Consider the following 115,343-nt stretch of genomic DNA (forward strand, 5'->3'; position numbering starts at 1 on the left):
TCTTGATTTAGTAGTTTTCTATTTATTTTTTGAGGCTGGTCTAATTCCAATGTTTTTAATTATTGGTATTTGGGGTGGCCCTAAAAGAGTGTATTCAGCATTTAAATTCTTTTTATATACATTGTTGGGCTCCGTGCTTATGCTGGTTGCAATTATTTCTATTTATTGGATTTCAGGAACTACAGATGTTACTAAACTATATGAACTTGGCATTGATGCAAAGTATCAAAATTTATTATGGTTAGCATTTTTTAGCTCATTTGCGGTTAAAACACCTATGTGGCCAGTTCACACATGGTTGCCCGATGCCCACGTCGAAGCTCCAACTGCTGGATCAGTTTTGCTGGCTGCAATTTTACTTAAAATGGCTGGCTACGGGTTTATACGATTTTCATTAGGACTTTTTCCAATTGCATCAGAAATTTTTACACCTTTAATTTATGCTTTAAGCGTTATAGCAATAATTGTCACATCATTAATCGCATTAATGCAAGAGGATATGAAAAAACTTATTGCCTACTCCTCTGTAGCGCATATGGGTTTCGTAACATTAGGAATATTCACTATCCAGCAACAAGGTATTGAAGGAAGTATAATTCAAATGATTAGTCACGGTTTAGTTTCTGCAGCTTTATTCTTATGTGTTGGTGTGGTTTACGACAGAATGCATTCAAGAATGATAAGTTCTTATGGAGGAATAGTTGCAATCATTCCAAAATACTCAATTTTATTTATGCTATTTACTTTAGCGGCGCTTGGCTTGCCTGGAACAAGCGGATTTATTGGTGAATTTTTGATATTAATGGGAGTATTTAAAGATAATTTTTTAGTGGCTGTTTTAGCGAGCTTAGGTGTGATTCTTGGAGCAGCTTACATGTTATGGCTATACAAAAGAGTTGTTTTTGGAAAGCTAATCAATGAGAACCTTAAGTCTATGATTGACTTAAATAAGTCAGAATATTTTATTTTAGCTTGTCTTGCAGTACCAACATTATTTTTTGGGTTTTATCCTGACCCATTAATTAATACAATTGAAGTTTCAGTTAAAGACCTAATTAATATGTATAATTCAAATATAATTATTAAATAAATGGAAAATCTTAATTTAGTATTACCCGAAATATTTATCTCGTTGTCAATAATGTTCTTATTAGTTTTGGGTGTGTTTAAGAATGATAGTTCAAAAATTACTTTTAATATTTCATTATTTGTTCTTTTAATTACAGCGATAATTACACTTAATGAAACCTTCAACATTGATCGAATAACATTATTTAATGATAGTGTTGTAATTGATTATATGTCGTCATTAATGAAAATTATTACATTGCTAGGTGCTTTTTTAGTTTTAGTTATCTCTTCAGCTTATCTTAAAACATTTAAAATTTATAAAATTGAATATCCAATTTTAATATTATGTTCAGTCTTAGGCATGATGGTAATGATTAGTTCTAACGATCTGATGGTATTCTACATGGGGCTAGAATTACAATCTTTAGCTCTTTATGTGTTAGCAACTTTTAATAGAGATCAATTAAAATCATCTGAGGCGGGTTTAAAATATTTTGTTCTAAGTGCTTTATCATCTGGTTTATTGTTGTATGGCTGTTCATTGATTTATGGATTTTCAGGATCAACAAATTTTAATATAATTTCTAATCAACTTAATTCAAATGAATATGTTTTAACCTTTGGAATTGTATTTATTCTTGTTGGACTAGCATTTAAAATTTCAGCAGTTCCTTTTCATATGTGGGCCCCAGATGTTTATGAAGGGTCACCAACATCTGTTACATTATTTTTCACAATGGTACCTAAAATTGCAGCACTGACAATCTTTATTAGATTTTTATACGTCCCTTTTTTAAATTTGATAGATCAATGGCAAATGATTATAATTTTTCTATCAATTGCATCTATGCTTTTTGGTGCAATTGCAGCAATAGGACAAACTAATATAAAAAGACTTATAGCTTATAGCTCAATTGGGCACATAGGATACACTTTAGCTGGTTTAGCAACAGGTTCTAATGAGGGAATTCAGAGCTCAATTATTTATATATCCATTTATGTAGTTATGAACTTGGCTTTATTTTCTTGTTTGTTAATGCTTAAAAGAAATAATCAGTATTTTGAAGATATAGAAGATCTTTCAGGATTATCTAAAAACCATCCTTTATTATCTTTGTCTTTATTAGTTATATTATTTTCTTTAGCAGGAATTCCACCATTAGCTGGATTTTTTGCAAAATTTTATATTTTTAAGGCAGTTATTGAACAATCAATGTATTTTTTAGCAATCGTAGGTTTATTATCAACTGTTGTGGCAGCTTTTTATTATTTAAGAATTATTAAGATAATATACTTTGACAAAGAAAAAGAAAAATATGATGAAGACCATAGTCTGTGGTTAAAATTTTCACTTACATTTTCAACAATATTAATTCTCTTATACTTCATTTTTCCAAGCCAACTGATTGAGGTAGTATCAAGAATTAATATTATTTGATGAGATTGAGAAAATTTAAATTTAAAAAAGTTAACAGCACAAATAATACTGCAATTAGAATTATCAAAAACTCTAATATTAAACTTGGTATGATAATTGCTGACTCACAATTAGCTGGTAAAGGTCAATATGGAAAAAAGTGGATTTCCTATAAAGGGAATGTATTTGTAAGTTTTTTTTATGAATTAAAAAACATCAAGGCATCTCTTCACACTTTAACAAAAATTAATTGTTTATTAGTAAAAAAAACCTTAGAAAAATACTATAAAAAAAAGATAGTATATAAAAAACCAAACGATTTATTAATTAATAAAAAAAAAATTAGTGGAATTTTACAAGAAATAATTTCTGTATCTGGAAATAAATTCCTTATAGTTGGTATAGGAATAAATTTAATTAAAAGCCCTGAAATTAAGAATTATCCAACAACCAATTTAACTGAATTGATTAATAAACCCATAAATAAGATCAATTTTGAAAATGAATTGAAAGTAAATTTTGTAAAAAATTTATCAAGAATGTATAAAATTAATAATAATTAAAAAAAATATTAGATGTATATACTTGGAGATATTGGAAATACTGATACTAAAATTTTTTTAGTTTCAACAAGAAATAAAATAATTAAAAAAATAAATTTTCCATCTAAAGATTTAAATCAAAAAAAATTGAGTAAATATATCAGTTCACTTAAACCTAATTATAAAAGCATCAACAAAATTTTATTTTGCAGTGTTGTTCCAAATACTTTTAATATAATTAAAAAATTTTTATCCAAAAAAACTAAAATTAATTGTTATGAAGTAAAAAATTTAGATATAAAATCTTTAATTAAGATAAAAGTTAATTATAAACAGGTTGGTTCTGACAGAATTACTAATGCAATAAGTTTAATGAACAATAAAAATAATTTTATTATTCTTGATTTCGGAACCGCAACAACATTTGACGTATTGATCAAAGACACATATTCTGGAGGAGTTATTGCACCGGGCATAAGACTTTCATTAGGAGCATTGGCTGATAAAGCGACATTAATTCCCAAAATTAATCTTAAAATGATTAGAAATGTCATAGGTAAAGACACTGTATCAGCTGTAAGGTCTGGTTTTTTTTGGGGATATGCGGGTTTAATTGACAATATCATTTATTTAATTAAGAAAGAGACTAGAAAATCTTTTAAAGTAATAATCACTGGAGGATTTTCTAACTTATTTAAAAAATCAATAAAAACGAAAGTTTATCATAACAAAGATATAACAATTAACGGTCTAATCAAGATTTCAAAATTAATTAAATAACATGAAAGATGAATTATTATTTTGTCCACTAGGTGGATCTGGTGAAATAGGCATGAACATGAATTTGTTTGCTTATGGTAAACCAGGCGAACACAAATGGATTATGGTTGATATAGGGGTTACCTTTGCTGATGATACCTTGCCAGGTATTGATTTAATTTACCCAGATCCTGGTTTTATTGTTGATAAAAAAGATGATCTATTGGGAATTGTTTTAACTCATGCTCATGAAGATCACATTGGAGCCATAGCTCATCTTTGGCCTAAACTAGAATGCAATATATTTGCTACACCATTTACTGCTGTATTGATTAAAGAAAAATTTAAAGAAAAACATATTGATATAACGAAACATCTAAAGATAGTTCAATTAAATGGAACGATAGATTTAGATCCTTTTAAAATTGAATACATCACATTAACACACTCAATTTTAGAACCAAATGGTTTAAGAATTGAAACACCTGCTGGTGTAATTTTACATACTGGAGATTGGAAAATTGATCCAGAACCTTTAATTGGTGGAAAGATTAACTCAAATAGATTGAAGGAAATAGGTAATGAGGGTGTACTTGCAATGATATGCGATTCAACAAATGTTTTTAGCTTAGGTAAAGCAGGCTCTGAATTAGATGTTAGAAAAAGTATGTTAAATATTATGAGCAGTTTAAAAAAAAGAATTATTATTGCTTCATTTGCTTCTAATGTTGCCAGATTAGAAACAGCTTTTTATTGTGCAGAAAAAACAGGCAGACAAATATCTTTAGTTGGAAGATCAATGCATAGAATATTTAAAGCAGCTAGACAATGTGGTTATTTAAAAGATGTAATTGAACCAATAGATCCACGAGAGGCTAAAAATATTTCAAGAGAAAAAATAGTTTATCTTTGCACAGGTAGTCAAGGTGAACCTATGGCAGCTTTGATGAGAATTGCCAAATATACCCATCCAGATGTATTTATTGAAAAAGATGATACTGTCATATTTTCATCTAAAATTATTCCTGGTAATGAAAAAAAATTATACAATTTGCAAAATCAATTAGTTAAAGATGGTATCGAAGTTATATCTGAAGAAAATGAATTTGTTCACGTTTCAGGTCACCCAAATAGAGACGATCTAAGAGAAATGTATGAATGGGTAAAACCACAGTGTGCCATCCCTGTTCATGGTGAGCATAGACACATGATTGAGCATATGAAATTTGCAAAAGAAATGAATGTACCTAACCCTGTTCAAGTCGAAAATGGTGATATTGTTAAGCTTCACCCAGGTAAACCCGAGGTATATGATAAGGCTCCACATGGTAGACTTTATGTAGATGGAAATATTAGTGTAGTAGAAGATGCTCAATCAATTAAAGACAGGAAAAATTTAAGTGCAAATGGATATATTGAGGCAACAGTTTTAATTACTCCCAAAGGTAATATTCATAAAAGACCAGTTTTAACTTTTAGAGGTATTCCTATTGATGATACTGAAGAATTTGTTTATGGTTTAGAAGATGTGATCGAAGATATTACAAGAACCTTTAGATTGGGAAGTAGACAACAAGAACATAATTTAATAGATGCACTAAAAATTGCGTGTAGAAAATTTTCAAAAGAAAAGACTGGAAAAAAACCTTTTACAAATATTAATCTAATAAGAATTTAATGAGCATCACAGGGCTAGCAATAATCTACATTATTATATGGTGGATTGTTTTTTTTGCTATTTTACCAATAGATGTAAATAGAGTAAAAACAGTTAAAATTGATGGTGAGGACTCTGGATCACCTGAAAACCCAAAGATGTTAAAAAAATTCCTTTATTGCACGGGAATTACAACTATTATTTTTGTAATAATTTATCTATTAATTAAATTTGAATATTTAAATTTAAGAAATATTATTAATTAAGATGCTTTTATCAAAATCTTTTATTCCAATATTAAAAAATAATCCTTCTGAGGCAAAAATTAAATCTCATCAATTAATGTTGAGGGTAGGAATGATCAAACAAGCTTCAGCAGGAATTTATTCTTGGCTTCCTCTCGGGTTTAAAGTGATGAAGAAAATCGAAGCTATTGTAAGACAAGAACAAGATAAAATTGGTGCACAAGAAATTTTGATGCCAACAATTCAATCAAGTGAAATTTGGAAAGAAAGCGGTAGGTATGATGATTATGGAGAAGAAATGCTCAGAATTAAAGATCGTCAAAATAGAGAGATGCTTTACGGACCAACTAATGAAGAGCAAGTTACTGAGATTTTTAGATCATCATTGAAGTCTTATAAATCACTGCCGCAACTTCTGTACCATATACAATGGAAATTCAGAGATGAAATTAGACCTAGATTTGGAATTATGAGAGGTAGAGAGTTTTATATGAAGGATGCGTATTCATTTGATGTTACGGATGAAGATGCATTTTATTCTTACAATAAATTTTTCTTATCTTATTTAAGAACTTTTAAAAGATTATCACTAACAGCAATTCCTATGGCTGCTGACACAGGTCCTATTGGAGGAAATTTATCACATGAGTTTATAATTTTGGCTGACACTGGTGAGAGTAAAATTTTTACCGACAAACGAATTTTTGATTTAACTAGCGAAGGCACTACATTAGAAAAATCTTCATTAGAACAAATGCGAAAAAAATATGAACAGTATTATTCAGTGACTGATGAAAAATTTAATAAAGATGAGTTTGAAAAAATTGTTTCAGAAGAAAATAGATTGATAACAAAAGGTATTGAAGTTGGACATATATTTTATTTTGGTGACAAATATTCAAAAGCAATGAGTGCTGCTGTTGATCTTCCTGGTGGTAAAAAGGATCATGTTAAAATGGGTTCTTATGGAATTGGTGTGTCAAGGTTGGTAGGAGCTATTATAGAAGCAAAATATGATGATAAAAATGAAATCATGAAATGGCCATTGTCTGTTGCTCCTTATGACATCGCACTTATTCCTATGATTAATAAAAACGATTCCTCTGCTCTTGAAAAAGCTAAAAATATAAATTCTGAACTAATTAAAAATAATATTGAGACAATTATTGATGATACAGATGAAAACTATTCATCCAAAATTAAGAAGATGAATTTAATTGGAGCTCCATACCAAATAATTATTGGAAAAAAATCTGAGGGTGATCTTCTTGAATTTAAAGAAACAGGTGGCGAAACCCAGAATTTAACTTTAGATAAAATAGTTGAAATTATAACAAAACAAAAAGTTTCAAATTGATTTCTACCCTAGAAAAAGAAATTACTTTTAGATTTTTAAAAGCTAGAAAAAAAGATGGCTTTTTAAATGTTATATCTATTTTTTCTTTCATAGGGATCAGTCTTGGTGTTGCGGTCTTAATAATTGTCATGTCTGTTATGAATGGGTTTAGGACAGAATTAATAAATAAGATAGTAGGTTTTAACTCACACATCACTGTAAAATCTTATAATAAAAACGGAATAGACCGAAATAAATTAGAGATCAATAATTTGAAGTTTATAGCTAAAAATTTAATTTTTAGTAACTCTGGTGAAGCCATAATCTTGAAAAATAAAACATCCAAAGGGATAGTTTTAAGAGGATATCAATCTAACGAATTTTCTAATTTGACAATAATTAAAAATGATAAATTTAGAGGAGATAAGAATCAATTAGATAAAAATTCTATATCTATAGGTAACGAACTAAGTTTTAGTTTAGATCTTAAGATAGGAGATAAAATTACTCTTATGTCTCCATCTGGTGTTGAAACAATCATAGGAAGTATGCCAAAACAAAAAACTTTTCAAATAACATCAGTTTTTAATAGTGGGTTAGCAGATTTCGACAATAATATAGCTCTTATAAATTTAGATACATTAGATGATTTTTTTGGCTTTGATAAAAAAGATAGAAGTTTAGAAATTTATTTAAAAGATCCTAAAAATATTGAATCACAAAAAAAAATAGTTCAAAAGGTTTTTGACCAAGAATTTATTTATACTTGGGCAGACATGAACAGCTCTTTATTTTCAGCACTAAAGATTGAAAGAAATGTAATGTTTATAATATTATCTTTAATAATTATTGTTGCTGCATTTAATATTATATCTGGATTGACAATTTTAGTTAAGAATAAAACAAGAGATATAGCGATTTTGAAATCAATTGGTGTTTTAAACAAATCAATTATAAAAATATTTTTTTTAATTGGTATTATAATAGGTACATCAGCAACAATTTTTGGAATTATTTTAGGTGTTACATTTTCATTATATATAGAAAATTTTAGACAATTTTTAAGTTCAACTTTTAATATCAGCTTATTTCCTGAGGAAATTTATTTTTTAAGTAGTATGCCTTCAGAAATAAATTTTTACTCAATCTTACTGATATCAGTCTGTTCAATATTAATAACAATTTTGGTTTCTATATTTCCTGCATTTAAAGCAGCTAATTTGGATCCAATCCAAGCATTAAAATATGAATAATTTTTTAAGGTTAAAAAATATTTCAAAAAATTTTAATACTGAGAGAAAGATTAAAGTTTTAAGAAACCTATCATATAATTTTAATAAAGGTAAAATGTATGCATTGATCGGTCCATCTGGATCTGGGAAGTCAACATTGCTAAATTTGATATCCTTAATAGACAGACCCACACATGGATCTATTAGATTTAATGATCACCTGGTTAATTTTTCAAATAATAAAAAAAACGATATTTTTAGAGCTAAAAATATTGGAATAGTTTATCAACAAAACAATTTGCTTTCTGATTTTACAGCGTTAGAAAATGTTTATTTAGCAAATTTATCCATAAGTAACGATAAAGACTCAGCAATAAAAAAAACAAAAGATTTATTAAGAAAATTAGGTCTGTCCAATAGATTAAATCATTTTCCTTCTCAATTATCTGGAGGTGAATGTCAACGAGTAGCTATTGCAAGAGCAATTATTAATAATCCAGAAATTATTCTAGCGGATGAACCTACTGGAAGTTTAGACTTAAGTACTGCTAAGGAAATATTTCAACTCTTAAATGATCAAAAAAACCCCAATAGATTAATTATATTTGCAACCCACAATAGATTTTTTGCTAATAAGGCGGATTGCCTTTTGGAGATGACGGATGGTAGTGTAAAAACTATTAATGCCTGAGTTATCTGAACTTAATTTTAATCATTTAAAAATCCACTCACAATACTCAATTTGTGAAGGTGCGGTAAAAATAGACGATTTACAAGATTTTTCAAAATCAAATAAAATAAAATCACTGGCTCTTTGTGATACTTCAAATCTATGTGGAGCTCTAGAATTTGCTGAAAAAATTTCTAAGATTGGAACTCAACCAATTATTGGTACTCAAATTAATTTTAAATTTGGTGATTGTATTGGTTTATTACCTTTATTTGCACTTAATGAGGAGGGCTACAAAAGAATAATTAAACTATCATCACTCTCATTTCTTGAAAATGATGAGCTGTCTGAGCCACACATTGATTTTAAAGACTTATTAGAGGACAATTCAGGTGTGGCAATCTTTTCAGGAACTATTTTTGGATTATTTGGAGAATTATTTAATAAAGGAAAATTTACTGATGTTCTTGAGTTATATAAAAGATTAAAATTAGATTTTGGTAATCGATTTTATATAGAGATACAAAGACATGGTGATCAGAATGAATTAGGTTTTGAAAAATTTAATTTAAATAAATCCCTTGAATTAGAAATTCCAATAATAGCAACAAATGAAGTTTTTTATTTAAATAAAGATATGCATGAAGCTCATGATGCATTAATTTGTATTGGCAATAAAACTTATGTTAATGAAAAATCAAGAACACGATTAAGCAATCAACACTATTTTAAGAATAATTCAGAGATGACTGAATTATTTGCAGATATACCAGAAGCTTTAGAAAATAATTATAAATTTCCATTAAGATGTAATTTTAGACCATTATCTTCTAATCCAATTTTACCGAATATTAGTTCTGAAAAAGGAGGAAATGCTGATGATGTTTTGAAAAAAGACTCATTTCATGGGCTAAGAACTAAATTTGATAAAGTTTTTGGTATCAAAGCAAATGACTTAGAAAACAACAGAACTTACCTAGAATATAAAGATAGATTAGACCATGAGTTATCAATTATAATAGAAATGAAATACTCTAGTTATTTTCTTATTGTATCTGATTATATTAAGTGGGCAAAAAATAATGACATTCCAGTTGGTCCAGGAAGAGGATCAGGTGCTGGGTCTCTTGTAGCTTGGTGTCTTTCAATTACAGATGTTGATCCTATCAAATTTAATCTAATTTTTGAAAGATTTTTAAATCCTGATCGTATTTCTATGCCTGACTTTGACATAGATTTTTGTGAGGAAAAAAGAGACTTAGTTTTTGAATATTTAACAAAAAAATATCAAGATAGTGTCGCTCACATCATTACTTTTGGTAAATTAAAAGCAAGAATGGTAATTAGAGATGTTGGAAGAGTATTAGGATTGCCATATGGCTTTGTTGATAGTATTTCAAAAATGATACCGTTTGATCCTTCTAGACCACAAAGTTTATCTCAGTGTATTGCAGGTGAGCCAAGATTGCAAAAACTTGTCAATGATGACCCCAGAGTAAAAAAATTAACTGATCTTTCATTGAAACTGGAAGGATTAAATCGAAATGTTGCAACACATGCAGCTGGTGTTGTAATAGCAGATAAAAAACTTACAGAGATAGTGCCCTTATACAAGGATGTTTCAGCAAATTTGTTATTACCATCAACTCAATTTGATATGTATTCTGCAGAAAATGCAGGATTAGTTAAATTTGATTTTTTAGGATTAAAAACACTTACCGTTATTAATAATACTCAAAAATTAATCAAAAAAATTGATAAAAATTTTGATATTGAAAAAATTAGTTATGAGGATCAAAGAGTGTTTGATTTACTATCAAGTGGTAATACGGTTGGATTATTCCAGGTGGAAAGTGCTGGAATGCGAGAAGCCCTTGTTCAGATGAAACCTAATCACATCGAAGATATTATTGCTCTAGTTGCTCTCTATAGACCTGGGCCAATGAGCAATATTCCAACCTACAATGATTGTAAACATGGAAGGCAAACGCCAGATTATCTTCATCCTTTATTAGAAGACATTCTAAAACCAACATATGGTGTAATTATATATCAAGAACAGGTAATGCAAATTGCTCAAAAATTATCTGGTTTTACTGCTGGTCAAGCTGACCTTCTCAGAAGAGCAATGGGAAAAAAGAAAAGAGCAGAATTAGAAAAACAAAAACAAGGTTTTATTGCTGGAGCATTAAAAAATGGAATTGCAAAAGATGTTGCTGCGGGAATTTTTCTAAAAATAGAGCCTTTTGCTGAATATGGTTTTAACAAAAGTCACGCTGCAGCATATGCCATTATATCTTACCAAACTGCATTCTTAAAAACCTATTATCCTAAAGAATTTATTGCAGCATCTATGACAATGGATATTTCAAATCAAAATAAGTTAAGTGAATTTTTTGAAGAATTAAAAAGATTAAAAATTGCTGTTGTAAGACCTGATATTAATGAGTGTTTTGCAAATTTTAGAACAATTGATAATAAATTTTATTATGCTTTAGGAGGCATTAAAGCTGTTGGTTATGAAGCTATTTCTAATGTTGTTAAGGAGAGAACTGAAAATGGAAAATTTAAATCAATAAATGATTTTTTGAATAGAATTAACCCTAAAGATATGAATAAATTACAATTAGAGGGTTTAGTTAAAGCGGGTGCTTTCGATAATATTAACAACAACCGACAAGCTCTTTTTGATTCAATACCAAATTTTATAATTAAAACTAAAAATATATTTGAAAATAAAACAGTAAATCAAATAGATCTATTTTCTGATGAGGAAACTTCAGAAAATAATATTGTTAACGATATTGAAGATTGGAAATTTGAAGTACGTTTATCTAAAGAGTTTGAGGCTGTTGGTTTTTTTATTTCAGATCATCCTTTAAATCAATTTACAGAAATTTTTGATGACTATAAGATTATTGATTATTCTAATTTTAATTCTAGTGAAGAAATAAGAGAAACAAATATTGCTGCAACTTTATTAAAAGTTCAAGAAAGAAAAACCGCAAAAGGCAATTCCTATGCTGTATTAAAATTAACTGATCTAAACAGTGTTTTTGAAATATTTATTTTTTCAGATATTCTTGAATTAAATCGTGACATTCTAAAAGAAGGTAATTCTTTACTGCTAACCTTGAATAAAAGCATATCGAATGATGAAAATAGATTTAAAAGAATTAATGTCCAAAAAATAGGTTCTATGACGGACCTTTTTAATAGCCCAATTAATGAAGTTTCTTTCAAAGTTAATTCCGATGAAAATCTAGAAACAATTTCGTTAATTCTTACACAAGAAGGTAAAACAGAGGTAAATATAAATATGATTGTTGATGACAAAACATTGCAATTTAAACTTAAAAACACAAGGAATCTTGATAGAAAATCACTAAATCTTTTAAGAAAACAAGATATATCGAGCTCTATAAACTAAATAAAACTTGTTAATTTCATGAATTATTAGTAAATAAAGCCTAATTTAAATTAACACGCACACAGTTGTTGGTTTTATACCTCCGGTCCTTAATTGGAAATTACTGTGGTGGCTTAACCGGGAATAAATATGAAAATACCAAGCATAACAATACAACAATTATTAGAAGCAGGCGTTCATCTTGGACACAAAACTTTAAGATGGAATCCAAAAATGAAAAAATATATTTTTGGAAAAAGAGACTCGATCCATATTATGGATTTAACCCAAACATTAGAATTAACTAATGTTGCTTTAGAGAAAATTTATTCAACAATAGCTAACAACGGTAAGATTTTATTTGTTTCAACTAAGAAACAAGCATCAGAAGCTATTGCTGAAGTTGCTAAAGAAACTGATCAGTACTTTGTAAATTACAGATGGCTTGGCGGTATGCTTACTAATTGGGGAACTATATCTGGTTCAATTAAAAAAATGAAAAAATATGAAGCTGATCTAGTTTCTGAAAACAGAGGTTTTACAAAAAAAGAACTGCTTAAAATGAGTGTTAAAAAGGATAAGCTTGAAAGATCATTAGGTGGAATTGCTGAAATGAAAAAAACTCCTGATTTAGTTTTTATAATTGATACAAATTATGAGTCATTAGCAATTGCTGAGTCAGTAAAATTAGGAATACCCATAATTGCAATTCTTGATAGTAATTCTAACCCTGATAATATTGACTATCCAATACCAGGTAATGATGATGCTCGTAGATCTATAGATCTTTATTGTAATTTAATTAAAGAGACTATTAATAATGCCAAAAGTTCAATCCCTTCTCCTGAACTTAAAAAAGAGGATATTCAGGATACAAAAGAAAAAAATCAAGGAAAAACCGTTCAAGAAATTGATAGAGAAAAATTAGAACAAAAATTTTCTAAAGATAAGAAGGAGACTTTAAATTAATATGAGCGATATTGAAAATGTTAAAAAATTAAGAGAAATAACTGGTGCTGGATTTAAAGATTGTAATCTTGCAATAAAAGAGTCTGGTGGTGATATTGATAAAGCTATTGAAATTTTACGTGTAAAAGGAATTTCAAAGGCATCAAAAAAGATGTCTAGAGATGCAAAAGAAGGTGTTGTTGCTGTGAGTGGTGATGAAACCAAAACATCAGTTATAGAGGTTAATTGTGAAACAGACTTTGTTGCAAAAAATGAAGATTTCACAAATTTTGTTAAAGAACTAAGCGAATTAAATAATGAAAAAAATTCTAATTTAGATGATTTAAAAAGTTCTAAAATGAAAAATGATGAAACAGTGGAAGACAATGTTGTATCTTTAATTGCTAAAATCGGTGAAAAAATTACAATTGGTAAAGCTAAAACAATTGAAAATGCTGGAACAGTAAACAATCATTATTTACATACAGTTGTTAAAGATAATATTTCAAAACTAGCTGTTATTGTTTCGTTAGAGACAAAAGATAATTCTGATACTGTTAAAAGTTTTGGAAAACAATTATCTATGCACATTGCTGCATCTAATCCATTGGCACTTACATCTGATTTAATAGATCAATCAATTGTTGATAAAGAACAAGAGCTTGTAACTGAAGAATTAAAAAATTCTGGAAAACCTGAAGATATTGCCAAAAAAATTAGCTTAGGTAAGATGAATAAATTTAAAGAAGAAAATTCTCTTTTAACTCAAGCTTGGGTTATGGAGCCTAAAAAAAAGGTTCAAGATATTGTTAAAGAGCTTTCAATTGCCGATTTAAAAATAAAAGAATTTTATAGAATAAAGATTGGAGAGTAAATGTTTGACGAAAAGTCTTATAACGTCAAAATGGATAAAGCCATTGAGGTTTTTTTAAAAGAACTATCATCGCTTAGGACTGGTAGAGCTAATGCTGCAATGCTAGATTTGGTTAAAGTTGACGTTTATGGGCAGCAAATGCCTATAAATCAAGTTGGCAGTATAACCACTCCTGAACCTAGAATGATAAATATTCAAGTTTGGGATGCAAGCAATGTACCTTTAGTAGATGCCGCAATTAAAAAATCAGACTTAGGTTTAAATCCTCAGATTGATGGACAGCTGATTAGGCTTCCTGTCCCAGAACTTAATGAGGAAAGAAGAACAGAATTAAAAAAACTAATTAAATCGATTGGTGAAAAATGTAAAGTTTCTATTAGAAACATTCGAAGAGAAGCAAATGAAGATTTAAAAAAACTTTTAAAAGCAAAAGAAATTGGAGAAGATGATGAAAAATCATCAGAAAAAAATGTCCAAACAATTACAGATGACCATATAAGAGTAGTTGATGAAAAGGTTTCTTTGAAAGAAAAAGAAATAATGACCATATAAAATGAACCCGCTCAATCATGTGGCCATTATTATGGATGGCAATGGACGGTGGGGATTAAGACATAAAAATTCTAGAAACCAAGGTCATAAAGCAGGTCTAAATACTGTTGAAAAAATTATACAAGAATCTGTTCGTCAAAAAATCAAACATTTAACATTATATGCTTTTTCTACAGAAAACTGGAATAGGCCAAAGAATGAAATAAATTATTTGTTTAGTTTGCTTGAAAATTTCCTATCAAAAAAAATTGATGAACTTAACAAGCAAAATATTAAATTAAATATTATAGGTATTAAAAAGTTTTCAAAAAAATTAAACAAACTTCTTAATTATTCAGAAAAGAAAACATCAAAGAATACAAGACTTCAAATTAATCTTGCATTAAATTATGGTTCTAAATTTGAAATTTTAAATGCCATTAAAAAATTAATCATAAATAAAGATAAAATAAATGAAAAAAATTTATCAAAATATTTACTGACAAAAAATATTCCAGACCCTGAATTATTAATCAGAACTGGTGATAAAAAAAGATTGAGCAATTTTTTATTATGGCAATTGGCTTATGCTGAAATTTTTTTTGAAAAAAAATTATGGCCCGATTTTAACGAGAAAGATTATATTAAGATAATTAAAAAATATAAAAGAATTAAGAGAAATTTTGGTAATATTTGATGTCACAAAACTTATTAAAAAGAATAATCACTTCAATTTTCTTATTATTTCTTCTATTTTTCATTAATTTTAGTCATCAATATATTTTCATTTTTTCAATTTTATTACTCGGTATTCTTATTTATATTGAGGCTAGCAATATTTTTTCAAAATTAATATCACTTAAATTTTTAAAAAAAAAAAATTTATCTAAAACATTTAATTTTAAATTTCTTATTTTAAATTTAATAACCTTTTGTTATGTATTTTTTATTTTTTGCAATCTATCGTATGAAATTCATAAATCTGAAGGTTCTATTTTTTTTCTATACATAATTAGTATATGTTTTTTTACAGATATTGGTGGCTATGTTTTTGGAAAGTTAATAGGTGGTAAAAAATTATCAAAAATTAGTCCAAATAAAACAATATCAGGAACGGTAGGTTCGTTTATATTTTCAATTATTCCATTAACAATATTCTTAAATCTTGGGTATTTGAATTTAGTATTTGATTTAAACAATATTTTGTTTAGTTTTTTGATTTCGTTGATAAGCCAATTAGGAGATCTATTGGTTTCTTTTTTTAAGAGAAAAGCAAAAATTAAAGATACAGGCAATATATTACCTGGCCATGGAGGAGTTTTAGATAGAGTTGATGGTATTATATTTGCAATACCATTCACATATTTTTTACTAAAATTATTTTAAATGAAAAAAAAATAGCTATCCTTGGATCAACTGGTTCTATTGGTAAGACTTTAATAGAAATAATAAAAAAGGATAAAAAAAATTTTGAAGTAATTCTACTTACAGCGCACAAAAGCTATAAAGAAATTTTAAAACAAGCAAAAATTCTACAAGTAAAAAATTTAATTATAACAGACAAAAAATCATATCTTAATTTATCTAAAAATAAATTAGGTAAAATTAATATTTATAATAATTACGACTCTTTTAATAAAATTTTTAAAAGAAAGGTTGATTATGTGATGAGCTCCATTTCTGGAATTAATGGCTTAGTGCCAACAATAAAAATTATTAGATTTACAAAAAAAATAGCTATTGCCAACAAAGAAGCAATCATTTGTGGCTGGCATTTAATAAAGAAAGATCTCAAAAGGTTTAATACATCTTTTATACCAGTAGACTCTGAACATTTTTCAATCTTTTATTCTTTACAAGGTAATAAAATTTCTAATGTTAATAAAATATATCTAACTGCTTCTGGTGGCCCTCTAATCAATACTCCAAGAAATAAATTTAAGGATATTAAGATTTCAGAGGCAATTAATCATCCAAATTGGAAAATGGGAAAAAAGATATCTGTAGATTCAGCAACAATGATGAATAAGGTTTTTGAAATCATAGAAGCAAAAAAAATATTTAATATAAAATATGAAGCATTAGATATATTGGTACATCCCTCATCATATGTTCACGCAATTATAAAATTTAATGATGGAATGGTTAAAATTATTGCACATGACACTAACATGAGAATTCCTATATTTAATTCACTATATGAGAATCAAAACAAAAAAATTAAAACGGACAAACTAAATCTTAAGAAATTAAATTTATTAAATCTTAAAAAAGTTGATTTGAATAAATTTCCATCAATAAAGATTATAAAAAAGCTTAAAAATAAGGAATCTTCGTTAGAAACAGTAATTGTTTTGGCTAATGACATACTAGTTAATCATTTTTTATTAAAAAAAATTTATTTTACTGATATAACAAAATTTCTTCAAAAACTGATTAGTATGAAAAAATTCAAGAATTATAGTAACAACAAATTAGATAATATTAACTCAATAGTTTTATTAAATAATAAAATACGAACAACAATTAACAAGATGATTACATAAAACTGATGAGTTCAATTTTTACATTTTTTAAATTTGTCTTCATTATTTTAATGCTGTTATCGTCAACAGCAATTTCAAAAACTATAAATAAAATTGAAATAATTGGAAATGATAGGATAACAGATGAAACTATAAAATTATTTATTTCTGTTAGTAAAGATGATGAAATAAATGACATTAAATTAAACAACGTGTTGAATGATTTATATGAAACTAATTTTTTTAAAAACATAACTATTAATTTTAAAGAACAAATTTTATTAATCACCGTTGAAGAAAATCCTATTATTGAAGATGTTAATTATAATGGAATAAAAAGTAATAAAATTTTAGAATTAATAAAACAGGATACTTTTATAAAGTCCAGATCGTCTTTTAATGAAAATTTATTAAAAAAAGAAAAATTAAAAATTGAAAATATTTTAAAAAATTTAGGTTATTACAGCTCTAATTTAGAAATTTTAGTAAATGAGTCAAAAAATAATTTAGTTAATATTACCTATAATATAGATTTAGGAAAAAAATCAAAAATTAAAAAGATTACTTTTATAGGAAATAAAGTTTTTAAAGATAAAAAGCTTCTTAGAATTATAACAAGCTCTGAATACAAATTCTGGAAATTTATTTCTGGTAGAAAATATTTAAATCAAAATTCAGTTTTTTTTGATGAAAAACTTTTACAAAATTTTTATAAAAATAATGGATATTATAATGTGAAAATAAATTCCTCATTTGCCAAACTAATTGATTCAAATAATTTTGAATTAATTTTCAACATAGATTCTGGTTCTAAAGTTTTTTTTGGTAACTTAGATTTAGATTTACCTTCAGATTTTGATGAAAAAAATTTTACTCCTATCAAAGAACTATTTATAAAAACTGAAGGAAAAGCTTATTCAATTAATCAAATAGATAAAATTCTTGATGAAATTGATACTATTACAACTCTTGAACAGTACAAATTTATAAAAGCTAATGTTATTGAAAATACAGAAGATAATTTAATTAATTTAAAATTTACAATTGAAGAAAGTGAAAAAATCTTTGTAGACAGAATAAATATACTTGGAAATACTATTACTAATGAAAATGTAATTCGTAATCAATTATTGCTTGATGAGGGTGATCCCTTCAGTGAAATTTTAGTTACAAAATCTATAAATAATATCAAAAGTCTCAATTTTTTCAGAAAAGTTGAATCAAAAATTGTAATTAATGAAGATAATAACACCAAAACAATTAATATTTTCTTAGAAGAAAAACCTACTGGTGAAATCTTTGCTACAGCTGGTGCCGGTACTTCTGGGGGATCATTTGGTTTTGGGATTAGGGAAAATAATTTTTTAGGGAATGGAATTAACCTTGATACAAATTTTGAATTATCAAGTGAAGCATTTAAGGGTAAGTTTTCAGTCACTAATCCAAATTTTAATAATACGGATAAATCTTTTTATGTATCTGCAGAAGCAATTGAAAATGATAATTATCAAACATTTGGTTACAAAACTAACAAAACTGGTTTTAGTTTTGGCACTAATTTTGAATACCTTAATGATTTTTATTTGGGATTATCTAATTCTAATTTTTATGAGGTAATACGAACAAATAGTACAGCATCAGCACAACAAAAATCTCAAGAAGGAAATTATTGGGACTCGTTTATCGAATTCGATTTTAATTATGATAAACGTAATCAAAAATTTCAAACAAATTCTGGTTTTAGATCATTCTATTCATTGGATTTACCAATTTTAAGTGACACTAATACTTTAAAAAATTATTATAATTACGATCACTATTTTGATTTTTTCGAAAATAACTTTTCTTCTATTTCATTTTATTTTCAAGCTGCTAATTCATTAAATAATAAGAATATAAAACTATCTGAAAGAATAAATATACCATCAAGTAGATTAAGAGGCTTTGAGAGAGGAAGAGTTGGTCCTAAAGACGGAGATGATTTTATTGGTGGTAATTATGCGTATTCAATTAATTTTGCCTCAAATGTACCTTTTTTATTTGAAGAGTCGCAAAAACTAGACTTTTTAATATTTGCAGATGCAGCTGATATATGGGGTGTTGATTATAATTCATCTATTAAAGGTAATGGTATTAGATCTTCAATTGGTATTGCTCTTGATTGGATGAGTCCATTAGGTCCTATGAATTTTAGTTTGGCTTATCCAATAACAAAAGAAACTGGAGATAAGACTGAGTCTTTTAGATTTAATCTAGGTACATCTTTTTAATACAATGTTTAAAAATTTTTTTTTCATATTATTAGTTTCACTTTTATCTTTTAATATATCAAAAGCGGATGAAAAAATTTCATATGTAGATGTTGATTATATTTTATCTAATTCTCTTGCTGGCAAATCACTTTTGGAAACGTTAAAAAAAGAAGAAAAATTGAAAATTGAAAATTTTAAAGTTAGTGATGATAATTTTAAAGATAAAGAAAAAAAAATATTAGCAAAAAAAAACCTTATAACTAACGAGGAAATAAATAAAGAATTAAAATCATTACAAATTGAATTTCAAAGTTATAGAAAAAATAAAATGAATGAAATTAAAAAATTTAAAGCTAAAAGAAATAGGAATATTTTAAACTTTATAAAATTGATAAACCCTATAATGGAAAACTATATGACAGAAAATTCAATATCTATTTTGTTAGATAAAAAAAATATTTTTATTGCAAGTAAAGACTATGATATTACAAAAAACTTGATTACACTCATAGATAATAAGATTAAAAGTATAGATATAAAATAAATGATAAATTTAAATAAAAGTGAGATAGAAAGTTTACTTCCTCATAGAGATCCAATGCTGTTAATTGATGAGCTTAATGATATCAAAAAATTAACATCTGCTACTGGAATAGTTAACGTTAAAAAGAGCAGTTTTTTTGTACAAGGACATTTTCCTGGACAACCAGTTATGCCAGGAGTTCTTATAGTTGAAGCTTTTGGTCAAACAGCAGCTGCTTTAACAGCCCATGGTATTGATAAATCCACATATGAAAATAAACTTGTTTTTTTAATGGGTGTTGAAAAAGCACGTTTTAGAAATCCTGTTATTCCTGATTGTAAACTTTTGTTAAATGTTGAGGCCATAAGGTCTCATGGTAGAGTTTGGAAATATAAAGGTGAAGCTTTTGTAGGGGATAAGAAAATGGCAGATGCAATGTGGTCTGCAACTATCGTAGATAAGAAATAAATAGCAATAATTATTGATAACTTATTTTATTTTGCTTTGTTAAAAGCAATTATGATTAATCCATTTTTCATAAATAATGGTCCTTTTAAATTAGATGATATATTGAAAGAATTAAATCTTAATCAAATAGAAAATAAAAAAGATTTACTTATTAATGATATTAAAGATTTGCAAAACTCACAATCAAATGAAATTTCATTTTTTCATTCAAAAAAATATAAATCGGCAGCAAACATTACAAAAGCCTCTTTTTGTTTAACAACAGAAAATTTAAAAAAAGATTTACCAAAAAATTGTAAACCCATAATTGTAGATAATGTTTTAGTTTCAACTTCTATTATTACCTCTAAATTTTATCCAGACTCAATTGAAGATGGTTTTGATGATACCGTTCAAGAAATTAATCAAACAAAGTTTAATGATTTTGTAAAATATGGTAAAAATGTATTAATCGGTAAAAATGTTACAATTGGTTCAAATTGCTCTATTGGGCATAATACAATTATTGAAAAAAATGTTTTTATTGGTGATAATTGCTCTATCGGATCTAATACACTAATCAGAAATACATTAATTAAAAAAAATGTTAAAATTCTAGATAATTGTACTATAGGAAAACATGGGTTTGGTTTTTTTCCAAATAATAAATCAAATTTAAGATATCCTCATATAGGTGTTGTTTTAATTGAAGATTATTGTGAAATCGGCTGCAGCTCGACTATAGACAGGGGCTCTATGTCAAATACACATATTGGAAAAAATACGTATTTAGATAATCAAATTCATATAGCTCATAATGTTAAAATTGGAGAAAATACAATTATAGCCGGTCAAGTAGGGATTGCTGGCAGCTCCTCAATTGGTAATAATGTGAGAATTGGTGGTCAAGTTGGAATTTCAGGACATTTAAGAATTGGTAACAATGTTGAGATTGCAGGTGGGAGTGGAGTTATAAAGGATATACCTGATAATATCAAAGTAATGGGTTACCCAGCTAAAAGCATTAGAGAATTTTTGAAAGAAAATAAATGATACACAAAACAGCAATTGTAGATCCTAAAGCAAAAATTTCTTCTAGTGTAAATGTTGGCCCATATTCCATCATTGGTCCAAACGTAGAAATAGGAGAAGATACAGATATTAATTCACATGTAAGTATTGCTGGCCATACAAAAATTGGAAAAAATAATAAAATTTATCCTTTTGCATCCATTGGAAATGATCCTCAAGATTTAAAATTTAAAGGTGAAATATCTAGTCTTGAAATTGGAGACAATAATAAAATAAGAGAATACGTCTCAATAAATCCTGGCACGGATGGTGGCTCTGGAGTGACAAAAATTGGTAATAACTGTTTATTTATGGTTTCGTCTCATGTTGCTCATGATTGTAATATTGGCAATAATATCGTTGTCGTTAATAATGTTGCTATTGGTGGACATGTTCATATTGAAGATAATGCGATCATTGGAGGTAACTCTGCAGTTCATCAGTTTATTAGAATAGGTAAGTTTGCTATGATAGGCGGAATGTGTGCTGTCATCAGAGATGTGATACCTTATGGATTAGTTCAAGGAAACAGAAGCATACTTAAAGGTATTAATTTAATTGGTCTTAGAAGAAATAATATTTCAAATCACGATATCACTTTACTCAGTAATGCTTATAAGGAACTTTTTAAAAGTGAAAATCTATCAGAAAATTTAAAAAATTTATCTGATGATTTTAAAAAAAATAATCTTGTTATGGAAATTTTAGAATTTCTTCAAAAAGATAAAAAAAGACCAATTTGTACTCCGTTTTCAAAATAAGATGATTGGATTATTTTTAGGTGATACCGATTTTCCAAAGATAGTTCTTAAAAAAATAAAAAGATTAAATATAAAATATTTTATTATTGATCTCTCAAAAAATAATATTTTTAAAAATGATAAAAATTCATTTCGAATAAGTATAGGTAAATTTGGAAAAATAATTGATCTGATTAATAAAAAAAGGACAAAAAGAGTTTTATTCGCAGGCAAGATTACAAAGCCAAATTTTTTCACTTTAAGATTGGATTTAAAAGGTATTTATTATATGCCAAGTATACTTAAGGCTGCTAAATTTGGTGATGCTGCAATCTTAAAAACAATAATCAAAATACTAAGTTCAGAAAAAATTAGAGTTATTCGTTCAAACTTTTATAATCCAGAATTATCATTGAAATCTGGAAATTATTCAAAAATAAAACCGAACTTAAGAGATGTTAGTTCAATTAATAACGGAATAAAATATTTCAAAAGTTTAAACAACTTGGATCATGTTCAGGCAATTATTGTTAAAGATGATAATATAGTAGCAACAGAAGGTAAACAGGGAACAAAAAAGATGCTTTCAAAATTAAAAAAGAAAACTGAGGGAATATTAATAAAATTACCTAAATCAAAACAAGATTTAAGATTAGACCTACCAACGATTGGATTTAATACTTTAAAAGACTGTAAAAAATTTGGTTTAAAGGGGATAGTTTTAAAATCTATGCACAATATTTTTTTAGACAAATATAAATGTATAAGTTTTGCAAATAAAAATAAAATTTTTATAAAGGTTTTATGAAAAAAATTTTTATATTAACGGGAGAACCCTCAGGTGACAAATTAGCTTCTTCAATAATTGCAAAGTTAAAAATTCAAAATCCTGACATTGAATATTTATCTGTTGGAGGTGAACATTTAAATAATTTGGGTATAAGATCTATTTATGATTTAAAGGATATTACTTATCTTGGTTTTACCAGTGTATTATTAAATATTTTTAAGATAAAAAAAAAATCAGTAAAACAGTCGATGAAATTTTAAAATTTGATCCCGATATATTATTAAGCGTAGATAGCCCTGACTTTACACTAAGAGTGGCAGATAGAGTTAAAAAGTTAAATAACAAGATAACAACAGTTCACTATGTTGCTCCTAAAGTTTGGGTCTGGCGAAGAAATAGAGTTAAAAAAATTAAAAAATTTATAGATCATATGCTTTTATTATTTAGTTTTGAAAAAGAGTATTTTGAAAAAGAAAATATTAAAACTACTTTTGTAGGTCATCCATTAATAGAAGATAAAGAAAATGTAAAAATTTTCTCAAATAATTTGATTTCAAAAGATAGAATGATTATATCAATATTTCCAGGTAGTCGAAAATCAGAAACTACTGTTTTAATGCCAATATTGTTAGATTTTATAAAGTTAATGCATAAAAAAAATTATAATTATGATTATATTTTTCATGCAACAAATGAAAATAAGATATTTGTGACTGATCAAATTAAAAAATCTAATCTAAAAAATATTGATGTTGTTTCGGATGAAAACATTAAATTAAAAGTTTTATCTAATTCTATTTTTGCTGTTTCTAAATCAGGAACAGTTTCGTTGCAAATTTGTAATTTAAATATACCTTCAATAATAATCTACAAGTTAAGTTTTCTAAATTTTATGATTTTCAAATTCTTAGCAAATATCAAATTTGCCAACATTATTAACATTATTAATGACAGAGAAGTAATTCCTGAATTATTACAAAAAGAATGCAATTCTAAGGAAATTTTTAACTCTGTAATCTATTTATTAAAAAATCCAGATTTAATAAAAAAACAGCTAAAAACTTGTAATGATACATTAAATGGTATTAGATCTAAATCTTCCTCATCAAATGAGTCAGCTTTAATTTTAAACAAGTATCTTAATCCCTAATCTTTTCTTAATCTCTTCTTTGCCTAAAGAAACGATAATATCGTACAGTCCTGGGCCAAATTTAGATCCTGTTAGGGCTACTCTCAGTGGTTGGCCAATTCCTTTAAAATTTGTTTCATATTTTTTCATTAGTTTATTTACAATTGGCTCAAGGTTTTCTTTATTCAAATATTCTATATTTGTTAGATCGTTATTAAATTCTTTTATTATGTTTTTTGACTTTTCATCTATTAATTTTAAATCCTCATCATTGAATTCAATTTTATCTAGTATTATATATTTCGCATTATTATAAATATCTTCCAAAGTTTTTGCTTTATTTTTAAGAAAAGATAGTGACATTTTGATTTTTAACTCTTTTGCTGGACTTATTTTTTTTTTGTAAATTTCACAATATTCAACAAGATGTTTGTAGAGATCATTTTCATCTATGTTTTTAATATAATGCTCATTCATTGATAAAATTCTGCTCATATCTAGTTTTGAAGGAGATTTGCCAACACCTTCTAAGTTAAAGTGCTCTATACTTTCATCAAGAGTAAATATTTCCTTATCTTCATAAGACCAACCTAATCTAAGTAAATAATTTCTTAAAGCATCGGGCATTATGCCAATCTTAGAATAATCATCTAATGTTGATGCATTATCTCTTTTTGATAATTTTTTACCTTCTATTGTATGGATAAGTGGTATATGTGCAAATTTCGGCAAATCCCAATTCATTGCTAAATAAATTTGCATTTGTTTGAAGGTATTAATTTTATGATCATCTCCTCTAATAATGTGTGTCATATTCATTTGATGATCATCGACAGTCGCAGATAAATTATATGTTGGGGTTCCATCGTTTCGTAAAATTATGAAATCTTCAATTGTACTATTGTCAATTTCAACATCACCTTGAACTAAATCTTTTAATACTGTTGACCCTTTTATTTTACTTTTAAATCTTATTACTGGTTTAATATCTTTAGGAGCCTCAGAGTCTGGTATATCTCTCCATTTTCTATTATAGATATAAGGAAGTTTTTTTTGTCTAGCTCTTTTTTTTTGTTCTTCAATTTCTTCATTAGAACAGTAGCACTTATAAGCGTTACCATTGTCTAGTAATTTACTTGCTATATCTATGTGATCTTTAATTTTAGTTGATTGAATATATTCCTCACCATCATGTTCTATTCCAATCCATTTTAGAGATTTGATAATTTGAATTTTATGTTCATCCTTAGATCTTTCTTTATCTGTATCCTCAATTCTAAGGTGAAATGTCCCTTTTTTGTTTTTAGAAAATAACCAATTAAATAGTGCTGTTCTCACACCCCCAATATGAAGAGCTCCAGTAGGTGAGGGAGCAAATCTAGTTGCTACATTTGACATCAATGTTGTTTAGACTATTTTTTTAAAAGTTTCTATATAAAGATACCAAAACTCCTTGAACTTTAACTCTATCTGGTCCAAAAATCTTAGTTTCATAGTTCCTGTTAGCACTTTCAAGTGCTACGACTTTGCCTTTTTTACGGATCCTTTTAAGCATAGCCTCATGTTCATCAATTAAAGCTACAACAATTTTTCCATTATCTGCTGTGTCAGTTCTTCTAATAATTACAGTATCACCTTCATTGATACCTGCTTCTATCATTGAATCACCTTGAACTTTTAATCCAAAATAATCACCATTTTTTTCCAAATTGCTTGGCAAAGGAATTCTTGACACTTCATTTTGTATAGCTTCCACTGGGGTTCCAGCAGCTATTTTTCCAAGAACTGGCACTTCAATGTCATCAGAATTAATGTTCACTTCATCCAATCCACCCTTAATTACACTCGGAGAAAAATTATTATAAATATCATTTGCAGATGCTGTTTCTGGTAATTTAATTACTTCTAAAGCTCTTGCTTTATGAGCCAATCTTTTAATAAACCCTCTCTCTTCTAAAGCACTAATCAATCTATGAATTCCAGACTTAGATTTTAAATTAAGTGAATGTTTCATTTCTTCATAAGAAGGTGAAACACCAGAGCTTCTCAACTTTTTGTTGATAAATAAAAGTAGGTTTTTTTGTTTTTTTGTAAGCATAAGAACAAATATCGTACAGATAATGTTCTATAAAAGTTCTTTTAAATAAACAATAGTAAAAAAATGTGTAAAATAGGGGTTAATTTGACTATAAAACTGAAAAAATAGAATTTTCTGATAAATTTTTTAAAAGTGATTCACCAATCAAAAAAGTTTTAATAGAAGTTTTATCATTCAAGTCTAAAAGTTCATCTTTTGTTTTAATTCCACTTTCAGAAATTAAAGGTCCAGGATGGTCAATAAGCACATTATGAATATCGTAGGTTGTATTTATATCAGTTTTAAGAGTTTTTAAATTTCTATTGTTAATTCCAATTAAAGCATCTTTAAATCTTAAAGCTTTTTTAGCCTCATCTATAGTATGGACTTCTACAATAACGGACATGTTAAATCCTAATGCTTCTTCATATAATTCATCAGCCAAATGATCAGATACACCAGCCAGAATAATTAAAATTGCATCTGCACCATTAGCTTTTGCAAAAGGTACTTGCCATTTGTCTATAAAAAAATCTTTACATAAAATTGGTAATTTTATGTTAGCTAATTTAATTTTAGCAACATCATAAATCTTTCCTTTAAAATAATCTTGCTCAGTTAGTACAGAAAGACAAGTTACTTTTTTTTTATTATAAACCTTTGCTATTTCTACAGGATCATAATTCTCAATTATTATTCCAGCTGAAGGACTAGCTTGCTTAATTTCTGAAATGATTGAAATTTTATTCTCTTTAATGTTTTGTTCAATTTTTTCTTTAAAATTTATATATATACTTTTGTGATTGTTATTTTCTATTACATTCAAAAAACTTTCTATAGAATTGCTAGTCTTGCTTATCTCTAATTCTAATTTTTTCTTAATGATTATTTTTTCAAGTATATTTTCAGACATTTTGTATTTTTTTTAAATATGTATAAGTTTTACCAGAAAGTATAAATTCTCTTGCAAGATTATATGCTTTAGAAAATTCACCACATTTTTCTCCAACAATTAAACCGGCTGCAGCGTTTAAACAGACTGCTTTTGAAAAATCATTATCTTTACCTTTAAAAATTTCAATCATTTTATCAGCATTGAATTTTGCATCATCTCCAATTAAATTTTCAAATTTTTCAGCATTTATATTAAGAATTTTTGGATCAATTATAATTTCAGTTATTTTTCCATTTTTTAACTGAATTACATTTGTTTTTGTGTAGGGAGATATTTCATCTAAACCGTCATCACTATTTACAATCCATGCAAATTTAATATTTAAATTTCTAAGTCCTTCAGCAAATATTGTAAGTAATTTTTTATCAAATACTCCTACAACCTGCCTATCAACTAATGCAGGGTTGCTTAATGGACCAATCATATTAAAAATAGTTCTTTTACCAATTTTTTTTCTTACAGGCCCAACAAATCTCATTGCACTATGGTAATTTGGTGCGAACATAAAACCAAAGTTCTTATTGTTTATCTCTTTTTCTATATCATTAGGTTCAAGATCTATTTTAATTTTAAGTGCCTCCAAAACATCACCTGACCCACATTTAGATGATACAGCTTTATTGCCGTGTTTAGCCACTTTTGTTCCCATACTAGCTAAAAGTAAAGCAGAACCAGTAGATATATTAAGAGTATTCATGCCATCTCCTCCAGTTCCACAAGTGTCCACACAATCACTAACATTTACTCTTTTTGATTTTTCTCTAAGAACATAAACACCACCAGCAATCTCATCTGAAACTTCTTCTTTCTCAGAGAGAAGGATTAAAAAATCATAAATTTCTTTTTCACTAGCTTTGCCGGTCATTAACAGTTCAAAAGCTAACTTACTCTCATCAAATGTTAAATCTTTTTTTTTTTTAATTTTTCTAAAAATTTTTCCATTTACTTATAATTTATAAAATTTTTTAATATTTTAATTCCTATTTTAGTTTTAATACTTTCTGGGTGGAATTGTACACCATGAATATTGTATTCTTTATGCTGGACACCCATTATTAATCCATCATCAGTTTCAGCAGTAATCTTTAAACTTTTGGATAATGATTTTTTATCAATAATTAAACTATGATATCTTGTGGCTTCAAATGAATTCGGGAGATTTTTTAAAATTCCAATTTTGTTGGATTTAATTTTACTTGTTTTTCCATGCATTAATTTTTTTGCTTGAATAACTTTAGAGCCAAAAAATTGACCTATGATTTGATGACCCAAACAGACACCTAGAAAAGGAATTTCTTGATGAAGAGTTTTTAAAATATTCAAACAATTTCCTGATTGATTTGGATTTCCTGGACCAGGTGAGATTACAATTTTATTATATTTTTTTTTAATAATTTCTTTAGAGTTTATTTTATCATTTCTAATGACATCAACTTTTGTTTTTAATGATGATAGATAATGATAAAGATTAAATGTAAAGCTATCGTAATTATCTATCAATAATATTTTCATTATCTTAAAGCGTTAATCAAAGCTTTAGCTTTATTAACAGTCTCCTCATATTCTTTAATTGGTTTGCTATCCGCAACAATACCAGCACCTGCTTGTACATAAAATTTTTTATTTTTTGCTACAGCTGTTCTTAGCGCAATACAGGTGTCAAATTCTCCATTTGCTGAAAAATATCCAATTCCACCTGCGTATACTTTTCTTCTTGTTGATTCTAGTTCATCAATAATTTCCATAGCTCTTATTTTTGGTGCCCCTGAAACGGTACCTGCAGGAAATCCTGCCAACAAAGACTTAAATTTAGAGAACTTTTTATTGTATTTTCCTATTACATTAGAAACAATGTGCATAACATGAGAGTATTTTTCAATAATAAAACTCTCAGTAACCTTAACAGAATTAATCTTAGAAACTTTACCTGCATCATTTCTGCCTAAATCTAAAAGCATTAAATGTTCAGACAATTCTTTTTTATCTTTTAACAAATCTTTTTCATAATAAATATCTTCTTTTCTGGTTTTTCCTCTTGGCCTTGTTCCAGCTATTGGCCTCACAGTTATTTTGTTGTCTCTCAATCTTACAAGTATTTCAGGACTAGCCCCAACTATTTGAAAATCATTAAAATTAAAGAAAAACATAAAAGGAGAGGGGTTTGTAATTCTTAATTTTTTATAAATCTCTAAAGGATTTTTTGTTAGTTTTGCCTCAAACCTTTGGCTTAGGACTACCTGAAAGATATCACCTAACTTAATATATTTTTTTGCTTTATTAACCATATTAAGAAATTTCTTTTTTGGCGTATTAGATTTTACTTTAATATCTTTAACAAGATTATTTTTTGATTTGTATAAATTTTTTAAAGAGGATTGAATTGTAAGTTTAAATAATTCAGATTTTATATCGTCAAACTTCTTTTGATAATTAATAATTTTTTCATCACTAAATATATTAACAATATAAAATATTTTTTTTTTTAAATTATCATGAATGACTAATGTCCTAGGTCTAAGTAATCTTACATCTGGTAAATTAAGGTCATTTTTACAATTATTGGGTATTTTTTCAATATACCGAATAGAATCATATGAAAAATATCCTGAAATTAAAGAACAAATCTTTGGTAATTTTTTGGGAGTTTCAAATTTAAATTCCTCAATTATCTTTTCTATTAATCCTTCAGGCTTATCTTTTAATTTAATTTTTTTTTTATTTTTTATTAGATAAGAATTTTTGTTATTAAATTCCCAGATCTTGTCAGGATTCTTACCAAAAATAGTATATCTACCTTTAACTTTTCCTTTTTCAACAGATTCAAAAATAAAGCTATTTTTTTCAATCAAAAAATTATCTATTAAATTTATTACCTCATCATCATTTTTTACTTTTTTAGAAGTGTAAATAATTTGATTTTTTTTGCTTCTATGTCGAAACTTAAAATCTTTGAAGTTTCGATTAATTATCATTTGAAATAATTTTTAACTCTATCAATAGTTTTTTGATTTAATTGGACCTGATATTTGGTGTTGAGTAATTGATCATAAGATTGGATTATAGATTTTCTTGTGTTAGTATTTTGTTTTTTAATAAAATTTATGTAATTTTCATCAGTTTCATTAAATTTATTTCTTTTTGAGCTAACTAATTTTACTAAATAGATTCTATTTTCTTTATCATTAACTAATGTGAAAGAATTAATAGGTAAAGAATAGAGCATTTTGACCGAATTTGTTTCAAGCATATCATCATCGTTTATTGAACTAATAGATAAGTATTTTTTGTTGTTTCCAACCATTTCTTCGAATCTATTATCATCAAACTTTTTATTTTGTATTTCTTCCAAGATACCTCTATTGAGATCAAACTTACTTTTTTGAAATATAAGATCTTGAATTTCTTCTTTTGTGTCTTGATCTGATAAATTGGGACCCCGATCATATTTGTTAGTTATAGAATACAATAAATAATTTTCTCCATTTTCAATTAAATCAATTTCAGCCGATCTTTTTGAAAAAATTAGATCCTCGTTTATTTTTTTTGTCGAGCTCGGGGTAAATTCCTTAATCTTTGTAATATCAGTTTTAATATTTTGAATTATAGATTCAAAATCATCTCCATTTGAAATTTTATTTTCAATTTTATCTATTTCATTGAAGAAATCCTGATTGAATTCCTCTAAACCAATTAAGGTTTTAGGGTTTAAAACAACATATTTAAAATCAATATATTCTCTTTTTAATTGGTCTTTATTCTCATCTAAAAAATTATTTATCTCTAAATTTGTAAAGTCTTCTTTAATTTTATAAAAATTTTTCATTCCTACATACTCAAGATTTAAAGATTTATTTTCCTCATCAAATTTTTTTTTAGTAAGAAAATCAGGGGTAATTGTTCCTGCGCCAATAAAATCAAATAGGTGTTTTTGTAGCTCACGATTTTTTAATTGTAATTCAAACATGGGTGCTGACATATTATTTGATAGTAAAAATTTTTCATACTTTGTTCGTTGAAAAACTTTATTTTCATCTTGAAAATTTTTGTTTTCTTTAATTTTCTTTAAAACTGTTAAATCTGTAATTGAAAGATTAAAATCTTCCACCTCTAAATCAATTAATGTTGTTGAGATTAATCCAGATAAAAGTTCCTCAATTATATTATTGTCTAAATTTTCCCTGATAGCCTGTTGTGAAATTCCACTCTGATTAACATAGTTCATGAAATCTTGAGTAGTTACATTAGTTTTATTAATTTTAGCAATATTGTTTTGATTGTTAGTGCTAAAACCACCGCCAAATCCACCAAAGCCAAACGCGATTATAATCACTATAATTAGAATTAAACCACCTAATTTTTTTCCACCAAATTTTTTTAAAGTTTCTATCATTAGCTATAAATTTATTGATCTGTAAAAACAAATCTATAGATTAAAATTTCAATTATGACAAATAAATATATGTATTTTATAGCTAATTGGAAAATGTTTGGCGATTTAAGAACATTAAACTCACTTGATAGAGTTATAAAGTTTTCAAAAAATAATAATAATAGCAAGTTTAGAATTATTTATTGCCCACCTAATACTCTTATTCGCCCACTATCAAAAAGGTTAATAAAAACAAAACTAGAAGTTGGAGCACAAAATTGTCATGAGAGTGAAAACTATGGAGCGTTTACAGGGTATGTAAATTCTAAAATGTTAAAAAATGTTGGAGCTAAATATGTTATTTTGGGACACTCAGAAAATAGGCAATTTGGAGAGACAGACAAATTAATTAATCTAAAAATCAAGAGCGCAATTAAATCAAATTTAAAAGTCATCTTTTGTATCGGGGAAACACTGAGTGAAAAAAGAAAAAAATTAACTAAAAAAGTTTTAGCAAAACAAATTAATAACGGATTAAAATCTATAAAAGATACTTCAAATATTATCATAGCTTATGAGCCTGTGTGGTCTATTGGAACAGGCTTAATTCCAAAATCAAAAGATTTGTTAAATTCAATTTCATATATCAAAAGTAAATTTCGTAGAAAAATTCCAAAAGTTTTGTACGGTGGTTCTGTAAATAATAAAAATATTACTGAATTAAAAGATATCAACATTATTGATGGTTTTTTGATTGGTGGAGCCTCACAAAACTCAAAAAAATTTATTGATATAATTAAAAAAACCTTTAATTAACCCACCATGGAAAACATACTTCTTGTAATTAATATCATTTTAGCTCTGATTTTAGTTTCTTTAATACTTTTACAAAGATCTGAAGGAGGTGCTCTGGGTATAGGAGTTTCTCAGGAAAATTTTATGCTATCGAGATCTGCAGGTGGTTTTATGACTAAAGCTACAGCGATTGTTGCTACTCTTTTTATAATTTGTAGTTTAGCATTAACTATTATTTCCAGAGCTGAATTAACTCCAACAAGTTCTGTTTTAGATACAATTGAAGAAAAAACAGAAGATACACCTTCAATTCCCGAAAATAATTAATTTATAGTTTTCAATTCAATTTTTATTCGCTATAAGATACTTCCATGGCGCGATTTATATTTGTCACCGGCGGTGTGGTTTCTTCATTAGGAAAAGGTCTTTCTTCAGCTTCACTTGCTTATTTATTACAATCCAGAGGGTATAAAGTTAGATTAAGAAAATTAGATCCATATCTTAACGTAGACCCTGGAACCATGAGTCCATTTCAACACGGAGAAGTTTATGTCACTGATGATGGTGCGGAAACTGATTTAGATTTAGGTCATTACGAAAGGTTTTCTGGAGTATCAGCAAAAAAATCAGACAATATTACAACTGGAAAAATTTACAGTGATGTTCTTAAGAAAGAGAGAAAAGGTGAGTATTTAGGAAAAACAGTACAAGTAATTCCACATATCACAAATCGCATCAAACAGTTTATTAAAAACGACTCTTCAAAAGAGGATTTTGTAATTTGTGAAATTGGAGGAATTGTAGGAGATATAGAAAGTTTACCATTTGTCGAAGCAATCAGGCAGTTTGCAAATGATGTGGGTAAAAAAAATGCATTGTTTATTCACTTAACATTGGTTCCTTATTTAAAGGCTTCTGATGAAATTAAAACAAAACCAACTCAACATTCAGTTAAAGAATTAAGAAGTATTGGAATTCAGCCAGATATAATAATTTGTAGATCGGAAAGACCAATACCTCTTGAACATAGAAAGAAAATTTCTTTGTTTTGCAATGTAGACATTAAGAATGTAATTGAAACAGTTGATGTCAGAACTATTTATGAAGCTCCCATGAGTTTTTTTAAAGAAAAGCTAGATATTCAAGTTTTAAATTATTTCAAACTAAAATCTAAGAAATCTGCAAACTTAAATCCCTGGAAAAAAATAACTAAGATTATTCTTAACAACAAAAAGCAAGTAAATATCGCAATCATTGGTAAGTATGTTGAGCTTAAAGATGCTTATAAATCATTAGATGAAGCATTAACTCATGGTGGTATTGATAATAAGGTAAAGGTAAATCTAGTTAGAATAGATTCTGAAAAATTAAAAGTTTCAGAAATTAAGGTGAAGCTCAAAAATATTTCGGGAATATTAATACCTGGTGGATTTGGAAAAAGAGGAACAGATGGAAAAATTGAGGCAATTAAATATGCTAGAATAAATAAAGTTCCTTTCCTAGGCATTTGTTATGGAATGCAAATGGCAATTATTGAGTTTGCACGAAATCAATTAGGTTTAAAAAATGCTACATCGAGTGAATTTGATAAAAAAGGGCTGCCAATCATTGGATTAATTAATGAATGGACAAAAGATGGTAAAAAAATTAAGGGAACCGATAAAGATTTGGGTGGAACAATGAGATTGGGTTCATATGAGGCTAAGTTAAAAGATAATTCATTAATTAGAAAAATATATAAATCTAAAGCAATTCATGAAAGACATAGACACAGATATGAAGTGAATATTGCTTTTAAAGAAAAATTTGAAAAAAAAGGTATGATTTTTTCAGGATTATCACCAGATAATAAATTACCAGAAATTATAGAGTTAAAAAACCACCCTTGGTATATTGGAGTACAATTTCATCCAGAATTTAAATCTAGACCTTTAGTCCCTCATCCTTTATTCTCATCTTTTATCAAAGCAGCAAAAAATCATAAATGAGTAGTAAAAAAGTTAATTGCGGAAAAATAGAAATTTCAAATAATAATAAAATTTGCATTATTGCTGGTCCTTGTCAGCTTGAAACAGAACAACATGCAATGGATATGGCAGGTAAAATTCAAGAAATTACAAAAAAATTTGATATTGGATTTATTTATAAAACTTCATTCGATAAAGCTAATAGAACCAGTATAAAAGGTCAAAGAGGGGCAGGTTTAGAAGCTTCCCTTCCAGTATTTGATAAAATTAAAAAAGAACTAAACGTTCCAATTTTAACAGACATTCATAACGCAGAACAATGTTCATTATTAAAAGATCATGTTGATATTTTACAGATACCAGCATTTTTATGCAGACAAACAGATCTTTTAATTGCTGCTGCTAAAACGAATAAGATTATAAATGTTAAAAAGGGACAGTTCTTAGCTCCATGGGACATGGTTAATGTTACTAAAAAAATAGCAGACTCTGGAAATGAAAATATTTTAGTTACAGAAAGAGGAGCTAGTTTTGGTTACAATACTTTAGTATCAGATATGAGATCACTACCCATAATGGCAAAAAATGGTTATCCAGTTATTTTTGATGCAACACATTCTGTTCAACAACCAGGTGGTCAAGGAGAGTCTTCTGGTGGACAAAGAGAGTTTGTTGAATATTTAGCAAGAGCTGCCGTTGCTGTAGGAGTTGCAGGAGTGTTTATTGAAACTCATCAAGATCCTGATAATGCACCTTCTGATGGACCAAATATGGTTCCTTTAGATAAGTTAGAAAATTTACTTAAACAATTAACTGATATTGATAATTTAATTAAAAAGTAGTGAGCAAAATCTTAAAAGTAAAAGCAAGACAAGTTTTTGATAGTAGAGGTAATCCAACAGTTGAAGCTGAAGTTTATGTAAAAAATAATAGTGCTTCAGCTATTTGTCCCTCTGGCGCATCTACTGGAACTTTTGAGGCTTATGAAAAAAGAGATAAAAACAATAAAAGATATTTAGGCAAAAGTGTTTTTAATGCAGTTAATTTAGTTAATACAAAAATTTCAAAAAAACTAAAAGGTCAAAATGTTCATAATCAAGAACGAATTGATACTCTTCTAATTAACCTTGATGGTACAAGACAAAAAGCAAACCTTGGGGCAAATGCAATGTTAGCTGTTTCTATGGCTGTTAAAAAACTTTCAGCTAAAGTTAAAAAATTACCTTTATATAAAACATTTTCAGTTAAGAAAAATTTTCAACTTCCTTATCCTTTGATGAATATCATTAATGGTGGGGCTCACGCTAACAATGGACTTAGAATTCAAGAATTTATGATAAGACCTGATCGAGCAAAAAGTTTTTCTGAAGCAATGAGAGTTTGTTTTTTAGTTATTAAAAGTCTAAGTAAGCTAATTAAAGACAATGGGTTATCGACATCCGTTGGTGATGAAGGGGGTTTTGCTCCAATGATCAGTAGCAATAATCAAGCGCTAGATTTAATTGTTTCTGCAATTAAAAAAGCAGGTTTTAAAAATGGCAAAGATGTTTCTATATGTCTTGATGTTGCAGCCAATGAATTATTTAAAAAGAATAAATACTCAATTCATTCTAAAAGTTATATCTCTGTAGAAAAATCGATCAAAGAATATCAAAAAATTATTAACAAATATAAAATAAAATCAATCGAAGACCCTTTTGCAGAAAATGATTGGCTGGCTTGGAATAAATTGATGAAATCAGTCAACAATGTTCAAATTGTGGGAGATGATTTATATGTAACTAATCTTGAAAGACTTAAAAAAGGTTTTTTGAATATTTCATCTAATTCAATTTTGATTAAACTCAATCAGATTGGTACAGTTTCTGAGACCTTAGATGTTATTAAATTTGCTCAAACTATAGGTTATAAAACAATCATATCTCATCGATCAGGAGATAGTGAAGACACATTTATTTCTGATTTATCTGTTGGGACAAATTCTAATCAAATAAAAACTGGATCATTAGCAAGATCTGAGAGAGTTGCTAAATATAATCAATTAATTCGTATTGAAGAAGAGCTTGGAAAAAAAGCGAGGATGAATAAAATCGATTAATGCTAAGATTAATAAAAAAAAATTATTTTTTATTAATATCAATATTTCTGATTTTATACTTTAGTTTTAATCTTGTATCTGGTGAAAGAGGATTATTTTCCTATATTGAAAAAAAAGAACATTTGTCCAACTTGAAAAAAAAAGAAATATCCTTAACTAGCAAAATAACAGACATGGAACACAAGAACTCATTATTAAGTACAAATTTGGACCTTGATTATGTGGAAACTCTAATTAGAAAGAGGTTTTTATTTGGTAAAGAAGGCGAGACAATCTATATAATTAAAAATGATGAAAACTAGACATCCTGAAAAAGAAAATAAGCCAATCAATCCAATTAAAAAAAAACCAGATTGGATAAGGTCCAAACTTGTAAATAGTAAAGAGTTTTTCTTAACAAAAACAATTGTAAATAATAATAATTTAGTAACCGTTTGCCAGGAAGCTAATTGTCCAAATATTACCGAATGTTGGAGTAAAAGACATGCAACATTTATGATCATGGGGGATACTTGCACAAGAGCATGTGCTTTTTGTGATGTTAAAACTGGTTTACCTGGAAAATTGGATCAACTAGAGCCTGTTAAAATCGCTCAAGCTGTAAAAAAATTAAATTTAAAACATGTTGTTATCACGTCTGTAGATAGAGATGATTTAGAAGATGGAGGATCTGAACATTTTTATGAAACGATAAATCAAACAAGAAAACAAAATCCAAATACTACTATTGAAGTCCTTACACCAGATTTTTTAAGAAAAGGAGATGCGTATAAAAAGGTTCTTGATGCAAATCCTGATGTCTTTAATCACAATATCGAAACTGTACCAAGCTTGTATTTAAAAGTCAGACCAGGCTCAAGATACTTTTCTTCATTAGAACTTTTAAAAAATGTTAAAAAAATTAACAAGAATGTATTTACCAAATCTGGAATTATGGTTGGGTTAGGTGAGAGTAGAGATGAAATTTTACAAGTGATGGATGATTTAAAAGCCGCAGATGTAGATTTTTTAACTATTGGTCAATATCTGCAACCATCAACAAAACACTATCCGCTTGATAGATATTATACTCCAAAAGAATTTGATGATTTGGGAACAATAGCTAAAGCAAAAGGGTTTTTGTTAGTTTCTTCATCTCCACTTACAAGATCATCATATCATGCTGATGAAGATTTTGCTCAACTTCAACAAAACAGATTAAACAAACATTAATGCCTAAAGCATCAGTTAAGAGATTAATTGAATGTAAAAAAGATCAACTTGTAGATTTAGTTCTTAATATTGAAAAATATCCAGAGTTTGTTCCTTTTTGTTTAGATTCGCATGTTTATGAAAGAAATAAAGAAGGTAATCAAATTTTAATTATTGCTGATCTCACCATTGGTAAAGGACCATTTAAAGATACCTATAAAAGTGATGTAAAATTTGACAAAGAAAACAGTACTATAAATGTAACCAATATAGGAGGACCATTAAATCACTTAGAAAATAATTGGATTTTTAATGAAACAAAGGGGGGCACTGAAATTTTTTTTGATATTGATTTTGAAATTGAGAATAAATTCTTAAATGTTTTGATGTCCAAGTCTTTTGAGTTTTGTTTGAACAAGATAGCAGATGCTTTTCAAAAAAGAGCAGAAAATCTTTATAGATCTATAGAAGATCCATTAAATTAATTTTAAAATAATGCTAATTACCTTTTTGACTGTAGCTTTTTGAATTTGACCTCGTTTTTTTGATTGAAATTTATTTTCTTTAATAAGTAATACTCTGCCTTTTTTTATTCCAATATAAACTAAACCCACAGGTTTGTTTTTGGAAGCCCCACCAGGTCCAGCAATTCCAGTAATTGAAATATTTATTTTACTTTTTGAAATTTTAGATAAATTTTGGACCATAGATTTACAGCACTCTTTGCTTACAGCTCCATATTTCTTAATTATGTTTTTATTTACTTTTAATATCTTAATTTTTGCTTGATTGGAGTAGGTGGTTAGCCCCATTTGAAAATATTTTGATGAGTTGGCTAATTTAGTTAAATTATGAGCCAATAACCCACCAGTACAAGACTCGGCTGCAGATATAGTTAATTTCTTTTTTATCAGTTTTTTGTGAAGTAATTGGATGCTCATCAAAATTTAAGACTTATAATATAAATTAATAACATTGAATAAAGTCCAGCCATTATATCATCCATAATTATTCCAAAATAATTTTTAAAATTTTTATCAAAATAACTAACTGGAAAAGGTTTTAAAATATCAAAAAACCTAAAGAATACGAATGACAAAACATAATATATTTCAATTTGCATATTTAGTCGATTAGTTTGGTTTAAATATAACAGCAATATTAAAGGCATAGCTTGACCCAAAACTTCATCAATAACTATTTGTCTAGGATCTTTATTCTTAAACTCACTTTCAGCATCCTTAACTGCATAAAATGAATAGAAAAATAAAAGACTAAAAAAAATTATTGAAAATTTAAGATCAGTATACCCAAGGTATTCATAGGCAATATAAATAAATACAGCGGTAACTAATGATGTAACGGTTCCTGGTATTTTAGTTAAATAACCATAACCAAAGAAAGTTGATATTAGTACATTTATTTTCTTCATTGAGATATTGAGCAAATAACTTCACAGGCTATAGCTTTTTCCTTTCCAATTAATCCTAATTTTTCAACAGTTTTACCTTTTAAATTAATTAAATCTTTATCTAAATTTAATAAATTAGATAAAGAATTTATTATTTTATTTCTATATTTGGAAACTTTAGGTTGTTCGCATATTAAATTAATATCTAAATTATTGATATAGAATTTATTTCTATTTAAAATATCAACAATAGGTTTTAGCATTTTTGGAGATCTAATATTTTTAAATCTATTTTTATTATCTGGAAAAAAAGTTCCTATATCTTTTTTTCTCATCGCACCCAATAGAGCATCAATTATTGAATGTAAAATTACATCGCCATCCGAATGACCTTTTAGACCTGAATGAAAAGGGATTTTAACCCCACCTAAATAAAGTTTTTTATCTTTAATTAATCTATGAATATCAAATCCAATACCAAAATAAGTTTTTGTATTAATGATATCTTCTTTAAAGGTAATTTTATTATTTAAAGTTTCACCGTTAATGAAATTAATTTTCAAATTATTATCAATAAACAGTGTTGCCTCATCTTGAATTATATTTTTTTGTTTTATAGATAGATAATAAATATCTTTGAACTTAAATGCTTGTGGCGTTTGCGTTAAGTAAGAGTTTTTTCTATTAAGATTAAATAATTGGTTTTTAACTTTATATTTTATCGAGTCTATTGAAGAAATAACAGGAATAGATGCTTTATTTTTTTTTAGAGAGTTAATTAATTTATTTAAAAGACCAATAGTAAAATTTGGTCTTGCGGCATCATGTATTAAGACATTATTTGGTTTGAATTTTTTAATGTATTTTAAAGCTATTAATGAAGAGTCAGATCTTTCTTTACCACCCTTAATAATCACAACATCATTAGAATATTTTTTTTTGATTTGTTTTTTATCATTAACAACTAAAATAATTTTCTTAAAAAGTTTTGAGCTTATTGCTTTGTCTAAAGAATGTTCAAAAAGAGCTTTATTTTTATAGGTAATAAATTGTTTTAGTTGATTTGAATTAAATCTTTTGCTTTGTCCGGACGCAAGTATTATAAAATAATTATTCATCATTTAAGGTGATTACTATTTAAGAATGTACGATTTTATCAAAAAAAACATATATTTAATTTTCCTATTTATTATCACATTATCTATAGGTTTTTTAACTTTTTTAACATTTATAGATAAAAGCCCCATAGAGCTTTCAAGTCAAAATTTACAGTATTTATTAATTCTAAATATTGTTTTACTCGCATTTCTTTTTATTTTTATTTTTTTAGAAATTAAAAAAACTATCAAAAACGACATTGATAAGGATGGATTAAATTCAAATAAAAAATACATCACATACTTTGCATTATTTACTTTTATACCTTCTTTATTGATATCAATTTTTTCTTTATTTCTTTTTTCATTTGCTCTCGAAAAATATTTTGACAAAAAAGTTACAACAGTTGTTAATAACTCTTATGAATTAGCCAGAGATTATGTTGATGAGGTTAGAAATAAAATTCAATCAGAAATAGTTCTTATTGCCTTTGATGTAAATAAAAGTAAAAAATTTTTGAATGATAATGAAGAAGAGTATGAAAGGTTTTTGCGAACTCAGAAAATAATTAGAGGCGTTGATGAAATTCATATAATTGATTTAGAAAAAAAACCATTATTCTCAATTTTAGGGGATGATGTAATATATATGCCTCCAGTTGATGAAGCTTTAAATCTTGTGTTGGATGATGATCGTCCTTTAAAAATTATAAACGCTTTAGAAAATAGATCTGCTGCCATCATGCGTCTTCAAAATTTCAAAGATAGATTTATTTATGTAGTTAAATATCTTGATAAAGATATTTCAAAATATTTAACTGAAACTGAAGAAGCTATAAATTTTTATTATACGGTTGAAGAAAAAAGCTCTGGAATTAAAATTTCTTTTGCAATCATTTATATTGTCATTGTTTCACTTCTATTATTCATATCTATTTCAATAGCTATTAGATTTTCTTCTAGATTCTTTAGATCAATTAATAATTTGATTTTAGCCTCAACTTCAATTGGAGAGGGAAATTTGGATATTAAAGTTCCTGAAGTTAAAACTGATAAAGATTTAGAGATATTAAATAAAAATTTTAATCAAATGATAGATCGTTTAAAAGATCAACAAGATAAATTAATTATAAACGAAAGACACGAAGCATGGGGTAGTCTAGCAAGAAAACTTGCTCATGAAATTAAAAATCCACTAACACCAATTCAATTAACAATTGATAGATTAAAAAATAAATATTCAATTGAATTAGAAGAAAAAAATAAAGAAAATTTTAATGAAAATTTAATGATTATTAACAATCAAATTAAACAAATTGAAAAATTAGTTAATGAATTTTCCGATTTTGCAAGAATGCCAAAACCAATATTTCAAAAAAATGATCTAGTTATTTTAATAAAAGATAATGTTAAATTACTACAAGAATTAGATCTAACTATTAAAATAGATTTTATACATAATAATCAGCAATTATTTTTTGATGGTGATAAAGAGCAATTAAGCAGAGTTTTTCTTAATTTAATTAAAAATTCAATTGAAAGCATTCAGCAAAAAACTGAAAAAGTTAGTGATTTTAACAAAAATATTACTATTGAACTTAATAATTTTGATAGCCATATAAGCCTTGTCATTAATGATAATGGAATTGGATTTAAAAATTTAAATAATAATATTAAAGAAATTTTAAACCCATACTTTACAACTAAAAAAAAGGGAACCGGATTAGGCTTATCAATAGTTAATAAAATTATTAATGATCACAATGGTAATATTGAATTTATATCCAAAGATGATGGGGCAATAATAAAAATTATATTTAATAAATAATGAGTGCTGAAATTTTAATAGTTGATGATAACGCTGATATTAGAAATATTATTAATGAATTGATTATAGACGCTGGTTACAAAACAAGGATTGCTGCTAATTTTAATCAAGCCTTAGCTGAAATAGATAAAAAACTTCCTGATGTAGCTATATTGGATGTTAAACTAGACAAAGGTGATAATGATGGAATTGAACTTTTATCACATATCAAAACCAAGAATAAAGATGTTCCTGTTATAATAATTTCAGGTCACGCAAATATTGAGATGGCTATAAAATCTTTACATCATGGTGCTTTTGAATTTATAGAAAAACCGTTTGATCAAGAAAGATTGTTAAATTTTGTAAGTCGCGCTGTTGAAAATTATAACCTCAAAAAACAAAATAGAGAATATGAAAGTAAATTATTTTCTTCTTATGATCTTATTGGTAACAGTAAAAATACAATTAATATAATTGATCAAATAAAAAAGATTTCGTTAACAGAAAGTAGAGTTTTTATATGCGGTCCCTCAGGAACTGGAAAAGAATTAGTAGCAAGAAAAATACATAAAAACTCTGGAAGAAATAAAAATTCATTTGTTGTTCTAAATGGGGCTTTGCTAGACTCAAATAAATATGAACTTGAATTATTTGGTGAAGAAAAAGAAAATGGATCCATATCTTATGGGGCTCTTGAAAAAGCTAACAAGGGGACCTTACTAATTGATCAAATTTCTGAAATACCACTCAATATTCAATCAAAAATCTTACGTGTATTAACAGATCAAAAATTTAAAAGAGTTAATGGAAATAATGATATCAGTGTTAACGTAAGATTAATTTGTTCATCAAGTAAAGATTTAAAAAAAGAAATTCAATTGGGAAACTTTAGAGAAGATTTGTTTCATAGAATAAATGTATTTGAAATAAATATCGAACCTTTAAGTCAAAGAATTTCAGATATTCCATTATTAATTAAATATTTTTCTAAAAAAATATCAGAAAACTATAACATCAAAGAGTTAGAAATTGATGAGAACAATAGCTACATCTTAAATCACAATTGGAAGGGCAATGTTAGAGAATTAAGAAACTTAATTGAAAGAATTGCAATTTTGCAACCTGACACTAAAGATAAAATTTCAAATATTATCAAGGAGTCATTAAAAATTGATAATTTTGATGACCAGATAGCAGAAAATAGCCTTTCTGTACCACTAAAAGAAGCTAGAGAAAAGTTTGAAAAAGAGTATTTAACTATCCAACTAAAAAAATTTAATGGCAATATTTCAAAAACTGCAAATTTTGTTGGCATGGAAAGAACAGCCTTACATAGAAAGTTAAAAATTTTAGGAATAAAAGAATTTAATTAAAATGAATATAATTATTTGTGGTGCAGGTAGAGTAGGTTTCACTATAGCCAAACAACTAAGTGAACAAGGTCATTCAATTACCGTTATAGATCAATCTAGTGAAGATATTCAAAAAATCGACGAATCATTAGATGTAAAAGCTATAGTTGGTAAAGCTACTTATCCATCAATATTAGAAAAAGCAAACGCTTCTGAAACAGACATGATTATAGCTGTTACACGTAACGATGAAATTAACATGGTTATTTGCCAAATTGCTTTTTCTATTTTTAACATTCCAAAAAAAATTGCTAGAATTAGATCTCAAGATTACTTAAATCCAAAATTTACTACTGTTTACAATAAAGAAAATTTACCAATTGATGTAATTATTTCACCTGAGCTTGAAATAGCAAAATCCATTCAAAGAAAATTAGAAGCACCAGGTGCTTTAGATAGCGTTCCTTTTGCTGATAATAAAATTAGATTATTAGAAATCTTGATTAATGATAATTGTAATTTGATTAATATAAAACTGAATGAATTAACAAAAAGACACCCAAATCTTGATGCAAATATTATTGGAGTGATAAGAGGAGAAAAATTTTTAATTCCTAAAAAAAATGATGAGATAAAAAAAGATGATAAGATTTATGTAATTATTAACTCTTCTCAAATGTCCCAAACTCTAGAAGTGTTTGGACACAATGAGAAAGTTTCAAAAAAGATACTGATTGTTGGTGGCGGTAATATTGGTTTTAATCTTGCAAAGAACTTAGAAGAGAGCCTAGATGCTGTAAGAGTTAAAATAGTTGAAAAAAATAAAGACCGATCTGAATTTTTAGCAAATGAACTAAATAATACTATTGTAATTAATGGCGATGCTCTTGATGAAGAGGTGTTGGTAGAAGCAAATTTAGAAGAGGCTGAAACCGTTTTAGCTCTTACCAATGATGATGAAGATAATTTAATGGTCAGTGTTCTTGTTGAAAAATTTGCTAAAGATGACAACAAAATTGATGATAAACGAACAATGGCTTTAATTAACAAGCCAAATTATTCATTACTACAAAACTCTTTAAAAATAGATGATTTAATTGATCCAAGAATGAACACCGTTTCAAGTATTTTAAAACATATTCATAAAGGAACTATCGAGACAGCTTACACAATTTTAAATGGTGAGTATGAGGTAATAGAGGCTGAAATTATTGAGACTTCAGAATTAATTAATAAAGAACTTAAAAATTCAAATTTACCAGAGGAAATAAGAATAGGTGCAGTTTTACGTGATAATAAAGTAGTTATTCCTAGATCAAATTTTGTATTTCAAAAAGATGATAGAGTTGTTTTTTTAGCTAAAAAAGACTCAATTTCCGTTGTAGAAAACATATTTAGAATAAGTTCTATATAAATTTAAATGTCTCTATTTAGAGTAAAATATCTAAGTTTTTTTTTTGCTTTAGTATCCCTCTTTTCTTTTTTTAATATTATCTACTCTTATTATTTTAATTTATATTTAAATCTCAACACATACTATTTTAGTTTATTTTCTTCTTTAGTTGTTGGATTACTTTTTTATAAGATAAAAGAAATTACTAAAAAACCATCCATTTTTGAAAAAATTTTAACTGTTTTTTTAGGATATATTTTACTACCATTAATACTGTCATTACCTTTTTACTTTAGCATCTATAATTTATCATTTTTAAATTCCATTTTTGAGTCAGTTTCTGGTTTTACTTCTACTGGATTTACAATTTTTAATAATATAAAACATATTGATCAAGGGTTAATTTTATGGAGATCTTCTATTCAATGGATAGGTGGATTATATTTCTTATTTTCTATTATTTTCTTAATAGACATTTATGATGATAGTTTAAAAAAATCACTCACAAACTTTATATCATTCAATAGTTCTGAAATATTAAAACAAACAGTTAAAATTTTTTTATTATATTCTGTTATAACTTTATCAATTTTTTTTATATTAAATATTTTTGATATTAGATCTTTTAATTCCTTAAATTTATCAATGACTATAATTTCATCAGGTGGTTTTTTACCAACCAATGATCTTTCATCAATTCTTACTAATCAATCTCAAATAGTAATTTTTTCATTATTAATGTTAGTTTCTTTTTTTAGTATTTTTTTTATTTATAATTTGATTTTGATAAGAGATAAGAATCTTAATTTTTTCTACGAAGATATTCATTTATTTTTGTATTTTTTATTTATTGTTACAATTTTTTTCACTTTTTTTAGTTTTGATAACAATTTTACTTATATTTTTTTGTCATTAGTCAGCAGTATCTCTAATATTGGAATCTCTTTAGAATTTGATCAATCAAAGTTGAGTTTTATTTATTTGATTTTAGTAATAATTGGAGGATCTTTTTTTTCTACAAGTTCTGGTTTAAGATTTTTAAAAATTTACTCTTTAACTAAATATTCAGTGAATCAAATTTTATCTTTTAGTAAACCAAAGAATGTTTTTATGAATAAGTTAATATTTTCAAAAATTAATTTTGATTTCAAAGAGATAAATAAATATTTTTTAACAATTTTAATTTTCATAATTTCGTTATTAGTTTTAACCTCTCTATTAAGCTTGAGCGACATTAACTTTGAAAGTGCATTTAAATTGGCTATTTTAACCTTAATGAACACCGTAAATTCTTCAGCTTATGGGATGGGTGAATTTGACTTTAATGATTTACATTTTTTAACTAAATTTTTTATGATTTTTTTTATGATTATTGGAAGAGTAGAGCTTTTATCTTTGCTTTTAATAGCTAAAAAATTTCTTTTTAAATATTAATTAAGTATTATATATGTACATGTAATATTTTTTGCGCCCTTAGCTCAGCTGGATAGAGCATCGGTTTTCTAAACCGAGGGTCGCACGTTCGAGTCGTGCAGGGCGCACCATCATCAACATATGTCCTCTTTACATTCTCGAACACAAGATGTAGTTAATTATGCTCTAAATTAATCAATTTACTTTGATCGACTTTAGATAATGATAAAAGATAAAGCTAATTCAAAATTATTTTTGGATTATTTGTTAACAAATAAAAATAACTAAAAGGAAGAATAATGTTTAAATACGTAAAACAATTAACTTCTTTAGTGGCAATGGTTGCTGTGTTGTTTACTTTTACAACAGAAACATTCGCTGCTAAAAAATCTAAGACACTTAAGAATACCCAGAAGAAGGGTTTTGTAAGATGTGGAGTATCTCAAGGTTTACCAGGATTTTCTAATGCTGATGCTGCAGGAAATTGGACTGGTGTTGACGTTGATGTATGTAGAGCGGTAGCTGCTGCAGTGCTAGGTGATGCAAACAAAGTTAAGTTTACACCATTAAGTGCTAAAGAAAGATTTACAGCTTTAACTTCTGGTGAGATTGACATCTTATCAAGAAACACAACTTGGACTCTTTCTAGAGATGCTGACATAGGACTAACTTTCGTTGGAGTAAACTTCTACGATGGTCAAGGTTTCATGGTTAGAAAAGACTCTGGAATTACTTCAACAAGCCAATTCAAAAATGGAATCTCAGCTTGTACTAACATTGGTACAACAACTGAGTTAAACATGAGAGACTTCTTTAATTCTAAAGGAATTTCTTACACTCCAGTTGCTTTTGAAAAAGCTGATGAAGTTGTAGCTGCTTATGATGCTGGTAGATGTGATACTTACACTACTGATAAATCAGGTTTAGCTGCTCAAAGAACTAAAATGACTAACCCAGATGATCACATCGTATTACCTGAAACTATCTCAAAAGAGCCATTAGGCCCTGTTGTTAGACAAGGTGATGCAGTATGGGAAGATATCGTAAGATGGTCTTTAAATACTATGATCGAAGCTGAGGAGTACGGTGTTACTTCTGCTAATGCTGACATGATGAAAACTTCAGAAAACCCACAAATCAAAAGATTAGTTGGTGCTGAAGGTGAAATGGGTGCTGCATTCGGTTTAGATAACGAGTGGAACTTAAGAATTATCAAACAAGTTGGAAATTATGGTGAAAGTTATAAGAGAAATATAGCTGACACTGGTATTTTACCAGACAGAGGTCCAAATGAATTATGGACTAAAGGTGGTATTTTATACGTTCCACCATCAAGATAATTTAAAGTTATAAATTAATTTAAAAGGGCTAGATTTATCTAGCCCTTTTTTTATAGTATCAAAATCAAATGAAATTTAAAAAAATATTACCTCAATTTTTAACTCTATTATTTATAGTTTTAATTTTTGGTTTCTTTACCATGAACGCCCAAGAAAACATGGATACAAGAGGTATTCAATTTGGTTTTGGTTTTTTATCAAAAGAAGCTTCATTTGATATTCAGTTTTCATTAATCGATTATGATGGCTCTATGTCATATGGTCGAGCTTATTTAGTAGGATTGTTAAATACTTTACTAGTATCTTTTATCGGAATTATTTTATGTACAATATTAGGTATCATTGTTGGAGTTGCAAGATTATCACCTAACTATTTAATAAATAAAACTGCTAGCTTTTATGTAGAGTTTTTTAGAAATGTACCTTTGTTATTACAAATATTTTTTTGGTATTTTGCCGCTTTAAGAGCATTACCAATGCCAGAAGATGCACCATTAATTTTTGGATCATCATATATGACTATTAAAGGACTTTATACTGTTGCACCAGTTTGGAACAATTTTGATATGTTTTTTATAGCCTTAATTATAGCAATGATAATTATCTTCTTTTTCAATAAATTTGCAAAAAAAAAACAAGAAGAAGAGGGTAAACAATATCCTAAATTTTTAATATCACTTGGGATTTTTATAATATTACCGGCATTAACTTTTATAATAGGTGGTGTTGATTTATCTTGGAGTTTTCCAGAATTAAAACAATTAGCCAAAACATCATTTACGTTTGAAGGAGGTATGGGCATACCACCCGAACTAATTGCGCTAACTTTAGCATTAACTCTTTATACTGCAACATTTATAGCTGAAAATGTTAGAGCAGGTATTCAGGGAGTTGGTAAAGGTCAAAAAGAGGCAGCTGCTTCAATTGGTTTGTCACCAAGCCAAGTTTTAAAACTAGTTATAATGCCTCAAGCTTTAAGAATTATTATTCCACCAACAACAAACCAATATTTAAACCTAACTAAAAATTCTTCTCTAGCTGCTGCTATTGCCTATCCTGATTTAGTTTTAGTATTTGCTGGTACTGCAATGATGCAAACAGGTAGAGCTATCGAGATTGTTGGTATTACGATGGCCACTTATTTAACAATCAGTTTAGCTATTTCAATGTTTATGAATTGGTACAATAAGAGAATTGCGATACAGGAAAAATAATTATGGCTTATACAAATTTTTTAAAACCAAATAAAGAAAATCTGAATTTATTTTTATTTTTAGGATCTGCTTCTTTTGTATTAGGATTACTTGATTTCTGTTTAAATAACTTTTACGAAACAAATATCACAGGTTTTTTACCTGGTTTTATTAGTTTTTTTACTCCTTTAATTTTTGGAATGGTTGGTCTTCATTTAATAAGAATAGAGTTTTCTGGAATTAAAATTTTAGATGAACTCAATAAAAACATAAATACAAATAATTTTAATGCAGCTTTAAGTATTAGTATAATTATATTGATAATTTTTAGCGTTGCCCCTTTACTTAATTGGTTTATTCTTGACGCTACATTCGTTGGTGATAGCAAGGAAGTATGTACTGGTGGAGGCGCATGTTGGGTTTATATTAAAACTTGGTTTAATAGATTTATGTATGGAATGTATCCAAATACTGAGCAATGGAGAGTTAATGCAACATTTATTATTGTCTTAGGATTAATGGCAGCAGGTTATTTTTTTCCACCAAAATTTAAAAAATATCTAACTTTTTACTATGTTATATTTTTACCAATAATATCATTTTTACTAATCTATTATTTGATATCCGGCGGAGAATTTGGACTAGAGTGGGTTGAAACAGGTGCTTGGGGTGGTTTATCTTTAACGTTTATTGTTTCATTCTTTTCTTTAATTTTTTGTTTTCCAATTGGTATGATGTTGGCACTTGGAAGAAGATCAGATTTAGCTGTTGTTAAATATTCATCACTTTCATTTATTGAGTTTTGGAGAGGTGTACCTTTAATTACTGTTTTATTTATGTCTGCTGTTATGTTTCCTATGTTTTTACCAGATGGAACTTATGTAGATAAATTAATTAGAGTTATAGTTGCCATCACATTATTTGAAGCTGCTTATACAGCAGAAGTTATTAGAGGTGGTTTACAAGCCTTACCTAGAGGCCAGTATGATGCTGCTAAATCTTTAGGTATGGGTTACTGGAGACTTCATTTGTTAGTTATTTTACCACAAGCTTTAAAATTAGTTATTCCAGGAATTGCTAATACATTTTTAGCTTTAGTTAAAGATACTCCATTAATCTTTGTAGTAGGTTTATTAGAGTTAGTTGGGATGTTAAATTTAGCAAAAACAAATCCTAAATGGCTTGGTTTTTCAATGGAAGGATATGTGTTTGCTGGAATAATATTCTGGATTATTTGCTACAGTATGAGTAAATATAGTCAAAAATTAGAATTAAAATTTAAAACAGATAGATAAATTATGTCAGATTCAATTATACAAATTAGTGAAGTAAATAAGTGGTATGGCGATTTTCAAGTTCTTAAAGATATAAATCTTGAGGTCAAAGCTAAAGAAAAAATTGTAGTTTGTGGACCTTCTGGATCTGGTAAATCTACATTAATTAGATGTATCAATAGATTAGAAGAGCATCAAAAAGGAAACATCATTGTTGATGGCACAGTAATTTCTGAAGATACTAAAAATATAGAACAGGTAAGAGCTGAAGTTGGAATGGTATTTCAACAATTTAACTTATTTCCTCATTTGTCTATTGTCGACAACTGCACTCTTGCTCCTATTTGGGTTAAAAAGATGCCAAAAAAAGATGCTGAAGAATTAGCACTTAAACATTTAGAAAGAGTTCAAATTTTAGATCAAGCTCAAAAGTTTCCAGGCCAACTTTCTGGTGGACAACAACAAAGGGTAGCAATAGCAAGAGCTTTATGCATGGAACCTAAAATTATGCTATTTGATGAACCAACTTCTGCATTAGATCCAGAAATGATTAAAGAAGTGCTAGATGTAATGGTTAATCTAGCAAAAGAAGGTATGACGATGATTGTTGTAACTCATGAAATGGGATTTGCTAAAGAAGTTGCAGATTGCATGATATTTATGGATGAAGGAAGAATAGTGGAGAAGGCAGGTACCAAGGAATTCTTTGCTAATCCTAAGAGTGATAGAACTAAGCTATTTTTAAGTCAAATTTTATAAAAAACTTAAATTTCAGACTTTAAAAAATCGTTTTTTTCAAACGCTATTTTGAGTTTTTATCTTCAACTTACACTTGACAGGTTTTGAATTCTTTTAATTTTTACCTAAAAAAAAATAAATTTTTTTATTGCAGTTACATTAATTAATTTGTTCAATATGTTTTTAAAATTTAATTAAGAGGGGTCTTAATGGAAGATAATTTCAACAAACACTTAGGTAACAAACTTAAGCTAAGAAGATTAGCTTTGGGTTTAACTCAAACTAAAGTAGCAAAAGCTATAAATGTTACATTCCAACAAATTCAAAAATATGAAAAAGGCACTAATGGTGTCAGTTCAATTAGATTACTTCAGTTATCTAATTATTTAAAAGTGCCAATTAATTATTTCTTTGAAGATTTTTCAGAATATTTAATTAACTTAGAAAAATCTCAAGAAGGCCATATGAATGTTAACTATAATTTTTTAACAAAGTTATATTCTGAACTAAGTGCAGATCAAAAATTAAAATTCAATAAATCTTTACAAGTTTCAGGAACAATTATTTCTAAAGCAGTATAACTTTATTTAAGACCCTATAATTTAATTAGATAAATTCTATTTATTAAAATCTGTAATTATACTTTAAGATTTTTTTTGGAAAATATTTTTGGCTCCTCGGGCAGGACTCGAACCTGCGACCAATTGATTAACAGTCAACTGCTCTACCAACTGAGCTACCGAGGAATGTAAAAAACTCAACTTACTTTTTTTTAGAACTAAAACAAGATTTTTTTTGGAGGCAACGCCCGGAATCGAACCGGGATACAAGGATTTGCAATCCTCTGCGTAACCATTCCGCCACGTTGCCATCTTGTTTTGACTAATAGCTTCAGATGCCTTTTTATATTAAATATTTCTCATTAGTCTATTAAATAACGATCTAAATTGATTATTGTTAATTGTAATTATTAAATTATAAACTTTGTGATATATGAGTAGCGATAAATATATACATTCCGATGTTGAGGATAAGATTTATTCTTACTGGGAAAAGCATGGGCTTTTTAAACCTCAAGAAAATTCTAAAAAGTTTTCTATAGTAATTCCTCCTCCAAATGTAACTGGAAGTCTTCATATGGGTCATGCTTTGAATAATTCTATTCAAGATTTATTAGTTAGATATCACCGAATGAATAACTATGAAACCTTATGGCAACCAGGTACAGATCATGCTGGGATTGCCACTCAAGCATTGGTAGAGAGAAAATTATCAGCAGAAAAAATTGATAAAAATGATATTGGAAGAGATAAATTTATTAAAAAAGTTTGGGAATGGAAAGAGCAATATGGTGATATCATTATTAATCAATTAAAGAAACTTGGATGCTCTTGTGATTGGTCACGAAATGCATTCACAATGGATGAAAATTTATCTAAATCGGTAATTAAAGTATTTGTAGATCTCTATAATAAAGATTTAATTTACAAAGATAAAAAATTAGTAAATTGGGATACTGTTTTACAAACAGCGATTTCTGATCTTGAAGTAGATCAGAGAGAGGTAAATTCAAAAATTTATTATATTAGATATCCTATTGATAGAACTGATGAATTTATAACTATAGCAACAACAAGACCTGAGACTATGCTTGGTGATACAGCAATTGCTGTAAATCCAAAAGATGATCGTTTTAAATCATTTGTTGGCAAAATTGTTACAATACCAATTGTTGGAAGAAAGATTAAAATTATTGAAGATGATTATGCTGATCCTGAACAAGGAACTGGAGCACTAAAGATTACTCCTGCACATGATTTTAATGACTACGATGTTGGAAAAAGAAACAATCTTGAAATTATTAATATATTTACGGAAGCTGGTAAAATTAACGAAAATGCTCCTAAAAAATATGTTGGACTAGACAGATTTGAAGCAAGAAAGAGAATTTTAAAAGAACTTAAAGATAAAGAATTTTTTGTAAAAGAAGAAAATATTAAGAATAAAGTTCCATATGGTGATAGATCTAATTCAATCATCGAACCATTTTTAACTGAGCAATGGTTTGCAGATGCAGAAAAATTATCTGTTAAAGCAAAAGAAGTTGTTAATTCAAAAAAAACTAATTTCTTTCCTGAAAACTGGTCAAAGACTTATTTTCAATGGATGAATAATATAGAACCATGGTGTATCTCAAGACAACTTTGGTGGGGACACCAAATACCAGCTTGGTACGGTCCAGATAAAAAAATCTTTGTAGCTTACAATGAAGAAGAGGCAAAAAATTTAGCCAATAAACATTATGGTAAAGATGAAGAATTAGTTCGTGATCCAGATGTATTAGATACATGGTTTTCATCTGGTCTTTGGCCATTTGCAACATTAGGTTGGCCTGAGGATAAAAATTATGTTGAAAAATTTTATCCAACCTCTGTTTTAGTTACAGGTTTTGATATTATCTTTTTTTGGGTTGCAAGAATGATTATGTTTGGCACAGAGTTTTTAAATAAAGAACCATTTAAAGATATTTATGTTCATGCATTAGTCAGAGATGAGAAGGGTCAAAAAATGTCAAAATCAAAAGGGAATGTTATTGATCCTTTAGATTTAATAGAAAAATACAGTGCTGATGCACTAAGATTTACTCTTCTTTCAATGGCTTCCCCGGGTACAGATGTAAAACTTTCTGAAGATAGAGTTAAAGGTTATAGAAATTTTTTAAATAAACTTTGGAATGCTAATAATTTTTTAATTACAAATGAATGTGATTTTTCTGATATTGATAAAGTTCCAAATTTATCAGTTAATATTAACAAATGGATTTATGCAGAATTAATTGAAGCAAAATCTAAAATTGAAAAAAATCTAGAAGATTACAGATTTGATGAGGCTGCTAAAAATGCTTATCAATTTGCATGGCACTCATATTGTGACTGGTATTTAGAACTATCTAAAACAATACTATTCTCTGATAATGAGGAAGCCAGAAGTGAGGTCAAAAAAGTTTCAAGTTATATATTCAAACAAATCTTAATTTTATTACATCCTTTTATTCCATTTGTTACAGAGGAGATTTGGCTTAAAAATAAATTTGATAATTCAAGCAAAACTTTTTTAATGCTTGCTAATTGGCCAACAGGTAAAATTAATAAAGATACAAGCACAGAGCAAGTTGAAAATATTATTAGTATAATATCTGAAATTAGATCTTTTAAGAATGAGCTTAATGTTGGGCCTGGTTCATTTATAGACATGTCTATCAATAATATTAACGAGAAGCAGAAAAAATTTATCAATGATAATAAAATTATCCTTAAAAAATTAGGAAGAATAAACAATATTTTGAATGATGATCTTGATAAGCCAGCAGCAACTATGGTTGTTTCAGGTGATTTATTTAAAGTTTATTTTGATAAAGATGTTGATTTAAATCTTATTAAGGAAAATTTAACCAGTAAACAAAACAAAATCCATGATGAGATGAACAAGATATCTCAAAGATTGGAAAATAAAAGTTTTGTGGATAGAGCTCCAAAAGATATTGTTGAACAGGAAAAAACTAATTATAATAATTTAAAGAATGATATTGATAAAATATTAGTAACTATAAAGGGTATATAATGGCAAAATTTAATAAAAAGAAACTTCCAAGCAGACATACATCATTAGGGGCCGATAGAGCTCCTCACAGGTCTTTTTATTATGCGATGGGTGAAACAGAGAAAGATGTGGCAAAACCATTTGTAGGCGTTGTATCCACCTGGAATGAAGCCGCACCATGCAATATTGCTCTTATGAGACAAGCTCAGTCGGTTAAAAAAGGTGTTAGAGCTAATGGCGGAACACCTAGAGAATTTTGTACAATTACAGTTACCGATGGAATTGCAATGGGTCATGAAGGAATGAAATCCTCATTAATTTCAAGAGAAGTAATTGCAGACTCTGCAGAACTTACGGTTAGAGGTCATTGTTATGATGCATTAGTTGGTATTGCAGGATGTGATAAATCATTACCCGGTCTAATGATGTCTATGGTCAGATTAAATGTTCCAAGTGTTTTTATTTACGGTGGTTCAATTCTTCCTGGAAGATATAAAGGTAAAGACGTAACCGTTGTTGATGTATTTGAAGCTGTAGGAAAACATTCATCAGGTCAAATGTCTGCAGCTGAACTTAGAAAATTAGAATTAGTTGCTTGTCCAAGTGCAGGTGCTTGTGGTGGTCAATTTACAGCTAACACAATGGCATGTGTGTCTGAAGCAATAGGCTTAGCACTTCCTTATTCTGCAGGAACTCCTGCTCCTTATGAAGAAAGAGATAAGTATGCCAAAGCTAGTGGTAAAACTGTTATGGATCTTTTAAAGAAAAAAATTAAACCCAGAGATATTGTAACAAAAAAAGCCTTAGAAAATGCTGCAACAATAGTTGCTGCAACTGGGGGCTCTACGAATGCGGCATTACATTTACCAGCAATTGCAAATGAAGCTGGAATTAAGTTTGATTTAATGGATGTTGCTAAAATTTTCAAAAAAACTCCTTATCTTGCTGATTTAAAACCAGGTGGAAAATATGTTGCAAAAGACATGTGGTTAGCTGGGGGTGTTCCAATGCTACTTAAAACTTTATACGATGGAGGTTTTATTCATGGTGATTGTATGACGGTTACAGGAAAAACTATTAAAGAAAACTTAAAAAATATCAAATTTAATCCTAAGCAAAAAGTTTTAAGAAAATATGACAATCCATTATCTCCAGATGGTGGTGTTGTAGGTTTAAAAGGAAATTTAGCTCCAGACGGCGGTATTGTTAAAATTGCAGGACTTAAAAAATTACAATTTACTGGTAAAGCCAGATGTTTTGATAATGAAGAAGCAGCAATGGCAGCTGTACAAAACCGAAAATATAAAGAAGGTGATGTAATCATCATTCGATACGAAGGTCCAGTTGGAGGACCAGGTATGAGAGAAATGTTATCTACTACTGGTGCAATTTATGGACAAGGTATGGGTGAGAAAGTTGCCCTTATAACTGATGGAAGGTTCTCTGGAGCCACTAGAGGCTTTTGTGTAGGTCACGTAGGCCCTGAGGCCGCTCTAGGAGGTCCTTTAGCTCTTTTACGTAATGGAGACGTCATTGATATTGACGCTAAAAAGGGCACTATCGATGTAAGGCTTTCTAAAAATGAATTAGCCTCAAGAAAAAGAAAATGGAAAGCAAGAAAATCTGATTTTGGATCAGGAACTTTGTGGAAGTATGCACAAACAGTAGGACCCGCATATCTAGGAGCACCAACACATCCTGGTAAGAAAAAAGAAGTTAAGGATTATTCAGAAATTTAATGAAAATCCGTCCAATCATTTTATGTGGTGGAGCTGGAACAAGACTTTGGCCAAATTCTAAAAACCATCAAGCAAAACAATTTATTGATTTTGGTAATTGGACATTACTTGGTAAAACTTTAGAGAGAACTAAATCATCTATTTATGATGAACCAATTATAAGTACGAATAAAAAATATCTAAAACAAGTTAAACAACATCTTAAAAAAAATAAGATCAATAAATATAAAATAGTCTTAGAACCAGCAAAAAGAAATACAGCACCAGCTATTTTAAGTACTGCTTTAATTAAAGATATCCCAAATGATCAACCATTGATGATTTTTACTGCAGATCATTTAATTGAAAAGATGAGTATTTTTAATAAAGCAATTAATAAAAATAAATCAAATTTAACAGATCAAAATATCTTTATATTTGGAATCAAACCCACATCACCCTCAAGTGAATATGGATATTTTTTAACTAAAAAGATTAAAGGAAGCATTAATAAAGTAACAAAATTCATTGAAAAACCAAAAGAAGCAAAAGCAAAACAGGTTATAAAACAAAAAGGTTATTGGAATTCTGGAATGTTTTTCCTTAGAAAAGATTCAATCATTAATAACTTTAAAAAACACCAACCAATTATTTATAAAAATTGTGTTAATGCTGTAAAAAAAGCAAAACTTAAATCCAATACTTATTATCTAAACAAAGCCCCTTTTGTTAAAGCAACTGCAAAATCATTCGATTATGCAATTCTAGAAAAAACAAAACAAATAAATGCAATTAAATTAGATATTCCTTGGTCAGATCTTGGAAGTTGGAAAGAGATCTTAAAAATGTATGGAATGAACAAAAACAAGTATATTAAGAAAAAGAATGTTTTTTATAGACCTTGGGGCAGATACACTAATTTATTTGAAGGTAAAGAATTCCTAATTAAAGAATTATTTGTAAAACCAAAAGGTATTTTAAGTTTACAAAAGCATCATCATAGAGCTGAACATTGGTTGGTTACACAAGGAAACCCAAAGATTACTCTAAATAAAGATAATTTTATTAAAAAACCTAATGAACATATTTTTATACCACTAGGAATAATACACAGAATTCAAAATCAAGGTAGCAAACCTGTTAGAATTATGGAAGCTCAAGTGGGTTCAATTCTTAAAGAAACAGACATCGTTAGATATCAAGATGTTTATGGTCGTGTTAAGTAATAACACGACCATAATTAAATTTATTTAAAACCAATTATTTGGAATAATGATGTAGTGAATTGCCAATACAATTCCAACAGAAACACTTAATCCAAAGATCATCTTAATGAAGTCTTTTCCAATTAAAGGAAAGACATATTTGAACTTATATTCTTTATTCATTGTAGAAATTGCAAGTTCTCTACCACATAATAAACCAACAAATACCCATGTTGTTGACATTGGCAAATCATTAAGTTCTTTGAAGTAGTAAAGAACACCAGCATAAATAACATTAATTATTGTTGCTGATCTTGCATACCTAGTTCCGGTTTTATCTAAAACTACTTTTTGAATTGATCCTCCGTTTATGTAGAAGATATAAAAAAGTAATACTGTAAAATAAGCTAAAACTATTAATAATAAAGTTACATCTAATTGTCTTGGAAGATATACAGCTATATTAGCTACATCGTGAGATAACCAAACCCACCATAACCAGCCTGAAGTTACCCATACAGAGTTTCTCCAAAAACCTATCCATTTATCTTCAACTTCATCAAATTTCTCATTGATAAATTTAGATACTACTATCCAACAAATGTATGCAGCAACAGCGGCTAAGCCATATCCCACAACACTTTTCATAAGCATTTTTTCAAGGACTACAGTTGAAGCAAAAGCTGATAAAACCAAGAATGTAGTTGAAACTGGTATGCCTACTCTTGTTAATATTAAAAGTATTCCAGGTGCAACAGCATGATACCATTGTATTTCTTGAAAAGGTATTCTTGTTAATCTTCCGTAAGATATATCACCAGCATTACTGTACCAACCCCATGTGATAGCAAGTATCATCACAAATGAAGCAGCGCTAGCAAGTGTATACCATTTAAACCATTTTTGTTTTGACGCTATAAAAGTACCAAGCGTTTGAATTGAGTCATTTGCAATAACTGAATATCCAGCTAAAGCAAAACCTACAATCGTATATATTGTCGTCATTTCCATCTTATTTTTCCTATTATTTATTTATCTTTATTATTTTCCATTTCGAACGATTCTTAATCTTAAGGTCGATTTAATCTGTGAGTGAGGATTAATCTATAGGTAAATTTACTTATATTTTTTGAGATGAGTTGATTCATCAATAATTATATTAATTAAAGTTTTTGTATATATAGAGAATTTAACTAAGTATTTTTAAGAAGGGTAGATTCATCCTGATTACATTATTGAAATATTTTGTCTACTTTAAAAGTAATTTTTTTATTAATAACACAGCAACTAACGCACCAATTAATTCTGCAATTATATAGGTTGGTGTATTAAGATAATTAATACCAGTAAACGATTCTGTAAATGTTCTTGCTATTGCTACTGCAGGATTTGCAAAAGATGTTGATGAAGTAAACCAATAACCAGCCGTAATATAAGTTGCAACACAAGCTGCAACTGTTGTTTTACCATCTTTTAAGGTTGTAAAAATAATGAACACCAAACCAAAAGTTGCTACAATTTCTGCTAGAAATATATTAAAGCCATCTCTGTTTTTCGTAGATAATTCAATTATATTATGTTCAAAAAATACATTAGCTAGCATTACACCTAATAAGCACCCAAATATTTGAGCCGGAATGTATGTAATTAAAAGTTTTCCTTTAATTTTTTTAGTTAAGTACATTGCTAAACTTACAAAAGGATTGAAGTGAGCACCCGAAATATCAGCAAAAGCAGTTATTAAGACAAACAACCCTGCACCAGTAGCAAGTGTATTTGCCGTAAGTCTTAAAGCATTATCATTTGTAAGGTTTTCAGCCATTATTCCTGAGCCAACAATAATCATTACTAAAAAACAACTACCTATAAATTCACCAATGAAAATTCTATTCTTCATAACCTAATAATAATTAAATTATAATCTTATAAATTCCAATTAAGAATAATGGTATTTGCAAACCAAAATTAGTTAATATTGCTTTATCTTTGGATAAAAACCCTGCAACAGTCCAACCAACTACTCCTAAGCCATGAAAGTAAATATTAATTGGGTAGATATTTAAATTAGTTAATAAAATCCCTGTTAAAACCAGAGCAGTACTAATCCATTTTAGATATTTTTTAATAAACATGATCTCCTTATAGTTAAGTTTGTTAAGATTTGTTACAATTTACCAGTAATCTGACTTATTAATTTTTACTCTTTTGAAGTTCGTAAATTGAAACATAATGTTTCTTCTTAGGCAGTGGAATTATTGTTGGAACTTTGGTTAATCTTGGTTTTATTGACTTATTTCCTACAATAATATTTTTATCATAATTATCTAAATCTACCTCTGGATGAGGATTTCCATCATTAATTAATGGCCATGCATCACAAGCTCTGTAACCAAATAGAATTAATGGTCTTGAGTTGTCCATTAGATTGTGTCCAGAACCATGAACTGATCTGCAATGAAAAAAAACAACTGTTCCAGCAGTTCCGGTTATGGAAACACTATTATTTGCTCCAATTTTATTTTTTTTAGTATCTATTTTTCCAACAAAATAATTTTCTTTATTGTGATGACTGTACAATTTCTTTTTGTGTGAATTCTTAATTATTTTAAGAGGGCCATTTTTTTCATAGCAATCATCCAAATATATACCAACTGTGATTAAATCATCATTGGTATGTGGGTAAAAAGCCCAATCTTGATGCCATCCAATTTCACTTCCTTTTTTCTTATTTGGTAGTTTAAAATTTAATTTACCTAGATGAAATCTAACTGTTCCTCCTAATAATTTTTTAGCTATAGATATTATTTTTTTATTTCTAGATAGTTCATAGAAGATTCTATGTCTGTTTTGAGGGTTATTTAGTCTTAAAATTTCTTTATTTTTTGAATTACTTGAGTTGTATACAAAATGATAATTATTGTAAGACTGGGTTCCATTAACTTTATGTTTCTTCTTTTTTTCTTTTGAAATAACCTCGCTTACAATTTTATTAATTTTTCTGATAAAACTCTGATCAATTAAATTTTCTTTTACAAGATAACCATTTCTTTTGAAAAATTCCAAATTTCTACTCATATTCAATCATTATAATCAAATATATTTACTTAAAACAATTGTATTTTTTTAATTAAAGTATTGACAAAAATATGTTATGTTATAACATAACAATATGTCAAATAAACAATTAGTTTTTACTATAATTAAAAAATCATCTAAGCATTTAACTGCTTATGAAATTCTAGATAAACTTCAAAAGATTAAAAAAACACAAGCTATGACTGTTTATAGAGCATTAGATAGTTTAATTAGTGAAGAGAGAATTCATAAATCTAATCAAACAAAAACCTATATTTTGTGTAATCATACGCATGAAGATAATCATAATACTGCTATAGCTATTTGCAAAAAATGTGGTGACACTGAAGAACTTAAATCAAATATCTTTTTAGATTTCTTTAAAAAAAATAATATTAAAAAGTACGATTTTAGTACTTTTAAGATGGAGGTTTTAACAACTTGTAAGGAGTGCAATTAATGAAGAAAATAACAATATTATCGATAACAGCATCTATATTTAGTTTTACATATCTTCAGGCTGCTGAAGGTCATTCTCATGATCTGCCTGAATTTCTTCATTTTTTAGAAGAACTAGTTGAAGAACATGGAATTTTAAGAGGTTTTGTTTTTGGGTTCATTCATACTTTAATTCCACTGATAGGTTTTTACTCAGGATGGAGTATTAACCGTTTTTTGAAAGTTATTTCGAATGGAGCTATAGCAGGAATAGTTGGAATAGTTTTAGCTCATATTATAGCTGACTTTATTGCAGCATTAGCTGATCCAAATCTTAAAAGTGCAGCATATGGAATTGTTCTTGGTGGGTTTTTACCTTTGTTAGCTGTACCTTTTTTAGAAAAATATGTAACAAAAAGTCAGTATCACACTGTTGTAGGTGATCATGAAGATCTAAAAAAAGATTTGAAAACCAAACATAAATAAAATATCTAATAGGGGAATGAGTACAATTCCCCTAACATTAGATGAAATTTTTGATTTAGCAAAAAAAACATTACTTGCTAATGGATGTGACGATGAGACTGCAAGTATTTTATCTGACTTGATAAGAAATGCCGAAAGAGATGGTTCAGTTTCTCATGGATTATTTAGATTACCCGCTTATGTTTCAGGTTTAAAAAGTGGTAAGATTAATGGAAAAGGTAAACCTGAAGTTAAAAGGATTTCTCCATCAGTAATTAAAGTTCAAGGTAATAATTCTTTAGCACCAGTTGTTTTAAGCAAAGGTTTGCCTGAATTAAGTAAAGCTGCAAAAGAAAATGGTGTTGCAGTTTTAGCTATTAACAATTCTCATCATATGGCTGCTATGTGGCCTGAAACTGAAAAATTAGCTGAAAATGGTTTAGTTGCTTTTGCATGCACCTCTTATAAGCCAGCAGTTGCTCCAGCTGGAGCTATTAAACCCTTATTTGGAACGAACCCAATTTCATTTGCTTGGCCTAGACCAGGAACAACTCCTGTAGTTTATGATATGGCAACAGCTTCTATGGCAATGGGTGAAGTTCAAGTTGCTAAAAGAGAAGGGCACAAAGTTCCACTAGGAACAGGACTTACAAAAGATGGAAAAGAAACAACAGATCCAGGTGAAATAGCTGATGGAGGAGTGTTATTACCTTTTGGTGGATATAAAGGTTCTGCTATAGCGATGATGGTTGAATTATTAGCTGGTGCTTTAGTTGGTGATAATTTTAGTTATGAGACAGCTGCAAAAGATAATAATGATGGTGGTCCGCCAAGTGGTGGTGAGTTTATTCTTGCTATATGTCCTGATAAAACCGCAGGAACTAGCTGGCAAAAACATGCTGAAGAATTTTTTGAAAAAATGAAATCAATGGGTGAAGTAAGATTACCTGGTGAAAGAAGACATAAAAACAGACTAGATAGAGGTCCTAGAAACATTAATGAGGAACTGGTTAATAAAATTAAGTCTTTAAGCTAATTTAATTTCAATAGGTGTGTGATCTGAAGGTTTTTCCCTTCCACGAGGATCTTTATTAATATTTATATCTTTTATAAAATCTATTAAGGAATTTGAAACTAAAAAGTGATCTATACGCATACCATTATTTTTTTGCCACGCTCCTCTCATATAGTCCCAAAATGTATAACCCTCTTTATCTTCATTAAAATGTCTGTAAACATCATTAAAACCTAGATTTAACATTTCTCGAAATTTTTTTCTAATTTCAAGGCGATATAAAGCATCATCTTCGAAACTTTTAATATTGTATACATCTTCAGCAGCTGGAATAACATTAAAGTCACCTGCAAGTATTATATTAGAATTTTTCTTAGATAATGATTTTAGTTGTTTAATTAATTGATCCATCCAGTCTTTTTTATAAGCATATTTTTCTGTATCTACAGGGTTTCCATTTGGAGTATAAATATTTATTAATTGAATATTCTTTTTTTTATACTCTACATCAGCAGAAATAATTCTAGATTGTTTAAGTTTGTCTTTAATTAAGTCTGTTCTAATATTTTTTAGTTTTTTTTTTGAAATAATTGCAACACCATTATAACTTTTTTGACCAAAAACATGACTTTCATAATCCATTGCTGAGAAATCATCATAAGGAAAATTAACATCTTCAGTTTTAATCTCTTGCATCATTAAAACATCAGGTTTGTATTTTAGTAAATAGCTTTTAATATTTTCAATTCTAGCTCTGACTGAATTTACATTCCAAGATGAAATAATCATTAAAGTGAAAAAGAAACACCACAACCACATGAAGATTTTGTTTGTGGATTAGATATTTTAAAAGATTCTCCCATCAGCTCTGAAACATAATCAACTTCTGAATCTTTTAATAAGTCAGCTGAAGTTTTATCAATTAAAATATTTTTAAATATTAAATCATCTTCATTTTTTGATTGTTCAAATGTAAATTCATATTGAAAGCCTGAACAGCCACCACCTTTAATTGCGATTCTAAAAAAAGAACCTTCGTCTTTTTTAGACAACAAATTTTGTATTTGTTTTAAAGCATTATCGGTAAATTTAATTTCTTTAATCATGTCTGAACACTGATATTACTAATATAGTACTTAATTATTTAAATTAAAGGATGAAAAAACACTCACAATTAGGCGTATTTAAAAGTAAGGGTAGACTAAATAATGAACCTACTTCAAAATACAGATCACCATTTCAAAGAGATAGAGATCGAATAATTCACAGTGCGTCATTTAGAAGACTAAAACACAAAACTCAAGTTTTTGTAAATACTGAAGGTGATCATTTTAGAACAAGAATTACCCATTCAATTGAAGTTGCTCAAATTGCTAGATCTATAGCTAAATATCTTAATTTAAATGAGGACTTAACAGAAACATTAAGTCTAGCTCATGATTTAGGACACACACCTTTTGGACATGCTGGTGAAGATGCTCTAGATGAATGTATGGAAAATTATGGTGGATTTGATCATAATTTACAAACTTTAAGAATTGTTATGTTTTTAGAGAATAAATATTTCAAATTCAAAGGTCTTAATTTATCAATTGAAACTTTAGAAGGACTTTTAAAACATAATGGACCAGTTGAAGATACTGATTTAATGAACAAATTAATTGGACCTAAAACATTTAAAAGAAAAATCAATTTTAAAACATATCCTTCTTTGGAATCGCAAATTTCAGCAATATCAGATGATATTGCTTATAATAATCATGATATTCAGGATGGAATTAACGCTGATTTGTTTAAACTAGAGGAGCTCATTGAGATAGGTTTTTTTAAATCAATTTATCTTAAATATAAAAAAAAAATTAATAAAAATAATTATAAAATAGCAACTTATCAAATTATCAGAGACTCGATTGATTTAATGATTAGAGATCTATTAGCAAATACTCAAAAGAACTTGAAAGATCTTAAAATAAAATCATTTAAAGACATATCAAAGACCAATCAACAGATAGTTTGTTTTTCAGATAAAATTCATAGTTCAGAAAAAGAAATTAGATTATTTTTAAGAACCAAAATGTATGACAACAAACTTGTATTAAGAAAAAATCAAAGAGGAAAAATTATTATTAAGAAGTTATTTAGTGAAATTAAATTAAATCCAAGAAAATTTCTAACAAAAGATCAATTGACTAAAGATAAATTTAGAGCTATTTCAGATTTTATTTCAGGTATGACGGATCGTTATGCTATTAACCTATATAATAATTTAAAATGAATATTTTTGATCTATATTTAGATAAGATAAAGTCTGTAATAGTTGATTTAAATAATAAAGATGAACTTGTTATTCCAGAAACGTTCAATGGAATTAATGCAGAAATACCACCTTCTAAATTTGATTGCGATATTTCAACAAATGTTGGGATGGTTCTTTCAAAATTAAATAAGAAATCTCCATTAGACCTTGCTCTAAAAATATCTTCAATCCTAAAAGATAAGGACCCGCTTATTCAAACTATAGATGTTGTAAAGCCAGGTTTTATTAATATTAAATTTAAACCAATTTTTTGGTCAAATTTTATAGAAAATATTATCATTAATTCAAAAACATTTGGTATTAATGATAAAGAGCAAAAACTTAACTATTTAGTTGAGTTTGTTTCAGCAAACCCAACGGGGCCTTTACATGTCGGTCATTGTCGTGGTGCAATATTGGGTGATGTAATTTCTAATTTATTAACATTTAATAATCATAAAGTTACCAAAGAATATTATGTTAACGATTATGGAAATCAGATCATTAATTTTACCAAATCTGTTTTTGCTAGAATACGTGAAATAAAATTTAACGAAAAATTTCCAATTAATAATTCTGATCTTTATCCAGGAGATTATATAATAGATTTTGCAAATAATATTATTTTATCAAATAATAATTTGGATTTTGAAAATTATGATGAAGTCAGTGATAAATTAACAGAACTTTCGATTGAACAAGCCTTACTATTAATCAAAAAAAATCTTAAAAGTCTTGGTATTAAACATGATAATTTTGTTAGTGAGAAAAGTATTGTTATAAATAAAGAAGTTGAAACTGTAATTCAGTTTTTAGAAGATAATGATTTTGTATACAAAGGTAAAATTAAAGCACCAGCAGGGGATGATAAAAAAGATTGGATAGAAAGAGAACAATTGCTATTCAAATCAACAGATTTTGGTGATGATAAAGATAGAGCTTTACAAAAATCTGACGGCACCTGGACTTATTTTGCAAGTGATGTTGCATACCATAAGAATAAAGTAGATCGTAAATTTGATTATTTAATTAATATACTTGGTGCAGATCATGCCGGCTATATAAAAAGAATTTCTTCCTCAGTTGATGCATTATCTGGAACTAAAAAAAAATTAATTTGTAAAATTAGCCAGCTTGTAAAATTAATTAAAGACAAGAAGCCATTCAAGATGTCCAAAAGAAAAGGTGATTATATAACTGTTGATGATTTAATTGATGAAGTTGGAAAAGATGCAACTAGATTTATTATGTTAAATAGAAGTAGTGATGTTGAGCTAGATTTTGATTTTGATGCAGTCAAAGAAAAATCTAAAGATAACCCACTTTATTATGTGCAGTATTGTTATGCTAGAATTTCATCTGTCTTTAGGCATTTAGATAAAGATTTAGAAAAAGATATTAATATAGATAATTACAATTTCGAATATTCTGCTGATGAAATTAAAATTTTAAAGAAGATATCTGAATGGCCAAAATGTGTTGATGTGGCTAGTACAAAACTTGAACCTCATCGCATACCGATTTATTTATATGAACTTGCAGCTGAATTTCATTCTTATTGGAACTTAGGTAAACAGTTTCCTGAAAAAAGATTTATTAACGAACAAAAAAAAATTTCTGATAATAAGTTAATCTTCTTAAAAGCTATTGCAAATGTTATCAAATCAGGAATGAATATAGTTGGAGTTGCTTCGCCATCAAAAATGTAATGCTTAAAGAAATTAAATATTTAATATTTATAGTTATCATTTTACTGTTTGTTTTTTTAACCGGTAAGTATTATTTTTCAGATGAAAATATAAAAAATTCTTATAGGTCTTATCAAAATATTGATAAAAAAATTAAGATTTATTCCAAAAAATTACCATTATTAAAAAATGACACACAAAATGTAATTGAATATGTCAAACAAACAGACAAACAAAAGAAAAAAAAATTTAATTTTTGGAAACTTGTAGAAAATGATTAAAAAAAGGAGAGCCTTTGTAGTTGGTATTAAGTCACTTAAATTATCCAATAGTGAAAAATTTTTTTTAAATAAATATAAACCCTGGGGTGTAATATTATTTTTAAGAAATATTAAGACAATTAAACAAGCCAAAAATTTAACTGACAGTATAAGAAAAATTTTTAAAGACAAAAACTATCCAATATTAATTGATCAAGAAGGTGGCAGAGTTAACAGATTAAGTAATATCATTTCTTTTGATAATTTAACTTCTAAATATTTTGGTGATCTTTATGAGAAAGATAAAATGAAACTTAATATTATTTATAAATTATTTATTGATAATACTTCGCATTTATTAAAGTTGATTGGTGCAAATATTAATACAGTGCCTGTTTTAGATCTAAGAGTTAAAGGGTCTAGCAATGTGATTGGGGATCGATCCTTCTCTAGTAACGTTAACACCGTCTCTAAAATGGGTGATTTATGCATAAAGTTATTTAAAAACAATTCTATTGGAACAATAATTAAACATATACCCGGTCATGGCTTAGCTAAAGTAGATAGTCACAATTATACTCCTGTAGTGAATAAATCTATTAAATATCTTAAAAAATATGATTTTAGCACATTTAAAAAAAAAGATTCTCTCTTTGCTATGACTGGTCACGTTATTTACAAAAGTTTAGATAAAATTAATACTGCAACTCATTCATCAACGGTAATTCACTTTATAAGAAATAATATAGGTTTTAAAAATATTATAATTTCTGATGATCTATCAATGAAAAGTTTAAAGAACCAAATGAAACAAAATACAATCAAAACTTTTGAATCTGGATGCAATATAGCACTTCATTGTAATGGAAATATTAATGAAATGAAGATTGTTGCTGAAAATTCACCCTTGATAAGTAGCTTTATATTAAAAAAAACATCACAATTTTATAAAATTTTAAGTTAATATTTGATTATGTCTGACAATGATTCTGTTTTATTTAAAGTTGATATTAATAATTATAAAGGTCCTTTAGATGTGTTGCTAGATTTGGCAAAAGCTCAAAAAGTTGACTTAGAAGAAATATCAATAACTAAACTTGCAGATCAGTTTCATGATTATATTACTAATGAAAAAAATTTAAACCTAGAAATAGCGTCAGAATATTTACTAATGGCTACTTGGCTAGCCTATTTAAAATCTAAACTATTACTTCCTGGAACACCTGAGGAAGAATTTAAGGTTCAAGAAGTTGCAGATAAATTAAAATTACAACTTAAAAAATTGGAACTTATTAGATTACTTTCGGAACAAATGCTTAAAAGAAATCGACTGGGCAGAGAAATTAGAACACGTGGTATTAAAGGAAATATTAAATCTATTTATAGTTCAGAATATAATGTTAGTTTATTTGAACTTTTAAAAACCTATTCTTCAATAGTAATGACCAAAGATTTCCAAACCATGAGTATTCCAAAATTACCCGTATTCACTACTGAAGACGGTATTAAAACTATTAAAAAATTTCTTGGTAATTTAATGGATTGGAAAAATATAAATGATCTAATACCAAATAATTTTAAAAGTGGTTCAAAATACAAAAAAACTGGCAAAGCAGGAATATTTGCTGGATCTCTTGAATTAGTAAAAGAAGGAAATCTATCAATAAAACAAGACAATTTATTTGATGATATTTATGTAAGGGAAATCAATGAATAAAAAAGAAAAAGTAATCAAAGATAATATAGTAAAATTTCCATCTAAAATTACTGATCTTGAAAAAGAAATTGAAGCTGTAATTTTTGCAGCAGCTGAACCTCTTGATGTTGATACAATTGAAAGTAAAATTTCAAAGAAAGCAAATGTAGTTAAATCCTTGGAAAAATTACAATTAGAATATTCTAGCAGAGGTATAAATTTGGTTTGTATTAAAAATAAATGGTCTTTTAGAACATCACCTAAATTATCAACATTAATGACCCAAGAAAAAACTGTTGAAAAAAAATTATCTCGTGCAGCAATAGAAACTTTGGCTATCATTGTTTATCACCAACCTGTTACTAGGGCAGAAATAGAAGAAATACGTGGAGTTGCTTTTGGAACAAATACTTTGGAAATTTTAATGGAATTGGATTGGGTAAAGCCTGGTGGCCGCAAAGATGTACCAGGTAAACCAATTCAATATTTAACAACTGATGGTTTTTTAAGTCATTTTAATTTGCAGAAGTTATCAGATCTTCCAACAGTTGACGAGTTAGGTGCTGCTGGCTTAATTGATAGTTCCAGCGTTGACAATGCAATATTTGGTTCAAGTAAATTTTTTAGAGAAAAACAAGATGAAAAAAAAGAGGATATCTATTCTAATATTGATGAAATGCTGAGTAGTACTCTTAATGAAGATGAAAAAGATGCTTAAAAAAGTAACTTTAAAATCAATCATAAAAAGGTTATAAGTTTTTATGAGCATAGGAATTTGGCAAATAGCAATTGTTGTAATATTAGTTGTCTTATTATTTGGACGAGGAAAAATATCGAGTCTAATGGGTGATGTTGCTAAAGGCATAAAAAGTTTCAAAAAAGGAATGGCGTCAGATGTTACTGACGAAAGTGAGCCAAAGAACATTTCCGACGAAAATAAAGACTCAAATAATAAAGATTAAATTACATGCCTACAATTGGTTGGTTTGAAATTTTAATTGTTGTTGGTATAGCCATCATTGTGCTTGGGCCTAAAGATTTTCCTGTTATGTTAAAAAAAGCTGGTTCTTGGATTGGTACAGCCAAAAAATACATACATGATATTCAAAGTGAAGTTTCCAATATCGATATTGATGATGAAAAAACTAATGAAATAAAAAAAGATAACAAAAAAGATGAGTAATGAAGAAAATGAAGGTGGCTTTATAAGTCATTTAACTGAATTAAGAAAAAGACTAATTCATAGTTTTTTATTTTTATTTATTTTTTTTGTAGGATGTTATTTTTTTGCTGAAAATATATACGGTTTTTTAGTAGATCCATTTGCTAAAGCGGTAAAAGACGATGGATCTGAAAGAAGATTAATCTTTACAGCACTTCAAGAAACTTTTTTAACTTATCTAAAAGTTTCATTCTTCACAGCTTTTTTTGTAACCTGTCCATTTATTCTTATGCAAATATGGAAATTTATAGCACCTGGTTTATATAAGCATGAAAAAATTGCTATTATGCCTTACTTAATCTTAACTCCTATATTATTTCTGCTTGGAGGAATGCTAGTTTATTATCTGATTATGCCACTAGCCATTAAATTTTTCTTGTCATTTGAAAGTACTGGTCTTTCAACAAACTTGCCTATTCAACTTGAGGCAAAAGTTAATGAATATTTATCACTTGTTATGAAACTTATTTTTGCCTTTGGATTAAGTTTTCAACTACCTGTAGTGCTTAGCTTGTTAGCTAGAGTTGGAATTGTTGATAGTCAGTTTTTAAAAGATAGAAGAAAATATGTTGTTGTAATAATTTTTGCTGCAGCCGCCTTGTTAACTCCGCCTGATCCAATTACTCAAATTGGTTTAGCTATACCATTATTAATTTTATATGAATTATCAATATTTTCAGTAAAATTTATAGAGAACAAAAATTTAGAAAAAACTGATGCATAATATAAAAGAAATAAGAAAAGATTTTAATGTTTTTGCTAAATCCCTTGAGAAAAGAGCAATAAATATAGATTTTAAAAATTTACAAAAACTAGATGAGCAAAATAGAGAATTAATTCAAAAAAAAGAAGCGTTAGAAAAAGAAAAAAAAGATATTTCAAAATCTAAAGACGAAGCAATGTTTAAAAGATCAAAAGAAATTTCTTTAGATTTGGAAAAAATTTCCGAAAACCAAAAAAATGTAAAAAGTGAATTAGATAATATATTATCAAATATTCCTAATATACCTCACTCTGATGTGCCTAATGGTAAAGATGAAAATGACAATATAGAAATTTCTAAATCAGGTAAAATTCCCGATTTTGATTTTAAGCCTAAATCACACTATGTACTAGGTGAAAAATTAAATATGCTTGATTTTGACCTTGCTACTAAAACTACAGGATCAAGATTTGTTTTTGTAAAAAATAAATTAGCTTTATTGGAGAGAGCTTTATCAAATTTTATGCTTGATACTCATGTAAATCAAAATCAGTATCAAGAAATTTCTCCTCCTTTAATTGCATCGGATAATACTATGTTTGGAACTGGACAACTTCCAAAATTTGAAAATGATCAGTTTGAAATTAAGTTTGATGAAGGTTCTGATAGAAAATTTTTAATACCTACAGCAGAAGTTATACTAACAAATATAGTTAAAGATAAAATTGTAGATCGTAAAGATTTACCTATGAGATTTGTTGCATCAACACCTTGTTTTAGAAAAGAAGCCGGAAGTTATGGAAAAGATACCAAAGGAATGATTAGACAACATCAATTCTATAAAGTTGAAATGGTTAGTATTGTTGAAAAAGAAAATTGTATAGAAGAGTTAGAGAGAATGACAAACTGCGCTACTGATATATTAGATAAATTAGAATTACCCTATAGAAAAGTCATTTTATGCTCAGGGGATATGGGTTTTAGTGCTGAGAAAACTTATGACATTGAAGTTTGGCTACCCTCAGAAAATAAATATCGTGAAATTTCCTCTTGTTCATCATGTGCAACATTTCAAGGACTAAGAATGAAAACTAGATATAAAGCTGAAAATAAAGAAACTCATTTTGTTGGCACTCTTAATGGAAGTGGTCTTGCTGTTGGCAGAACATTAATTGCTGTTTTAGAAAATTATCAGCAAAAAGATGGATCTATTGTTGTACCAAAAGTTTTAAGACCTTATATGAACAATTTAGAAACTATTTCATTCAATTAAAGTTGTTTTCATTATTAAGATAGTATAATAATTCAGCTTATTTATAAGGAGATTTATGGAAGGTTCAGGAATAGGACAATTTATACCGTTAATTTTAATTTTTGTTATTTTTTATTTTTTCTTAATAAGACCTCAACAGAAAAAAGTTAAAGAGCACAAAGCAATGGTTGAAGGCTTAAAAAGAGGTGACAAGGTTATTACTTCTGGTGGTATCACTGGTACTGTTGAAAGATTAATTGATAACGATAAGATTGAAGTTGAAATTGCTGAAAATGTTAAAGTTGAAATTATTAAAGCAACAGGCGTTCAAGGTCTTTTAAACACTCAAGAAGTTAAGAAATAATCAGTTAAAGAAAAGTGCTTTATTTTTCAAAGTTAAGGATTTTATCTATAGCACTTTTTTCATCTCTATTCGTTTTAATTGCATTAACAAATTTATTCAAAATCGATGATGATTTTTTTGATAAAAAAATTAACTTAGGTTTAGACTTGCAAGGAGGATCATACCTTCTACTTGAAATTGACAACGCTCCAGTTATTGAGCAAAAACTTCAAAATTTAACTACGACTATTAGAAATTATTTTAAAGATCAAAATATTAAAATTAATAATATTAAAATTGAAGATGAAAAAATATTCTTCAATGTTGATGATCAAAGTAAACAAGTAGTTTTAGATACTTTTATGGATGAAAATAGTGATATAAATCCATACTATCCAAGATTTAAATCACACCAGTTAGAAATTGAAGATATGGGTTTAAATCTGAAAGTAAATTTTTCGACACAAGGTTTAATTTCTTTGAAAACCTCTTCCCAAGATCAGGCAATTGAAATTGTTAGAAGAAGAATTGACGAAGTTGGAACCAATGAACCAAATATTTTAAAGAGAGGAAATAATCGTATTCTAGTCGAGCTTCCTGGTTTAGATGATCCTATGAGGGTAAAATCTCTTTTAGGTAAAACTGCTAATTTAACTTTTAGATTTGTTACAAACAATGAAAACGATAGTTTTGGAGTTGAAAAATTAAAATATGAAGATGGATTAGATGAAGCAACTGTAAGTAAACGTATAATAATAAGTGGAGATAACCTTTTAGATGCACAGCCTCAAATGGATACACAAAATAACCAAACTGTAGTGTCTTTTTCTTTAGATAGAGTGGGCGCTAAAAGATTTGGTAAGGCTACATCTACGGGTATTGGTAAACAACTTGCTATAGTTCTAGATGGAAAAATTATAAGCGCACCGGTAATTAGAGACACTATTGCTAGTGGTTCTGGACAAATTAGTGGTGGATTTACATTTCAATCAGCAACGGATTTAGCATTATTGTTAAGATCAGGTGCATTACCTGCACCTTTGAACATTATTGAGGAAAGAACTGTAGGTCCTGATTTGGGTCAAGATTCTATAAATGCAGGCATGATTGCTTTAGCTATAGGTTTTCTTTTGGTTATAATTTTTATGTTCGTTAAATATAGAGTCTTTGGTCTTATCACCAATTTAACATTAATTATTAATTTATTTATTTTATTGGGAATATTAACTTTATTTGAAGCAACATTAACTCTACCAGGTATAGCAGGTATAATTTTAACCGTTGGTATGGCAGTTGATGCAAATGTTTTAATATTTGAAAGAATTAAAGAAGAACTTAAAGATGAAAAGAATAATATATTAGCTTTTGATAGCGGTTATATTAAATCAAGAACAGCAATAATCGATGCTAACATAACAACTTTATTAGCCGCAATTATACTTTTTTTTATGGGTTCTGGCCCAATAAAGGGATTTTCTGTTACACTTGGCATAGGAATTTTTACAACACTATTTTCTGTTTATTTCATCGCAAGATTATTCACTAGTATTTATGTGTCCAAAAATAGAAATAAGGAAAAGTTAATTTAATGATACCATTTAATAAATATTACAATCACTTTAATTTACTTTCAACAATACTAATTGTTTGTTCATTAATTTTATTAGTATTTAAGGGATTGAATTTTGGAATTGATTTTAAGGGTGGTACACTAATTGAATTAAGATCCTCAGATAACAAAATAAATGTTAGCTCACTAAGAGATAAATTCAGTCAAATGAGTCTTGGTGACGTATCTGTTAAAAAGTTTGGTAATGATAAGGATTATTTAATCAAATTTGAGAATAAAGATAATAAAAAAAATATAATTGAAGAAATTAAGGTTAATCTTGATAAATCATTTGGTAATAATTTTAATTTTAGAAGAGTTGAAAATGTTGGTCCAAAAGTAAGTGCAGAATTATTAAAATCTGGTGTAATAGCCATCTCATTATCTTTAGCAATAATGTTATTTTATATTTGGATTAGATTTGAATGGCAATTTAGTCTTGGTGCAATTCTAGCCTTATTTCATGATGTAATAGTTACTCTTGGTGTATTTTCATTATTTAGTTTAGAAATTAATTTATCTATTATTGCTGCTGTTTTAACAATAGTTGGGTACTCAATGAATGACACCGTTGTCATTTTTGATCGTGTTAGAGAAAATTTAAGAAAATACTCTGATATTAAAATTTTTGAACTAACCAATATTTCAATTAATGAAACTTTATCTAGAACAATAATTACTTCGGTCACAACATTACTAGCTTTATTAGCTATTTACTTTTTTGGGGGTGAAATTTTAAAAGGATTTTCTTTAGCAATGATTTTAGGTGTTGTTTTTGGTACTTATTCATCAATTTATATTGCTAATACTGTTTTAGTGAGACTTAGAGTTTCTCAAAAAACTGTTTTAAGAGAAGATGATCAAAAGTAAATCTGAGTATACTTTGATAATATTTTTCAATGAATAAAAAACTTTGGGAACCATCAAAAATTTTAAAAAAAAATTCAAATTTATTTAAATTTGAAAAATTTATATCCAGTAAATTTAATAAAAAATTTAACAGAAATTATGAAAAAATACATAATTGGTCAGTAAAAGATCCTGATAATTTTTGGAGCAGTGTTTGGGATTATTCCGAAGTAATTGGTCACAAAGATAAAATTCGCTATAAAAAAAATTCTAAATTTTATAAAAATATTTTTTTATCAAACTCAAAATTAAATTTTTCAGAAAATTTACTTTCAAAAAATAACAATAAAAAAGCAATAACTTTTATTAGTGAAAATGGATATCGCGAAACTAAAACTTGGAATGAATTAAATACAAACGTTAAGAAAATTTCTATTTTTTTACGAAAATTAAAGATTAAATCAAAGGATAGGGTAGTAGCCTACATGCCAAATATTTCTGAGACAGTTGAAGCATTTTTAGGAACTGTTGCTATAGGATCAATATGGTCTTCGTGTTCTCCCGATTTTGGTATTAATGGAGTAATTGAAAGATTTTCTCAAATAAAACCAAAAGTTTTATTTGTGACAAATGAATATTTTTATAATGGAAAAAGAATTAATGTTTTGGAAAGAATACCTGAGATTATTAAAAAAATACCATCTATCAAACATATAATTATTTCAAATTATCCAGGTCAAAATCATGTAAAAAAATTACCTAATTATAAAAAAATCAAAACATATAATTGGATAGATATAATTAAACAAGATAGTCAAAAATTAAGTTTTACAAAATTTGATTTTGAACATGAGTTAGCGATTTTATATTCTAGTGGAACTACGGGTAAACCCAAATGTATTTGCCATAAAACAGGTGGTGTACTTCTACAACATCTAAAAGAACATCAGCTTCATTGTGATATTAAAGAAAATGATAATGTTTTTTATTTTACGACTTGTGGATGGATGATGTGGAATTGGCTGGTATCCGTTTTAGCTTCGAAAGCTTCTATAGTCTTGTTTGATGGTTCTCCGATGTATAAAAAGGATGACTTACTTCTTAAAATAGCTAATAAGGAAAATATTACGTTACTAGGTATTAGCGCGAAATATATTGATACACTTCGAAAAATTAACAAAGATTATAAGAAATTATACAGATTACCTAAATTAAGAACTATTTGTTCAACAGGCTCCCCTTTATCGCAAGATAGTTTTGAATATGTATACAAAAATATAAAGAAAAATGTTCATTTAGCATCAATTTCAGGTGGAACCGATATTGTTTCATGTTTTGTTTTAGGAAATTTATATCAATCTGTTTATTCTGGTGAGATCCAAAATAAAGGACTGGGTATGGATGTACGTGTTTTTAACGAAAAAGGTAAATCTATTTATAACAAAAAAGGAGAACTTGTTTGTGCTAATCCTTTTCCTTCAATGCCTTTAAAATTTTGGAACGATAAAAATGATATAAAATTTAAAAAGGCATATTTTAGTAAATATAAAAATATTTGGCATCATGGAGATTACGCAAAAATTACGAATAAAAATGGATTTATAATTTTTGGTCGATCAGATACAACATTAAATCCTGGAGGAGTAAGACTTGGAACAGCTGAAATATATTCTGAGGTTGAAAAATTTAAAGAAATAAAAGAATCTTTAGTTGTTGGACAATCTTGGGATAATGATATTAGGATTATTCTATTTTTAATTCTAAATTCAAAATTTGAACTAAATGAAAACTTATTAAAAAAAATAAAACTACAGATAAGAAAAAATGCATCTCCCAGACATGTTCCCAGTAAAATAATTCAGGTAAATGATATTCCAAGAACTAAAAGTGGTAAAATTGTAGAACTAGCTGTTAAAAATATTATTGAGGGTAATAAGATTAAAAATAAAGAAGCTTTAGCAAATCCTGAATGCTTAAAAGAATTTAGAAATATAGAGGATTTAAGGTAATTAAAAAATTAATAAAGATTTTGAGCAATTACCATTGAAAGTAACATTGGTAATGAAAGTAGTGTATTAGTTCTTGAAAATAGCATGGCAGTTTTTGCAGATTTAGCTTTTAAATCTGGTTCACATTCAACAATTCCTAATGCTCTTTTTTGATTTGGCCAAATTACAAACCAAACATTAAAAGCCATAATTATTCCAAGCCACATTCCAATACCTATTGCCGTATATTTTGGTACTTCAGATCTAATACCTAAAAGTAAAGCATCATGACCATACCCATTTAAATGTGCTAAAATTAATCCAGATAATACTGTTAATGCGGCAGCCCATCTAAAATAGAAAAGAGCTGCAGGAGCAATGACTTTACCAATTGCTGGTTTTTGTTCATCAGGGATCTTGCCCATGTTTGGAATTTGTACAAAGTTAAAATACCAAAGTAAGCCAATCCACATAATTGCAACAGTCACATGAATATATCTGAATAACCAACTCCAAAACAATGTATCAAATGCAAAACCACCATTTAAATAAAATAGCGCAAAAAATAACAATATAGCTAATGCAAGTGATGCATGAATTGTTTTAGGTAGTGATGATAATAAATTGCTCATGATTCTTAATATTTATACACTAAATTATCAGAAATATTAACAACCTTTTATAATATTATCTTAGTAAAGGTTTTAAGAATTGACCCGTATAACTTTCGGGAACTTTACAAATTTCTTCGGGTTTTCCTTCTGCGATAATATTACCTCCTTTAACACCACCTTCAGGGCCCATATCGACGATATAATCAGCAGTTTTAATAACATCTAAATTGTGTTCAATAACCACAACAGTGTTACCAAGTTTAACAAATGTGTGCAGTATTTCTAATAATTTTTTAATATCATGTTGATGAAGACCTGTTGTCGGTTCATCTAAAATATACATTGTTCGACCTGTTGATCTTTTAGATAATTCTTTTGCAAGTTTTATTCTTTGAGCTTCACCTCCTGATAGAGTAGTTGCCTGTTGACCAATTTTTATATACCCCAAACCTACTTTTTTAAGAGTAAGTAATTTTGTTTTAATAGTTGATATATTTTCAAAATATTCACATCCTTCATCAACAGACATATCCAAAACATCAGCTATACTTTTTCCTTTAAATTTAATCTCTAGCGTTTCTCTATTGTATCTTGTGCCTTTGCACTCATCACATTGGATATACACGTCAGGTAAAAAATGCATCTCATAAGTTATAACACCATCGCCTTCACAAGCTTCACATCTTCCACCTTTAACATTAAAAGAAAATCTTCCAGGTTTATATCCTCTAGTTTTAGACTCAGGTAAACTAGTAAACCAATCTCTAATAGGACCAAAGGCACCAGTATAAGTTGCCGGATTTGATCTAGGTGTTCTACCAATGGGAGATTGGTCTATATCTATAATCTTATCAATTAATTCAACACCCTTATAACTCTTAAAGGCTTTTGGTGCTTTTCTAGCTTTATTATTAAGTGTTAAATTTAGAGCGTGATATAGAGTTTGTAAGATTAAAGTTGATTTACCACTACCTGATACCCCAGTGATACAAGTAAAACTTCCCGTTGGAATTTTTAAATTAACATTGTTTAGATTATTTCCTGTAGCTCCATTAATTTCTACAAATCGTCCATTTTTAGCTAATCTTCGAGTTTTAGGAATTTCAATTGATTTCTTATTCGATAGATATTGACCAGTAATACTATTTTTATCTTTTTTAATTTCATTATATGTTCCTTGAGAAGTTATTTGACCACCATTAGATCCAGCTTCAGGACCCATATCTATTATATGATCTGCATTTTCCATTGTTTCAGTATCGTGCTCTACAACAATAACTGTATTACCTAAATCTCTTAGTCTTTTTAAAGCATTAATAAGTTTAACATTGTCTTTTTGATGTAATCCTATAGAGGGCTCATCAAGCACATATAAAACACCCGTTAAACCAGAACCTATTTGTGATGCTAGTCTTATTCTTTGAGCTTCACCACCCGACAGTGTTCCTGACTCTCTGGATAATGTTAAATAATCTAGACCAACGTTAAGTAGAAAATTTAATCTTTCATTAATTTCTTTCAAAACATGCTCTGCAATTTTAAATTGTCTCTTATCTAAATTCTTTTCTAAATCTTTAAACCATTGTGAGGCATCAAGAATTGATTTTCTTGTAACTTCGCTAATATTGTTATTGTCAATTTTTACACATAGAGCCTCTTCTTTAAGCCTATCTCCATTACAACTTTCACAAGCAGAATCTGACTGATATTCAGCTATTGCTTCTCTTTTCCATTCACTATCAGATTCTAAAAATCTTCTTTCAAGATTATTTATTACTCCTTCAAATGTTTTTTTATGTGAATATTTTTCATAGCCATCATCATAATTAAATTTAATTTCCTCTTCATCTGATCCATATAAAATTATATCTTTTATTTTTTTTGGTAATTTTTTCCATTTATCATCAAGAGAAAATCCATAATGTTTAGCAATAGATGCTAAAGTTTGTGCATAATATAAAGTAGTAGATTTTGCCCATGGTTCGATTGCACCATCTGCAATACTTTTTCTTTCATCTGGAATGACTAAATTTGGATCAACATTTAATTTTATTCCAATACCCTCACATTCTTCACATGCACCATAGGGGCTGTTGAAAGAAAAAAGTCTTGGTTCTATTTCTTCAATAGTAAATCCACTTTCAGGACATGCAAATTTGGTTGAGTATATTAGTTTTTCAATTTTTCTAAATTTTTGAGGCAAAGTTTCATCTTCATATTCAACAAAAACTAAACCATTAGATAAATTGACCGCTGTCTCAATACTTTCAGCTAATCTATTCCCTAATTTTGAATTCAATACAATTCTATCTACAAGAACTGAAATATCATGCTTGAGTTTTTTATCTAAATTTGGAGATTTTTCGATGTCATATAAAACGTTATCAATTTTAATTTTTCTAAAACCTCTTCTTTTGTAACTTAAGATATCTTTTCTGTATTCACCTTTACGACCTCTGACTACAGGAGCATAAATATATATAGTGCTTTTTTTTGGTAATTTTTTAACTAAATCTACAATTTGAGTTATTGTTTGAGATGTTATCGGTTTACCAGTGAATGGAGAGTAGGGAATTCCTGCTCTAGCAAACAAAACTCTCATATAATCATAAATCTCTGTAACAGTTGCAACAGTTGATCTTGGATTTTTAGATGTGTTTTTTTGTTCGATAGCTATCGCTGGACTTAAACCTTCAATGAGATCAACATTTGGCTTTTTCATTTTATCCAAGAACTGTCTGGCATAAGCAGATAAACTTTCTACATATCTTCTTTGACCTTCTGCATATATTGTATCAAAAGCTAATGAAGATTTTCCTGACCCAGATAGACCAGTTATTACAACAAATTGATCTTTAGGGATTTCAATAGAAACATTCTTTAAATTATGTTCTTTAGCACCCTTAATAACTATCTTTTTGATCATATTTTTTGTTGCTTTGAGTTAATAAAATTAATAATGAGAAGAATTGTGATATAGTTCTTATTAATTAATTTAACAAATATTAAATATTATGGCTGGAAGTTTAAATAAAGTATTATTAATTGGTCGTTTGGGCGCAGACCCTGAGATCAAACAAATGGTTAACGGTAAAAGTGTTGCGAGACTAAGCTTAGCTACAAGCCAATCTTGGAAAGATAAAAATACTGGTGAAAAAAAAGAGAAAACAGAATGGCACCGTATAGTTGTATTTAATGAAGGACTAGTTAATGTTATTCAGCAATACTTAAAAAAAGGTGCTCAAATCTATGTTGAAGGTCAACTTACAACTAGAAAATGGAAAGATGAACAATCGGGCCAAGATAAGTATTCTACAGAAATTGTTCTTCAGGGATACAACACTACTTTAACAATGCTTGGTGGTGGAAATACTGGTGGTGGAATTCAAAATGACACAACTCAACAAAACAATATTGAGGACTCATCTCAAGTGTCAAACGATATGGATGACGAAATACCATTTTAGTACCTATGCAAAAAACTGAAGCCCCAAAAGATAATAATATTAAACTAATCTCAATGCATGATGAGATGAGCTCATCATATCTTTCATATGCAATGAGCGTAATTGTAAGTAGAGCGTTACCAGACATAAGAGATGGATTGAAACCTGTTCATAGAAGAATTTTATATGCAATGTATAAAGGTGGATACGATTGGTCAAAACAATTCAGAAAATCTGCAAGAATAGTAGGGGATGTAATTGGTAAATATCACCCTCATGGCGATCAATCAGTTTATGATGCTCTAGTTAGAATGGTTCAAGATTTTTCTATGAGCTTACCTTTAGTTCAAGGACAAGGTAACTTTGGATCAATTGACGGAGATCCTGCAGCTGCAATGAGATACACTGAAACAAGACTTTCAAAAGTTTCACAATTTCTAATTGATGATATTGAAAAAAATACGGTTTCTTACAAAAGTAATTATGATGAAACTGAAAAAGAACCAACAGTTTTGCCTGCACAATACCCAAATCTTTTAGTGAATGGAGCAGGTGGTATAGCGGTAGGTATGGCAACTAGTATTCCTCCACACAATTTAGGTGAAATAATAAATGGAACATTAGCTTTAATTGATAATAAAGATATTAAAGTTAAAGAATTAATGAAACATATTCCGGGACCAGATTTTCCAACTGGCGGAGTTATTATAGGTAAAGACATCATCAAACAAGGATACAATAATGGAAGAGGATCCTTTAAAATTAGAGGTGAGGTATCATCTGAAACTCTTAAAAATGGTAGAGACAGATTGGTAATTACATCAATTCCTTATCAGGTTAACAAATCAGTGTTAAATGAAAGAATTGCCCAACTTGTTAGAGAGAAAAAAATTGAAGGTATTAAAGATATAAGAGACGAATCTAATAGAGAGGGCATTAGAGTTGCGATTGATTTAAGAAACGGTGTTGAGCCTGAGACTATTAAAAGACAGCTTTACAAAAATACCCAAATTGAAAGTTCATTTGGGTTTAATACATTAGCTATTGTTGATGGAAAACCAAAGACTTGCAATCTAAAAGATTTTTTAACAAACTTTTTGTCTTTCAGAGAAGATGTTGTAATAAAAAAAACTAAATTTGATCTTCAGAAAGCAGAAGAAAGAGCACACATTTTATTAGGATTATCTGTATCAGTAGAGAATTTAGATAAAATTATAAAGATTATACGTTCTTCTAAAACCCCAGATGACGCTAAACAGTCTATATTAAAAACTAAGTGGAAAATAAACAAAACTCAAAAATTAATTTCTTTAGTTGAAGGTAAAAAAAATAAAAATGTTTACTCATTATCAGAGCCTCAAGTTGTAGCTATTTTAGAGTTAAGATTACAAAAATTAACAGCTCTTGGAATAAATGAAATTGAAGTTGAAATAAAAAAATTAGCTGAATTAATAGCTAAATACAAAAAAATTATATCTTCAAAAAAAGAACTTTTGAAGGTGATAAGTGAAGAGCTCACAAATATTAGAGAAAAATTTGCTGTTCCTCGAAGAACAAAAATTATAGATGCAGTATTAAATTATGACATAGAAGAAACTATTCAAAAACAATCAGTAATTATAACTGTTACTTTACAAGGATATATAAAAAGAGGTTCTTTAGATGGCGTGAAACAACAAAAAAGAGGTGGTAAAGGTAAATCTGGTATTACTACAAGAGATCAGGATTCTGTTGTTCAAACTCTTTCTGTAAACACACATACATCAGTTCTATTCTTTTCTACTGAAGGGCTAGTTTATAAAGTTAAAGCATGGAAAATTCCAGAAGGCTCTGCAACATCAAAAGGTAAATCATTATTTAATATTTTGCCATTAAAAAATCATCAATCTATTAGCTCAATAATGCCAATGCCAGAAAATGAAACTGACTCTAAAAATTATCAAATAATTTTTGCTACAGCTCAAGGTAAAGTTAGAAAAAATAGTTTGGAAGATTTTTCATCAATCAATGCTTCTGGTAAAATTGCAATGAAATTAGATAATAATGATAAAATTGTAGGTGTTAAAATTTGTGAAGATAATCAAGATGTTATTTTAAGTACAAAATTTGGTAAATGCATAAGATTTGAGACAAAAAAATTAAGAGTTTTTAAGGGAAGATCATCAAAAGGAATTAAAGGAATAGAGTTGGCTTCAAATGATCAAATTGTATCATTGTCTGTAATAGATAACGATAAAACAAAAAAAAGTAGTAAAAAAACTAAAGATGAAAAGTCTGAAATTAAAGCAAAAGAAAAATTTGTTTTATCTATAAGTGAAAACGGATATGGGAAGAAAACTTCTCATACAGATTATAGAGTAACCAATAGAGGTGGAAAAGGAATAATTGGTATTGTTAATTCACCAAGAAATGGAAATATAACATCGTCATTTCCAGTTTTTGAGGGTGATGAAATACTTATTTCAACAAACAAAGGCAGGGTTATAAGGGTAGCTGTTAAAGAAATAAGAACTGCTGGTAGAAATACTCAAGGAGTAAGAATTATAAAATTATCAGGCGAGGAAAAAGTAGTATCAGCAATTAAAATTGCTGACAATTTGATCTAATGAACAAAATAGCTATTTACCCGGGCACATTTGATCCAATTACTTATGGTCATATTGATGTTATTAAAAAAGCCCTAAAGTTATTTGACAACATTGTAGTTGGAGTATCTGATGTAAGTAATAAGAATTATTTATTTAACTCAGAAGAACGTATTAATATTGTTAATAAAGCATTATTTAAAGATTTAAAATTAAATAAAAAAAAAGTTTCTGTAGTTTCGTTTAGCTCTCTAACAACAGATCTTTGTAAGAAATATAAATCTAACATTATTTTAAGAGGCTTAAGAGCAGTATCCGATTTTGAATATGAGTTCCAATTAGCGGGCATGAATAGAAAGCTTAATAATAATATTGAAACAATTTTTTTGATGTCTGATGTTGAAAATCAAATAATATCTTCTCGTTTTGTAAAAGAAATAGTTAAATTGAATGGTGATATAAGAAAATTTACTACCAAAAGTACAATTAAATCTTTAAAAGACAAATATGAGTAGAATTTTAACAAATATATTTATTTTATTTTTTTTATTTATTAATCAATTAATAGCACAGGAGAACATAATGATTTTAAAATTAAAAGACGGTGATGTAAAAATCGAGTTATTTGAAGACGTGGCGCCTAATCATGTAAAAAGAATTAAAGAATTAGCTGATAGTGGACAATATGACAATGTTGTATTCCATAGAGTTATAGATGGATTTATGGCTCAAACTGGTGATGTTAAATTTGGCAATTCTGGATCTGGTGATTTTGATTTACGAAGAGCTGGAATGGGTGGATCTGATTTGCCAGATTTAAAACAAGAATTTAGTAGTGTTCCACATGAAAGAGGTACTTTATCTATGGCAAGATCATCTGATCCTGATAGTGCAAATAGTCAATTTTTCATATGTTTTAAGCCTTCATCTTTTCTTGATAGACAGTACACTGTATTTGGTAAAGTTTTAGAAGGCATGGAATTCGTTGACAAAATCAAAAGAGGAGATGAAGGTAACAACGGCTCAGTATCAGATCCAGATAAGATTATCAGTTTTAAATCTCAATAATTTCTTTAAATGGCATTAAAAAATTTTGCCTTTAAAGTTTTAAAAAAAGATAAGTTTGCAAGGTGTGGTTTAATTGAAACTCACAGGGGTAGTATTAATACACCAGCATTCATGCCAGTTGGTACTCAAGCAACTGTAAAGGCATGTACCATTGATGATATTAAAAAAACTGGTTCAGAGATCATTTTATCAAACACATATCATTTAATGATCAGACCAGGTGTAGAAAGAGTTCAATCTGCTGGAGGTCTTCATAATTTTATGAATTGTGACTTACCAATACTTACTGACTCAGGTGGTTTTCAAGTGATGTCTTTATCCAAACTTAATAAAATTGATAGAGAGAAGGGTGCAATTTTTAATTCACATGTTGATGGAAAAAAATTTTTTTTAAGTCCTGAAGAAAGTATAAGAATTCAATTAGGACTCAACTCAGATATTGTTATGATAATGGATGAATGTCCACGTAAATCAAGTGACTATGATTTGATAAAAAAATCAATGGATTTGTCTTTATATTGGGCGGAAAGATCAAAAAAAGCTTTTGGTAAAAATCCACATAAAGCTCTATTTGGAATTGTTCAAGGTGGATTATTTAAAGATCTTAGAGTTAAATCTTTAACTGAATTGATTAAAATTGGATTTGATGGGTATGCAATGGGTGGATTGGCTGTAGGGGAATCACAAAATGAAATGTTTAATGTTTTAGATAATATAAAAGAACATATGCCAGATGAAAAACCTCATTATTTAATGGGTGTTGGGACACCATCAGACATTATTGGTGCTGTTAAAAGAGGTATTGATATGTTTGACTGTGTTTTACCTACACGATCAGGAAGAACTGGATTAGCTTTTACATGGAATGGACGAATAAATATAAAGAACAATAAATATCAAACTGATAACAGTCCACTAGATCCTGATTGTAATAACCTTAATCTTAACAAGTATTCAAAAAATTATTTGAATCATTTATTTAATACTAATGAGATTTTAGCTTCTATGCTCTTAACTCTTCATAATATAAATTTTTATCAAGAATTAATGTCAGCAATTAGAAAGAATATATCTGAAGGTACATTTGATCAATTTCATGACAAATACATTGATAAGTTGTAGAAGATAAACAATTTTTAGTTCAATTTGACGTTTGAAAAAATATAATAATTCTGTATATAACACTTATTCAATTTGAATATATGGGGGCCCTTAGCTCAGTTGGTAGAGCAATTCCCTTTTAAGGAATGGGTCGATGGTTCGAGTCCATCAGGGCTCACCAATATTTAAATTATGTGAATTTAATTGGAGGATAATCCAATATTACTTCATTCATTTTTTCATTTAAATCTCTAATTCTATTATTAGAAGATGGATGCGTGCTCATAAATTCTGGAGGTTCTTTTCCTTTATTAAGTTCTTTCATTCTCTCCCAGATCTTGACTGTTTCTCTGATATCATAACCTGATAAAGACGAAAATATCATTCCAAGATAATCAGCTTCACTCTCTTGTTTTCTATTAAAAGGATTCATAATTCCAAGTTGTGCTAATAAACCTACGGTATTTTGTCCTGTCGTTCTGTTAATATCAGATAATACTCCTCCGCTTGCTATATCAATTATTCTAGTTCCAACATTTAATAAAGTTCCTCTACTAGCTCTTTCTACAGAGTGTTTAGCAACAGCATGAGCAATTTCATGTCCCATTACAGCTGCAAGACCATTAGTATTTTTTGTTGCATCTAAAATACCTGTATAAACAGCTATCTTACCTCCAGGCATACACCAAGCATTTCGTACTTTTTTTTTATCTATTAAAATATACTCCCAATTGAAATTTTTCGTTGGATCATCTAAATTTTCTCTATCAAAATATTCAGAAATTGAGTCTTCCATTTTTTTTCCAATTTCTTTAATTTCATTGAGTGTTTTTGTGTCATCACTCATTTTTTCTTTTTCTTTAATTTTTTCATAAAGCTTAGCTGCTCGTGCATTAAGACTTGCTTCAGAAACAATTTTTAACTGTTTTCTTTCAGTTATTGGAGTAGTTGTACAAGATGGTAGTAAAAAACTACCACAACCACAACCAACATAAGACAAAAATTTTCTTCTATTCATTTTCATTTATAATTGATATTATCATTATATTATGAATCTTAATAATAAAATTTTATTGGTATTGTTTATTATAGCAATAACTTTTGTGGTTTATTCTAGTTTTAATTAATAATATGGAAAAAAAATCAAAAAGAAAATCTTTATCTTTAACTTTAAGAAATTATTTTATTGCTGGAGTAGTTGTTTTAATTCCAATTGGATTCACCTTATATCTTAGCAAAATATTAATTGGAATATCTTCAAATTTAATTCCAAAAAATCTTAATCCAAATCACTATTTACCATTTGATATTCCAGGAATAGAAATTTTAATTTCAATACTTTTAATAACTTTGGTAGGGGGGCTTTCTTTATCTTTCTTTGGAAGAAGAATTCTTAAATTAATTGATGATTTGTTTAAAAGAATCCCTTTTTTAAGAACTGTTTACTCAGCAATTGTTCAAATGACTGAAACATTTTCTAAAAAAAATAACAATCAAAAAAGTGTTGTTTTAGTTGAATATCCAAGAAAAGATGTTTGGGCTGTTGGCTTTGCTACTAAAGAAAATAAAGGTGAAATGTCTGAGAAAACTAATAAAAAACTAATCAATGTTTTTGTTCCAACAACACCAAATCCTACAAGCGGATTTTTATTAATGTTTCCTATTGAAGATGTTATTTATTTAAATATGACTTTTGAAGAAGCTTCTAAATTTATTGTTTCTGCTGGAACCTCTAACAAACAGTCCTAAGCGATATCGTTTATAATATCAGCTCTATCGTATAATTTTATAAGTGGCTTATATTTACTAATATCCTCATTATTCATTTCAATTCTTCTAATTTCCTTTTCAGCTAAAAGGAAAAGATCACTATTTTGAACCGGGTCAGCTAGTCTAAAATTTTTAATCCCACTTTGCTTAAATCCTAATATGTCTCCAAATCCTCTAATTTTCATATCCTCTTCAGAGATGTAAAAGCCATCATTAGACTCTTTTAGTATATTTATTCTTTTTTTTGCGTTTTCACTTAAGTTTGATTTAAACATAAGTATACAAGTTGAGTCTTTATCACCTCTTCCTACGCGACCTCTAAGTTGATGTAACTGTGATAATCCAAATTTATTTGCATTTTCGATAATTATTACGTTTGCATTAGGAAAATCAATACCTACCTCAATAATCGTTGTAGATACTAAAATTTGAAATTCTTTCTTTAAAAATTTATCTAAAATAATCTCTTTATCTTCTAAATCAGTTTTACCATGTAATAGAGATACTTGATTGGGAAATAATTTATCCAAATAGTCAAACTTATTAACAGCAGAGGAGTGATCTAATTTTTTACTTTCCTCAATTAATGGACAAACCCAAAAAATTTGATTTCCTAATTTTATTTCTTTTTTTATAAATTTTATAACTTCATCAATTTTACTTTCCAATTTACTATAAGTCTTAATAGGTTTTCTAGATTTAGGTTTTTCCTTTATAATTGAAAGATCCATATCTCCATATAAGGTCATTGTTAAGGTTCTTGGTATAGGTGTTGCAGTCATTAACAATACATCACAATTATTTCCACCTTTATCAGATAAACGTTTTCTCTGATTAACACCAAACTTATGCTGCTCATCTATAACGATTAATCCTAAATTTTTAAAATATACTTTTTTTTGAAAAATAGCATGGGTGCCAAAAATTATATCTATTTCATTATTTTTGATTTTATCTAGAATTTCTTTTTTTTTATGTTCAGACTTACCAGAAATTAATTCTATATTAATTTTTTTTGAAAAAAGATTATTAGCTAGATTAAAATGTTGTCTCGCTAAAATTTCTGTTGGTGCCATTACAGCTACTTGAAATCCTGAATTTACAGTATTGTAAGCAGCTAACAAAGAAACTATTGTTTTACCACTGCCAACATCACCTTGTAGCAATCTAAACATTTTATTTGTTGAAGAAAGATCATTGTTAATTTCTTCTAGTGTTTTTTTTTGATCATTGGTTAATGAAAATTCTAATTCTTTTATAATCTTATTTTGTTTTGTCTTATCGAAAGATTTTCTTTTTTTTTTAATTTTCTTAATTTTTTTTCTAATTTCAGAGTTGACAAGAAAGGTCGAAAAAATTTCATCAAATGCCAATCTTTGATAAAAATTATTTCTATGGTTTTCAATATTCTCAGGTTTATGCAGTTCAACAATAGCATCATTCCATTTTATATTTTCAAATTTATTTAAAATATTTTTTGAATGCCATTCGTTAAGAATGGGTAGATTTGTTATTATTTGGTTGATAATTTTATTATAAATTTTTTCAGATATGCCTTCAGTTAATGAATACGTATTATGTTTTTGTTTTATAAGAGATGAATCTTCAGAAATATATTTAGGATTGGTAAGTTGGTATTTATTTTTAAAAAATCCAATTTTTCCACTAACGGTAATTTCCTTTCCTAGTGGTAGAATTTTCCTTACATACCCTTCATGGCTATTAAAAAAAATACAGTCAATTTCACCTGTATCATCCATGCAAAAAACTTTATTTGGTAGATTTCTTATTCTTGGAAAAGAATATTTATTTGGAATAATAGTAATTGTTTGATTTTCACCTATTTTCAAATCTTTAATTTTAGTTGATCGGCTTCTGTCTATATATGATTTGGGTAATTTCCATAGTAAATCAAAAATATTATTAATTTTCTTTTTTTTTAATAAGCTGGTTGTTTTATCACCAACACCTTTAAGTTTAGTCAAATCTGACAATAGAAATTCATAATTACTTTTATTAGTCATAAAATGATAATATATTATATTTATGACACTCAATATAGATCTATTAAAAAAAAAATTATCTACCGATCAAATTATCGTGGAACAAAAGAAATGGATAAACTTTTGGGGTCATTTGCAAAAAAATATATTGAACTATTAAGTCATAAAGATCTGGCTGATTTAGAAAAATTGCTAGATATAGATGATACCAATTTATATAATTACTATAATGGATTAAATTGTGATTTCAAATTTAACGATAACTATATTAATCTTCTTTTTAAAAATTTTGATTATAATAATGAATAAATTTGTGGCGGAAGGACTGAGATTCGAACTCAGGAAAGAGTTGCCCCTTTGCCGGTTTTCAAGACCGGTGCATTCAACCACTCTGCCATCCTTCCGTGTAGAGTGTTTTATTATTATAAATATTTAATTCAACCTTAAAATAGTCTAATAAAACGTATAACTAATTAATCAGTTTAATTCCTATGAATAAAGAGTTTAACAAAGGACTATTCTTAGCAGGATTTGGTTCTTTTTGGTGGGGTTTTTTTGGAGTTCTTTATTTCAAATATATTACATTTATAGGTCATGTAGAATTAGTTGTTCATAGATGTTTGTGGACAACATTTACATTGGTTATAACAACTTTCTTTTTTTCTAAATGGAGTATTTTTTTTAAAATTATCAAAAGTAAAAGAAACTTATTCTATTTATTCTTATCAGGTTTTCTTATTTTTATTAATTGGGGTGTTTGGATCTACGCTATTGCAACAAATAGAATAATAGATGCAAGCTTTGGATACTTTATGATGCCAATCTTAAGCGTAATGCTTGGCTATATTTTTTTTAAAGAACAGCTTAACAAAAAAAGAATATTATCAATTATATTGGTGATTATATCTATTTTATACCTAGTTTTGATTAGCATAAAATCATTACCATGGGTTGGTATTATAGTTGCCTTAAGTTGGGGATTTTACAATTTAATTCGAAAAAAAATAAATATTGATACAGATATAGGTCTTTTAATAGAAAGTTTATATATTTTGCCATTTGCAGTAATTGCTTTTTATTTAATAACTATAAATGGAAATAATGATTTTAAGCTATCTGATCCACCAATGATGTTGTTTATTTTTTTAGCTGGCCCAATGACAGTTATTCCATTATTTTTGTATGTTAGGGGCGTTGAATTGTGTGGTTTAGGACCAACAGGCATGATATTTTATATAACTCCAACATTACAATTTTTATTGGGTTACTTTTATTATGATGAGCCATTTTCATTAGCAAAATTAGTTAGTTTTATTTTTATTTGGATTGCTGTTATTATATATTTAAAGGATTTGTATGAAACTAGCTAACTATTTACTTATATTTATTTTTTTAATTTCCACTTCTTCTTTATCTGAAAATCCAACAGGTTTTCTTGCATGGAAAAACGATTTTAGAAAAATTGCTTTAGAAAACAATATTTCTGAAAATACTTTTGATAAAGTTATGGCTAATATAAAATTTCTTCCTAATGTCATTAAGTATGACAGATATCAGCCTGAATTTTATGAAGATACCAAAACATATATCTCAAAAAGAACATCATCTAAAAAGGTTTCCAAAGGAGTTGATTTTTATAAAAAAAACACAAATTTAATAAATACAGTGGAAAATCTTTACAATATTGAAAAAGAACTTCTCTTAGCATTAATGGGTATAGAAACAAATTTTGGAACTTATGTTGGTAAAATGGATATATTGTCATCTTTAGCTACATTAAGTTTTGATAAGAGAAGATCAGAATTTTTTTCAAGTGAACTGATTATATTATTAAGATTAATAGAAAATAAGCAAATTGATTACAAAACCTTATATGGTTCTTGGGCAGGAGCATTTGGTTTTTTTCAATTTATGCCATCTACAATGAAAAACTATGCAATAGATTACGATAAAAATAGTTATATTGATTTAAAAAATAATAATGATGCTTATGCGTCTGCGGCAAATTATTTAAATAAAATAGGGTGGAAAGAAAGTGAGCCATGCTTCTATAAGATAGAATTATCAAATGAAATACCAAAAAAGTATTTAAATGTTTCAGCAAAAAAATTACATAATAAAAAAAATTTAGAATATTTTAGAAAATATATATTAAATGATGATGTGTTAGATAAACAATTTGATAGTCTAACTAGTTCTATAATAACACCTGATAAAGACATTATACCAGATGCAGAAAATTTAAGTCCAGCATATATTGTTTTTGATAATTATGAAATTATTTTACAATGGAACAGATCCTTAAGATTTTCATTGGCAGTATGCACACTTAAAGAGAAATTTGAAAATGCATTGTAGGCTTTTAATTATACTATTCTTTATATTTTTAACAGGATGTGAGCAAAATAATCTTAATAGAAATATTTCTAATCAAGAAATATTAACTAAATATAAAAACTCAGGTTTTACTTTAGTCTATAACTCTACTCTAAAAAAAGAAAAAAAAATTAATAAGACAATAGATAATAGATCTCTTTTAATTTTTCACAAAAAATTAAAAAAGAATTCTTTTGTCAAAATAACTAATCCTATAAATCAAAAAACAGTAATTGCTGAAGTTATTTCAAATAATGCAAAATTTTCTGATTTCTATAATAGTGTAATAACATTAAGAATAGCAGAGGAGTTATCATTAGATTTAAAAGAACCTTACATTGATCTGGTTCTTATTTCACAAAACTCTACATTTATTGCAAAAAAAGGTAAAACTTTTAATGAAGAGAAAAAAGTTGCAGAAAAAGCACCTGTAGACGGCATTAAGATTGATAACCTGGGTAATACTAATCTTCAAAATAAAGAAATTGTAAAAGAAAAAATTTTTAAATACACAATAAAGATTGCTGATTTTTATTATAAGGACTCTGCCAATAATATGTTGGATAGAATTATTAATGAAACAGGCATTAAGAGTCCTTTTGTTAAAACAATATCCAAAACAAAATATAGGGTATTATTAGGACCGTTTAATGATATAACAAAACTTGAAGACTCATTTAACAAAATTAAATCATTAGATTTTGAGAATATAGAGATTTTAAAAAATGTTTAAAAAATTTATTACAATATTGCTTGTTATTTTTTTTCATGCTGAATTAGCTAACGCCAATCTTAGTGTAAAAGCCAGAACTGCAATTTTACAAGATTATTATTCAGGTGAAATTTTATTTGAAAAAGAACCTGACCTATCAATCTATCCAGCTTCAATGACTAAAATTATGACATCAATTATTGCTTTTGATTTAATTAAATCAGGTGATTTAAATTTAAATGAAAAATTTATCATTTCAGAAAAAGCATGGCGTTTATCTACCGCTGGATATTCATCTATGTTTATTATGGTTGGAGACGAAGTATCTGTAGAGAATTTACTAAAAGGTATAATAATTGCTTCTGGCAATGATGCTTGTGTGGCATTAGCAGAAGGTATTGCTGGAACAGAAGAGGAGTTTGCAATTTTAATGACTGCAAAAGCTAAAGAATTAGGGATGGAAAATACTAATTTTGCAAATTCATCAGGTATAAATAACCCAGATAATTACTCGACAGTTAGAGATATTCTCAAAATGTCTAAGTATTTAATTGATAAACATCCGAAATTTTATGAGATGTTTTCTGAAAAAAAATTTACTTGGAATAGAACAGGGGGCGATCCAATAACGCAAGGTAATAGAAATCCACTTTTATATAAAAACTTAGGAGCTGATGGAATTAAAACTGGATATTTAGTTGTTGAAAAATACTCTTTAGCTTCATCAATTATTAGAAATGGTAGAAGATTAATTGCTGTTGGTAGTGGATTTAATTCTAAAAATGCTCGATCAAGAGAAAGTTCTAAATTACATACTTACGGCCTTACTAATTTTGATCTAGTCAGTATATCTAAGGCTAATGAACCATTTGATAAAGTGGATGTATGGCTTGGAAAAGTTGATAAGGTTGATGTCTATACTAATCAAGACATCTACAAAACTATTAAAAAAGCTAAAAAAAAACTTTTAAAAGTTTTTATTAAATATGAGGGTCCTGTTGAAGCTCCAATTAAAAAAGATGAAAAAGTTGCTATATTAAGAGTTGTCTATGATAATGAGTTAGTTGGTGAATACGATTTACTAGCTTCAAATGAAGTTAATAAAGTAAATTTTGTGTCTAGATTATTAAAATCACTTAATTATCTCATTTGGGGCGATGTCTAAAAAACCAATCATAGTTTTTGAAGGTATAGAGGGAAGTGGAAAAAGTCACCATATATCTACTGTTTCCAAGTATCTTAATAATAAAAAAATTAGTCATATTAAAATAAGAGAGCCTGGGGGCAATCCAAATTCAGAAAAAATTAGAAAATTAATTTTAAATAATAAATCTAATTTTAATAGAAATACTGACTTGTTGCTGTATATGGCTGCTAGAAGTGAAAATGTAGAAATTATTAAGAAATTTTACAATAAAAAAATAATACTTATTGATAGATTTACTGACTCTACAATAGCATATCAACATTATGGTATGGGTGTTAATCTAAATTTAATTGAAACCTTAAATAAATATTTACTTAAAAATATAAAAGTTGGTTTTACATTTTTAAATATTGTTAACCAAAAAAATCTTCAAAAAAGATTAAAACAAAGAAGATCATTAAATAGATATGATAAATTCAAAATGTCCTTTTACAACAATGTTCAAAAAGGATTTATTCATTTGTCAAAACAACAAAAAAATAAATATCAGTTAATAAATTCAAATTTAGAAATAGATAAAAATGAAAAATTAATTATTAGTAAAATTGACAGATTAATAAAATGAATTTAAGCCCAATAAATCAATTATTTCTATATGGACACCATTCTGAATTTACTAACTTTATAAATCTTTATAAAAAAAAAAACCTACCAAATAAGATATTGTTATCTGGGGAAAAAGGAATTGGCAAATCTACCTTGGCATATCATATTATAAATCATGTTTTGTCGCTAGATGAAGATTATTCATATGATCTTAAAAACTTTAAGATAAATCCTGATAATAAATCATTTAAATTAATTCTAAATAAATCTAATCCCAATTTTATTTCAATTGATATAAGCGATGATAAAAAAAGTATTGATGTAAATCAAATTAGAAATTTGATTATAACTCTCAATAAATCATCCTTTAATACAAAGCCGAGATTAGTACTTATTGATAATATTGAACTTTTAAATATTAATTCAGTTAACGCTCTATTAAAAATTTTAGAAGAACCAAACGATAATATATATTTTATATTAATTAATAATAACAAAAAAATATTACCAACACTTAAATCTAGATGCCTCAACTTCAATATTCATCTTACTTTTAAACAATCCATTGATGTGACAAACAAAATTTTAGGTGAAAATTTTATGGATTTAATTCATGAACATATGATTAATTATTATAGTACACCAGGGTCAATATTGAATTTATTGGATTTTGCAAACAAAAATGATTTTGATTTGAGAGAAATTAATTTAAAAGATTTGATAAAAAAAATTATAATGGATAAAAAGTATAAAAAAGATCAATTGATTAAAAATCTATTATATTCACTAATAGAATTCTATTTTAGGAAAAATGTGTCGGTTAAAAATATTAGACTTTTGAAAATTCAAAATTATTTTTTAAAAAAAATTTCCAATTCAAAAATTTTTAATTTAGATGACGAAACTTTTTTAATGGAATTTGAGGATAGGGTTTTAAATGGATAAAAAGTATTATATTACAACACCTATATATTATCCATCAGCTAAACCACATATGGGTCATGCATACTCAAGTATTATAGCTGATTTTTTTGCAAGGTTTAAAAGAATGGATGGGTTTGATGTTCAATTTTTAACTGGTACGGACGAGCACGGATTAAAGATACAACGTTCAGCAGAAAAACAAAACATTGATCCTTTAGATTTTTGTAATCAAATTAGTCAAACATTTAGAGATTTATCAAAAACACTTAATTTAACTAATACAGATTTTATTAGAACTACTGAAGAAAGACATAAAAAAACTGTTCAACACTTATGGAAAGAGCTTAAAAAAAATGATGACATTTATTTGTCAAAATATTCTGGCTGGTATTCAGTATCTGATGAAGCTTTTTATAATGAAGATGAAATAGAGGATGTAGAAGGTCTAAAAAGATCCATTTCTTCAAAATCACCTGTTGAATGGATAGAAGAAGAATCTTATTTTTTTCGATTATCTAAATGGGAAAAGCCTTTACTTGATTATTATGAAGCACATCCAAATTTTATTTCACCAGAGACAAGAAAAAATGAAGTTATTAGTTTTGTTAAAAGTGGATTAAAAGATTTATCTGTAAGTAGGAAAAGTTTTTCATGGGGAATAAAAGTACCCGAAAATAATGATCATGTTATATACGTATGGCTTGACGCGTTAACAAATTACATTAGTGCATTAAATTATCCTGACACAAATGATAATTTATTCAAAAATTTCTGGCCAGCATCTGTACATTTAATTGGAAAAGATATCTTGAGGTTTCATGCTGTATATTGGCCCGCTTTTCTATTAGCTGCTAAAATAGAGTTACCTTTAAGAGTTTATGGTCATGGGTGGATTCTTTCAGGAGATGAAAAAATGTCTAAATCAAAAGGAAATATTTTAGACCCTATAGAAATTATTAATAAATATGGTTTAGACCCATTAAGATATTATTTAATCAAGGAAGTATCTTTTGGGAATGATGGAAATATATCACAAGAGAGACTTGAAGATTGCATAAATAGCGATCTTGCAAATAATTTTGGTAATTTGTGTCAACGTGTTACTGCATTTGCAATAAAAAATTGTAATAGTGAAGTACCAAAAAATATTAGATTTGAAAAAGAAGATCTAATAATTTTAGATAGATTTAAAAATAATTTGTCAGATATAAGAGATAGGGTTGATAACCAAGATATTAATTTTTATATTGATTTTATCATAAATTCTTTATTTGAAGCTAATAAATACTTCAATGATCAAGAGCCATGGAAAAAAAAGGAAGATCTTATTAGATTAAATACAATAGTTTACACAACGTTAGAAATTGTTAGAAAAATTAGTTTTTTACTTTATCCAATAATTCCCCAATCATCCTTAAAAGCCTTGAAAATATTTGACCTTAAAGAAGATAATATCAATTTGTCTTCTGTTGAAAATAATGAATATTTATTAAAAGGAAGTAAAATTAATAAAATTGATATCCTTTTTAAAAAGATAGAAAAAAATAATGATTGACTCTCACTGTCATTTAGATCACGAACCTTTATTAAGTGATTTAACCAATGTAATTAAACGTTCAAAAGAAGTTGGAATAAAAAAACTGCTAACTATATCAACCTCATTTGCTAGTTTTGATCGAATTAAGAATATCATAGAAAAAGATGAAATCATTTTTGGCACTATTGGAATACATCCACATGAAACAACTGATAATAAAATCACCACCGATGTTATTGTAAAAAGCATTACTGATAATAAAAAAATAATTGGAGTAGGGGAAACTGGTTTAGATTTTTTCTATAACAATAGCGATAAAAATGATCAGATAATTAGTTTTAATGAACATATTGAAGCTTCTATTATAACTAATTCTCCATTAATTATTCATTCTAGAGACGCAGAAGAGGAAACTTTTAATATATTAAACAATTATAAAGATCAAAACCTTAAAATTTTAATGCATTGTTTTACTGGAAGTAAAGATTTTGCAAATAAACTATTAACGCTAAACGCTTTTTTTTCTGCAAGTGGAATTATAACCTTTAAAAATTCCATAGAGCTACAAGATACATTTAAATCTTTACCATTAGATAAAATTTTAATAGAAACGGATAGCCCTTTTTTAGCACCTGTACCTAACAGAGGTAAAAAAAATGAACCATCCTTCATAGATTTTACGGCTCAAAAACTAGCTGATATTAAAAGTATCTCCAAATCAGAGTTAATTAATTTTACTACAAATAATTTTAATAAACTTTTTTTTAATTAAAGATTATGAAGTTTGTAATTCTAGGATGTGGTAGTTCAATGGGTGTGCCTCGACCTGATGGCTATTTTGGTAATTGTGACCATAAAAATATAAAAAATTATAGAACAAGATGTTCAGCTTTAATCAAAACCAATCTTGAAAACATATTAATTGATACCTCGCCTGATTTACGTTCACAGATGCTGAAGCAGAAAATTAAAAAAATTGATAAAGTTTTTTATTCTCACATGCATGCAGACCAGACACATGGGATAAATGATTTAAGGTCTTTTTTTATATCTAATAAAAAACCAATTAATGTTTTTGCTGATCTAGTAACGTCAAAATATTTAAGAAAAACTTTTTCATATTGTTTTGATACGTATAATAAAGAATATCCGGCTACACTTAAGATTAATAATATTAATAAAAAATTATCTATTAAAGATAAAAAGAAGAATATTTTAATTAAACCTATCAAAGTACAACATGGCAATGTTCATTCGATATGCTATATAATAGATAAAAAATTAGCTTATATAAGTGATGTAAGTAAAATTTACAAAAAAGATTACAAACACTTTAAAAATCTTATGTATCTTGTTATTGATTGCTTGTGGTATAAAAATCATCCTTCACATTTTAATTTAAAAAAATCATTAGAAATGATAAAAATGTTTTCTCCAAAAAAAGGTATATTAACCAATCTTCACACAGATATAGATTATAAAGAAATTAAGAAATTATTACCTAAAAATGTTATCCCTGCCTATGATGGGTTAACAGTAAATTTATAAAATTTGATTTAATTTATTAATTATTTTATTAGACAAAGGGCCAGTAAATGAAGCAAAAGTATCTTCAATTTTACCATTTTTATTAATCAAAATTTTATGAAAATTCCATTTAGGAATTGTGGATTTACCAAATGTATCTTTTGCCCATATATAAATTGGATGAGCATTATCACCTTTAACATCATATTTACTAGTCATTGGAAAGGTAATATTAAAATTGGTTTCACAAAAATTTTTAATTTCAGTCTCTGTTCCTGGCTCTTGTCCTCCAAATTGATTAGTTGGTACACCTATAACGACTAATCCTTTATCTTTAAAATCATCATATAGTTTTTGAAGACCATCATATTGTTTTGTAAAACCACAGTTACTTGCAACATTAACCAATAATATAGTTTTACCAGTATATTTAGAAATATCTAAACTATCACCATTAATTGAGTTTATTTTGAAATCAAAAAAAGTTTTTGAAGTATCAGACATAGTTTTGTTAAAGAAAGAAAACATAAGTATTATTAAATAAGTTACAAATTTTTTGTTAAACATTTATTTTTTTGAGGACATTAACAAGATTATATATCCAAAAACTGTAGATAGTAGGGATCCAACTAAAACACCTATTTTTACACCGTCTATGTATTGAGTATTTTCAACAAAAGCTAAATTTCCAACAAATAAGCTCATTGTAAATCCAATTCCTGTTAAAATAGAAACACCATATAAACTTAACCAATTTGAATTATTTGGCGCTTCTGCAAACTTTAGTTTAATTGAAATATAAGAAAAGAATAGAACTCCAATTTGTTTTCCAAAAAATAATCCGCATAAAATGCCGAGAGGAACAGGTGCCAACAGACTTGATAAAGATAAACCTTCCAAGTTGACACCAGCATTGGCAAAAGCAAAAAGTGGCATTATCATAAAAGCCACATATGGTGAAATTGCATGTTCTATTTTAACAAGAAGTGAAAAATCCTTATCTTTAATTCTGTGGGGTATAGTTGAAGCTAATAAAACTCCTGCAATAGTTGCGTGAATGCCTGATTTGTAAGTAAAAAACCACATAAATAATCCAATAATTAAATAAGGAATAAATATTTTAACTGAAAACTTATTTAATATTAGAAGCAATATATAACTTAATAGAATAAGACTTAAATAAGGAATGCTTAAGTCTCCAGAATAAAAGAAAGCAATTATTAATATAGCACCCAAATCATCAATAATAGCTAAAGCTGTTAAAAAAACTTTAAGTGATATTGGAACTCTTGAACCTAATAAAGATAATATCCCTAAAGAAAAAGCTATATCTGTAGCAGAAGGAATTGCCCAACCATTCATAGTTTCTGAATTTCCCCAGTTAATAAAAACATAAAAAAGAGCAGGAACCAGCATACCACCCACAGCTGCTATAATCGGAAGCATTGCTTGTTTAATATTTGACAATTCTCCCTGTATAAATTCTCTTTTGATCTCTAAAGTAACAAAGAAAAAAAAAATCGCCATTAAAGCATCATTTATCCAATGATGAACTGAAAGTTTTAATCCAAATTCATTTACACCAATAAACAAGTATTTTTCTAAACTAATAAAATATAAATCACTTAGATTACTGTTACTTATTACTAGAGCAAGAACTGCAGCTATTAACAATACCAAGCCACTTGCTGCTTCAAGTTTAAAAAACCATTTAAAAGGTTTGGATAAATTGTTAATCATAAAAAATTAATATAAGTCCATAATAAATAGTTTTATATCATGCAATGTTTCAAAAAGGCTAAATAGAATAATTTCTAAACCTGGAAAAACGCTAATTAAAGGTGTTTTAAAAGTATCAACTAAAACAATCAAGGCTATAGAAGATATTATAAATACAACCAAATATGAAAAGAATTTACTACCAGTATTTTTTTCTTTATTTTCAGATATTGACTTTTGTTTTTCTATAAATTTTTTTTTTCTTTTTTCATCTTTTTTTTCAGTTATTTTATTAAATTCATCATCACTTTCTTGTTCAACTTTATTTGATACAATTTTATTATCATAATTATTTTGATTTAGTGTTAAAGGCATTGAGTCCACATCCTTGACTTTATAAAGCCAAACGTGATCACAAGAACCACATTTTAAATCTCTTCCATCTTTAGGTATTAAAGAAGTATCAATCTTAAATTTTTTGTTACAATTAGGACAAGTGATTATCATGCCTCGTTATATATCAGATTTTTATTAAAATTCTTTTAATTTTGACCTCTTTCTACTTTGAAATATTCAATAACTGCTGTATTAGTACTCGGATCGGAGTGTAGCGCAGCCTGGTAGCGCATCTGGTTTGGGACCAGAGGGTCGCAGGTTCGAATCCTGCCACTCCGACCATTATTTATGAGTAAAGCAATTATTTACATTCCGAACAAAAACCCTATGCAGTCTGGAACCGCAAAGAACAATAAGTGGATTTTGGAATTCATTACTAAAGACCCAACTAAAAATCCTTTAATGGGCTGGGAGAGTTCTTCAGATACATTAACTGAATTAAAATTAGAATTCTCATCAAAAGAATTAGCTATCAATTATGCAAAAAAGAAAAAAATAGATTTTGATTTAATAGAACCTAAAAAAAGAAAAACTATCAAAAAATCATACGCTGATAATTTTTTAAAATAATTAATGTTTAGATTTTTTAAATTAAAAAAATGGATAGCGTGGTCTTGGCTAGGATCGTTTATAATTTTAACTTCTTTATGGGTTCAGGTTAAAATTGATGTCAAAATTAATGAATGGTTTGGAGTTTTTTATGACATGATCCAAAAAGCTTTAGCTAAACCAAATGCAATTTCTATTAATGAATACTGGTCTAGTTTAGCATCATTTATTACTTTAGCAGGGATGTATATTGCGCTCTATGTTGCTATCAGTTATTTAACAGCTCACTATCTGTTCAGGTGGAGAACGGCTATGGTTGAATGGTATCATAGCGTTTACGATAAAGCTGGTAAAATAGAAGGAGCGTCACAAAGAGTACAGGAAGATACGATTAAATTTACACGTATTATGGAAAGTTTGGGTACAAGCTTTATTGAGTCTGTAATGGTTTTAATTCAATTTGTTCCAATTTTATTAAGTTTGTCAATTGGTATACCAATTTTCTTTTTTGGAGATTGGCAATATGGATTAATTACTGGAGCTTTACTGTGGACAATTGGTGGAACAATTTTTTTAATTGGATTAGGTTGGTTATTAAGATTGGTTGGTGTGGAATATGATCTTCAAAAAAAAGAAGCGGCATATAGAAAAATATTAGTAATAGCAGAAGATGATAAAAATATACGACCAAAAACAATTAATGAATTATTTAATAATGTTCGTTCAATTCATTTTTTAAGCTACATACGTTATTTATATTTTAATGTTGGTAGAATGGCTTATTTACAAGCAAATGTGTTATCTGCTTATGTTTTTTTAGCTCCAGCAATTGTTGCTGGTGTAGTTACATTGGGAGTTATGCAACAAATTATAAGGGCTTTTGGTAGGGTGGAAGGTTCAATGCAATATCTTTTAAAAGCTTGGCCTACAATCATTGAGCTAGCTAGTGTTTATAAAAGATTAAGAGAATTTGAGTCTCAGATTAATAGCAAAGATATAGTTGTAGAAAAAATTTAATGGCGATTGATAAAAAGTTTATTGACCAATTTATCAATGTTACATCTAGGGCAGCACTTGCGGCTTCATTTTTAGTTGGAAAAAATGACAAGATTGCAGCAGATCAGGCCGCAGTTGATTCAATGAGATCTGAACTAAATAAAATTGATATGAATGGACAAGTTGTGATAGGTGAGGGAACTTTAGATGAGGCTCCTTTACTTTATACTGGTGAATTTTTAGGTACAAAAAATGGTCCAGATTTTGATATTGCTGTGGACCCTGTTGAGGGAACTAATTTCGTAGCCAATAATTTACCTGGTGGAATTGCTGTTTTAGCGATTGGAGAAAAGGGTAATTTATTCAACGCTCCAGAAACATATATGGATAAAATAGCAACTGGAAAAATTGACAAAGGTTTAATTGATTTAGATTACCCTTTAGAAAAAAATATTAAAAACTTATCTGACTTTAAAAATAAAGAAACTTCTTCTTTGACTGTTTGTGTTTTGGATAGGCCTAGACATAAAATGATAATTGATAAACTTAAAGATTTGAATGTAAATATTAAACTTATAACTGATGGAGATGTGCTTGGTACTCTATTCGTTTCAGACCCTAAATATAATGTAGACATGTTTTTAGGTACTGGAGGTGGTCCTGAAGGGGTGATTGCCGCATCCGCTCTTGATGCTTATGATTGTCATTTTCAAGGTAGATTTATTTTTGATAATGACGAAATTATTAAAGAGGCAAAATCAATGGGTATAACAAATTTAAATAAAAAATATGAATTAAAAGAAATTGTTAAAGGAGACTCTATTTTTTGCGCATCTGGAATAACTAGCAGTGAAGTTTTAAATGGTATTGTTATTGAAGGAGAAAAATTTATAAGTCAAACACTAGTAACACACAAAAATAGTAATTATAAAGAAATAGTTAAAAGTGTTAATTTTATAAATGAATGATTTCTGTTTCTGGTAAAACGTGGACACAACAAAAAGTTAATAAAAATTTAGTTGAAAAAGTTAAGCAAGATCATGGTCTTAGTGTTTTTCTATCACAATTAATCGTTTCAAGAAGTTACGATACTTCAGAAATATATGGGATTAGTAATAATCAAAAGCTATCAAATATATTCAAAGATGATAGCGATTATAAAAAAGCATCTTTAATTCTTTTAGATTCCATTAAAAATAATGAAAATATTTGTATTTTAGGTGATTATGATGTTGATGGTGCTTGTGCAACATCGTTATTAGTTAGATACTTTAATCATATTAATCAAAAACATTTTTTTTATATTCCCGATAGAATTAACGATGGTTATGGCGCCAGTAAAAAACTTTTTCAAAAATTGATTTTAAAAAAACCTAAATTGGTAATAATGGTTGATTGTGGCTCAACTTCAACAGAGGCAATAAATTATCTAAACCAAAACAATATTAGATCCATAATAATTGATCATCATGAAATTAATCATCCTTACCCAAGATCAGATGTTATTATTAATCCCAAGAAAGATTTTATTAAAAAAGAAAATTCACTTTTGTGCGCAACAACCTTAACTTATTTTTTTATAGATATTTTAATTAAAAAAACTCAATCAAAATTTAAATTATCGAATTTTCTAATTTATGTTTTGCTTGCAACTACATGTGATGTGATGCCACTAAGAAAAATTAATAAAATTATTGCTCAAAACACCATGGATAGTTTTAATTTGAAAGATAATGCGGCCTTAAGTTATTTATTTGATCAATATAATTATAAAAAAAAAATAACTATTGAAGATTTAGGTTTTTTGATTGGACCAATAATTAATGCCGGAGGAAGACTTAATTTTTCAAAATACGGTGTTGAGTTATTATCTTCAGATAATTATGAAATAATTAAAGATAGAGCTAACAAGTTAATTAATCTCAATAATAAAAGAAAAATAATTGAACAAAATATTTTAGATGAAATAGATTTTGAAAAAATTAATAGTGAAAATAAGAATGTTATAATCTATTATAGAGATGACATAAATGAAGGATTGATTGGTATTATTGCTTCAAGATTAAAGGATTATTTTAACAAACCATCAATTGTAATTACACAATCTAATAATAGTCTCAAAGCTTCAGCTAGATCAACATCATCTTATAATATCGGATATTTAATCAAATCATTAATTGATAATAATATTATTGATCAGGGTGGTGGACACAATATGGCTGCAGGATTTATGATGAAAAAAAATAATCTTAAACTTTTAGAGAATTTTATTCAAAAAGATTATTTAAAAAAAAATTTTAAATTAAAGAGTCTTAATAATTATGATATGGAATTATCTTTATCAGCAATTGAGAAAAATTTTATTAAAGAAATAAATAAGTTAGGACCATTTGGAAATTCCAATTTTTTACCAACTTTCTTAATTAAAGATGTTAAAATTACAAAATTAGAGATTATTAATAATAAGCATATATCAGTCATAATAAAACCTAAAATTGGTCGATTAATCAAGTCAATATGTTTTAATTGTTTAAATACTAAAATAGGAGAATATTTAATATCCTATAAAAAAAACATTAATATTATTGGACAAATATATGAAAATATTTGGAATAACAAAAAAATAATTCAATTAAATATTAAAGATTTAATTCTTTAACTTAATAACTCTTGAATTTTAATAACTTTTAAAATAAAAGACCCATCAATGGTCCCTTCGTCTATCGGTTAGGACAGCTGGTTTTCATCCTGCAAAGGGGGGTTCGATTCCCCCAGGGACCGCCATTTATGTCATTTTTTGTTTATATGATTTTATCGAAGCATAATGATAAGTTCATTAGTTATGTTGGATATACAAACAACATTACAAATAGAATTTCACTGCATAATTCATCCAAAGGAGCAAAATTTACAAAAGGCAAAAAATGGAAGCTAATATATCTTAAAAAATATCAAAATAAAGTAGATGCAATGAAAAATGAATATAAATTAAAAAAAGATTACAAATTAAGATTAAAAATTAAAAAAGAATTTATTAAAAATGAGTAAGAAAATATTTATCATATTACCATTTAAAGAAAGTTTAAAACCAAACTTAGCAGGTGCTGTCTCAATATACGTTCAAGATACAACAAAATATTCAAAATATAAAAGAAATATAAAAATTATTTCCTCTGACAATATTCATAAAAATAAGTTATTTAGAAATAAAAATTATATATTAAATTTTTGTAAAAAATATCAAAAAACAAAAATAGATATTATTGAAATTCATAATAGACCAGAATATTTAATATATATAAAGAAATTTTTTCCTAATTCCAAAATTAAATTATTTTTTCATAATGATCCACTATTTTTAAGGGGATCAGTAAATACTGAAGATCGTGAATTTATTATTAAAAACACAAACAAAATAGTTTTTATTAGTAGATGGATTCAAAAAATGTTTTATTCAAAACTTAAAAATGTTGATATTTCAGAATCAATATTATTGCCTCATGGGATCAATAAAAAAAGAAATATAAATTTAAATAAAAAAGAAAAAAATATTTTATTTGTTGGAAAATTAAATAGATCTAAAGGATACCATATTTTTTGTGAAGCAGCTTATAAATTCAAGAAACTTGATCCTAGTTGGAAATTTTTAGCAATAGGGAATGAAGCTAGAAAAGAGATCTTTCCTATTAAAGATACTGTTAATGAATTAGGATATTTACCAAATAATGATGTATTAAAATATTATGAGAAATCTGAGATAGCTATTGGTAATTCTGTATGGGACGAACCACTTGGTAGAATTGCTATTGAAGCTAGCAGTAGAAAATGTTTACCAGTAATATCTAATAAAGCTGGTCTTTCAGATTCAAAAAAAATTGCTCATGTTTTAAAAGAGAATACTTCAGATGAAATTTTAAAGTATCTAAAGAAAATTACTTCTAACAAAATATATAGACGTAAGAAGCAAAATGAATTTTATAACAATCATAATTTTGATTTGAAGAAAATTTCAAAAGAATTAGATAAAGTCAGAAATGAGTTTCTTGATAATAAGTATGAATTAACAAATTCAAAAAGCAAAAAAATTTTACATATAGCAAATTTCAATGAGAATGCTGACGGAAGGCTATTTTATTCTTTTGCCAATAAAATTAATACTGGTTTCATAAAAAATAATCATGTTGTCGATATAATTAGTGATAGATTTTATCTTAAATCAAATAAAAGTATTATTAATCCATTTAATAATAATCAAAAATTTAATAACAAAATACTAAACACATTAAAAAATTTTTCACCTGATATGCTTTTAATTGGCCATGTCTTTAATATTAATGATAATGTTTTTTCTTATTGTAAGCAAAAAAATATCAAAATTTGCTCATGGTATATAGACTCTATCTCAAAAGAATTTTTTAATTTAGATAAAGAAAAAAAGTTTTTTAATAATTTAAAACATGTGGATAAATGTTTTATAACATCATCTCCAAAATTATTTAAAAAACATAAGCTATATAGTAAATTGAGATTTATTCCTAATCCAGTTGATAGTTCAATTGATAATTATAAAAATTTTGAAAGCAAAAATTTAGAATTTGATATTTTTTCTGCAATTAGCCATGGTCAAAATAGAGGCTTATTAAAAAAAGGTAAATCAGATAGTCGTGAAAAATTAATTAAAAATTTAATTACTAATGCTTCTGAAATAAAGTTTGCATCTTTTGGTTTAGATAAAATTGAACCTGTCTGGGGATCAAATTTTTATTATTACTTATCAAAATCTAAAATGGGTTTAAATATAAGTCGTGGTTTATATCAAAAACTTTATTCTAGTGACAGAATATCATCTTTAATTGGAAATGGTCTATTAGTTATTATAGATAAAAAAACAGAGTTAAATAAGTTATTTAACAATAAAGAAGTTGTATTTTATAATAATGAAAAAGATCTAATTAATAAAATTTTATATTATTCATCAAATGATAAAATTAGAATTAAATTTGCAAAGTCTGCTTATAATAAATATCATAAATTTATGAATAATAAGATAGTGACAAATTATATTTTAAGTTCAGTTGATCTTATAAATAAAAAAAATCCTTTTTGGCACAACATTAAATAAATGTTTTCTATACTAATACCATCTTTCAATAACCTAGAATATTTAAAAACTTGTATTAATAGTTTAAGAAAAAACTCTAAATACAATCATCAAATTATTGTACACATTAATGAAGGTACAGATGGATCGCTCGACTATGTTAAAAAAAATAAATTTGAATATACTTATTCAAAAAATAATATTGGGATGCCTAAAGCTCTTAATAAATCCTCTGAATTAGCAAAATTTGACTACATTTTACTCTCACATGATGATTTCTATTATTGTCCTGGTTGGGATGTTGAACTTGTAAACAACGTTAATTTTATTGGTCATAATAATTTTTATTTATCATCTACTATGGTTGGTGCAGGTCAAGTTTCTTTTGACGCTGGTCAAACAGTTGATACATTTAATGAAAATAAGCTGCTAAATAATTTAGAAATGATTAAGACAATTGATTTTCAAGGCACTACTAAATGTCCAGGTTTAATTCATAAAGAAATTTGGAAAAGAGTAGGCGGTTGGAGTGAGGAATTTTCTCCGACAGGAGGTGATGATACTGATTTTGCTATGAAACTATGGGCAATAGATATTAGGATATTTAAGGGATTGGGTAAATCTCTTGCTTATCACTTTGGATCAATAACTACGAGAAAAAAAGATAAATCATTATTCACCTATCTAGGTAGCAAAGGAAATAAAATCTTTTTAATGAAGTGGGGATGTAGTATTAATTTTTTTGAAAAATTTTACCTAAGATCGGGTCTAGATAAAAATAAAAATTTAATTTTTAATCGTTATGATGGACCTTTAATTGATCCATCTAAAAACTTAACCTTTTACTTTGAGCTAATTAAAGTAAAGTTAAAACTTATCTATCTTAAGATTGTTAATTATAAATAAATATTTACTATGATATATGAATATAAATGAATAAAGTTTTAATAACTGGTATTGCTATCCAGCAAGAAGGTTTTGATTTATCTAATTCGATTCAGGGTGATAATTTTAGAACAAGTTTTTCAACTTCTGATTTTGAAAAATTTTTTTATAAGAGAGATTAAATAAAAAGTAAATTAAAAATTAAATTTTGATCTTACTTAAAGCATTATTTTTAAATAAATTGGCTTCTTTAATGTATCTTCTAACCATTTCAGTAGACTTATGACCCGTCATAGCCATTATACTTCTTTCCTCTGCTCCAGACTCGGCAGCAGATGTTGCAAAACCTGATCTTAAGCTATGTCCAGAGTAATTCTTGCTTTCTAAGCCAGCTAATTTTAGATATTCTTTTATAAGTAAAGCAACTGTTTGGTCGGTTAATCTTTTATTTGATAATTTTGATCCTTTGCTAAACCTTCTAAATAAAGCTCCAGAAGTTATTTTTGATATTTCAATCCATTTTCGGATTGAAACAACTGGACAATATTGTGAATTGTTAAAATAGGGAAGACCTTTTATTAAACCTTCGCCAAATTGGTCTGTTTTAGACCTTCTAAGATTAATTTTAAGTCCCTCTTGTACAAAATCCAGATCTTCATAGTCTAAAGAAACTATCTCATTTCTTCTAAAACCGCCTGAAAAGCCGATTAGAATAATTGACCTGTCTCTAAATTTTTTTATTTCCTCTTTTTTTTGTTGATCAATTACATTAATAACTTGTTTTAAACTACTAATTAATAGTGGTTTTTTGCCTCTTTGAATACTTCCTTTTCTTCTTTTAATCCCCATTATATTTTCAATTATTGATGGGTGTTTTGTATCTAAATAGTGACCTTTAAGCTTATGTATAACTCCTATGGATACTAATCTTCGCTTTAATGTGCTCATTTTTATATCTTTAGTTGATAAATAGGTTAAATATAAAGAAATTATTTTTGGTGTTGATGGAAGAGATTTAAAGCCATTTTGTGCACAGAACAATCCAAAATCAGTAAAATCTGATTTATAAGCTCTTACTGTATTATTTGCTTTTGAATTTTGAAGGTTTAATAAAGTTTCTTCTTGTAATGCTTTTATGTCTGTAATTATTTCTTTCATATATTACTATTGATAACCATTAATTATCGTTAGTAATAATATAATAGATTTATAATGTCAATAAGAATAATTTAAAAATATGATAAAAGATTCTCAAGAAAATCTTAATGAAGTTAATAAAACTTACCACCAACATATGCGAATAGCTTTTAAAATTGGTTTTACGATGCTTGTGACTGAAGTTTTTTGTATTATACATGGGTTAATACCAGGGCTTTTTAAAAAAACTGGTAGCAATTAAATAGCTAAAATGTACGAGTTAGTTTCAAGAAATTAAAATTTTTTAAGATAATAATATCAATAATTTAAGATTAACTATTAAAGTTTATGATTAGGAAATTAGAACAAAAAGATAAGGAAAATTGGACTAAATTATACAATGGTTATGCCAATTTCTACAAAGTTCCAATGAATTTAGGAATTTTAGACACTCTTTGGAGCTGGATTCACGATGAAAGCCATGATGTTAAAGGACTTTGCTTTGAATTAGAGGGTAAAATAGTCGGTATTGCTCATTATAGAACAATGCCAAGACCAATTAAGGGCCAATATATTGGCTTTTTAGATGATTTGTTTGTAGAACCAGAATTTAGAGGTCAACAAATAGCTCAAAATCTTATTAGTCATCTAAAATCCTTATCTAAAGCAAATAATTGGGATGGAATTCGTTGGATCACCCACTCTTCCAATGAAAATGCAATGAAATTATACGATAAAATAGCCAATAACACAGGTTTTGAGCTCTATGAACTTAAACGGGACTAAGTTTCAACTAAAAGTCTGGAATTATTTGAGAAAAATACCAAAAGGTAAAGTTAAAACCTACCTTGAAGTTGCTAAAGCCATTGGAAAACCTAAAGCTTTTAGGGCAGTCGCTAATGCTGTAGGCAAAAACCCCTATCCTCCCAAAATACCTTGTCATAGAGTGATTAGATCTAATGGCAGCCTAGGTGGCTACTCAGGAAAAGGTGGTATTATGCAAAAAAAGCGATTACTGAGGTTGGAAAAGGTCTTAATTAAATAGAGTTTTATATTCATCAAATGCTTAAATTAATCCCTAAAATAAACACTTTTAAGCTTTTTTAATCCTTTTTCTCATAAATGCTATTATGCACCCTTCAGTTGTACCAGATATCTATCTTTGCTTAAAATAAGGTACTCTATGGTCGTTTAAAGGGTATATTCTGATAGTGCAATGCTCTAGTTTTCAATGATACCAATAATTTTTGAAGGATGAAAAAATAGTTTTTTTTTCAGTTATTTTCGCCCCCTTCTGTACTTTAATGTTAATTATTTATATTGGAGTGTTTAAAAGCGTTGATATTAAACAATTTTAATCAATCTCAATAAATTTCATTTATTGATATAGGTTTTTATTAATATGAAGCTGAATATTCGATTAATGTTTATCTTAATCGCTAATTATTGAGGTTAACCAAATATATAGAAATGTTTTATTATGTATTATAATATTATATGTAATTTTTACAAAATAAATTAATCAATAATTGCAATAATTTAGTTAATAAAACTAATCTAATACATTATTAAATAGTAAATAATTTATTACTATTAATTTAACTTACTTAGATAGTATTCTCTCCTAGAAATGTATAAACCGCTTAATACTATAATGAAAAGTCCGAGATAAGTCCAATTATCAGGAAGCTCATGGAAGAAATAATAACTAATAATGATATTGGTGATAATCTCTGTATAGCCTAAAGGAGCTAATTTAGAAGCATCAGCATATTTGAGAGATAAAATGATAAAAAGATGCGCTACAGAGGCTATAAGGCCGATTATAGCCATCATAATCCACTCATTTGGGGTTGGATTAACCCAAACTGATGGCATAAATAAACTAATTATTGCTAACCCTACTACACCAGTAAATAAAAGTGTTAAAAGTGAATTATCCGAAGTACTTAATTTTCTAGTTATTACTAAATAGAAACCATAACAAACACCACAAGCTAGAGCTGCTAAAGTGGCTAAATTAACATCTATAAATCCTGGTCTGATAACAATTAAAGTCCCTAAAAAACCTACAAGTACAGCTGACCACCTTCTAATACCAACTTTTTCACCTAGAAAAAATGGAGATAAAGCTGTGCAGGTTATTGGGGCAACAAATGCAAGTGTTAATGCTTTAGGTAACGAAATAACTGATATTGAATAAAAAAAGCATAAAGTTGAAAAAGCAAGGATTATTCCCCTAATAAGCTGAAGCTTTGGCCTTTTACTCCAAACAAGAGTTTCTCTATAAAATATTACCATTAAAGAAAGTGTAAAAATAACAGTGAAAAAATACCTAGCCCAAGTGATCTGAAAAACATCCATTGAAAGACTTAAATGTTTAGCAAGAGCGTCCATAACTGGAACAATCATCCAAGCAGTAGCATTTAATATTATTGCCTTCATTTAAGAAGGATACTGCTTAATAGAAGTATTTTAAAGCAAAGAATAAGGTAATTGGTATCGTAATAAAGGACATTACAGTTGAAACAACAATCATGCTTGCAACACTATCAACTATTTTTTTAGGTGAGTACATTGATCCAACTAAATATGTCAATACAGCACTTGGCATTGAACATTGAATTAATAACACTCCTGCAGCAAATCCAGATAAATTAAAAAGTTTAATTATAAAAAAACCAATTACTGGTCCAATAATCACTCTTCCAATTGAAGATATTAATGCAGATTGAAATGAAAAAACTTTAAACCTTGTTAAAGCAATTCCAAGCGACATGAGGATTAAAAAAATAGCTGTATAGGTAAGCATCATTGTAAGATTAATTATATAAACTGGTGACTCTATTTCGAAATAAAGGAAAAATACTGAAATTACTATTGCATAAAAAGGAGGACTTTTAATAATTAGATTTAGATCAAATTTTCTGCTTGCTAAAAAAACACCTAAAGTAAAGTGGAACAATATAACTAGTGAAGATATTGCTGCAGCTACACCTAAACCCTGACTGCCGTATGCAAATAAACAAATTGGTAAGCCCATATTTCCAGTATTAGGCAGTATAAAAGGTGGCAATTCTCTAATAATTTCTTTTTTTAAAACAAATAAAAAAACAATTCCTGTTAAAGCAAAACCACTGATAGCTAGCAAAGCATACCAAAAATAGTGAGTAAATATTTCAAAAGTAATTCCAGTTGTAGTTATGGAGTAGAAAACCATTGCTGGAGTACCGATATTTGCTGCGAAATTAGTAATGAAAGAAGTATCTAATTTTGGATTTTTCTTACCTAAAAAATAACCAACACCAACAATAAAAAAAACTGGAAATAAAACTTCAAAAAGTTTTAAGTAAATATCCATTAATTATATAATCTTATTAATACAGGGCTTTTAAGAATATTTTTATTATTCTTAAATATGGATAAACAATTATTACAATTAAGTTCAGATGTTTTGTGTGTGATTATAACAATAGTTGCTTTGTTATCTTTTTTATTTGGAGTTTGAATAATTCTTTTTACAGATATTTTGTATTTAGCTAATCGATTAGTAATTTGAGATAAAACGCCTGGTTTATCTTTAACTTCAAATCTTAAATATAAAGAATTTACATAATTGTTTACATTATAAGGTTTTAAAGATTTAAGCTTGTTAACAGATACCCCTAGAGGTTTTTTAATATTTCCTCTTAAAATTGATAATAAATCAGAAAGTAATGCAGAAGATGTAGGACCTGGGCCAGCTCCCTCTCCTTGTAAAATACTTTCGCCAACAGGTTTTCCTTCAAGAATAACTGCATTCATTACACCAGAAACATTTCCAATATAAGAATTTTTACTAACAAGGCATGGATGTACCGTTTCAAATAAATGACCATTTTTTAATTCAGATATTCCAAGAAGTTTAATTCTTAAATCTAATTGGTTTGCAATTTTAATGTCCTTAAGATCAATCTTCTCAATTCCTTCCATTAAACACTTATCTTTAGAAATTTTACTATTAAATGCTAATGAAGATAAGATTCTAACTTTTGCAAATGCATCAAAACCATTTAAATCTAGTTTTGGATTTCCAGGTTCAGCATAACCAAGTTTTTGAGCTTTTTTTAAAACATCATAAAAACCTTGGTTTACATTTTCCATTTCTGAAAGAATATAGTTAGATGTACCGTTTAAAATTCCATATACTTTTGAAATTTTGTTAGTAGCCAAACCTTCTTTGATAGATCTTAATATTGGAATTCCACCTGCAACTGAAGCTTCAAATTCAAGATTAACATTATTGAGTTCAGCAATTTTAGCTAGCTCATTACCATGTTTAGAGATAAGTGCTTTATTTGGAGTTATTACATGAATTTTCTTTTTTAAAGCAGTTTCAACCACTTTTTTTGAAATACCATCTGATAAACCTATAGCTTCAAATAAAATATCAACATTTGTTTTGCTGAAAATATCTAAAGGGTTTTTAAAAAATATTTTTTTATTAATATTAAATTGTCTTTTTTTATTTATATTTCTAGCTGATATGGCTACAACATTAATTTTCTTGCCTGTTTTAAGCTCAATATTATTTTTTTTAGTATTCAATTCATTAAGCAAATAAGAGCCTATTTGTCCAAGACCTACTACAGCAATATTTATTGATTTTTTCATTGGTTTATATCCGGATATTTACTTTTTTTAGTATAGTCATCTATATAAATCTTATATTCGTCATAACTCATATTTGTTATGTCTTCTGACTTTTTTATTACTTCAGATAGTTTTTTATGATCTTCGCTTTTTTTAACCAAATTTACAGTCCAATTTTTAGAATCTTTCTTTAATGAACAATTATTTAAAAGAAAAAAAATAAAAATAATAAAAATTAATTTCATTATAAAGCTGTTTTAATTGGAAAATTAAATTTCATATTTAGATTTTGTACTGCTTGACCTGCTCCACCCTTAATCAAATTGTCTATAGCTGAAATTATTACAATCTTATCATTGTATTTAGATTTACAAACAGAAATGAAACAATTGTTTGAGTTAATTACATCATTTGTACTTAACAGACTATTTGCTTCTAAAATTTTTACAAAGTCATCATTCTTATAAAAATCTGTTAGTGTCTTAATTATTTTTGACTGATTAACACCTTTTTCTAGATCAATATAAATAGTACTTAAAATACCTCTAAACATAGGAGTTAGATGAGGTGTAAAATGAAAACTTAATTTCTTCTTAGTGAATTTTTTTAACATTTGATCAATTTCGGAATTATGTCGATGAAAGCCAACACCATAAGCACTCAAAGATTCATATAGGTTTTTATCTTTATATTTTTTATGGACACCTCTACCGGCTCCTGAATAGCCAGATTTAGAATCCATTACTATATTATTAACTTTAACTAGGTTTCTTTTAAAAAGAGGAATTAATGGTAAAAGTATTGAAGTTGGATAACAACCAGGACAAGATACGATCTGGTATTTACCTATATCTTTTCCATTAACTTCTGGAAGACAGTATATTCTTTTCTTAATTAAATTTACTGCTCTATGTTTTTGTTTATACCATTTTAAATATTCTGATCCTTTTTCCAATCTGAAATCAGCAGCTAAATCAATTAAAGTGACATTTTTTGTTAAATGTTTTGAAATATCTTGTGCTTCTCCATTTGGTAATGCTGTAAAAACCACATCAACATCTTTTAAAAGTTTTTTATTAAATTTAATAATTTTTGGTAATTTTTTTCCTGAAAAATATTTTTCAAAACTAGAAATATTTTTTCCTACAGAACTGTTTCCACATAAATATCTTATGTTTATAAATTTGTGTTTAATTAATAATTTAATTAATTGAACTCCAATATATCCAGTTGAACCAGCAACCAATGCATTAAGCTTAGGCATGATTTATTATAACAGTTTAAAATTAAAAAAGAATTATCTTTTAGAGAATTGGAAGCTTCTTCTAGCTTTTCTTCTACCAGGTTTTTTTCTCTCAACTGCTCTAGAGTCTCTGGTTGTAAGTTTTTCAGTTTTTAATGTAGATTTTAAATTTTCATCAAACATAACTAAAGCTTTAGAAATACCATGAACTAATGCACCTGCTTGACCAGTAGGTCCTCCCCCGCTTACACTGCATCTAACATCGTAATCTGTAGACTGATTGATTATATCAAATGGTCTTGTAATTTGAAGATGATGAAATTCACTTGAAAAATATTCATTAAATAATTTTCCATTAACGTAAATTTTACCAGATCCTTTTTTTAACCAAACTTTTGCAATTGAAGTTTTTCTTCTACCTGTAGCATATTTACTATCTTTAAAGTCTAATTTTAGTTTTGGTGTTTTTGCAATTGTTTGAGTATTTTCCATATTAATTTCTAGCTAAGTTTTTACTGTTTAATTTCCCCAACTCAATAACTTGAGGATTTTGTGCTGAATGAGGGTGATCACTTCCTGAGTAAATTTTTAATTTAGTTAATTGTTTTCTACCTAATACTCCACCAGGAAGCATTCTTTTTACAGCAAGCTTTAAAGTTTCACCTGGTTTTTTTTCATGCAATTTTTCTGGTGTTGTTTCTTTTATTCCACCCGGATGCCCAGTATGTCTATAATAAATCTTATCTTGAAATTTTTTTCCAGTAAATTTTGCTTGTTCAATATTTTTAACTACAACAAAATCACCGTGATCCATATGGGGTGTATAAGTAGTTTTGTTTTTACCTCTAATAATTTTAGAAATCACAGTTGCTAATCTTCCAACAACAGCATTAGTAGCATCTATTTCATACCATGATGATGTTACTTCGTCTTTTTTTACAAATTTTGTCATTGTGCCAGGATTAATACTATTATTAATTGCAAAGTCAATTTGATATTTGGCTTGCATTACAATGCTTATCTGCTAAAAATATTAAGCCGATTTGATCCTATTGCGGGCATAAAACTGCTAAACAGGAATTTATACATCATTATCGGTAGGCATTTGAACTGTATTGTGCGCCTTACTTAAGTTAAAGCACTAAAAAAGGAGTAGAAATGAGTACAAAAAGAAATAATCCAGAAACTATAGCAATTCATGGTGGT

General features: G+C 27.5%; 118 protein-coding genes, 7 tRNA genes, 1 pseudogene and 1 riboswitch (2 of these 127 only partly in view). Of the genes and pseudogenes, 92 read left to right on the forward strand and 34 right to left on the reverse strand.

Features of this window, described 5'->3' with window-relative positions:
- From AC5SLZ_RS02460 to lpxB, 23 genes and pseudogenes are all read left to right on the forward strand, one after another.
- Positions 1–1,090, forward strand: the 3' portion of a protein-coding gene (locus AC5SLZ_RS02460) for an NADH-quinone oxidoreductase subunit M (protein WP_494616013.1). Its footprint begins 392 nt before the window's first position; the window shows 1,090 of its 1,482 coding nt (coding positions 393–1,482); the start codon falls outside the window, past its left edge; its stop codon occupies positions 1,088–1,090.
- Positions 1,091–2,509 carry an NADH-quinone oxidoreductase subunit NuoN gene (gene nuoN / locus AC5SLZ_RS02465; protein WP_494616014.1) on the forward strand — a complete coding sequence of 473 codons (1,419 nt, stop codon included), beginning with the start codon at positions 1,091–1,093 and terminating at the stop codon, positions 2,507–2,509.
- On the forward strand, positions 2,509–3,051 hold the full coding sequence (locus AC5SLZ_RS02470) for a biotin--[acetyl-CoA-carboxylase] ligase (RefSeq protein ID WP_494616016.1): 543 nt from the start codon (positions 2,509–2,511) through the stop codon (positions 3,049–3,051). The genes nuoN and AC5SLZ_RS02470 overlap by 1 nt, the downstream gene beginning before the upstream one ends.
- A 12-nt stretch (positions 3,052–3,063) precedes the next feature.
- Positions 3,064–3,810, forward strand: a complete 747-nt coding sequence (locus AC5SLZ_RS02475) for a type III pantothenate kinase (RefSeq protein WP_494616017.1) — start codon at positions 3,064–3,066, stop codon at positions 3,808–3,810.
- 1 nt (position 3,811) lies between these two features.
- Positions 3,812–5,467, forward strand: a complete 1,656-nt coding sequence (locus AC5SLZ_RS02480) for a ribonuclease J (RefSeq protein WP_494616019.1) — start codon at positions 3,812–3,814, stop codon at positions 5,465–5,467.
- Positions 5,467–5,712 carry a DUF1467 family protein gene (locus AC5SLZ_RS02485; RefSeq protein ID WP_028037075.1) on the forward strand — a complete coding sequence of 82 codons (246 nt, stop codon included), beginning with the start codon at positions 5,467–5,469 and terminating at the stop codon, positions 5,710–5,712. Before AC5SLZ_RS02480 ends, AC5SLZ_RS02485 begins: the two co-directional genes overlap by 1 nt.
- A 1-nt stretch (position 5,713) precedes the next feature.
- Positions 5,714–7,048 carry a proline--tRNA ligase gene (gene proS / locus AC5SLZ_RS02490; protein WP_494616021.1) on the forward strand — a complete coding sequence of 445 codons (1,335 nt, stop codon included), beginning with the start codon at positions 5,714–5,716 and terminating at the stop codon, positions 7,046–7,048.
- Entirely contained in the window at positions 7,045–8,280 is a 1,236-nt protein-coding gene (locus tag AC5SLZ_RS02495; RefSeq protein ID WP_494616023.1) for a lipoprotein-releasing ABC transporter permease subunit, read from the forward strand. Before proS ends, AC5SLZ_RS02495 begins: the two co-directional genes overlap by 4 nt.
- Positions 8,273–8,950: an ABC transporter ATP-binding protein gene (locus AC5SLZ_RS02500; RefSeq protein WP_494616024.1), complete on the forward strand. Its 678-nt coding sequence runs from the start codon at positions 8,273–8,275 to the stop codon at positions 8,948–8,950. The genes AC5SLZ_RS02495 and AC5SLZ_RS02500 overlap by 8 nt, the downstream gene beginning before the upstream one ends.
- Positions 8,943–12,359 carry a DNA polymerase III subunit alpha gene (gene dnaE, locus AC5SLZ_RS02505; protein ID WP_494616026.1) on the forward strand — a complete coding sequence of 1,139 codons (3,417 nt, stop codon included), beginning with the start codon at positions 8,943–8,945 and terminating at the stop codon, positions 12,357–12,359. The genes AC5SLZ_RS02500 and dnaE overlap by 8 nt, the downstream gene beginning before the upstream one ends.
- A gap of 129 nt (positions 12,360–12,488) precedes the next feature.
- A complete protein-coding gene (rpsB, locus tag AC5SLZ_RS02510; protein ID WP_494616027.1) occupies positions 12,489–13,307 on the forward strand; it encodes a 30S ribosomal protein S2 in 819 nt (272 codons plus the stop codon).
- Position 13,308: 1 nt separating this feature from the next.
- A complete protein-coding gene (gene tsf, locus AC5SLZ_RS02515) occupies positions 13,309–14,160 on the forward strand; it encodes a translation elongation factor Ts (protein ID WP_494616028.1) in 852 nt (283 codons plus the stop codon).
- Complete coding sequence (gene frr, locus AC5SLZ_RS02520; protein ID WP_494616029.1) at positions 14,161–14,712, forward strand: ribosome recycling factor; 552 nt, start codon at positions 14,161–14,163, stop codon at positions 14,710–14,712.
- Position 14,713: 1 nt separating this feature from the next.
- A complete protein-coding gene (gene uppS, locus AC5SLZ_RS02525; RefSeq protein ID WP_494616031.1) occupies positions 14,714–15,388 on the forward strand; it encodes a polyprenyl diphosphate synthase in 675 nt (224 codons plus the stop codon).
- Complete coding sequence (locus tag AC5SLZ_RS02530) at positions 15,388–16,077, forward strand: phosphatidate cytidylyltransferase (protein WP_494616033.1); 690 nt, start codon at positions 15,388–15,390, stop codon at positions 16,075–16,077. Before uppS ends, AC5SLZ_RS02530 begins: the two co-directional genes overlap by 1 nt.
- Positions 16,078–16,139: 62 nt before the next feature.
- Positions 16,140–17,237: a 1-deoxy-D-xylulose-5-phosphate reductoisomerase gene (locus AC5SLZ_RS02535; protein ID WP_494616220.1), complete on the forward strand. Its 1,098-nt coding sequence runs from the start codon at positions 16,140–16,142 to the stop codon at positions 17,235–17,237.
- Positions 17,238–17,287: 50 nt separating this feature from the next.
- Positions 17,288–19,486 carry an outer membrane protein assembly factor BamA gene (gene bamA / locus AC5SLZ_RS02540; protein ID WP_494616034.1) on the forward strand — a complete coding sequence of 733 codons (2,199 nt, stop codon included), beginning with the start codon at positions 17,288–17,290 and terminating at the stop codon, positions 19,484–19,486.
- Between the two features lie 4 nt (positions 19,487–19,490).
- Positions 19,491–20,012, forward strand: coding sequence for an OmpH family outer membrane protein (locus tag AC5SLZ_RS02545; protein WP_028037063.1), 522 nt, complete (start codon positions 19,491–19,493; stop codon positions 20,010–20,012).
- Positions 20,013–20,459, forward strand: coding sequence for a 3-hydroxyacyl-ACP dehydratase FabZ (gene fabZ / locus AC5SLZ_RS02550; protein WP_028037062.1), 447 nt, complete (start codon positions 20,013–20,015; stop codon positions 20,457–20,459).
- A 51-nt stretch (positions 20,460–20,510) separates the two neighbouring features.
- Complete coding sequence (gene lpxD / locus AC5SLZ_RS02555; RefSeq protein WP_494616036.1) at positions 20,511–21,491, forward strand: UDP-3-O-(3-hydroxymyristoyl)glucosamine N-acyltransferase; 981 nt, start codon at positions 20,511–20,513, stop codon at positions 21,489–21,491.
- Entirely contained in the window at positions 21,488–22,270 is a 783-nt protein-coding gene (lpxA, locus tag AC5SLZ_RS02560; RefSeq protein WP_494616038.1) for an acyl-ACP--UDP-N-acetylglucosamine O-acyltransferase, read from the forward strand. Before lpxD ends, lpxA begins: the two co-directional genes overlap by 4 nt.
- A gap of 1 nt (position 22,271) precedes the next feature.
- Entirely contained in the window at positions 22,272–23,057 is a 786-nt protein-coding gene (lpxI, locus tag AC5SLZ_RS02565) for a UDP-2,3-diacylglucosamine diphosphatase LpxI domain-containing protein (RefSeq protein WP_494616039.1), read from the forward strand.
- Positions 23,054–24,189 (forward strand): annotated as a pseudogene (gene lpxB, locus AC5SLZ_RS02570) (lipid-A-disaccharide synthase). Before lpxI ends, lpxB begins: the two are co-directional and overlap by 4 nt.
- Here the strand turns inward: lpxB and gltX are convergent.
- From gltX to AC5SLZ_RS02605, 7 genes are all read right to left on the reverse strand, one after another.
- Positions 24,166–25,566 carry a glutamate--tRNA ligase gene (gene gltX, locus AC5SLZ_RS02575; RefSeq protein WP_494616041.1) on the reverse strand — a complete coding sequence of 467 codons (1,401 nt, stop codon included), beginning with the start codon at positions 25,564–25,566 and terminating at the stop codon, positions 24,166–24,168. The pseudogene lpxB and the gene gltX sit on opposite strands and share 24 nt — an antisense overlap.
- A 22-nt stretch (positions 25,567–25,588) precedes the next feature.
- On the reverse strand, positions 25,589–26,266 hold the full coding sequence (gene lexA, locus AC5SLZ_RS02580; protein WP_494616043.1) for a transcriptional repressor LexA: 678 nt from the start codon (positions 26,264–26,266) through the stop codon (positions 25,589–25,591).
- An 88-nt stretch (positions 26,267–26,354) separates the two neighbouring features.
- Positions 26,355–27,158, reverse strand: a complete 804-nt coding sequence (locus AC5SLZ_RS02585) for an indole-3-glycerol-phosphate synthase (protein ID WP_494616044.1) — start codon at positions 27,156–27,158, stop codon at positions 26,355–26,357.
- Positions 27,151–28,134 (reverse strand): anthranilate phosphoribosyltransferase, encoded by a 984-nt coding sequence (gene trpD, locus AC5SLZ_RS02590; RefSeq protein ID WP_494616221.1) that lies wholly within the window; start codon positions 28,132–28,134, stop codon positions 27,151–27,153. Before trpD ends, AC5SLZ_RS02585 begins: the two co-directional genes overlap by 8 nt.
- Before the next feature lie 8 nt (positions 28,135–28,142).
- The gene (locus AC5SLZ_RS02595) at positions 28,143–28,712 is read right to left on the reverse strand and encodes an anthranilate synthase component II (RefSeq protein WP_494616045.1); all 570 of its coding nucleotides are present in this window, start codon (positions 28,710–28,712) and stop codon (positions 28,143–28,145) included.
- Positions 28,712–30,169, reverse strand: a complete 1,458-nt coding sequence (trpE, locus tag AC5SLZ_RS02600) for an anthranilate synthase component I (protein WP_494616223.1) — start codon at positions 30,167–30,169, stop codon at positions 28,712–28,714. The genes AC5SLZ_RS02595 and trpE overlap by 1 nt, the downstream gene beginning before the upstream one ends.
- Complete coding sequence (locus AC5SLZ_RS02605) at positions 30,169–31,590, reverse strand: SurA N-terminal domain-containing protein (protein ID WP_494616047.1); 1,422 nt, start codon at positions 31,588–31,590, stop codon at positions 30,169–30,171. Before AC5SLZ_RS02605 ends, trpE begins: the two co-directional genes overlap by 1 nt.
- Before the next feature lie 54 nt (positions 31,591–31,644).
- On the opposite strand from AC5SLZ_RS02605, the gene AC5SLZ_RS02610 reads away from it, so the two are divergent.
- The 8 genes from AC5SLZ_RS02610 to AC5SLZ_RS02645 are packed head-to-tail and all read left to right on the forward strand — an operon-like array spanning position 31,645 to position 38,105.
- A complete protein-coding gene (locus AC5SLZ_RS02610) occupies positions 31,645–32,385 on the forward strand; it encodes a triose-phosphate isomerase (RefSeq protein WP_494616048.1) in 741 nt (246 codons plus the stop codon).
- Between the two features lie 6 nt (positions 32,386–32,391).
- A complete protein-coding gene (secG, locus tag AC5SLZ_RS02615; protein WP_028037049.1) occupies positions 32,392–32,691 on the forward strand; it encodes a preprotein translocase subunit SecG in 300 nt (99 codons plus the stop codon).
- A 44-nt stretch (positions 32,692–32,735) separates the two neighbouring features.
- Complete coding sequence (pyrG, locus tag AC5SLZ_RS02620; RefSeq protein WP_494616049.1) at positions 32,736–34,352, forward strand: CTP synthase; 1,617 nt, start codon at positions 32,736–32,738, stop codon at positions 34,350–34,352.
- Positions 34,349–35,173, forward strand: a complete 825-nt coding sequence (gene kdsA, locus AC5SLZ_RS02625) for a 3-deoxy-8-phosphooctulonate synthase (RefSeq protein WP_494616050.1) — start codon at positions 34,349–34,351, stop codon at positions 35,171–35,173. The genes pyrG and kdsA overlap by 4 nt, the downstream gene beginning before the upstream one ends.
- Positions 35,173–36,429: a phosphopyruvate hydratase gene (eno, locus tag AC5SLZ_RS02630; protein ID WP_494616052.1), complete on the forward strand. Its 1,257-nt coding sequence runs from the start codon at positions 35,173–35,175 to the stop codon at positions 36,427–36,429. The genes kdsA and eno overlap by 1 nt, the downstream gene beginning before the upstream one ends.
- Positions 36,429–36,731: an FtsB family cell division protein gene (locus tag AC5SLZ_RS02635; protein WP_494616054.1), complete on the forward strand. Its 303-nt coding sequence runs from the start codon at positions 36,429–36,431 to the stop codon at positions 36,729–36,731. Before eno ends, AC5SLZ_RS02635 begins: the two co-directional genes overlap by 1 nt.
- Positions 36,721–37,641 carry a lipoyl synthase gene (gene lipA / locus AC5SLZ_RS02640; protein ID WP_494616224.1) on the forward strand — a complete coding sequence of 307 codons (921 nt, stop codon included), beginning with the start codon at positions 36,721–36,723 and terminating at the stop codon, positions 37,639–37,641. Before AC5SLZ_RS02635 ends, lipA begins: the two co-directional genes overlap by 11 nt.
- Positions 37,641–38,105, forward strand: a complete 465-nt coding sequence (locus AC5SLZ_RS02645; protein WP_494616055.1) for a type II toxin-antitoxin system RatA family toxin — start codon at positions 37,641–37,643, stop codon at positions 38,103–38,105. Before lipA ends, AC5SLZ_RS02645 begins: the two co-directional genes overlap by 1 nt.
- Here AC5SLZ_RS02645 and AC5SLZ_RS02650 read toward each other — a convergent pair.
- Genes AC5SLZ_RS02650 through ispF form a run of 3 tightly spaced genes read right to left on the reverse strand, consistent with a single transcriptional unit; the run spans position 38,097 to position 40,149 of the window.
- On the reverse strand, positions 38,097–38,561 hold the full coding sequence (locus AC5SLZ_RS02650; RefSeq protein ID WP_494616056.1) for a CinA family protein: 465 nt from the start codon (positions 38,559–38,561) through the stop codon (positions 38,097–38,099). The two genes, AC5SLZ_RS02645 and AC5SLZ_RS02650, sit on opposite strands and share 9 nt — an antisense overlap.
- Complete coding sequence (locus AC5SLZ_RS02655) at positions 38,561–39,052, reverse strand: phosphatidylglycerophosphatase A family protein (protein WP_494616058.1); 492 nt, start codon at positions 39,050–39,052, stop codon at positions 38,561–38,563. Before AC5SLZ_RS02655 ends, AC5SLZ_RS02650 begins: the two co-directional genes overlap by 1 nt.
- On the reverse strand, positions 39,049–40,149 hold the full coding sequence (gene ispF, locus AC5SLZ_RS02660) for a 2-C-methyl-D-erythritol 2,4-cyclodiphosphate synthase (protein ID WP_494616059.1): 1,101 nt from the start codon (positions 40,147–40,149) through the stop codon (positions 39,049–39,051). Before ispF ends, AC5SLZ_RS02655 begins: the two co-directional genes overlap by 4 nt.
- A gap of 25 nt (positions 40,150–40,174) precedes the next feature.
- On the opposite strand from ispF, the gene AC5SLZ_RS02665 reads away from it, so the two are divergent.
- The 10 genes from AC5SLZ_RS02665 (at position 40,175) to AC5SLZ_RS02710 (ending at position 51,222) form a co-directional block, all read left to right on the forward strand.
- Positions 40,175–41,956 (forward strand): sensor histidine kinase NtrY-like, encoded by a 1,782-nt coding sequence (locus AC5SLZ_RS02665; RefSeq protein ID WP_494616061.1) that lies wholly within the window; start codon positions 40,175–40,177, stop codon positions 41,954–41,956.
- Positions 41,956–43,311 carry a sigma-54-dependent transcriptional regulator gene (locus AC5SLZ_RS02670; protein ID WP_494616062.1) on the forward strand — a complete coding sequence of 452 codons (1,356 nt, stop codon included), beginning with the start codon at positions 41,956–41,958 and terminating at the stop codon, positions 43,309–43,311. The genes AC5SLZ_RS02665 and AC5SLZ_RS02670 overlap by 1 nt, the downstream gene beginning before the upstream one ends.
- A gap of 1 nt (position 43,312) precedes the next feature.
- Positions 43,313–44,704, forward strand: a complete 1,392-nt coding sequence (gene trkA / locus AC5SLZ_RS02675) for a Trk system potassium transporter TrkA (protein ID WP_494616064.1) — start codon at positions 43,313–43,315, stop codon at positions 44,702–44,704.
- A 6-nt stretch (positions 44,705–44,710) separates the two neighbouring features.
- On the forward strand, positions 44,711–46,117 hold the full coding sequence (locus AC5SLZ_RS02680; RefSeq protein ID WP_494616065.1) for a TrkH family potassium uptake protein: 1,407 nt from the start codon (positions 44,711–44,713) through the stop codon (positions 46,115–46,117).
- 33 nt (positions 46,118–46,150) lie between these two features.
- Positions 46,151–46,227: transfer RNA gene (locus AC5SLZ_RS02685), tRNA-Arg, on the forward strand.
- Positions 46,228–46,395: 168 nt separating this feature from the next.
- A complete protein-coding gene (locus tag AC5SLZ_RS02690; RefSeq protein WP_271497532.1) occupies positions 46,396–47,436 on the forward strand; it encodes an amino acid ABC transporter substrate-binding protein in 1,041 nt (346 codons plus the stop codon).
- Between the two features lie 68 nt (positions 47,437–47,504).
- Positions 47,505–48,650: an amino acid ABC transporter permease gene (locus AC5SLZ_RS02695; RefSeq protein WP_494616067.1), complete on the forward strand. Its 1,146-nt coding sequence runs from the start codon at positions 47,505–47,507 to the stop codon at positions 48,648–48,650.
- A gap of 2 nt (positions 48,651–48,652) precedes the next feature.
- Positions 48,653–49,924: an amino acid ABC transporter permease gene (locus AC5SLZ_RS02700; RefSeq protein WP_494616068.1), complete on the forward strand. Its 1,272-nt coding sequence runs from the start codon at positions 48,653–48,655 to the stop codon at positions 49,922–49,924.
- A gap of 3 nt (positions 49,925–49,927) precedes the next feature.
- Entirely contained in the window at positions 49,928–50,662 is a 735-nt protein-coding gene (locus tag AC5SLZ_RS02705; RefSeq protein ID WP_494616070.1) for an amino acid ABC transporter ATP-binding protein, read from the forward strand.
- Positions 50,663–50,850: 188 nt separating this feature from the next.
- Positions 50,851–51,222, forward strand: a complete 372-nt coding sequence (locus tag AC5SLZ_RS02710) for a helix-turn-helix domain-containing protein (RefSeq protein ID WP_494616071.1) — start codon at positions 50,851–50,853, stop codon at positions 51,220–51,222.
- Between the two features lie 89 nt (positions 51,223–51,311).
- Here AC5SLZ_RS02710 and AC5SLZ_RS02715 read toward each other — a convergent pair.
- Positions 51,312–51,387 (reverse strand) — tRNA-Asn (locus AC5SLZ_RS02715).
- Positions 51,388–51,437: 50 nt separating this feature from the next.
- Positions 51,438–51,511: transfer RNA gene (locus tag AC5SLZ_RS02720), tRNA-Cys, on the reverse strand.
- Between the two features lie 123 nt (positions 51,512–51,634).
- On the opposite strand from AC5SLZ_RS02720, the gene AC5SLZ_RS02725 reads away from it, so the two are divergent.
- The 3 genes from AC5SLZ_RS02725 to AC5SLZ_RS02735 are packed head-to-tail and all read left to right on the forward strand — an operon-like array spanning position 51,635 to position 57,185.
- On the forward strand, positions 51,635–54,262 hold the full coding sequence (locus AC5SLZ_RS02725) for a valine--tRNA ligase (protein WP_494616073.1): 2,628 nt from the start codon (positions 51,635–51,637) through the stop codon (positions 54,260–54,262).
- Positions 54,262–55,980: a dihydroxy-acid dehydratase gene (gene ilvD / locus AC5SLZ_RS02730; protein ID WP_028037029.1), complete on the forward strand. Its 1,719-nt coding sequence runs from the start codon at positions 54,262–54,264 to the stop codon at positions 55,978–55,980. Before AC5SLZ_RS02725 ends, ilvD begins: the two co-directional genes overlap by 1 nt.
- Positions 55,980–57,185: a sugar phosphate nucleotidyltransferase gene (locus tag AC5SLZ_RS02735; RefSeq protein ID WP_494616074.1), complete on the forward strand. Its 1,206-nt coding sequence runs from the start codon at positions 55,980–55,982 to the stop codon at positions 57,183–57,185. Before ilvD ends, AC5SLZ_RS02735 begins: the two co-directional genes overlap by 1 nt.
- A gap of 24 nt (positions 57,186–57,209) precedes the next feature.
- Here AC5SLZ_RS02735 and AC5SLZ_RS02740 read toward each other — a convergent pair whose 3' ends face one another.
- From AC5SLZ_RS02740 to AC5SLZ_RS02755, 4 genes are all read right to left on the reverse strand, one after another.
- Positions 57,210–58,169 carry a hypothetical protein gene (locus AC5SLZ_RS02740; RefSeq protein ID WP_494616076.1) on the reverse strand — a complete coding sequence of 320 codons (960 nt, stop codon included), beginning with the start codon at positions 58,167–58,169 and terminating at the stop codon, positions 57,210–57,212.
- A gap of 244 nt (positions 58,170–58,413) precedes the next feature.
- Positions 58,414–59,061: an aquaporin gene (locus AC5SLZ_RS02745; RefSeq protein WP_494616077.1), complete on the reverse strand. Its 648-nt coding sequence runs from the start codon at positions 59,059–59,061 to the stop codon at positions 58,414–58,416.
- A gap of 13 nt (positions 59,062–59,074) precedes the next feature.
- Positions 59,075–59,296, reverse strand: coding sequence for a DUF6552 family protein (locus AC5SLZ_RS02750; RefSeq protein WP_494616079.1), 222 nt, complete (start codon positions 59,294–59,296; stop codon positions 59,075–59,077).
- A gap of 58 nt (positions 59,297–59,354) precedes the next feature.
- Positions 59,355–60,239, reverse strand: coding sequence for a phytanoyl-CoA dioxygenase family protein (locus tag AC5SLZ_RS02755; RefSeq protein WP_494616080.1), 885 nt, complete (start codon positions 60,237–60,239; stop codon positions 59,355–59,357).
- Positions 60,240–60,333: 94 nt separating this feature from the next.
- On the opposite strand from AC5SLZ_RS02755, the gene AC5SLZ_RS02760 reads away from it, so the two are divergent.
- From AC5SLZ_RS02760 to AC5SLZ_RS02770, 3 genes are read left to right on the forward strand one after another with little or no spacing between them, the layout of a single operon-like run.
- Positions 60,334–60,699: a transcriptional repressor gene (locus AC5SLZ_RS02760; RefSeq protein ID WP_494616081.1), complete on the forward strand. Its 366-nt coding sequence runs from the start codon at positions 60,334–60,336 to the stop codon at positions 60,697–60,699.
- Positions 60,699–61,163 (forward strand): MntP/YtaF family protein, encoded by a 465-nt coding sequence (locus AC5SLZ_RS02765; protein ID WP_297681826.1) that lies wholly within the window; start codon positions 60,699–60,701, stop codon positions 61,161–61,163. The genes AC5SLZ_RS02760 and AC5SLZ_RS02765 overlap by 1 nt, the downstream gene beginning before the upstream one ends.
- Positions 61,164–61,179: 16 nt before the next feature.
- The gene (locus AC5SLZ_RS02770) at positions 61,180–62,178 is read left to right on the forward strand and encodes an Ldh family oxidoreductase (RefSeq protein WP_494616083.1); all 999 of its coding nucleotides are present in this window, start codon (positions 61,180–61,182) and stop codon (positions 62,176–62,178) included.
- Here the strand turns inward: AC5SLZ_RS02770 and xth are convergent.
- On the reverse strand, positions 62,170–62,946 hold the full coding sequence (xth, locus tag AC5SLZ_RS02775; protein WP_494616084.1) for an exodeoxyribonuclease III: 777 nt from the start codon (positions 62,944–62,946) through the stop codon (positions 62,170–62,172). The genes AC5SLZ_RS02770 and xth overlap by 9 nt on opposite strands.
- Entirely contained in the window at positions 62,946–63,263 is a 318-nt protein-coding gene (locus AC5SLZ_RS02780; RefSeq protein ID WP_494616085.1) for a HesB/IscA family protein, read from the reverse strand. Before AC5SLZ_RS02780 ends, xth begins: the two co-directional genes overlap by 1 nt.
- A gap of 50 nt (positions 63,264–63,313) precedes the next feature.
- On the opposite strand from AC5SLZ_RS02780, the gene AC5SLZ_RS02785 reads away from it, so the two are divergent.
- From AC5SLZ_RS02785 to AC5SLZ_RS02850, 14 genes are read left to right on the forward strand one after another with little or no spacing between them, the layout of a single operon-like run.
- Positions 63,314–64,432, forward strand: a complete 1,119-nt coding sequence (locus tag AC5SLZ_RS02785; RefSeq protein ID WP_494616086.1) for a deoxyguanosinetriphosphate triphosphohydrolase — start codon at positions 63,314–63,316, stop codon at positions 64,430–64,432.
- Positions 64,429–66,162 carry an arginine--tRNA ligase gene (argS, locus tag AC5SLZ_RS02790; RefSeq protein ID WP_494616088.1) on the forward strand — a complete coding sequence of 578 codons (1,734 nt, stop codon included), beginning with the start codon at positions 64,429–64,431 and terminating at the stop codon, positions 66,160–66,162. The genes AC5SLZ_RS02785 and argS overlap by 4 nt, the downstream gene beginning before the upstream one ends.
- Positions 66,162–66,422 (forward strand): hypothetical protein, encoded by a 261-nt coding sequence (locus tag AC5SLZ_RS02795; RefSeq protein ID WP_028037017.1) that lies wholly within the window; start codon positions 66,162–66,164, stop codon positions 66,420–66,422. The genes argS and AC5SLZ_RS02795 overlap by 1 nt, the downstream gene beginning before the upstream one ends.
- The gene (locus tag AC5SLZ_RS02800) at positions 66,415–67,365 is read left to right on the forward strand and encodes a glycoside hydrolase family 3 N-terminal domain-containing protein (RefSeq protein ID WP_494616089.1); all 951 of its coding nucleotides are present in this window, start codon (positions 66,415–66,417) and stop codon (positions 67,363–67,365) included. The genes AC5SLZ_RS02795 and AC5SLZ_RS02800 overlap by 8 nt, the downstream gene beginning before the upstream one ends.
- 9 nt (positions 67,366–67,374) lie before the next feature.
- Entirely contained in the window at positions 67,375–68,118 is a 744-nt protein-coding gene (locus tag AC5SLZ_RS02805; RefSeq protein WP_028037015.1) for a segregation and condensation protein A, read from the forward strand.
- A complete protein-coding gene (gene scpB, locus AC5SLZ_RS02810) occupies positions 68,111–68,815 on the forward strand; it encodes an SMC-Scp complex subunit ScpB (protein ID WP_028037014.1) in 705 nt (234 codons plus the stop codon). The genes AC5SLZ_RS02805 and scpB overlap by 8 nt, the downstream gene beginning before the upstream one ends.
- Before the next feature lie 43 nt (positions 68,816–68,858).
- Positions 68,859–69,059 carry a twin-arginine translocase TatA/TatE family subunit gene (tatA, locus tag AC5SLZ_RS02815; protein WP_028037013.1) on the forward strand — a complete coding sequence of 67 codons (201 nt, stop codon included), beginning with the start codon at positions 68,859–68,861 and terminating at the stop codon, positions 69,057–69,059.
- A 5-nt stretch (positions 69,060–69,064) separates the two neighbouring features.
- Positions 69,065–69,280: a Sec-independent protein translocase protein TatB gene (gene tatB / locus AC5SLZ_RS02820; protein WP_028037012.1), complete on the forward strand. Its 216-nt coding sequence runs from the start codon at positions 69,065–69,067 to the stop codon at positions 69,278–69,280.
- A complete protein-coding gene (tatC, locus tag AC5SLZ_RS02825; protein ID WP_494616092.1) occupies positions 69,273–70,043 on the forward strand; it encodes a twin-arginine translocase subunit TatC in 771 nt (256 codons plus the stop codon). Before tatB ends, tatC begins: the two co-directional genes overlap by 8 nt.
- Complete coding sequence (serS, locus tag AC5SLZ_RS02830; protein WP_494616093.1) at positions 70,036–71,295, forward strand: serine--tRNA ligase; 1,260 nt, start codon at positions 70,036–70,038, stop codon at positions 71,293–71,295. Before tatC ends, serS begins: the two co-directional genes overlap by 8 nt.
- Before the next feature lie 55 nt (positions 71,296–71,350).
- Complete coding sequence (yajC, locus tag AC5SLZ_RS02835; RefSeq protein WP_494616094.1) at positions 71,351–71,638, forward strand: preprotein translocase subunit YajC; 288 nt, start codon at positions 71,351–71,353, stop codon at positions 71,636–71,638.
- Positions 71,639–71,652: 14 nt separating this feature from the next.
- Positions 71,653–73,206 (forward strand): protein translocase subunit SecD, encoded by a 1,554-nt coding sequence (gene secD, locus AC5SLZ_RS02840; RefSeq protein ID WP_494616096.1) that lies wholly within the window; start codon positions 71,653–71,655, stop codon positions 73,204–73,206.
- Complete coding sequence (secF, locus tag AC5SLZ_RS02845) at positions 73,206–74,096, forward strand: protein translocase subunit SecF (protein WP_494616097.1); 891 nt, start codon at positions 73,206–73,208, stop codon at positions 74,094–74,096. The genes secD and secF overlap by 1 nt, the downstream gene beginning before the upstream one ends.
- Positions 74,097–74,125: 29 nt before the next feature.
- Positions 74,126–76,084, forward strand: coding sequence for an acetoacetate--CoA ligase (locus AC5SLZ_RS02850; RefSeq protein WP_494616099.1), 1,959 nt, complete (start codon positions 74,126–74,128; stop codon positions 76,082–76,084).
- Between the two features lie 8 nt (positions 76,085–76,092).
- Here the strand turns inward: AC5SLZ_RS02850 and AC5SLZ_RS02855 are convergent, their stop codons facing one another.
- Together AC5SLZ_RS02855 and uvrA are read right to left on the reverse strand one after the other, a co-directional pair.
- The gene (locus AC5SLZ_RS02855; protein ID WP_494616100.1) at positions 76,093–76,695 is read right to left on the reverse strand and encodes a urate hydroxylase PuuD; all 603 of its coding nucleotides are present in this window, start codon (positions 76,693–76,695) and stop codon (positions 76,093–76,095) included.
- A 55-nt stretch (positions 76,696–76,750) separates the two neighbouring features.
- Positions 76,751–79,603 (reverse strand): excinuclease ABC subunit UvrA, encoded by a 2,853-nt coding sequence (gene uvrA, locus AC5SLZ_RS02860; protein ID WP_494616102.1) that lies wholly within the window; start codon positions 79,601–79,603, stop codon positions 76,751–76,753.
- A gap of 88 nt (positions 79,604–79,691) precedes the next feature.
- Here uvrA and ssb point away from each other — a divergent pair, with 88 nt between their 5' ends.
- The 6 genes from ssb to AC5SLZ_RS02890 all read left to right on the forward strand — a co-directional run bounded on the left by ssb (position 79,692) and on the right by AC5SLZ_RS02890 (position 85,058).
- Positions 79,692–80,144 carry a single-stranded DNA-binding protein gene (ssb, locus tag AC5SLZ_RS02865; RefSeq protein ID WP_023648543.1) on the forward strand — a complete coding sequence of 151 codons (453 nt, stop codon included), beginning with the start codon at positions 79,692–79,694 and terminating at the stop codon, positions 80,142–80,144.
- A 5-nt stretch (positions 80,145–80,149) separates the two neighbouring features.
- Positions 80,150–82,729, forward strand: a complete 2,580-nt coding sequence (gene gyrA, locus AC5SLZ_RS02870) for a DNA gyrase subunit A (RefSeq protein ID WP_494616104.1) — start codon at positions 80,150–80,152, stop codon at positions 82,727–82,729.
- On the forward strand, positions 82,729–83,223 hold the full coding sequence (gene coaD / locus AC5SLZ_RS02875; protein ID WP_494616105.1) for a pantetheine-phosphate adenylyltransferase: 495 nt from the start codon (positions 82,729–82,731) through the stop codon (positions 83,221–83,223). The genes gyrA and coaD overlap by 1 nt, the downstream gene beginning before the upstream one ends.
- Positions 83,216–83,776, forward strand: coding sequence for a peptidylprolyl isomerase (locus AC5SLZ_RS02880; protein WP_494616107.1), 561 nt, complete (start codon positions 83,216–83,218; stop codon positions 83,774–83,776). The genes coaD and AC5SLZ_RS02880 overlap by 8 nt, the downstream gene beginning before the upstream one ends.
- 9 nt (positions 83,777–83,785) lie before the next feature.
- Complete coding sequence (gene tgt / locus AC5SLZ_RS02885) at positions 83,786–84,898, forward strand: tRNA guanosine(34) transglycosylase Tgt (RefSeq protein WP_028037000.1); 1,113 nt, start codon at positions 83,786–83,788, stop codon at positions 84,896–84,898.
- 84 nt (positions 84,899–84,982) lie between these two features.
- Positions 84,983–85,058 (forward strand) — tRNA-Lys (locus AC5SLZ_RS02890).
- Between the two features lie 9 nt (positions 85,059–85,067).
- Here the strand turns inward: AC5SLZ_RS02890 and AC5SLZ_RS02895 are convergent.
- Positions 85,068–85,895: a M48 family metallopeptidase gene (locus AC5SLZ_RS02895; RefSeq protein WP_028036999.1), complete on the reverse strand. Its 828-nt coding sequence runs from the start codon at positions 85,893–85,895 to the stop codon at positions 85,068–85,070.
- A 113-nt stretch (positions 85,896–86,008) separates the two neighbouring features.
- Here AC5SLZ_RS02895 and AC5SLZ_RS02900 point away from each other — a divergent pair, with 113 nt between their 5' ends.
- Positions 86,009–86,626: a DUF502 domain-containing protein gene (locus AC5SLZ_RS02900; protein WP_494616109.1), complete on the forward strand. Its 618-nt coding sequence runs from the start codon at positions 86,009–86,011 to the stop codon at positions 86,624–86,626.
- On the opposite strand, the gene recG is transcribed toward AC5SLZ_RS02900, so the two are convergent.
- Positions 86,623–88,671 carry an ATP-dependent DNA helicase RecG gene (recG, locus tag AC5SLZ_RS02905; protein WP_494616111.1) on the reverse strand — a complete coding sequence of 683 codons (2,049 nt, stop codon included), beginning with the start codon at positions 88,669–88,671 and terminating at the stop codon, positions 86,623–86,625. The genes AC5SLZ_RS02900 and recG overlap by 4 nt on opposite strands.
- Positions 88,672–88,674: 3 nt before the next feature.
- Here recG and AC5SLZ_RS02910 point away from each other — a divergent pair, with 3 nt between their 5' ends.
- A complete protein-coding gene (locus AC5SLZ_RS02910; protein WP_494616112.1) occupies positions 88,675–88,959 on the forward strand; it encodes a succinate dehydrogenase assembly factor 2 in 285 nt (94 codons plus the stop codon).
- Positions 88,960–88,964: 5 nt separating this feature from the next.
- Here the strand turns inward: AC5SLZ_RS02910 and AC5SLZ_RS02915 are convergent.
- Positions 88,965–89,054, reverse strand: a tRNA-Ser gene (locus tag AC5SLZ_RS02915).
- An 87-nt stretch (positions 89,055–89,141) separates the two neighbouring features.
- On the opposite strand from AC5SLZ_RS02915, the gene rarD reads away from it, so the two are divergent.
- Genes rarD through AC5SLZ_RS02960 form a run of 9 tightly spaced genes read left to right on the forward strand, consistent with a single transcriptional unit; the run spans position 89,142 to position 97,500 of the window.
- Positions 89,142–90,020 (forward strand): EamA family transporter RarD, encoded by an 879-nt coding sequence (gene rarD / locus AC5SLZ_RS02920; RefSeq protein WP_494616114.1) that lies wholly within the window; start codon positions 89,142–89,144, stop codon positions 90,018–90,020.
- Positions 90,007–91,008 (forward strand): lytic murein transglycosylase, encoded by a 1,002-nt coding sequence (locus AC5SLZ_RS02925; RefSeq protein WP_494616115.1) that lies wholly within the window; start codon positions 90,007–90,009, stop codon positions 91,006–91,008. Before rarD ends, AC5SLZ_RS02925 begins: the two co-directional genes overlap by 14 nt.
- A complete protein-coding gene (locus tag AC5SLZ_RS02930; protein WP_494616116.1) occupies positions 90,998–91,759 on the forward strand; it encodes an SPOR domain-containing protein in 762 nt (253 codons plus the stop codon). Before AC5SLZ_RS02925 ends, AC5SLZ_RS02930 begins: the two co-directional genes overlap by 11 nt.
- Positions 91,752–92,903, forward strand: a complete 1,152-nt coding sequence (locus AC5SLZ_RS02935; RefSeq protein ID WP_494616118.1) for a D-alanyl-D-alanine carboxypeptidase family protein — start codon at positions 91,752–91,754, stop codon at positions 92,901–92,903. Before AC5SLZ_RS02930 ends, AC5SLZ_RS02935 begins: the two co-directional genes overlap by 8 nt.
- A complete protein-coding gene (tmk, locus tag AC5SLZ_RS02940) occupies positions 92,896–93,510 on the forward strand; it encodes a dTMP kinase (RefSeq protein WP_494616120.1) in 615 nt (204 codons plus the stop codon). Before AC5SLZ_RS02935 ends, tmk begins: the two co-directional genes overlap by 8 nt.
- Complete coding sequence (locus tag AC5SLZ_RS02945; RefSeq protein ID WP_494616121.1) at positions 93,507–94,436, forward strand: DNA polymerase III delta subunit-related protein; 930 nt, start codon at positions 93,507–93,509, stop codon at positions 94,434–94,436. Before tmk ends, AC5SLZ_RS02945 begins: the two co-directional genes overlap by 4 nt.
- Positions 94,429–95,970, forward strand: coding sequence for a methionine--tRNA ligase (gene metG, locus AC5SLZ_RS02950; RefSeq protein ID WP_494616122.1), 1,542 nt, complete (start codon positions 94,429–94,431; stop codon positions 95,968–95,970). Before AC5SLZ_RS02945 ends, metG begins: the two co-directional genes overlap by 8 nt.
- Complete coding sequence (locus AC5SLZ_RS02955; protein WP_494616124.1) at positions 95,963–96,724, forward strand: TatD family hydrolase; 762 nt, start codon at positions 95,963–95,965, stop codon at positions 96,722–96,724. Before metG ends, AC5SLZ_RS02955 begins: the two co-directional genes overlap by 8 nt.
- Positions 96,725–96,729: 5 nt before the next feature.
- Positions 96,730–97,500, forward strand: a complete 771-nt coding sequence (locus AC5SLZ_RS02960; RefSeq protein WP_494616125.1) for an MBL fold metallo-hydrolase — start codon at positions 96,730–96,732, stop codon at positions 97,498–97,500.
- On the opposite strand, the gene AC5SLZ_RS02965 is transcribed toward AC5SLZ_RS02960, so the two are convergent.
- Genes AC5SLZ_RS02965 through AC5SLZ_RS02975 form a run of 3 tightly spaced genes read right to left on the reverse strand, consistent with a single transcriptional unit; the run spans position 97,495 to position 99,705 of the window.
- Positions 97,495–98,046 (reverse strand): glutathione peroxidase, encoded by a 552-nt coding sequence (locus AC5SLZ_RS02965; protein ID WP_494616126.1) that lies wholly within the window; start codon positions 98,044–98,046, stop codon positions 97,495–97,497. The genes AC5SLZ_RS02960 and AC5SLZ_RS02965 overlap by 6 nt on opposite strands.
- Positions 98,047–99,219, reverse strand: a complete 1,173-nt coding sequence (nhaA, locus tag AC5SLZ_RS02970; RefSeq protein ID WP_494616127.1) for a Na+/H+ antiporter NhaA — start codon at positions 99,217–99,219, stop codon at positions 98,047–98,049.
- Positions 99,220–99,225: 6 nt separating this feature from the next.
- Complete coding sequence (locus tag AC5SLZ_RS02975) at positions 99,226–99,705, reverse strand: zinc-ribbon domain-containing protein (protein ID WP_494616129.1); 480 nt, start codon at positions 99,703–99,705, stop codon at positions 99,226–99,228.
- A 94-nt stretch (positions 99,706–99,799) separates the two neighbouring features.
- Here AC5SLZ_RS02975 and AC5SLZ_RS02980 point away from each other — a divergent pair.
- The 10 genes from AC5SLZ_RS02980 (at position 99,800) to AC5SLZ_RS03025 (ending at position 107,307) form a co-directional block, all read left to right on the forward strand.
- Positions 99,800–99,876 (forward strand) — tRNA-Pro (locus tag AC5SLZ_RS02980).
- A gap of 6 nt (positions 99,877–99,882) precedes the next feature.
- A complete protein-coding gene (locus tag AC5SLZ_RS02985) occupies positions 99,883–100,164 on the forward strand; it encodes an ETC complex I subunit (RefSeq protein WP_028036983.1) in 282 nt (93 codons plus the stop codon).
- Between the two features lie 3 nt (positions 100,165–100,167).
- Positions 100,168–101,160, forward strand: coding sequence for a putative transporter (locus tag AC5SLZ_RS02990; RefSeq protein WP_494616130.1), 993 nt, complete (start codon positions 100,168–100,170; stop codon positions 101,158–101,160).
- Positions 101,160–102,107, forward strand: a complete 948-nt coding sequence (glpX, locus tag AC5SLZ_RS02995; RefSeq protein WP_494616131.1) for a class II fructose-bisphosphatase — start codon at positions 101,160–101,162, stop codon at positions 102,105–102,107. Before AC5SLZ_RS02990 ends, glpX begins: the two co-directional genes overlap by 1 nt.
- Positions 102,104–103,798, forward strand: a complete 1,695-nt coding sequence (recJ, locus tag AC5SLZ_RS03000; protein WP_494616133.1) for a single-stranded-DNA-specific exonuclease RecJ — start codon at positions 102,104–102,106, stop codon at positions 103,796–103,798. Before glpX ends, recJ begins: the two co-directional genes overlap by 4 nt.
- Positions 103,799–103,848: 50 nt before the next feature.
- A tRNA-Glu gene (locus AC5SLZ_RS03005) sits at positions 103,849–103,923 on the forward strand.
- Between the two features lie 3 nt (positions 103,924–103,926).
- On the forward strand, positions 103,927–104,187 hold the full coding sequence (locus tag AC5SLZ_RS03010) for a GIY-YIG nuclease family protein (protein ID WP_494616134.1): 261 nt from the start codon (positions 103,927–103,929) through the stop codon (positions 104,185–104,187).
- Positions 104,180–106,261, forward strand: coding sequence for a glycosyltransferase (locus AC5SLZ_RS03015; RefSeq protein ID WP_494616136.1), 2,082 nt, complete (start codon positions 104,180–104,182; stop codon positions 106,259–106,261). The genes AC5SLZ_RS03010 and AC5SLZ_RS03015 overlap by 8 nt, the downstream gene beginning before the upstream one ends.
- A complete protein-coding gene (locus tag AC5SLZ_RS03020; RefSeq protein WP_494616137.1) occupies positions 106,262–107,146 on the forward strand; it encodes a glycosyltransferase family 2 protein in 885 nt (294 codons plus the stop codon). It abuts the gene before it with no gap.
- A gap of 26 nt (positions 107,147–107,172) precedes the next feature.
- A complete protein-coding gene (locus tag AC5SLZ_RS03025) occupies positions 107,173–107,307 on the forward strand; it encodes a hypothetical protein (protein WP_494616138.1) in 135 nt (44 codons plus the stop codon).
- 19 nt (positions 107,308–107,326) lie between these two features.
- Here AC5SLZ_RS03025 and AC5SLZ_RS03030 read toward each other — a convergent pair whose 3' ends face one another.
- The gene (locus AC5SLZ_RS03030; protein WP_494616139.1) at positions 107,327–108,283 is read right to left on the reverse strand and encodes a site-specific integrase; all 957 of its coding nucleotides are present in this window, start codon (positions 108,281–108,283) and stop codon (positions 107,327–107,329) included.
- A 79-nt stretch (positions 108,284–108,362) separates the two neighbouring features.
- Between AC5SLZ_RS03030 and AC5SLZ_RS03035 the strand changes: the two genes are divergently transcribed.
- The 3 genes from AC5SLZ_RS03035 to AC5SLZ_RS03045 all read left to right on the forward strand — a co-directional run bounded on the left by AC5SLZ_RS03035 (position 108,363) and on the right by AC5SLZ_RS03045 (position 109,307).
- On the forward strand, positions 108,363–108,524 hold the full coding sequence (locus tag AC5SLZ_RS03035; RefSeq protein WP_494616141.1) for a DUF6356 family protein: 162 nt from the start codon (positions 108,363–108,365) through the stop codon (positions 108,522–108,524).
- An 86-nt stretch (positions 108,525–108,610) separates the two neighbouring features.
- Positions 108,611–109,048, forward strand: coding sequence for a GNAT family N-acetyltransferase (locus tag AC5SLZ_RS03040; RefSeq protein ID WP_494616142.1), 438 nt, complete (start codon positions 108,611–108,613; stop codon positions 109,046–109,048).
- Entirely contained in the window at positions 109,029–109,307 is a 279-nt protein-coding gene (locus AC5SLZ_RS03045) for a methylated-DNA--[protein]-cysteine S-methyltransferase (protein WP_494616143.1), read from the forward strand. The genes AC5SLZ_RS03040 and AC5SLZ_RS03045 overlap by 20 nt, the downstream gene beginning before the upstream one ends.
- A gap of 548 nt (positions 109,308–109,855) precedes the next feature.
- On the opposite strand, the gene AC5SLZ_RS03050 is transcribed toward AC5SLZ_RS03045, so the two are convergent.
- From AC5SLZ_RS03050 to rplM, 7 genes are read right to left on the reverse strand one after another with little or no spacing between them, the layout of a single operon-like run.
- Positions 109,856–110,707 carry a DMT family transporter gene (locus AC5SLZ_RS03050; protein WP_494616145.1) on the reverse strand — a complete coding sequence of 284 codons (852 nt, stop codon included), beginning with the start codon at positions 110,705–110,707 and terminating at the stop codon, positions 109,856–109,858.
- Between the two features lie 16 nt (positions 110,708–110,723).
- Complete coding sequence (locus AC5SLZ_RS03055; protein WP_494616146.1) at positions 110,724–111,623, reverse strand: AEC family transporter; 900 nt, start codon at positions 111,621–111,623, stop codon at positions 110,724–110,726.
- On the reverse strand, positions 111,623–112,915 hold the full coding sequence (locus AC5SLZ_RS03060; protein WP_494616147.1) for a homoserine dehydrogenase: 1,293 nt from the start codon (positions 112,913–112,915) through the stop codon (positions 111,623–111,625). The genes AC5SLZ_RS03055 and AC5SLZ_RS03060 overlap by 1 nt, the downstream gene beginning before the upstream one ends.
- The gene (locus tag AC5SLZ_RS03065; RefSeq protein WP_494616148.1) at positions 112,912–113,139 is read right to left on the reverse strand and encodes a hypothetical protein; all 228 of its coding nucleotides are present in this window, start codon (positions 113,137–113,139) and stop codon (positions 112,912–112,914) included. The genes AC5SLZ_RS03060 and AC5SLZ_RS03065 overlap by 4 nt, the downstream gene beginning before the upstream one ends.
- Positions 113,139–114,158, reverse strand: a complete 1,020-nt coding sequence (gene argC, locus AC5SLZ_RS03070) for an N-acetyl-gamma-glutamyl-phosphate reductase (RefSeq protein WP_494616149.1) — start codon at positions 114,156–114,158, stop codon at positions 113,139–113,141. Before argC ends, AC5SLZ_RS03065 begins: the two co-directional genes overlap by 1 nt.
- Before the next feature lie 33 nt (positions 114,159–114,191).
- Positions 114,192–114,629: a 30S ribosomal protein S9 gene (gene rpsI / locus AC5SLZ_RS03075; protein WP_028036968.1), complete on the reverse strand. Its 438-nt coding sequence runs from the start codon at positions 114,627–114,629 to the stop codon at positions 114,192–114,194.
- A gap of 1 nt (position 114,630) precedes the next feature.
- Positions 114,631–115,089: a 50S ribosomal protein L13 gene (rplM, locus tag AC5SLZ_RS03080; protein ID WP_494616225.1), complete on the reverse strand. Its 459-nt coding sequence runs from the start codon at positions 115,087–115,089 to the stop codon at positions 114,631–114,633.
- A gap of 138 nt (positions 115,090–115,227) precedes the next feature.
- A riboswitch (SAM riboswitch) is annotated at positions 115,228–115,293 on the forward strand.
- 2 nt (positions 115,294–115,295) lie between these two features.
- On the opposite strand from rplM, the gene AC5SLZ_RS03085 reads away from it, so the two are divergent.
- On the forward strand, positions 115,296–115,343 hold the start of the coding sequence (locus AC5SLZ_RS03085; RefSeq protein ID WP_494616151.1) for an O-acetylhomoserine aminocarboxypropyltransferase/cysteine synthase family protein. 1,281 nt of this gene lie beyond the right edge of the window; only the first 48 of its 1,329 coding nucleotides appear in the window; the start codon lies at positions 115,296–115,298; its stop codon lies beyond the right edge, outside the window.

Source organism: Candidatus Pelagibacter sp. PS_06 (genome assembly GCF_059418045.1).

Bases quoted from the DNA above. Each gene is read 5' to 3' on its own strand.
- nuoN (WP_494616014.1), top strand. From the start codon at position 1,091: ATGGAAAATCTTAATTTAGTATTACCCGAAATATTTATCTCGTTGTCA.
- AC5SLZ_RS02470 (WP_494616016.1), top strand. From the start codon at position 2,509: ATGAGATTGAGAAAATTTAAATTTAAAAAAGTTAACAGCACAAATAAT.
- AC5SLZ_RS02475 (WP_494616017.1), top strand. From the start codon at position 3,064: ATGTATATACTTGGAGATATTGGAAATACTGATACTAAAATTTTTTTA.
- AC5SLZ_RS02480 (WP_494616019.1), top strand. From the start codon at position 3,812: ATGAAAGATGAATTATTATTTTGTCCACTAGGTGGATCTGGTGAAATA.
- AC5SLZ_RS02485 (WP_028037075.1), top strand. From the start codon at position 5,467: ATGAGCATCACAGGGCTAGCAATAATCTACATTATTATATGGTGGATT.
- proS (WP_494616021.1), top strand. From the start codon at position 5,714: ATGCTTTTATCAAAATCTTTTATTCCAATATTAAAAAATAATCCTTCT.
- AC5SLZ_RS02500 (WP_494616024.1), top strand. From the start codon at position 8,273: ATGAATAATTTTTTAAGGTTAAAAAATATTTCAAAAAATTTTAATACT.
- dnaE (WP_494616026.1), top strand. From the start codon at position 8,943: ATGCCTGAGTTATCTGAACTTAATTTTAATCATTTAAAAATCCACTCA.
- rpsB (WP_494616027.1), top strand. From the start codon at position 12,489: ATGAAAATACCAAGCATAACAATACAACAATTATTAGAAGCAGGCGTT.
- tsf (WP_494616028.1), top strand. From the start codon at position 13,309: ATGAGCGATATTGAAAATGTTAAAAAATTAAGAGAAATAACTGGTGCT.
- frr (WP_494616029.1), top strand. From the start codon at position 14,161: ATGTTTGACGAAAAGTCTTATAACGTCAAAATGGATAAAGCCATTGAG.
- uppS (WP_494616031.1), top strand. From the start codon at position 14,714: ATGAACCCGCTCAATCATGTGGCCATTATTATGGATGGCAATGGACGG.
- AC5SLZ_RS02530 (WP_494616033.1), top strand. From the start codon at position 15,388: ATGTCACAAAACTTATTAAAAAGAATAATCACTTCAATTTTCTTATTA.
- bamA (WP_494616034.1), top strand. From the start codon at position 17,288: ATGCTGTTATCGTCAACAGCAATTTCAAAAACTATAAATAAAATTGAA.
- AC5SLZ_RS02545 (WP_028037063.1), top strand. From the start codon at position 19,491: ATGTTTAAAAATTTTTTTTTCATATTATTAGTTTCACTTTTATCTTTT.
- fabZ (WP_028037062.1), top strand. From the start codon at position 20,013: ATGATAAATTTAAATAAAAGTGAGATAGAAAGTTTACTTCCTCATAGA.
- lpxD (WP_494616036.1), top strand. From the start codon at position 20,511: ATGATTAATCCATTTTTCATAAATAATGGTCCTTTTAAATTAGATGAT.
- lpxA (WP_494616038.1), top strand. From the start codon at position 21,488: ATGATACACAAAACAGCAATTGTAGATCCTAAAGCAAAAATTTCTTCT.
- lpxI (WP_494616039.1), top strand. From the start codon at position 22,272: ATGATTGGATTATTTTTAGGTGATACCGATTTTCCAAAGATAGTTCTT.
- gltX (WP_494616041.1), bottom strand. From the start codon at position 25,566: ATGTCAAATGTAGCAACTAGATTTGCTCCCTCACCTACTGGAGCTCTT.
- lexA (WP_494616043.1), bottom strand. From the start codon at position 26,266: ATGCTTACAAAAAAACAAAAAAACCTACTTTTATTTATCAACAAAAAG.
- AC5SLZ_RS02585 (WP_494616044.1), bottom strand. From the start codon at position 27,158: ATGTCTGAAAATATACTTGAAAAAATAATCATTAAGAAAAAATTAGAA.
- AC5SLZ_RS02595 (WP_494616045.1), bottom strand. From the start codon at position 28,712: ATGAAAATATTATTGATAGATAATTACGATAGCTTTACATTTAATCTT.
- AC5SLZ_RS02605 (WP_494616047.1), bottom strand. From the start codon at position 31,590: ATGATAGAAACTTTAAAAAAATTTGGTGGAAAAAAATTAGGTGGTTTA.
- AC5SLZ_RS02610 (WP_494616048.1), top strand. From the start codon at position 31,645: ATGACAAATAAATATATGTATTTTATAGCTAATTGGAAAATGTTTGGC.
- secG (WP_028037049.1), top strand. From the start codon at position 32,392: ATGGAAAACATACTTCTTGTAATTAATATCATTTTAGCTCTGATTTTA.
- pyrG (WP_494616049.1), top strand. From the start codon at position 32,736: ATGGCGCGATTTATATTTGTCACCGGCGGTGTGGTTTCTTCATTAGGA.
- kdsA (WP_494616050.1), top strand. From the start codon at position 34,349: ATGAGTAGTAAAAAAGTTAATTGCGGAAAAATAGAAATTTCAAATAAT.
- AC5SLZ_RS02635 (WP_494616054.1), top strand. From the start codon at position 36,429: ATGCTAAGATTAATAAAAAAAAATTATTTTTTATTAATATCAATATTT.
- lipA (WP_494616224.1), top strand. From the start codon at position 36,721: ATGAAAACTAGACATCCTGAAAAAGAAAATAAGCCAATCAATCCAATT.
- AC5SLZ_RS02645 (WP_494616055.1), top strand. From the start codon at position 37,641: ATGCCTAAAGCATCAGTTAAGAGATTAATTGAATGTAAAAAAGATCAA.
- AC5SLZ_RS02650 (WP_494616056.1), bottom strand. From the start codon at position 38,561: ATGAGCATCCAATTACTTCACAAAAAACTGATAAAAAAGAAATTAACT.
- AC5SLZ_RS02655 (WP_494616058.1), bottom strand. From the start codon at position 39,052: ATGAAGAAAATAAATGTACTAATATCAACTTTCTTTGGTTATGGTTAT.
- ispF (WP_494616059.1), bottom strand. From the start codon at position 40,149: ATGAATAATTATTTTATAATACTTGCGTCCGGACAAAGCAAAAGATTT.
- AC5SLZ_RS02665 (WP_494616061.1), top strand. From the start codon at position 40,175: ATGTACGATTTTATCAAAAAAAACATATATTTAATTTTCCTATTTATT.
- AC5SLZ_RS02670 (WP_494616062.1), top strand. From the start codon at position 41,956: ATGAGTGCTGAAATTTTAATAGTTGATGATAACGCTGATATTAGAAAT.
- trkA (WP_494616064.1), top strand. From the start codon at position 43,313: ATGAATATAATTATTTGTGGTGCAGGTAGAGTAGGTTTCACTATAGCC.
- AC5SLZ_RS02680 (WP_494616065.1), top strand. From the start codon at position 44,711: ATGTCTCTATTTAGAGTAAAATATCTAAGTTTTTTTTTTGCTTTAGTA.
- AC5SLZ_RS02690 (WP_271497532.1), top strand. From the start codon at position 46,396: ATGTTTAAATACGTAAAACAATTAACTTCTTTAGTGGCAATGGTTGCT.
- AC5SLZ_RS02695 (WP_494616067.1), top strand. From the start codon at position 47,505: ATGAAATTTAAAAAAATATTACCTCAATTTTTAACTCTATTATTTATA.
- AC5SLZ_RS02700 (WP_494616068.1), top strand. From the start codon at position 48,653: ATGGCTTATACAAATTTTTTAAAACCAAATAAAGAAAATCTGAATTTA.
- AC5SLZ_RS02705 (WP_494616070.1), top strand. From the start codon at position 49,928: ATGTCAGATTCAATTATACAAATTAGTGAAGTAAATAAGTGGTATGGC.
- AC5SLZ_RS02710 (WP_494616071.1), top strand. From the start codon at position 50,851: ATGGAAGATAATTTCAACAAACACTTAGGTAACAAACTTAAGCTAAGA.
- AC5SLZ_RS02725 (WP_494616073.1), top strand. From the start codon at position 51,635: ATGAGTAGCGATAAATATATACATTCCGATGTTGAGGATAAGATTTAT.
- ilvD (WP_028037029.1), top strand. From the start codon at position 54,262: ATGGCAAAATTTAATAAAAAGAAACTTCCAAGCAGACATACATCATTA.
- AC5SLZ_RS02735 (WP_494616074.1), top strand. From the start codon at position 55,980: ATGAAAATCCGTCCAATCATTTTATGTGGTGGAGCTGGAACAAGACTT.
- AC5SLZ_RS02740 (WP_494616076.1), bottom strand. From the start codon at position 58,169: ATGACGACAATATATACGATTGTAGGTTTTGCTTTAGCTGGATATTCA.
- AC5SLZ_RS02745 (WP_494616077.1), bottom strand. From the start codon at position 59,061: ATGAAGAATAGAATTTTCATTGGTGAATTTATAGGTAGTTGTTTTTTA.
- AC5SLZ_RS02750 (WP_494616079.1), bottom strand. From the start codon at position 59,296: ATGTTTATTAAAAAATATCTAAAATGGATTAGTACTGCTCTGGTTTTA.
- AC5SLZ_RS02755 (WP_494616080.1), bottom strand. From the start codon at position 60,239: ATGAGTAGAAATTTGGAATTTTTCAAAAGAAATGGTTATCTTGTAAAA.
- AC5SLZ_RS02760 (WP_494616081.1), top strand. From the start codon at position 60,334: ATGTCAAATAAACAATTAGTTTTTACTATAATTAAAAAATCATCTAAG.
- AC5SLZ_RS02765 (WP_297681826.1), top strand. From the start codon at position 60,699: ATGAAGAAAATAACAATATTATCGATAACAGCATCTATATTTAGTTTT.
- AC5SLZ_RS02770 (WP_494616083.1), top strand. From the start codon at position 61,180: ATGAGTACAATTCCCCTAACATTAGATGAAATTTTTGATTTAGCAAAA.
- xth (WP_494616084.1), bottom strand. From the start codon at position 62,946: ATGATTATTTCATCTTGGAATGTAAATTCAGTCAGAGCTAGAATTGAA.
- AC5SLZ_RS02780 (WP_494616085.1), bottom strand. From the start codon at position 63,263: ATGATTAAAGAAATTAAATTTACCGATAATGCTTTAAAACAAATACAA.
- AC5SLZ_RS02785 (WP_494616086.1), top strand. From the start codon at position 63,314: ATGAAAAAACACTCACAATTAGGCGTATTTAAAAGTAAGGGTAGACTA.
- argS (WP_494616088.1), top strand. From the start codon at position 64,429: ATGAATATTTTTGATCTATATTTAGATAAGATAAAGTCTGTAATAGTT.
- AC5SLZ_RS02795 (WP_028037017.1), top strand. From the start codon at position 66,162: ATGCTTAAAGAAATTAAATATTTAATATTTATAGTTATCATTTTACTG.
- AC5SLZ_RS02800 (WP_494616089.1), top strand. From the start codon at position 66,415: ATGATTAAAAAAAGGAGAGCCTTTGTAGTTGGTATTAAGTCACTTAAA.
- AC5SLZ_RS02805 (WP_028037015.1), top strand. From the start codon at position 67,375: ATGTCTGACAATGATTCTGTTTTATTTAAAGTTGATATTAATAATTAT.
- scpB (WP_028037014.1), top strand. From the start codon at position 68,111: ATGAATAAAAAAGAAAAAGTAATCAAAGATAATATAGTAAAATTTCCA.
- tatA (WP_028037013.1), top strand. From the start codon at position 68,859: ATGAGCATAGGAATTTGGCAAATAGCAATTGTTGTAATATTAGTTGTC.
- tatB (WP_028037012.1), top strand. From the start codon at position 69,065: ATGCCTACAATTGGTTGGTTTGAAATTTTAATTGTTGTTGGTATAGCC.
- tatC (WP_494616092.1), top strand. From the start codon at position 69,273: ATGAGTAATGAAGAAAATGAAGGTGGCTTTATAAGTCATTTAACTGAA.
- serS (WP_494616093.1), top strand. From the start codon at position 70,036: ATGCATAATATAAAAGAAATAAGAAAAGATTTTAATGTTTTTGCTAAA.
- yajC (WP_494616094.1), top strand. From the start codon at position 71,351: ATGGAAGGTTCAGGAATAGGACAATTTATACCGTTAATTTTAATTTTT.
- secF (WP_494616097.1), top strand. From the start codon at position 73,206: ATGATACCATTTAATAAATATTACAATCACTTTAATTTACTTTCAACA.
- AC5SLZ_RS02850 (WP_494616099.1), top strand. From the start codon at position 74,126: ATGAATAAAAAACTTTGGGAACCATCAAAAATTTTAAAAAAAAATTCA.
- AC5SLZ_RS02855 (WP_494616100.1), bottom strand. From the start codon at position 76,695: ATGAGCAATTTATTATCATCACTACCTAAAACAATTCATGCATCACTT.
- uvrA (WP_494616102.1), bottom strand. From the start codon at position 79,603: ATGATCAAAAAGATAGTTATTAAGGGTGCTAAAGAACATAATTTAAAG.
- ssb (WP_023648543.1), top strand. From the start codon at position 79,692: ATGGCTGGAAGTTTAAATAAAGTATTATTAATTGGTCGTTTGGGCGCA.
- gyrA (WP_494616104.1), top strand. From the start codon at position 80,150: ATGCAAAAAACTGAAGCCCCAAAAGATAATAATATTAAACTAATCTCA.
- coaD (WP_494616105.1), top strand. From the start codon at position 82,729: ATGAACAAAATAGCTATTTACCCGGGCACATTTGATCCAATTACTTAT.
- AC5SLZ_RS02880 (WP_494616107.1), top strand. From the start codon at position 83,216: ATGAGTAGAATTTTAACAAATATATTTATTTTATTTTTTTTATTTATT.
- tgt (WP_028037000.1), top strand. From the start codon at position 83,786: ATGGCATTAAAAAATTTTGCCTTTAAAGTTTTAAAAAAAGATAAGTTT.
- AC5SLZ_RS02895 (WP_028036999.1), bottom strand. From the start codon at position 85,895: ATGAATAGAAGAAAATTTTTGTCTTATGTTGGTTGTGGTTGTGGTAGT.
- AC5SLZ_RS02900 (WP_494616109.1), top strand. From the start codon at position 86,009: ATGGAAAAAAAATCAAAAAGAAAATCTTTATCTTTAACTTTAAGAAAT.
- recG (WP_494616111.1), bottom strand. From the start codon at position 88,671: ATGACTAATAAAAGTAATTATGAATTTCTATTGTCAGATTTGACTAAA.
- AC5SLZ_RS02910 (WP_494616112.1), top strand. From the start codon at position 88,675: ATGATAATATATTATATTTATGACACTCAATATAGATCTATTAAAAAA.
- rarD (WP_494616114.1), top strand. From the start codon at position 89,142: ATGAATAAAGAGTTTAACAAAGGACTATTCTTAGCAGGATTTGGTTCT.
- AC5SLZ_RS02925 (WP_494616115.1), top strand. From the start codon at position 90,007: ATGAAACTAGCTAACTATTTACTTATATTTATTTTTTTAATTTCCACT.
- AC5SLZ_RS02930 (WP_494616116.1), top strand. From the start codon at position 90,998: ATGCATTGTAGGCTTTTAATTATACTATTCTTTATATTTTTAACAGGA.
- AC5SLZ_RS02935 (WP_494616118.1), top strand. From the start codon at position 91,752: ATGTTTAAAAAATTTATTACAATATTGCTTGTTATTTTTTTTCATGCT.
- tmk (WP_494616120.1), top strand. From the start codon at position 92,896: ATGTCTAAAAAACCAATCATAGTTTTTGAAGGTATAGAGGGAAGTGGA.
- AC5SLZ_RS02945 (WP_494616121.1), top strand. From the start codon at position 93,507: ATGAATTTAAGCCCAATAAATCAATTATTTCTATATGGACACCATTCT.
- metG (WP_494616122.1), top strand. From the start codon at position 94,429: ATGGATAAAAAGTATTATATTACAACACCTATATATTATCCATCAGCT.
- AC5SLZ_RS02955 (WP_494616124.1), top strand. From the start codon at position 95,963: ATGATTGACTCTCACTGTCATTTAGATCACGAACCTTTATTAAGTGAT.
- AC5SLZ_RS02960 (WP_494616125.1), top strand. From the start codon at position 96,730: ATGAAGTTTGTAATTCTAGGATGTGGTAGTTCAATGGGTGTGCCTCGA.
- AC5SLZ_RS02965 (WP_494616126.1), bottom strand. From the start codon at position 98,046: ATGTTTAACAAAAAATTTGTAACTTATTTAATAATACTTATGTTTTCT.
- nhaA (WP_494616127.1), bottom strand. From the start codon at position 99,219: ATGATTAACAATTTATCCAAACCTTTTAAATGGTTTTTTAAACTTGAA.
- AC5SLZ_RS02975 (WP_494616129.1), bottom strand. From the start codon at position 99,705: ATGATAATCACTTGTCCTAATTGTAACAAAAAATTTAAGATTGATACT.
- AC5SLZ_RS02985 (WP_028036983.1), top strand. From the start codon at position 99,883: ATGAGTAAAGCAATTATTTACATTCCGAACAAAAACCCTATGCAGTCT.
- AC5SLZ_RS02990 (WP_494616130.1), top strand. From the start codon at position 100,168: ATGTTTAGATTTTTTAAATTAAAAAAATGGATAGCGTGGTCTTGGCTA.
- glpX (WP_494616131.1), top strand. From the start codon at position 101,160: ATGGCGATTGATAAAAAGTTTATTGACCAATTTATCAATGTTACATCT.
- recJ (WP_494616133.1), top strand. From the start codon at position 102,104: ATGATTTCTGTTTCTGGTAAAACGTGGACACAACAAAAAGTTAATAAA.
- AC5SLZ_RS03010 (WP_494616134.1), top strand. From the start codon at position 103,927: ATGTCATTTTTTGTTTATATGATTTTATCGAAGCATAATGATAAGTTC.
- AC5SLZ_RS03015 (WP_494616136.1), top strand. From the start codon at position 104,180: ATGAGTAAGAAAATATTTATCATATTACCATTTAAAGAAAGTTTAAAA.
- AC5SLZ_RS03020 (WP_494616137.1), top strand. From the start codon at position 106,262: ATGTTTTCTATACTAATACCATCTTTCAATAACCTAGAATATTTAAAA.
- AC5SLZ_RS03025 (WP_494616138.1), top strand. From the start codon at position 107,173: ATGAATAAAGTTTTAATAACTGGTATTGCTATCCAGCAAGAAGGTTTT.
- AC5SLZ_RS03030 (WP_494616139.1), bottom strand. From the start codon at position 108,283: ATGAAAGAAATAATTACAGACATAAAAGCATTACAAGAAGAAACTTTA.
- AC5SLZ_RS03035 (WP_494616141.1), top strand. From the start codon at position 108,363: ATGATAAAAGATTCTCAAGAAAATCTTAATGAAGTTAATAAAACTTAC.
- AC5SLZ_RS03040 (WP_494616142.1), top strand. From the start codon at position 108,611: ATGATTAGGAAATTAGAACAAAAAGATAAGGAAAATTGGACTAAATTA.
- AC5SLZ_RS03045 (WP_494616143.1), top strand. From the start codon at position 109,029: ATGAACTTAAACGGGACTAAGTTTCAACTAAAAGTCTGGAATTATTTG.
- AC5SLZ_RS03050 (WP_494616145.1), bottom strand. From the start codon at position 110,707: ATGAAGGCAATAATATTAAATGCTACTGCTTGGATGATTGTTCCAGTT.
- AC5SLZ_RS03055 (WP_494616146.1), bottom strand. From the start codon at position 111,623: ATGGATATTTACTTAAAACTTTTTGAAGTTTTATTTCCAGTTTTTTTT.
- AC5SLZ_RS03060 (WP_494616147.1), bottom strand. From the start codon at position 112,915: ATGAAAAAATCAATAAATATTGCTGTAGTAGGTCTTGGACAAATAGGC.
- AC5SLZ_RS03065 (WP_494616148.1), bottom strand. From the start codon at position 113,139: ATGAAATTAATTTTTATTATTTTTATTTTTTTTCTTTTAAATAATTGT.
- argC (WP_494616149.1), bottom strand. From the start codon at position 114,158: ATGCCTAAGCTTAATGCATTGGTTGCTGGTTCAACTGGATATATTGGA.
- rpsI (WP_028036968.1), bottom strand. From the start codon at position 114,629: ATGGAAAATACTCAAACAATTGCAAAAACACCAAAACTAAAATTAGAC.
- rplM (WP_494616225.1), bottom strand. From the start codon at position 115,089: ATGACAAAATTTGTAAAAAAAGACGAAGTAACATCATCATGGTATGAA.